Genomic DNA, 112,618 nt, shown 5'->3' with positions numbered 1-112,618 from the left:
TTCACGCCCGGACGCGTAGCTGTACAGCCCGAACAGCGCCCCCACCAGCAGGTACCCGCGCAGCAGCGCGACCGGGTTCGCGCGGTACTCGAAGTTCTGCCCGTCCAGCCACGTGTGCCCGTAGAAGTACTGCCGGGTCCGCACCCGCGCCCACGGCAGGTACACACCCAGCGTGACCAGGGTCAGGGCCACATTCACGATCCACAGCCGGAAGTACTCGGCGGCCGTTCCCGTGAAGGTCAGGTCGTGGCGCGTCACGGCAGGCGGGGAATCCACCGGACCCGTCGGGTCAGGCGCCGGAGGGGTGTCCCCGTGCCGCCCCAGTGGGCGCAGCTCGGAGAGGGACGGGTCGGGCAGCGGGGCATCCATGACCCTCATCGTACGGGGGACGCGTCTGGCCGGAAGCGGCATGTGCCGCCCGTCACCGCCAGGGCAGGTGAAGCGATACGGATTCCGTTTGTTTCGTGAGCAGATCGGTACACCGCCGATCTGTTCACTCCACGCCCGGAACCCGTTTCTTTCCTGCTCGCTCTGCTCGGGTTGAAAGGTTTGCAAAAACTTTCAACCGGAGTCCGTATTACCAGCGGCTGCCGGCGCGGGCGGCCACGGGGGCCGGCGCGGCGTTCGTCACGCTGACGTTCTTCGCCTGCGGGCCCTTGCTGCCCTGACCGGCCTCGACCTCGAACTCGACCTCGTCACCCTCGTTCAGCTTGCGGAAGCCGCCGCTCTGGATGGCGCTGTAGTGCACGAACACGTCGGGGTTCCCCGGATGCTCGATGAAGCCGTAGCCTTTTTCCACGTTGAACCACTTCACACGACCTTGAGCCATAACTCTCCTTGCATCCCAGGCGCAAGTTCAGCCAGACGCAGCCCTCTAAGGCTGAATCCTGAACGGCTGTACCACGGTGAGACTCATGAAGTATCGCATGGCCCCCCCGCGTCATGTGGCGCACATGAGCGCCATTCCCCCAGTCGTACGGCCCCGCCAGACTGCCCTGCCGGGGCGCGCGGCGGCGTGCTACCCTGACGCAACTTCACACCACGGGACGACCTCACGCCGCCCAAAGCGGCTGCCCGGCTGCCCGTGACGCCCCGGAGGCCGCATGCCGCTCTACGCCCTGGACGGGCACCACCCGGACATCCACCCCACCGCCTTCATCGCCCCCAGCGCCGACCTGATCGGCCAGGTCCGTGTGGGCGCTTCCGCCAGCGTCTGGTTCGGCGCGGTCCTGCGCGGCGACCTGGAACCCATCACCGTCGGGCCCGGCTGCAACGTCCAGGACGGCGCGGTCCTGCACACCGACGCCGGGTGGCCCTGCGTCCTGCAGGACCACGTCACCGTCGGGCACCGCGCCATCGTGCATGGCGCCACGTGCGGCCCCGGCAGTCTGGTCGGCATGGGCGCCGTGATGCTCAGCGGCAGCAGCCTGGGCGCCGGGGCGGTCCTGGGCGCCGGAGCGGTCCTGCCCGAAGGCGCGCACGTCCCGGACGGCATGCTGGCCGTCGGCGTGCCCGCCCGCGTGGTCCGCACCGCGCCCGGCGGCGGCAACGCCCAGCGGTACGTGCAGAACGCCCGGCGGTTCAACGCCGGACTGCAGGAACTCCCGCAGGGGCCGGTCCTGCAGTCCGGTAACGAGTGCGCCTCCTGAACGGCACCACCGGAGCGAACCGTGACTGACAGCGGCGCTCCCCTCGACCCCGGCGGGCTGCCGGTCACGCCCGGACAGCCGGAACTGGCCGACATGGTGCAGGACCTGCGGCCCATGTTCCCGAACGCCGCGCCGTTCCTCGCGCGGTTCCTGCCGCAGTCCGACCCCACCCACGCGGGCCTGAATCACCAGTTCTGCGACCTGCACGCGTTCCTGAAGGTCCTGCACGACCAGGGCTGGTCCGGCTACCTGCACACCGCACTCGGGGAGCAGTGCGCGTTCGTGCTGCTGTTCGAGGGACGCGCCGTGACGGCCGCCGCGGGCAACGTGACGGGTGAGCAGGCACTCGGGGAACTCCTGAGCCAGTACGAGCAGGGCGCGTCCCTGAACGCCCACCCGCTCCCGGCGCAGGTCGCGCACGTCCTGAGCGGTATCGGGTCCCGCGCGTGGAAATTCAACCTGACCGAGGACTTCACCGGGCTGCACGCCCGGCCCGGCGGGGCGATCTTCTACGTGAAGGGCGAGATCACCGCCACGATGCCCGCCACCCTCCCGTACGAGGGGGCCTTCCCGGCGCCGCTGCGGCCGCAGACGCTGATCCTGCCGCGCAGCCTGGCGGGCTGGGCGCACCACCACTACGGCCTGACGCTGCGCGGCAGGGACGCCCTGAACGCCATCACGGACATTCACCAGACGTTCCGCGCGAAACATGGCCCGCCGGGCCTGACGTTCATGCGCGCCCTGGGTGAGGACCTGTCGCCCGCCGAGTACGCCATGCGGACCGACGTGGCCCTGCACGACCTGGAGCCCATGGTGCAGGACTTCCTGTCCGGCGGCCTGATCCGCGAGCACTGAACACGCGGATTCAACAGTGCGGGCCTCCCCAGGATCAGTCAGGGGAGGCCCGCACGTTCAGGTCAGCGCCATCTGGTCTGGGGTCAGGCGCTCTGGCGGACGCCCCGCAGCGCGCCGTCCAGCAGCGCCGCGAGCCGCTCACGCGTGAAGGGCCGCCTGCCTTCCAGCAGGGCACCCTCCCCGGCGTGCAGGTGCCAGTGCTTGCTGCCGCCCATCAATCGCAGCGACACGCCCTTGAGGTCCACGTGCCGGGAACTGACCCCCGCGACCAGCAGCGGCTGCCCCTGGTCGCTCAGGCTGACGCTCATGACGGTGGTGGGCAGGTCGTAGGGGCGCTCCATGCGGTAGATGTAGTCCGGGAAGTCCGCGACCTTCTCGAAGCCCAGGCCACGGGACTGTGCCTCGGTCTGGAGCCAGCCGAGAAGTTCCACCCACTGCGCGTACAACGCCGAGTCGTGTGCATGTGACATGTGACACGAGCATACTCCACGGCGCCGCGGACCGCGTCAGTTCAGCAGGATGCGCCCACCGGCCGCGTCCAGCGTGACGTGCCCACCCTGGAACACCTCGCCGCTCACGGCGTCGTGCCACTCGCCGTCCGGCAGGGAGAGGCTCACGTCGTGCCGCCCGGCGCGGCGGCTGGCGATCACGGCGGCCCGCTCGACCAGTCCACCCGCCTGGGTGTACTCGCGCAGGAACGCCACGGCGTCCTCCTCGGCGTGCACGAAGCGCAGCCCGCCGCGTTGCAGGGCGCGCGTGGCGCGGCGCACGCCGATCAGGGCCTTCATGCGGCCGCGCAGGTCCACGTCCCACTGCGATTCGTCCCAGGGCATCGCCTCGCGGCACCAGGGCATCGACCCGTCGCGGGACTGCGTCACGCCGACCTCGCTGCCGTAGTACGTGCAGGGCACCCCGGCGTAGCCCATCAGCAGGGTCACGCCCGCCAGGAACTGCGTGCGGTCGTTGCCGACGCGGTACAGCGCCCGGGCGATGTCGTGCGATTCGAGCACGTTGAACATGCTCAGCGCCACCTGCGGCGGCAGCGCGTGGTACGCGTCCCAGAGGATCTCCACGAGTTCCTCGCCGTTCAGGAGGCTGGGCTCGAACATCATGTTCGCCTGCGCCAGCCACTGCATGACCGGCAGCCCGAACCCGTGGTAGTTCATGCTGCCGTCCTCACCCTGACCGTCCAGCGCGTGCTCCGGGTCGTAGAAGCGCTCGCCGAACACGTACGCGTCCCCCGTCTCCTCGCGCGCGGCGCGTTTCAGGGTGCGGTGCAGCGGGAGGTTGTCCTCGTCGGTGCCGCCCGTGCCGATCATGTGCGCCACGTCCAGCCGCCAGCCCGCCGCGCCCCGGCGCAGCCAGTGCCGCACGACGCTCTCCTCGCCGCTGAAGAACTCCTGCACGGCCGTCTCGTTGCGGTAGTCGATCTTCGGCAGGGTGGGCACGTCGAAGAACGCATGGTACGGCAGTTTGCCCGGCTCGTCCCGCCACGTGAACATCGCCCGTTCGGGGGACAGTTCGTCGTCCATGGCCGCGCGGAACAGCGCGTTCTCGTTCCCGACGTGGTTGAACACGCCGTCCAGCACGATCCGGATGCCCGCCTTCGCGGATTCGCGGACCAGTTCGTCCCAGGCCTCGTCGCCGCCCAGGTGCGGGTCCACGTGGCGGTAATCCGTGATGTCGTAGCGGTGGTTGCTGGGCGACACGAAGATCGGCGTGAGCCACAGCCCCGTCACCCCCAGGTCCTGCAGGTACGGGAGCGCCTGCGTGACGCCGTTCAGGTCCCCGCCGTAATGCCCGTGAATGTCCCCCCACGAATCGATCGGGGTGTTCCACGCGATGTGCTCCACCACCCGGTCGCCGTACACGTACTCGCCAGTCTGGACGTCGTTGCTGGTGTCGCCGTTGCGGAAGCGGTCGGGGAAGATCTGGTAGAACACGCTCTCCCAGGCCCACTCGGGCGCCGTGTGCCCGGTCAGGTACGTGAACCACGAGCGGAAGCCCCGGCGCGTGCGGTGCAGGCCCAGTCCGGTCAGGTTCAGGTGGTCGTTCAGGAAGTTCAGCTGCCACGCGTAGCGCACGCGGCCCTCGTGGACGGGCAGGTCCGCCTCGAACCAGCGGCCCGGTTCCGCGCCGATCGGGTCGATCTCGCGCGCGGGCACGGACTCGATCTCGCCGACCCGCACGAACTTCAGGCTCACGCCCGTCACGGGCAGCGTCGTGCGGACGCGCACGCGCACGGTGGCGCCCATCGGCGCGCCCAGCCGCTCGGTGTACGCCGGCGTGTGGTCATGTTGGGTGGACAGCAGGGGGAAGATACTCATGGTGGGCCTCCGGGCCGGAAAAACGACAGCGCAGCGGGCACGGCCTCTGCGCGCAGGAGCTGCGGTGAGAGGTCGTGCCCGCGGTGGGCAAGCGTTGCCTTTGAACTTTAGGCCACAGTCTGAAACAGACGGGGCAACACGGTCAAGACCCCCACCCCCCGGCGGAGGCGCCCCCGCCCCGGCCCTACGCCAGCGTCCGCTCGTACGCCGCGAGGTACTGCGGCACGATCACCGACGGGTGGAACTGCTCGACCGCCGCGCGGCGCCCCGCCTGCCCCAGGCTCAGGTACAGGTCGCGGTTGCGCAGGATCTGCAGCGCCCGGTCCGCCATGGTGTCCACGTCCCCCACATCCGCCAGGAAGCCGTTCACGCCGTCCTGCACGACCTCCGGGATGCCCCCGGCGCGCGAGGCGACGACCGGCACCTCGCAGCTCATGGCCTCCAGCGCCGCCAGCCCGAAACTCTCCTGCTGGCTGGGCAGCACGAACAGATCGCTGATGCCCAGCACCGTCTCCACGTCCGGGAACGACCCCAGGAAGTGCGTGCGGCCGATCACGCCGCGCGTCTGCGCCAGCTCCATCGCCTTGGGCCGCTCCGGGCCGTCCCCGATCATCAGCAGCCGCGCCGGGATCTCCGACGCCACCCGCGCGAAGACCTCCACTACGTCGCACGCGCGCTTCACGGGCCGGAAGTTGCTGACGTGCACCAGCAGCGCCTCGTCCGGATGCGCGAACCGCGCCCGCACCGCCGGGTCCGTCACGCGCACGAAGCGGTCACTGTCCACGAAGTTGTGGATCACGTCGATCTCGCGGTCCACGCCGAACACCTCCCGCGTGTGCTGCGCGAGGTACTCCGACACCGCCGTCACCCGGTCGCTGCGTTCGATCGCGTGCCGGGTCGTGGACCGGAACGCGGGCTCCAGGCCCACCAGCGTCACGTCCGTGCCGTGCAGCGTCGTGATCACCCGCGAGCGGCCCGTGATCGCCCGCGCGTGAATCGCCGCCGTCGCGTGCGGAATCGCGTAATGCGCGTGCGACAGGTCCACGCCATACTCCTCGATGACCTCCGTCAGCGTGTTCGCCGCCGCCAGTTCCGGGTACGGCTGGTCGAACAGCGCGTACGCATACCCGCCCACCTGATGAAAGTACGGCCCGGTCATGCAGCGCTGCCCGGTCAGGCGGAACGGCTGCGCCGCGCCCACGAAATGCACCTCGTGCCCCGCGCGGGCCACCTGCAACCCCAGTTCGGTCGCGACCACCCCCGACCCCCCGGCACTGGCGTGGCACAGCACCGCCACCTTCACAGGCGACCCCCGATCCTCATGCACGGCGCGAAAGCTGACGAAATCATGAGTGCCAACTATACGGGCCGCATGTCAGCGCAATGGTTCCCCTACACTCCATCCGGGTTGGCGTTCACCGCTCACGGACGCGCAGGTCACCCGCCGCGCCGAAGCGTTCGCGCAGGAAGCGGCCCTGCGTGAGCAGGCGGTCGGCAGCGGCGTGATCGTGCCTCAGCGCCTCCTGCACGCCGTTCTCGATCAGGGTCAGCTGTTCCAGCAGCAGCGTCTCGGGCGGTTGCCCCTGCGCGTCCAGCTGCGCGCGGGCCGCCGGGGTCAGGTTCAGGAAGGCGCGGACGGTGTCCGGCAGGTAGTCGCTGAGCGTCTGGCGCAGCAGGAAGGCCGCGCGGGCGTCGGCCGGTTCGCTGCGCAGCGCGTCGTGCACGGTGCACAGCAGTGCCCAGGCGCGCGTCCGGGCCGGTTCCGGCAGCTTCAGCAGGTCGTCCGGCAGGGTGCGCGTCGGCGCGGGCGTCTCGGCGGGCGTGACGTCCGGGGCGGGCGCGCGGCGGGTTGCCAGCACGATCAGCACGGCCGCCAGCGCCAGGATCAGCAGGGGCGTCATGGTTTGGGCGCGGCGGTCCGGCCGGTCAGGTTGCCGACGTCCAGCAGGAAGTTCCCGTCGCTGGGCAGCATGACCGTCTGGATGCCGGGCGAGAGTTTCTCCGCGACGGTCAGCTGGATCAGCTGCGGGTTCTCGCGCAGGGCGCGGCCGCGCAGCGAGAGCGCCTCGGCCTCGCCGCGCGCCTTGGCGACCGACGCCTTCGCGGCGCCCTCGGCCTCCACGACGGCGCGCTGCGCGGCGATGTTCGCCTGCTGCAGCTTGTTGCGTTCCACCGCGACCTGCTGCTCGGCGGTCTGCTTCTGCTCGATGGCCTTGGCGACGCTGTCCGGGATGCGCAGTTCACGCAGCAGGACGCTGTCCAGCGTGAGGTTGTTCTGCTGGAACACCTGACGCAGCGCGTTCGTGATGCTCGCCTCGACCTGCTGCCGCTGCGTGCTGATGATGTCAGCGGCGCTGAACTGCCCGATCGCGTCGCGGACCTTGCTGCGCACCTGCGGGCGGATCACGGTCCGGACGTAGTCGCGGCCCAGTTCCTTGTGCAGCTGCGCGGCCTTGGCGCGGTCCACGCGGAACTGCACGGTCACGTCCGCCGTGATCTCCAGGCCCTCCTTGCTGCGCGCGCGGATGGCGCCCTCGTCCCCGTCCTGGATGTTGTGCGCCAGCGTGACCTCCTGCAACTTCGCGTCGTACAGCGTCACGTGATCCACGAACGGCACGAGGAAATGCACGCCTTCCTGCAGCGGCTGGCCCTTCACGCCGGTCAGGGCGCTGAACGCCACGCCCACGTACCCGGCGGGGACGACCTTCACGCTCTGCGCGACCAGTACCCCCGCGATGAGCAGCCCGCCCAGGATCAGGCCCGCGCGGCGGTTCGGGCGGACGTTCAGGGCTGGCGTCTGGCGGGTCTTCTGATCGGTCATGTCACCGGTACGGCCCGGACTCTCACGGGGTTCCCATGCGCCGGATCAGGCGTCGGGGGTGTCGCCGTCCACGTACACCCAGTGCCCGCCCAGCTGCGTGAAGCGGCTGCGTTCCCGCAGCGAGTACCGCTCGCCGTCCGGCAGGCGCAGCTGCGCCGTGAAGGTCACCTCGTCCCCCTGCGCCCCGTGCACCCGCAGGCCCAGGTACCGGGTGCCGTCGCGCAGGTCCAGCGTGGCCGGGCGGGTGTCCGGATGCCAGGTGCGCTGCACGTACGCGCTGTCGCCCAGGGCGTACGCCGCGTACCGCGAGCGCATCAGCGCCTCGGGCGTGGCGGCGGCCTGACCGGCGTGCAGCGGGCCGCAGCAGTGCCCGTAACTCCGCCCGGAACCGCACGGGCAGGACTTGAATTGTGGATACGCGAGCGGCATGCCCGCAGGCTAGAGCATTTGCCTGCCTGGCGCGCCGCGCGCAGGGTCCGCGCTGCCCCGCCCTGATGACTGGCGGGCCATAATGACCGCAATGAGTGCCACCGAAGTCATCACCTCCCTGCAGAACGCGCACGTCAAGCGGCTCGTGCGCCTGCGCGGCCGCCGCGAACGCGAACAGGACGGCGTCATCCTGATCGAGGGTGCCCGCGAGATCGCCCGCGCCGTCACCAGCGGCGTCAAGCTGAGCGCCGTGTACAGCACCCCCGACCTGCACAGCCCCGAGGGCGAGGCGCTGGCCCCCACCCTGCACGCCCCCACGCACCTGCTGTCCCGCGCGGCCTTCGAGAAGGTCAGCGGCCGCGAGAACCCGGACGGCCTGCTGGCCCTGGCCCCCACCCCCGCGCGGCCCCTGCCGGAACCCGGCGCGCAGGCCGTGACGGTCGTGCTGCACGGCCTGGAAAAACCCGGCAACGTCGGCGCGATCCTGCGCAGCGCCGACGCCGCCGGGGCGGACAGCGTGATCGTCCTGGGGCGCGGCGCCGACCCCTACGGCCCGAACGTGATCCGGTCCTCGCAGGGCAGCGTGTTCACCCTGCCGGTCGCCGTCATGAGCGAGGACGAGGCGCAGGCGTGGCTGGCGCAGCGGCACTTCACGACCTTCGCGTGCACCCCGGACGCCGAGCGCGCCTACTGGGACGCCCCGCTGACCGGCCGCGTGGCCCTGCTGCTGGGCACCGAACACGAGGGCCTGCCGGAACACTGGCGCCGCACCGACCACAGCGTCAGCATTCCCATGGACGCCAGTCGCGGCGCGGACTCGCTGAACGTCGCCACCGCCGCCGCCCTGATGCTGTTCGAATGCGCCCGCCAGCGCCGCGCCGGGGAGATCGCATGATCCGCGCCTCCAGCGACCCGTACCGCGACTGGCTGCGCGCCCGCCTGAGCGCCGAACTGGGCTCCCACGAGGCCGAACAGGCCATCCAGGGCGCCGTGCAGCGCCGCGGCTGGACCGCCCTGCGCACCCTCGGTCCCCGCGACGTCGTGGCGGTCCTGCAGGACGTGTACGCCCGCATGCGCGACGAGTTCGGGGACGGCCGCGCCGACCGCTGGCTGGAAGGCACCACCCTCGACCTCGCCCGCTTCGCCGAGAGCGTCCCCGTGCCCGCCCAGCCCACCGAGGGCCCCATCGCCCCCGCGCCCGGCCCGGTCCGCTGGGGCCGCCGCGCGCACGACCTGCCGCTGCTGCTGGCCCGCTCGCACGCCGAGATCGCCGGGCGCAGCCTCGCCGCGATCCGCACCAACCCCGACCTGCGCGCCCTGGAACGCGCCGCCGAATGGGACGTGCAGGCCACCCAGGCCGAGGTGCGCCGCTGGGAGACCGAGGAGATGCTCAGCCGCCTGCGCGCCGACCACGCCCGCATCGAGGTGGCCGACCAGGTCGCGGCCGCCGCCGCGCAGGCGCAACTGCTCGACCTGAACGTGCAGGAACTCGAAGACGCCCTGCGGACCGGTCAGGCCGTCGGCCCGCGCCTGGCGCACACCCGCCTGATGGCCTCGCAGACCCACGCGTTCCTCGACGCGTTCACGCCGCTGATCGAACTGACCGACGCGGACACGCCCCTGACCATGCTCGACGTGGACCTCTCGAACGCCCGCTTCTCGCTGGGCGTCCCGCTGCACCCGAACGTCCTGCGCGCCCGGCAGGCGCTGAACTACGCCCAGTGGCACGCCGGGGACGCCGACGGCAGCCCCGCCGTCATGCAGGCCCACCACGCGCTGCACCTCGCGCAGGAGGAAGCCCGCACGCAACTGGACAGCACCCTGCAGGCCGCCCGCGCGCACCAGGGAGCGCTGCGCGACCTGAAAACCCAGGTGGAAGCCCTGGAACGCCGCGCCGCGCAACTGCAGTCGCTGGGCGGCGACCCGGTCAGTCTGGCCCGCGTCCGCCTGGAATGGAGGCAGGCCCGCACCGCCGCGCGCGTGCAGTCTCACCGCCTGGAAGAAGCCCTGAAACTCCTCGACGCCCTGGTCAGCGAGGGCGACACCGTCAGCACCCCCGCCACCTGAGGTACGCGGCGGGGATCGTGCCCACCGTCGCCGTTGCCCGCGCGGGAACACGACAGAATGCCGCCATGACTTCCAACAGCGCGGGACAGCAGCAGGCGATTCTGGCCGGAGGCTGCTTCTGGTGCACCGAGGCCGTCCTGAAGGACGTGCGCGGCGTGCAGAAGATCGAGAGCGGCTACATTGGCGGGCACACCCCCAGCCCCGACTACCGCAGCGTGTGCAGTGGCACCACCGGGCACGCCGAGGCGGTCCGCGTCACCTTCGACCCGGCGCAGGTGTCCTACCGGGACCTGCTGGGCCTGTTCTTCGCCACGCACGACCCCACCAGCCTCAACCGCCAGGGTGCGGACACCGGCACGCAGTACCGCAGCGCCGTGTTCCCCCTGACCCCCGAACAGGACGCGCAGACGCGCGAGGTGATCGCCGACCTGACCGCCCAGGACGTGTTCGGCAAGCCCATCGTGACGACCATCGAACCCGCCACCGAGTTCTTCGTCGCCGAGGACTACCACCAGAACTACTACGAGAACAACCCGCGCCAGCCGTACTGCATGGCCGTCATCGCGCCGAAGGTGGCGAAGATGCGGCAGTACTACAGCGACCGCCTGCGCGCGTAAAGCAGTCCGGAAACGAGAGGCGGCGAGGGGTGATTCCCTCGCCGCCTCAGTTCACCCGTTGGCTCAGGCCTTGCGGGCCTTCATGTTCTCGATGATCTTGTCGCCGAATTCGCTGGTCTTCACTTCGGTCGCGCCTTCCATGTTGCGGGCGAAGTCGTACGTCACGACCTTCTGCTGGATGGTGTCATCCAGGCCCTTCAGGATCAGGTCGGCGGCCTCGGTCCAGCCCATGTAGCGCAGCATCATCTCGCCGCTGAGGATCACGGAGCTGGGGTTGATGACGTCCTTCCCGGCGTACTTGGGCGCGGTGCCGTGCGTCGCCTCGAAGATGGCGTGGCCGGTCACGTAGTTGATGTTCGCGCCGGGCGCGATGCCGATCCCGCCGACCTGCGCGGCCAGTGCGTCGCTGACGTAGTCGCCGTTCAGGTTCAGGGTGGCGATCACGTCGTAGTCGGTGGGGCGCAGCAGGATCTGCTGGAGGAAGTTGTCGGCGATGACGTCCTTGATGACGATGCCGTTGGGCAGCTGGCACCAGGGGCCGCCGTCGATCTCCACGGCGCCGAATTCACGCTTGGCGAGCTCGTAACCCCAGTCGCGGAAGCCGCCTTCCGTGAACTTCATGATGTTGCCCTTGTGGACGATGGCGACGCTCTTGCGGCCGTTGTCGATCGCGTACTGGATCGCGGCGCGCACCAGACGCTCGGTGCCTTCCTTCGACACGGGCTTGATCCCGAACGAGGAGCTGTCCGGGAAGCGGATCTTCTTGACGCCCATCTCGCGCATCAGGAAGCCGCGGACCTTGTCGGCCTCGTCGGTCCCGGCCTTGTACTCGATCCCGGCGTAGATGTCCTCGGTGTTCTCGCGGAAGATCACCATGTCCACGTCCTGGGGGCGCTTGACGGGGCTGGGCACGCCGTCGAAGTACTGCACGGGACGCACGCAGGCGTACAGGTCGAGTTCCTGACGCAGCGCCACGTTGATGCTGCGGATGCCGGTGCCGACCGGGGTGGTCAGCGGGCCCTTGATGCCGAACAGGTACTCGTTGAAGGCATTCACGGTGCTCTGGGGCAGCCACTCGTTCTCGCCGTACACCTCGAGGCTCTTTTCACCGGCGTAGACCTCCATCCACTCGACCTTGCGCTCGCCGCCGTAGGCGATCTCGACGGCGGCGTCGAGCACGCGGACGCTGGCGCGCCAGATGTCGGGGCCGGTGCCGTCGCCTTCCACGAAGGGAATGATGGGGCGGTTCGGCACGCTGAGCTTGCCGTCTTGCATCGTGATCTTCTCGCCCTGCGCGGGCACCTTGATGTGCTTATCCATGACCCGGACACTGTACCCCACCGGGCCCGAACCCGAGTTGGTGTACCTGTTACCCGAAGGGTTTACACGCAGTCCAGAAGCGATCACGGGTGCCCGGCGGCCCTGGAAGGTGAAGATTCCCCCAGCGTCGCGTGGGGTCCCGCTGAAGCCTGCCCTCACCCCGTCGGCGGCGGCGCGCGGCAGTCTGGGGGCACCCACTAGGGAATCCACTTCGCAGGAGGACTCAACCGATGAGTGACAAGAGCACCGCTGAAAACATGCTGGACGCCGCCAAGGCCAAAGTGAACGAAGGGGCCGACCGCCTGCGCGAGGCTGGCCACAACGCCGCCCACGCCGTGACGGGTGACGCCCACCACAAGGCCGAAGCCCTTGAGGACCGCGCCAAGGCCGAAGTTCACAACGCCGAAGCCAACGCCGAGTACAACGAAGGCAAACGCGAAGCGCACGACGGCGACGGTCACTAAACCGTCAGCCTCGACCTGCCCTGACCAGCCCCTCCCGCGCGGAGTGGCTGGTTTTTTCACGCCGCTCCCCGCACGGCCCGCTACACTGCGCCCCATGACCACAAAGGGGCGGCGCGTTTCTCGCCGCGAACAACACCGCATCGGCGGCACCGGCGCGTCTGTCACGGTGCGCAACACCCTGATCGCCTACGCGTTCATGCTGCCGTTCCTGATCCTGCTCGTCGTGTACCACACCTGGCCCGTGATCTTCGGGTCGTACCTGGCGTTCACGAAGTACAACATCATCAACCCGCCGCAGTGGGTGGGCCTCGACAACTTCCGCGAACTGTTCGCCGACGAGCAGTTCTGGTCGGGTCTGCGCAACAGCCTGAAGTACGTATTGGTCGTGCCGGTGATTCAGGTCATCTCGATCCTGGTGGCACTCCTCGTGAACCGTCCGCTGCGCGGCATCGGGTTCTTCCGCACCGCGTACTACGTGCCGGTCGTGACGAGCTTCGCGGTGGTTGGCCTGATCTGGTCGTGGCTGTACAAGCAGGGCGGCGCCGTGAACAGCATCCTCATGGGTCTGGGCCTGATGCGCGGCGACCACAGCCTGCTCGACAACCCCGCCACGGCGCTGTTCGCGGTGATGTTCGTGACCCTCTGGAAGGGCATCGGATACTACATGGTGCTGTACCTCGCGGGCCTGCAGGGCATCAGCCGCGAACTGGAGGAAGCCGCCACCATCGACGGCGCGACCCGCTCGCAGGTGTTCTGGAACATCACCCTGCCGGGCCTGCGCCCCACCATCCTGGTGTGCAGCCTGCTGTCCACCATCAGCGCCATCAAGGTGTTCGAGGAACTGTACGTCATGACGCCCAACGGCTACCCGGCGGGCAGCACGTACTCCGCGCTGATGTACTCGTTCTCCAAGGCGTTCGGGGGCGACTTCAACTTCGGGCTGGCCGCCGCCGCCAGCATGGTCGTCGCGGTGGTCAGCATCCTGTTCGGCCTGATCAACTTCCGCCTGACGAAAGGAGGCCGCAGCGATGCCTGACACCACCCTGCCCCAGACCACCCTGGTCAGTGACCCGCACGCGCAACTGGCCGCGCAACTCAAGGTGCAGCGTCAGCGCCGCGAACGGCTGCGCAACGCCGCCGCGTACGCCGTGCTGATCCTGATCGCGCTGATCATGCTCTACCCGTTCTACTGGACGCTCGTCACGTCCCTGGAACCCACCGGGAACATCTACGAGGCCAAGATCCTCCCGAAAGCCCTGAGCCTGCGCAATTACCTGGAAGTATTCAGCGGCACCACCGTTCCTTTCTGGCGACTGTTCCTGAATTCCGTGATCATCTGCATCCTGGGCGTGACGTTCACCACGACCCTCGCCACGCTCGCCGCGTACCCGCTGGCCCGCATGCGCTTCCCCGGCCGGGACCTCGTCTTCTACTCCATCCTGATCCTGATGGTCCTCCCGAACGAGGCCGGCCTGATCGTCAACTACATCACCACCATCAAACTGGGGCTGCTGGCGCAGACCAGTCCCCTGGCGGACGCCGCGCGGCAGTACCTCGCGGTCGTGCTGCCCGGCGCGGCCAGCATCGTGGGCCTGTTCCTGCTGCGGCAGGCGTACCTGGGCATCCCGCAGGAACTCATCGAGGCGGCCCGCATCGACGGCGCGCGCGAACTGACCATCTGGCGGCGCATCATGCTCCCGCTGGCCACCCCGACCATCGCCGCGTTCGCCATCCTGGAATTCGTGGCGTACTGGAACTCGTTCCTGTGGGCGCGCGTCATGCTGCCCGACAAGAACATGCTCCCGCTCTCCGCGGGCCTGCTGGAACTGTCCGGCACGTTCAGCACCAACTCCCGCGCCGTCATGGCGGGCGCCGTCATCACGATCATCCCGATCCTGATCGTGTTCCTGATGGGCCAGAAGTACTTCATGAAAGGCCTGGAAGGCGCGGTCAAGGGCTGATGTTCCGCCGGAAGAAGGACTTCTACGTGAACGCCCGGGCGGTCATCGAACGGGACGGCGAACACGGGCGCGAGGTGCTCCTGCAGGTGCGCGCCAAACCCGGCCAGCCGCGCACGCTGGAACTCCCCGGCGGGCAGCTCGATCCCTTCGAGTCCATCCCGGCCGCCCTGCGCCGCGAGGTCATGGAGGAAACCGGCCTGACCGTCACGGCCTTCCTGGACGACCCGCGCGCCACCACCTCCAGCGCGCCCGGCGGGGACGTGGAGTGCCTGACCCCCGCCTTCGTGTACCAGACCACACGCGGCCCGGTGGACAGCGTCGGCTTCTTCTTCCGCGTGCAGGTCAGCGGCGATCCCCTGACCCGCGGCGACCACGCCGAGGCGCCCCGCTGGGTCCCGCTGCGCGACCTGCGCACCCAGATTCAGACCCGGCCCGAGGACTTCAACTGGCTGACCCTCGCCGCACTGCGCCACCTGTTCACTCACGCCTGGGCGGACGCATGACCCTGACCTACCGCACGCTGGACCGCGACTGGGACGTGATCGTCGCCGGGGGCGGCACCGCCGGGGCCATCGCGGGCATCGCCGCCGCCCGCAGTGGGGCGCGCACGCTGGTGGTCGAGGCGCAGGGGAGCCTGGGCGGCACCGGCACGAACGCCTGGGTGACACCGCTGATGCGCAACGTCGCGGACGGTCAGAACCTCAACCGGGGCCTGACCGAGGAACTCAAGGCCCGCCTGCGGGCGCGCGGCGACGGCGCGACGGACCCGTCCGGGAACGACAATTGGTTCAACCCGGAGGGCCTGAAGTTCGTGCTGGACGACCTCCTGCGCGAATCCGGCGCGGAGGTGCTGTTCCACACTCAGGTCGTGCAGCCCGTCATGGCTGCCGGGCGGATCGAGTCGCTGGTCGTGCACAACAAGGGAGGATTGCAGGCCCTGCGTGCCCGGACGTTCATCGACGCGACCGGAGACGCCGACGTGGCCGCGCTGGCGGGCGTCCCCATGAGCGGCGGGGACGAGGACGGCGTGCATCAGGCCATGAGCCTGCGCTTCACGCTGGCCGGGGTGGACGTCACCCGGCTGCGCGATTTCCTGAACGGGAACGGGCAGCGGCAGGACCATCCGGACTTCCTGCACTTCTGGATGGTCTGGGGTCGCCGCAGCAGTCTGGAACCCCTCTTCCGGCAGGCAGTCGAGGATGGCGTCCTGCTGGAACGCGACGGGGACTACTTCCAGGCATTCAGTGTCCCCGGTCGCCCCGGCGAACTCAGCTTCAACTGCCCACGCATCCGCGCCGACCTGCACGACGGCACCGACCCCTGGCAGCTCAGCGAGACGCAACTGGACGGGCGGCAGGCCATCACGCGCCTCACGGCGTTCTGCCGCGCGTACCTGCCCGGCTGCGAGCACGCTTTCATCGGCGTGGTCGCCCCGATGGTCGGCGTGCGCGAAACCCGGCGCATTCACGGGGAGTACACGCTGACCGTCACGGACATCCTCGACTGCGCCCGCTTCCCGGACGGCATCTGCCGCAACCACTACCCCGTGGACATTCACTCCGTCAGGGGCGGCGCGAAACTGCTGCATGAACGCGAGGGCACCGCGCCGTACTTCGCGCCCGGCGCGTTCCACGACATCCCGCTGCGCGCCATCATCCCGCTGAACGTCACGAACCTGCTCGTACCGGGCCGCGCGGCGAGCAGCACCTTCGAGGCGCAGTCCAGCATCCGCGTGCAGCAGAACTGCCACTCCATGGGCGAGGCCGCCGGGATCGCCGCCGCCTGGGCCGCCCAGCGCCACGTGGGCGAGGTCCGGGCCGTCAACCCGGACGACCTCCGCACTGAACTGACCGCGCGCGGCGCGCTGGTCTGAACGGGCAACGCCTCCAAGAGGAGCGCGAGAAGCCGGAGATCAAAACGATTGGAAGTGGAACTGAACGGCGACCCATTGGTTCTTTATCCGGGATTAGAGCGATACGTACCTCCGACTGCATGGACTGCAAAGGCCATTCGACAGTGATTGGATTTGTCTGGAGCTTGATGTTATTATAGCCGCCCAGCAAATAAATCCTTCTGCTTCGAGTGGTAAAACGGTGCGCCATATAGGAATTTGGAGGCAATCTTTGAAAGAGGAGGGGAATAGTGGATTTCCGTACTGTATTGAGCAGAGCGGAGAATCTCATTACAACTTTCTAGCCTTTGCTGCTGAATATAAAGCTGGCGTAAATGCTCGCGTTGCGAGGAAAATCTGCCTATAGTGGAGAAATAAAATGAGTAAATTCAGGATAAATCTGAGTGCATTAGATCATAGAGCGTTAACGCATTATTTGTAAAACCTAAAAGCCGTTGCAGCTTGACCGACACCGTATATTTATGAGAGTGTGCGTAAGTTTTCCATGGGAAGCCTTGGGAGTATGTCGGCAATTAGTTGCATCCAGGAAAATGAAACCCGGCTAGCGGAAGTGCGGAATTGGATAATTGAATTTTCTCCTCTTTAATTAAGGCACGATTCTTTTGAGTCGTAAATAGGGGGATTTCATGAAGATATATGCAATTTTGGCAAACTCGAGATCTAGAGCGCCGATACTTCCTCAAGGTACGAAACCCATGACTAGAAAGGCTTCAAAATTTATAGACTGGATAGATGATGAGATTATGTTTGGCGATTTGACCAAACTAGAATTGCCTAAATTTGAAGTTTGCGCTGGATCAGTATTTGACTCTATGCAGATTAGTAGTAAGTACATGGCAGTTAGTCAAAAAATGTCAAAAATTGTCGATAAATACTCTGCTAATCTGACAATGATAGAATGCATTGATTCGGATGAACGTAAGTGGTATCTAATCAAGCCAGTCGCCTGGAATGATTCAAGGGAGGCAATAAAAGAGATCCCTGAGAGTGATTTCAATAACCTGCAATTTGTAAAAAATTACACTGCGACAATATTTTTTGCGCCGGAGTCGTTTGTTCTGGAGTGTAAAAAATCCAGATTGACAGGATTGCAATACATACTCTTAGACAAAATTTAGGCCATTCAATCCGAGCGGGTGCGAGAAGGAAGGAAGCAGGTTCCGGACGTGGAGTTGGCAGCCTGGCGCCCTTCCGGCATGTCAACGCATCAAACGGAATCCGTGCGATTCCACGTCATTCCGAGTGGCCCGGTGGCGCCCTCACCCTCCCGACCACTCTGCTGCGCAGCTCTCCGAGTCCCACCGGTGGAGTGGGGACAGCGGAACGCGACCACGCTGGAAGGACCACGCTGGAAGGAAGTCACCGTGTATCTGTATGAGGGGTGGCGGCGGGCGATTGCGCCTCTGCCCACACGTTTCCGGCGGGGCTTGCCTCACAATTCTGGCCTGATGAGCCCTGACACCGTTCCTGCACCGGGTGCCGTGACCCGCCGTTCCCGCCTGTCGCCCCGGGTGCGGGTGTGGCTGGTGGCGGGTCTGTCCCTGGTCGGCGGGTACGTGATTGCCACGGCCCGGCAGGTGGTGGTCCGGCCGCCGCTGGTGCTCGGGCAGGACGCGGTCAGTGGTCCGCAGAGCCGCGAGGCGCGCGTCACGCTGGAGCAGGCGGGTGGGTCCGTGATTCGTGTCCGGCCCGTGACGGGGGAGGCGGGGACCCTGCTGGTCTTCTATCCGGGGGGGCTGGTGCGTCCGCAGGCGTACGAGTGGCTGGGCCGCGCCCTGGCCGCCCGTGGGGTCGAGACGGTCATCCCGGTGTTCCCGCTGGACCTGGCGGTCACGGCTGCGAACCGCGCGGACGCCCTGATCGCCACGTACGGGGCCGGGAAGCGCGTGGTGATCGCGGGGCATTCGCTGGGCGGCGCGATGGCCGCGCAGTACGCCGCGCGTCACGCGGGTCGGGTGCAGGGCCTGATCCTGATGGCCGCGTACCCCGCCGGGAACGTCAGTCTGAAGGGTCAGTCGCTGCCGGCGCTGTCCCTGCTGGCCGAGCGGGACGCCGTGGCGGATCCGGCTGCGGTGCGTGGTGGCCTGGAGCGTCTGCCGGACGGCGCGACCCTGACGGTCATTCCGGGCGCGGTGCACGCGTTCTTCGGGCGGTACGGTCCGCAGAAGGGCGACGGGGAACCCAGCGTGAGCCGCGCGCAGGCGGAGGGTGACATTCTGAACGCCGTCACGGGGTTCCTGGGTCGCCTGTGACGCGGCGGTTGTGCGGGGTACACTGCGCGGCGTGAATCTGCCCGCCCGTGTCCGCGTCACCCGCCCCCCGCTGCCCCTGGCGCCCGCCCTGAAGACGGCGGCGGCGCGGCTGTGCCCGGACGCGCCGCTGGACGCACTGAGTGGCGCGGCGCTGGCGATCGCGGGTGGCGCGGTGATCGGCGCGCACCTGCGCTGGCAGGGGGGCGAGGCGGCAACTGTGGAGACCGGCTGGCGTGGGCGCGGCATCGAGGAGGCCCTGGCGGCCGCGCTGACCTGATCAGCTCGGCCTGATCTCCCTGGCCTGATCCCTGTGGCCCGATCGGCCTGGACGCCGCCTAACGGTCGTTTGGTAGCCTGGGGATATGACCGTCACCGAAGCCGACCACGGCATGTCCTTCGCGCTGAGCAGCGACCAGCGCCTGATCGTCGAGCACGTCCGCGACTACGCCCGAGCCGAGATCGCCCCGCTGGCCGCGCAGTTCGACCGCAGCGGCGACTACCCCCGCGAGCAGCTGCGCGGCCTCGCCGACCTGGGCCTGATGGGCGCCACCGTCCCCGAAGCGTGGGGCGGCGCGGGCCTGGACTCCGTCACGTACGCCCTGTGCCTGGAGGAAGTCGCCGCCGCCGACGCCAGTGTCGCCGTGATCGTCAGCGTGCAGAACGGCCTGCCCGAGCAGATGATCCTCCGCTACGGCAGCGACGCGCAGCGGGACCGCTACCTGCGCCCCCTGGCTGCCGGGCAGCACATCGGCGCGTTCTGCCTGACCGAGAGCGGCGCGGGCAGCGACGCCGCCAGCCTGCGCCTGCAGGCCACCCGCGACGGGGACGACTGGGTGCTGAACGGCACGAAAGCCTGGATCACCAGCGGCGGTCAGGCGGACACGTACCTCGTCATGGCCCGCACCGGCTCTCAAGGCGCGCGCGGCGTGTCCTGCTTCATCGTCGAAAACGGAACGCCGGGCCTGAGCTTCGGGAAGCCCGAGGAGAAACTCGGCCTGCACGCCAGCCACACGACCACCGTCACCTTCGACGGGGTGCGCGTTCCGCAGGCGAACATGGTCGGCGAGGAAGGCCAGGGCCTGATCATCGCGCTGTCCAGCCTGGACGCGGGCCGCATCGGGATCGCCATGCAGGCCCTCGGGATCGCGCGGGCCGCGATGGAACACGCCACCCGCTATGCGGCCGAACGCGAGCAGTTCGGCAAGCCCCTGCGGGAATTCGAGGGCGTGTCCTTCAAGATCGCCCGCATGGCCGCCCGCATCGAGAGCGCCCGTCTGGTCGCGCTGAAGGCCGCCTGGCTGAAGGACCAGGGGCGCCCGTACGGCAAGGAGGCCAGCATCGCCAAGCTGCTCGCCAGCGAGGCCGCCGTGGACGTCACGCGTGACGCCATCCAGATCTTCGGGGGGAACGGCTACAGCCGCGAGTACCCCGTCGAGCGTCTGTACCGCGACGCGAAGGTCACCGAGATCTACGAGGGCACCAGCGAGATCCAGCAACTCGTGATCAGCCGCGCGGTCTTTGGCGAACTGACCTGAACCCTGGCGGCAGAGGGGCGCCCGACGGTTGCAGCGGGCGCCCCCTCTGCCCCGTCCCCTGCTGCCCGTCACTGCCGGGTGTACGACCGGTCGCCCAGGTACAGGTGTGTCTTCGACCGGTCCCAGAAGAACGCCACGGTGCGGGTCACGGTCCCCGCCCGGTCCCGCAGTTCCAGCGTGTACCCGTCGAAACGGTACGTGCCGCTGCGCGTGGGGTCACTGGCGACCGCCGCGCCGGTCGTCTGCGTGGCGCCGGTATTCAGGTTCCCGTACACGGCGCTTCCGCCGCGCAGGGTGTACGTGCCGTCCGGCCGGAACGAGTACGTCACGCGGGTGGTGGCGGTCGCGCCGGACATCAGCGTGCCCGAGGTGTACGCCGAGAAGAACTCGAAGTCGCCGCTCAGCCGCTCGGGCGAGGCGCCAGGGACGGCCAGGGTGCCGGGCAGCGCCGCCCAGGTTGCGCCGCGTTTCACCTCCAGCGCCGCGCCCCGGCGCCGCCACTGTCCCCACATCGTCGGTTCGCCCTTCACCGACGCGGCCACGTTCAGGTCGGTGGGGGTCCAGCGCAGGTTGAAGTATGCCCGGCCGTCCTTCAGCAGCAGGACCACCGACTCCTCGCCCAGCACGTTGATCCCGTCGGAGCGGGTGGCGTACCCGTGGACGATCCCCTCGATCTGCGCGGCCTTCAGACCCTGCCCCGGCGCCGCGCGGTAGAGGTTGAAGATCCGCGCCTCCTCCGCCCGCGCGCGCCGCTCCTGCTCGACCGGGGACACGCCGACCGGCGCGCCCGCCGGGGTGCAGACCGTCTGGGTGGTGTCGGCCTGCGCCCCGTACGCCTGCTGCCCGTACAGCAGTCGCCGCCCACTGCGGTCCGTGACCGCCCGGAAGAAGTTGAACAGCGTGACCTTCCGGATCAGGCTGTCGTACGACCCGGACTGCACGATCAGGTCGTCCAGCAGGTCACTGTCCCGGTCCCCCCTGACCCTCAGGGTGCCCGACGCCCGGTCGTACGTGTACGTGCCGGTCTGCACCTTCAGGTCGTACGCGGCCCCGCTGCGCGGACGGACGCTGCCCTGCGCCACCCGCACACCGCCGTCCCCGTACAGGTTCAGGGTGTACCGGTACTCCGCGACTGTCACGCTGTCCTCGTCGGTGTCCTCCCGCACGCAGCGGAACGCGCCGGGACCCAGCGGGCCGCCCGCCGTGAACGGCGCCTGACCCCCGGCCGCCCCCAGCACCTTCAGGACGAACGCGCGGTTGAACGGCGAGAAGTTCGTGCCGGTGATGAACGGCCCGCCGTCCCCCACCTGGGCATGGGGCGCGGCGGGCTGCGCGGGTGCTGTGGTCACCGGGGTGCCCTGGCGCAGAGCAGCGGTGCGCGCATACTCCGCCGGGTACAGCTGCGCGAGGTTCGCGTATGTGCCGAGCTGCGCCCGGATGGCGCGGCAGTCGTCACGCGGCGAGGCGCTGCCCGTGTCCAGCGCCGCCTCGGTCTGCGCGCGGCGCTCCCCGGCCAGGGCCCGCAGCCGGGGCAGGACCTCCGGCGCGGCGGCCTTCAGGTACGCCTCCAGCTGCGGCACGCCCGACGCCACCTGCCACGCCGCGAACCCCTGCTCGATCACCGCGCGGTCCCCTGGCGCGCGGCTCAGGCACCAGTCGCGGATGGTGCCGCCCACCTGAGCCGCGCCGTACAGCACGGCCGCCGCCTGGATCAGTTCCGGGTCGGGGGGCGCGGCGGCCGCGCGGGCCTGACCCAGGCCGGACAGGGCCAGCGCGAGAACGACGGGAAGCACGGCAGGGGAGACAGGCATACGGACCTCACACGGCAGCAGTCGGTGATCATGAGGGGGCCCCGGACGGACGCCGACCCGGGCAGACTCGCCGGGGCGCGGCGGCGCGCGTTCCCCAGACACCGTGGACGATGGGACGTGACCGAACTGAACTCCGGGTCACTGTACCAGCCCGGGAACCGTGAAGGGTCATCCACGTTCACGGCATCCCGCCGCGCGGCGCGGCCCGCGAGAATGCCCCTCATGCTCAGGTCCATTCTCTGGCTGCCCGGCGCGCTGATGGTCGTGGCGGTGCTGCTCGACCTGATCATCACGTGCATCCAGACCGGCGAGGGCCGCCTGAGCCGCGCCATCCACCGCCCGCTGTACGGCCTGCTGCGCCGCGCCGCGCAGCACTCCGGACGGCGCGCGCTGCTGTCCTGGGCGACGCCGCTGATCATCACCGGCACCCTCACCGCGTGGACGCTGCTCACCTGGATCGGCTGGACCCTGATCTTCTGGTCGCAGCCCGGTGCGCTGGTCGGCGCGGACAGCGGGCAGCCCGCCACGTTCATCGCGTGCTTCTACTTCGTGGGCTACACCATCAGCACGCTGGGCCTCGGCGAGATCATCGCCCCGCTGCCCTTCTGGCGCGTCATGACCGACGTGGCCGCCATCAACGGGTTCTTCCTCCTGACCTTCGCGATCACGTTCGTCGTGCCGGTCGCGCAGGCCCGGTCCGAGCGGCGCGAGCTGGCGCTGCTGCTGCACCGCGCAGGCCCCGGCGCGCAGGCGCTGATCGTGAACGCCGTGCAGGACCACGACCGGGGCCTGTCCAGCCTCACGGGGGACCTGCAACCCCTCCTGAACCGTCTGGACTCCGCGCACCTGAACTCCCCGTACCTGCACCGCTTCCACGACCATGACCGGCAGGACGCGCTGGACCTGCACCTGCCTGCGCTCGGCGAGGCGCTGCTGATCATCCAGGGTGCGCTGGCAGGGGAGTGCCCACGCGGCCTGAAACGTGCCCTGGCGAGCGTGGACAGCCTGAGCCGCACCTTCGAGCGCACCCAGGCCCGCCACCCCCTCCTGAAAGGCGCCGGGGTGCCCCCGCAGCCGGACCTGACGCCGCTGCGGGAGGCCGGGCTGCCCCTGAACGCCCCGGAGGTCTTCCGCGAATATCTGCACAGCCACGCCGCCCTGCGTGCCCGCCTGCACGCCATGGCCCGCGCCGGAGCGTGGCGCTGGGATCAGGTGGCGACGCCCGAAGTGGACGAACGTCCAACCGATTGAGCGGCAGACGGTCCTGAAGCCGAAAACGGAGTGCAGTGACGCGGAGGGGCTTGCTCAAGGGACGTGATCTTCCGCTTCGCTCCGCAGCTCTACGAGTCCCAGAGGGGGAGAGGGGACAACGCAACGAAGTCACGTTGCAGGCAGGTCACTCCAATCCCGCATAAAACGGGCAGAGCGAGAGGCCGGAAGTGCCTGCGAGACGATGAAGCAGGGTCCCGATGGTTGCTCGGGGAATTCGGGCGGGCCAGTCGATGGGGGGCAGAGTCAAGGTGCTCCTCGCGCATTCATTCGGAACGAGCAGTGAGAGAATGGGAGCTACATAGAACAATTCTTTCACGCAATGGATTAATCGTGAAACTATTCACTTAGTAGGAATAGGGAGTGGCCCACCCCGGAGGGCAGGCCATCAGCGTCACTTCAGCGCGTCGTTCATGCCCAGCACGTCCGCGACCTTCAGACTTGCGCCGCCCACCAGGGCGCCGTTCACGTTCGGTTTCGCGCAGATGCTGGCGATGTTGTCCGGCTTCACGCTCCCGCCGTACAGCACGCGGATGCCCGCGGCCGCGTCACCGTACCGTTCCTGCAGCGCCCCGCGGATCGCGGCGGCGAGTTCCTCGGCGTCGTCGGCGGTGGCGGTCTTCCCGGTGCCGATCGCCCAGACGGGTTCGTACGCGACGACCACGTCGGTGCCCACGCCCTCCAGGCTGCCCGCCAGCTGCGCCAGCGTGAACGGCACGTGCTCACCTGCCTCGCGCACATCGAGCTTCTCGCCGACGCACACGATGGGCGTCAGGCCGTTCGCCTGCGCCTGACGCGCCTTGGCCGCCACGACCGCGTCCGTCTCGCCGTGGTAGTCGCGGCGCTCGCTGTGACCCACGACGGCGTAGGTCGCGCCGACGTCCTTGAGCATCGCGGCGCTGATCTCGCCGGTGTACGCGCCGGACTCGTGCGCGGACACGTCCTGCCCGCCGAAGCCCACGCCGGTGGGGAGGTTAGCGGCCAGCGCGCTCAGGGTGATCGCGGGGGCCATGACGGCCAGTTCCGCCTGCCCGGCCTCGAGTTTCTCACCGAGTTCCTGCGCCCAGGCGCGGGCCTCGGTGGGGGTCTTGTTCATCTTCCAGTTCAGTGCCAGCAGGTTCTTCATTTCAGTTCCTTTCAAGTCCGGACAGCACGTCCGTCACGGCGCCCTGCCACACGGTGGACGCCATGAACGGGCGGAAGCCCAGGTCGGTGTTGATCTTCAGCATGGGGCCGTTGCTGTCCGCGTTCTGCGTGCGGATCTCGGTCGCGTGCGGGTTGAGCCGCTGGACCTCGCGGACGTTCGCGGCCTTCAGCCAGCGGCCCAGCTGGTGTCCACGGTGCGCGGGCAGCACCCCGGTGTTCCCCTGACTGACGATGCCGGGTTGCGCGGGCCGCCACGATACGTCCGTCAGGCCCGCCAGCGTCCCGTCGGGCGCGCGGACGACCGCCACGACCGCCACCCGGCCCCCGGCGCGGGTCAGGGTCTCCATCGAGCGGACCTCCTCGGGGGTGGTGCGGTGGTCCTCGACGTCCAGGTCGTCGCGCGGGGCGCTGTTCATGACGTTCAGCAGCTCCGCGTACGCGTCCAGGTCCGCTTCCGGCACGCCGTCCGTCCAGACGTCCAGCGTGTACCCGTCGTCCGGGCGGGTCGTCCACGCGTCCAGCAGGCCGTCCGGGATGTCCGTCAGCAGCAGGCGGTTCACGTGGTTGCTCAGGCCCGGCTGGAACCCGGCGCGACGAGCGAAGGCCTCCCCGGCGGGCACGCGGTCGTTCGTCTGCGAGAGCAGCAGCGTCCGCCCGCGAGCCTGCATTGAGCGCGCCGCGTGGCCCATCAGCGTCCGGCCCAGCCCGCGACCCCGCATGGCAGGGGAGACCATGAGCTCCAGTTCGGCCAGATGCCCGTTCTCCCCGACCGTGAACGCCTGCGTGCGCGCGTGCGCGACGATCGTCCCGCCGTCCTCGACCGTCCAGAAATCCAGTTCCAGGATGGGCGGCAGGTGCTGCATCTGCCCCCACACGTTCGCCGGGTCCGTGGGTGGGTCGTCCGGGTGGGACTCGGCCCGCAGGCGGTTCAGGTGCGCCACGAGCGCCCGCGCGAACTCCTCGGTCAGGGCGGTGTGATCGCGGTGCTGGACGTCGGTGGTGGTCATGTCGGCTCCCAGCATGTCACGGGCGGCCGCGGCGACACGCCGCAGGTGAGCAGGGAGGCGCGGCGGCCGCCCCGGTGCGGATTTACTTCATCGCCTCGACGCCGGGCAGGGCCTTGCCTTCCAGCAGTTCCAGGCTGGCGCCGCCGCCGGTGCTGATGTGGTCGATCTGGTCGGCCTTGCCGCTCCTGTTGATCGCGCTGACGGAGTCCCCGCCGCCCACGACGGTGTACGCCTGGTTCTTCAGGCTGCCCACGGCGGCCGCGACGGCGTTCGTGCCGCCCGCGAACTTCGCGAACTCGAACACGCCCAGCGGACCGTTCCAGAACACGGTCTTCGCGCCCTTCAGCGCCTCGCTGTACAGCGTGACCGTCTCGGGGCCCGCGTCCAGGCCCTGCCAGCCGTCAGGAATGGCGTTGCTGGCGACCACCTGGGTGTTCGCGTCGGCGCTGAACGCGTCAGCGGCGATCACGTCCACGGGCAGCATGATCTTGTCGCCGTACTCGCGCAGCAGTCGCGCCGCGAGGTCGAGCTGGTCGTCCTCGTGGATGCTGTCGCCGATCTTCCCGCCCTGCGACTTGATGAACGTGTACGCCATGCCGCCGCCGATCAGCAGCTTGTCCACGCGGGGCAGCAGGTTCTCGATGACCTTGATCTTGTCGCTGACCTTCGCGCCGCCGATGATCACCACGTACGGCCGTTCGGCGCCGTCGAGCAGCTTGCCCAGCGCGTCCACCTCGGTCTGCAGCAGCGTGCCCGCCGCGTGGGGCAGCTGCGCCGCCACGCCACTGACTGACGAGTGCGCGCGGTGGGCGCTGCCGAAGGCGTCCAGCACGAACGCGTCGCCCAGGCGGGCCAGCCTGCCGTTCAGGCCCTCTTCGTTCTTCTCCTCGCCCGCGCTGAAGCGCACGTTCTCCAGCAGCGCCACCGCGCCCTCGGGCAGGGCCTGCACGGCGGCCAGGGTCTCGTCACTGTCGGCGGTTCCCGCGATGAACGTCACAGGGCGGCCCAGCACCTTCTCCAGCACGGGCGCGACCGGCTTCAGGCTGTACTTCTCCTCGGGGCCGTTCTTCGGGCGGCCGAAGTGGCTCATCAGGATCACGTTGCGCGCGCCGGCCTCCAGCAGCGCGCTGATGGTGGGGAGGCTGGCGGTGACGCGCGTGTCGTCCTGCACCACGCCGTCCTTGACGGGAACGTTGTAATCCACGCGCACCAGCACGCGCTTGCCCTGCACATCCAGCTGACTGAGGTTCTGCATGTCGTCTCTCCGGGGAAAAAGGTGATGGTTGACAGAGGATGGACGGGCCACCGCTCTGTCAACCATCAGGGGTGGGCGATCAGCCTTTCTGCTGGACCAGCTGGGTCAGGTCGGCGATGCGGTTGCTGTAGCCCCACTCGTTGTCGTACCAGCTGAAGAACTTCACGAGGCTGCCCATGGCCATGGTCAGGCCGCCGTCGATGATCGCGCTGTGCGGGTCGCCGACGATGTCCTGCAGCACGATGGGGTCTTCCGTGTAGCTGATGATGCCCTTGTGGCTGCCCTCGGCGGCCTTGCGGAACACGTCGTTGACTTCCTCGGCGGTCACGTCGCGGCCCAGGATGACGACCACGTCGCTGATGCTGCCGACCGGGGTGGGCACGCGCAGGCTGGTGCCGTCGAACTTGCCCTTCAGCGCGGGGTACACCTGGGACACGGCCTTGGCGGCGCCGGTGCTGGTGGGAATGATGTTCACGGCGGCGGCGCGGGCGCGGCGCAGGTCGCTGTGCGGCAGGTCCAGGACGCGCTGGTCGTTCGTGTAGCTGTGCACGGTGGTCATGATGGCCTTCTCGATGCCGAAGGCTTCATCGAGGAGTTTCATGGGCGCGCCGAGGCTGTTGGTGGTGCAGCTGGCGTTGCTGATGATGTGGTGCTTGGCGGGGTCGTAGTCCTGCTCGTTGACGCCCAGGACGATGCTGATGTCCTCGTTCTTGGCGGGCGCGGTGATGATGACCTTCTTCGCGCCGCCCTCGATGTGCTTGCCGGCGCCCTCGCGGGTGGTGAAGATGCCGGTGGATTCGATGACGATGTCCACGCCCATCTCGCCCCACTTGATGGCGGCGGGGTCGCGTTCGGCGAGCGCGTGGATCTTCTTGCCGTTCACGGTCAGGGACGCGTCGTCGTACTCGACGGTGCCGTCGAACTTACCGGCGGTGCTGTCGTACTTCAGAAGGGTGGCGAGCGTCTTGTTGTCGGTCAGGTCGTTGATGGCGACCACTTCAACGCCGCGAGCTTCCAGAACACGGAACACCAGACGGCCGATGCGGCCGAAGCCGTTAATCCCTACTTTCATGCTGTGCCTCCAGTCGTGAGGGCCGCCCCCAGTGCTGGGGCGGGTGACCTCGCATGTCGCAGTGTAACGCGGGTCTCACGATCCTCTGTTCGTGTCACCTGTACACCAAGCGCTTCGTGTACCCGGTCCAAAAAAAGGGGGGGCCGGAGCCACCCCGTCGTCAACGGTCTGCAGCAGACCTCAACCCGCATTCAGCACGAACGCCACGTCCACCGTCACCGAATCGCTACTCCCCGGGTAACGCACGTCGAAATCGAAGGGATTGAACTTGAACTGCGTGCTCACGTTCACCTTCCCGCCCTGCAACGTCGCCTTGACCGGCACACTGACAGTCTTCGACGTGCCCTTCACCGTCAGGGTGCCGGACGCTGTGGTGGACAGCGTCTGACCCTCCACGAGCTTCCCGCCGGTCAGTTTCTCCAGTTTGAACGTCGCGTTCGGGAACTTCGCGGTGTTCAGCGCCTCAGCGCCCTTGGCGTGCGTGTCGCGCAGGCCGATCCCGGTCTTGAGGTTCACCACGGGGACCGTCACGCTGCCGGTCGTCGCCGCGAGATTCGTCGGGTCCAGGCTCACGCTGGCCGTCACCCCCGCAATGGTGCCCCGCACCGGGATGAAGCGCACCGTGTGCGTGAACGTCGCTGAGCCGTCCCTCGCCGCGTACGCCGCCGCCACCGCCGGAGCCCCAGTCAACAGCGCCGCGCCTGCCAGTCCCACCACCAGATGTCCTTTCATGCCCTGATGGTGCGGCACGAGGGTGAATACCTGGTGAAACGACCATTTCGACCGGCCCTCCACTGCACCACGAACGGCCCCCGCCCCGCGCCCAGTCGCTCGGCAGCGCCCTTCCCCTGCGTGACACCAGCTGACCCGAGTGTCAGAAACCGCACTTCATGTCGTCCTCCCGCAAGGAACGCGCACGACCCCCCTCCGTACGCTGCCCCTACACCGGCCCACTACAGGTGCGCCGCCAGGAGGACCCTCACATGACCCGAACCCGCACCACCCTGACCCTGCTCGCCGCACTCCTGACCACCGCCACCGCCGCCCAGGTCAGCATCCCCATCCGCGTCACCGTCCGCGCCGCATGCGAAGTCAGCCGCGTGGACGAGCAGACCCTCGCCCTGCGCTGCACGAAGGACTTCAGCCCCACCGACCCCCGCACCCTGCCCGAACTGTCCGGCCGCCTCCCCGGCGGCGAGTGGCGCCTGAACGCCACCAGCGAAGACCCAAGCGGCGGCACCCTGAACGTCTACACCCGCGTGCCCACCGCAGGCACCGGCAGCGCCGCCGACAGCGCCGAACTCATCTACTACTGATACGGGATTAAATTGACTTGCTTCCAACGTGATTGCCTTCCGTTGTCCCCTCTCCCCCTGTGGGAGAGGGAGGGACTCGCAGAGCTGCGCAGCAGTGGAGCGAAGCGACGGAAGGGTGAGGGGGCCACCGGGCGACTCCGGATGATTTGGAATCACTTGAATCCCGTATGAGACGGACTCCGATTGAATAGCTTGCAAAGCTGTTCAATCCGAGCAGACTCGTGGAGCTGCACAGCAGAGCGAGTGGGAAAGGTAACGGAACCCGTATGAGCAATGATGCGGACACTGTTCGGGCGCCAGGGGGGACAAGCATGGAAAACGTCTTCTGTAACGCCATTCCTGTTCACCCCCTCCCAGCCTCCTCCCTCAAGGGGGAGGGGTAAACGCTGCGTGTTCATGGTTGGTCTGCCCTGAAGTGATGAACCTGTCCGCACCATTGATGAGATAGGCGCCCGGCCTGGTCCGCCACGGGGCAGCGGTTCAACGCCGAGCCGAGCGAGCCCCCTCGTCGACATTCCCGTGAGAACCCGCGCCCCGACCTCTCCCGGTCAGGGCGTGACCCCGGCCGGGCAGTGGACCTCCGCAGCGCCCGGTGCGATATCCAGCGTGCACAGCACCTCTCCCGTCGCGGCGCGCACCTCGGCCCGGACCGGCCCGGTCTGCGCGGGGAACAGGCCGTAGCCCTCGTCGTCGAGCAGGACCGTCCCGCTGCCCGGCGTCCCACTGCCAACCGTTCCGCTGTCCACCGTGACGCTGCCCTCCGCGACGGGCTGACCGTCCGCGCCGCGCACCTGCACCCAGCGCAGCACCCGGAAGTTCGACCGCCAGTCGAGTTCCAGCAGGCCCGCCTGGGGCGGCACGATCACGCGGCGGTCCGTGCCGACCTGCACGCCGAACGGCGCGTCCCGCAGGTCCACGCGGACCTCGGTCGTCTCGCCGGGCGTGAAACCGCTCAGGAGGATGCTGCCCGAGGCGTCCGTGCGGCCCACGAACGCCCCACCCAGGATGATGCTCAGGCCCGGCACGCCCGTCTGCAGCAGCACGGCCCGCTGCCCGAGGGTCGCCTGGGCGCTCAGGCCGCCGGGGAGAACCACCACGGCGCCCTGCACCCGCGCCTGGGCGCCACGCAGACCGACCTGCCCGGACGCCGTGACGCGCCCCACGTGACTGCCCCCCACCGTCAGGTCGTCCCGCGTGACGTTCGCCGTCACGCGGTTCGCGGGGTCCACCTGAAACGCCGCGCCCGCCCCGCCCTGCCACGCGACCGGGCTGGTCGTGCCGTCCGGCGCTGCCGGGGCCTGCGCCGCGCGGACCCCGGCGGTCAGGTCCCAGCGGGCGGTCGGGCGGTACCCGCCGGACAGCCCCAGGCGCCACCCGCCGGGTTGCGCCGCCGCACTGAACGTCACGTTCCCGACTGTCCCGAAAGCGCGGGTCGCGCTGCCCTCCACCGTCCATGCGTCCCGCCGCAGGGCCGTGCGGGCCGAGACGCTCAGCGTCCACGGGTCCAGGTTCGCGTTCAGCGCCGCGCCCAGCTGCGTGTCCTGCCACGCGCCGAAAGGCAGGACCGTGAACGCCGACACCCGCGCCGCGCCCAGTTGCGTCTCGCCGCGCAGGCCCAGCGTCGTCACGGTCGTCCGCGCGCCGCCCTGCACCTGCGAACTGACCTGCACGCTGGCCTGCACGCCCCCACGCGCGTCAGAGCGGGACACGCGCACCCCGGCGCTCAGTGTCCCGTCCAGCCCCGCGCCGCCCGAGGCACCCACCCGCCACCCGCGCCCCAGGCCGTACTCGCCGCGCAGGTCCGCGCCCCACGCGCCCCGCGTGACCCCGGCCCGCGCCGCCGCGAGGTACGCGCCGCGCGGCAGCGGGTCCGGGTCGGCGTCCAGCACCCACTCCTGCACGCGCACGCCCGTCTCGTCGGTCACCTCGACCTGCAGCGTCGCGGCGCTGCCCGCCGGGTGCGGAATGTCCGTCAGGCGCAGCACGCCCGGCCCGGCGCGGCGCGCGGCGACCTCCACCCCGTCCAGGAACACCCGCACGTCCGCTTCCAGCGGCAATTCCACGCGCCGTTCGGGGTCGAGCAGCGTGAACCCCCCCTGCGCCGCGACGCCCACCCCGCGGAAGTCGCTGCCGCTCAGGCCGGGGCTGCCTTCCAGCGGCTGCGCGTTCCACGCCGCGCCGACACTGACCCGGTCCGTCACGCTGAGCGCCACCTGCGCGCGCGGCTGCGCCTGCCACGACCCGTCCGTCCGTTCGAGCAGCGCCCCGACCGATCCGCTCCACGCGCCGGCCGCGCCCGCGAGGTCCGCGTTCACGCTCGCGGCCAGCGTCGCCGGGGCGTCGCCGCGCAGCGCGTACGTCGCCTGCGCGTCCACGCCGTACTCGACGCCCCACACCGGCTGCCCGCGAGGGGCCGTGGTCGTCGCCACGCCCGCGAGGTTCAGCGTGTCCCCCTGCAGGCGGTCCAGGCGGGGCCGGATCAGCAGGCGCTGCCGGGGCTGATCGTACGAGACGGTCACCTGACTGGACAGCCGCACGAACGGCAACCCGTCGCAGGTGACCGTCCCCGCGACGTACCCGCCCTCGGCGCCGCGCAGCACGTCGGGCGGCACGAGCGACGCCGTCACGTCCGGACTGAGCCGCACCGCGACCGCGCCGCGCGGCGCGCCGCCCACCACGACCTCCAGCAGGGCCTCCGTGGCGCCGCACTCCGGCGGGTCCGGCAGGGTCTGCGCCAGGGCGCCGGACAGCAGCCCCCCCGCAAGCAGCGCCCCCGACAGGGCCGCCGCCCGACCCCGGAACCTCTGCCGCCCGAACCCGCGCCGCGCCGCGCCCATCTCAGGGCACCCGGACGGTCACGCGGGCCGGGCGGGCGTCCGCGTTCAGGAACTCCAGGGTCAGCTCGCCGCTCGCGGCGCCCAGGCCCGGCAGGGTCAGCGTGACCGCCGCGCCGCCCAGCACGGCCATGCTGCTCAGGTCCACCCGCGCGCCGCCGCGTGAGGCGCGCAGGGCGTTGAAGGTCTCGTGGCGCGTGCCGCTGTTCGCCACGCGCAGGATCAGGTCGTTGCCCTGCCGCTGGGCGTCGTACGTCATGCGGGCCGCGGCGCCGGGCGGCGCGACGTACACCGGCAGCGAGAACGTCGTCGGGAGGTCCAGGCGCACGTCGATCCCGTCCGCCGCGACGGTCGTCTGCGGCACGCTCGACCCGTACGGCACCTGCTGCACGAACAGCCGGTACGCGACCTCGGCCGCGCCGGGCTTCTTGCGCAGCCCGACCCGCACGACCTGCGACGCGCCGCCCGGCAGGATGAACTCCGCCGGGTTGACGAGCAGGTCGCGGGTGTCGGCCAGGACCATGCGGCCGTCCTCGACCCGCCACGCGCGGGCCGTCACCGTGAACTTCGCCGCGACCCGCGTGGTGTTCAGCATGGTCGTCTGGGTGCTCAGGGACCGCGTCGGGTCGAGGTTCAGCGCGGTGGGCGTGAACCCGAACCCCTGCGCTCCAGCCAGCGCCGTCAGGGTCAGGGCCAGCAGCGCGCGGCCCGCGCGTCTCGTGCGGATTCCGTCGGTTTCGTTGACCGATCGGTACACCACCGACCGGTCAATTCCACGTCCGGAACCCGGTTCTCTTCTGCTCTTTTCGCTCGGCTTGAATGGCCCTGTCAGCCATTCAACCGGAGTCCGTCTCACGGCGTCTCCTGTCGTTCGTTCACCACGGTGACCTCCAGCGCGGCGCGGTACGTGCCGCCCGCCACCCACTGCCCGGCGAGAATGTTCAGCGGGAAGTGCACGACCTGCGTGCCGCTCCGCCACGGCTGGCCTGCCTGCGTCACGCCCGCCACGAGGGTCCCGCCCGGTCCCTGCAGCCGGAGCGTGTCGCCGCCCTGCCCGATCGGACCCAGGTCGAGGCGAAACCGGTCGTCCGGCCGGTCGCAGCTGACCCGGACGCTGAGGGTCGCCCGGACGCCGCGCAGCGCGTCGTACCCGTCCAGGTCCAGGCTGGCACTCACGGGCAGGCACGCCAGCAGGCCCGCGTGCAGGCCCAGTCCGGCCCGCGCCGCGCCGCGTCCCTGCCCCCGGCCGGACGGTCGGGCGGCGATCGGTCGAGGTGGTTTCCGGTTCATGGGGCCTCCAGACGGGTTGGACTGGGCGGGCTGGGTATGGGCCGAGGACACCCGGCGCGGCGGATGTCCTCGGATTGATCAGCGGCGTGCCTTCACGACTGGCCTGCCGGCGTGCTCACCGTCCGGCCCTGTGTGAACTGGCGACGTGCGAGTGGGAGGAGCGTCAGTTGTAGGACACCGTGATCGCCATCGTGCCGGTGTACGTCCCGGCGGGCACGCCCCACTGGCCGTCCGGGGCGGTCAGTTTCAGCCACCCGGCGTAGCGGTCGGGGGTCACGGCGCTGCTCGACGGGTTGGTGTTGATCCGCACCTTCCACTTGGCCTTCAGCGGCACCGCGCCGCTGCCCTGCAGGTAGATCAGGCCGTCGAAGGTGCTGTTGACGTTGTTCGGCAGGGCAGTCGGGGCGAGGCTGTCCGAGCCGCCGCCGGACGCCGCGATGCCCAGCGTGATGGCGGTCCCGGCCGTGCAGTGGATCTTCAGGACCGGCGTCTCGGCGCCGCCCCCGTCGCCGTCCAGGGCGTTGTACGCGAAGGCGGGGTACGCGGCGGGACCGTCGACGTTCATGCCGTTGAGGTTCTCGTCGCCCATGGCGCACACGTTCGAGACCTCCACGGCCGGGTGGAGCGTGACGGACGCTCCCTGTTGGGCCTGGACGATGCCGGGGTTCAGGGCGGCGAGCAGCAGCGCGGTTCTCTTCATGACCTTCCTCCTGTCCGGTTCGTGGCGGGTGGCGCGCGGCGCGACGGACCGCCAGCCTCTCCCCAGAGGCTGCCCTTCTGTGAACGCTGAACACTCGTGACCGGACTGAGGAAAACTATAATTCTCATGTCTGGGACGGTCAATTTGAGTGCCGGGCTGCCGTTACCGGAGCGTTGACGCGGCGTTACACCCCCGAACGGTGGGGGGGGTGGAGGTGGACCCACACGTCGTTCCGCGCCGGGGGCGTGCGTGGCCGCGGCGGGCCGCCACCTGTAACGCGGGCACTCCGCGCCGATCACATGGGCATTTCATGAGTCCCTGGTGTGAGGTCGGGCGGGGGTGAGGTCGGCTGCCCAGACGCCCCGCGCGATCCGGGGGACGCTTCGGGTCATACTGCTCGCCATGAGTTACGACCTCCTCGTCATGAAATTCGGCGGCACGAACATGCAGGACTCGCGCGCCATCCGTCACAGCGCCTCCCTGGCCGCCCGCTCCATCCGCGACGGCGTGAAGGTCGTCGTGGTCGTTTCGGCCATGGCGGGCGTCACGAACCAGCTGCTGAAACTCGCCGACGCCGCCCAGTCCGGCGACATCGCCAGCGCGAACGACGAGATCGCCCTGATGCGCACCCGGCACTTCACGGCCGCGCAGGAACTCGGCGCGGCGCCCGACAGCGGCACCGTCCGCGAGATCCGCGAGATGCACGAGACGCTCCGTCAGGCCGTGTACGGCGTGTACCTCCTGCGTGAACTCACGCCCCGCAGCCGCGACCTGATCGTCGCGTTCGGCGAGCGCCTCAGTGCCCCGCTGATGAGCCTCGCGCTGGAACAGGACGGCCTGCGCTCCCATCACCTCTCCGGTGGCGAGGCCGGCATCCTGACCGACAGCCACTTCGGGAACGCCAAGCCCATGCCGAACACCTACGAGCGCGTCAAGGACCGCCTCAGCGGCCTGCTCGCGGCCGGGGTGACGCCGGTCGTGGCGGGCTTCATGGGTGAAACCGAGAAGGGTGCGATCACCACCCTGGGGCGCGGCGGCACCGATTTCAGCGCCACCATCGTCGGCAAGGCCCTCGGCGCGGACGAGGTCTGGGCCTGGAAGGACGTGGACGGCGTCATGAGCGCCGACCCGCGTGTGGTCAAGGATGCGCAGAACATCGAGGTCCTGTCCTACGGCGAGGTCATGGAACTCGCGTACTTCGGCGCGAAGGTCCTGCACCCGCTGGCCGTCACGCCCCTGCAGGAAAGCGGCATCCCCCTGCGCGTCAAGAGTGCCGCCGACCCGGACTTCCCCGGCACGCTCGTGCAGGCCGACGCCCGCGACGAGGCGGGCCACCCGGTCAAGGCCGTCACCGCGATCCGCAACGTCAGCATCATCAACGTCAGCGGCGCCGGGGTGCTGGGCATCCCCGAGGTGATCGCCAGCGTGTTCGACGCGATCGCCCGTGAGAACGTCACGCTGCTGATGGTGTCGCAGTCGTCCAGCATGAGCAACGTGTCGCTGGCCGTGCAGACCGTGGACGCCGAACGCACCCTGGCCGCCCTGCGCGCCGGGGTCAGCCTGGAACTGAAGGTCGAGGTGCAGTCGGACGTGGCGGTCCTCGCCATCGTGGGCAGCGGCATGCGCGGCCAGAAGGGTGTCTCCGCGCGGATGTTCACCGCGCTGGCCGAGCAGGACGTGAACGTGCTGATGATCTCGCAGGGCAGCAGCGAACTGAACGTGTCCGTCGCCGTGGAGGCCGCGCACGTGGACGCCGCCACCCTGGCCGTCCACCGCGCCTTCGGCCTGGGTGCCCCCGCGACCGCCTGAACCGCGGCAAAGCAGGGGAGAGGGGGACCGGATCACACAGCCGGTCCCCCTCTTCCCGTTCAGGTCACTCGGCCCGGCGGCGGTGCGTCCAGGTCATCACCAGGAAGCCCAGCAGCGTCAGCGCGGCGCACACGAGGAACACGCTGCGGTACCCGAGCGTCTGCGCGACCGCGCCGGACGTGATCCCGCTGAGCATCCCGCCGATGCTGCCGGTGTTCGCGAACATCGTGGTGGCGGCGCTGAACCGGCCCGGCATCAGCGTCTGGAAGTACGTCATGCCCAGGCCCGCCAGGATCGCCAGGACCACCGCGCGGATGACCTGCGCGGCGACCAGCAGCGGCAGGCTGTCCGCGACGTAGATCAGCGCGAAGTGCGCCACGAACAGCGCCATGCCCGCCGCGACCAGCGTCGGCACGCCCGGCAGGCGCTTCCAGGTGACCAGCGCGACCATGATCGGAATTTCCAGCAGGGCGCACAGGCCGACCAGGAAGCCGACCTCGCCGCTCGTGCCGCGCAGCGTCTCGGTGACGAACAGCGGGAACATCGCCATGCCCATCTGCATGCTCATGCCGTACAGCACGAACGCCAGGGCGCCCAGCGCGATGGCGCGGCGCGCGGCGGGACGGGGCGTGTCGGGCAGGTCCGGGGTGATGCCGGGCGTGGGCTGCGGGCGGCGGCCCGGCACGCGCAGCAGCGGCAGGGCCGAGAGCGCGAAGCACGCGGCGGCACTGAGGAACACCGCCGTATAGCCCCCGGCGCCGAGGATCACGGCGCCCAGGCCGGGGCCGACCACCCACGACAGGCTGAACACGGCGCGCAGCAGCGTCATGGCGCGGTCGGCCAGATCGGCCGGGACGTCCTGCAGGCTGGCCCGGGCGAAGGAGAACATCTGCGGGAACGCGGCGGCTCCCAGGGACAGCAGCAGCGCCCCGACGACCAGCAGGCCCGCGAAGTGCGGCGTGACGCCGATCAGGGCGTACGCGGCGGCCCCGGCGGCCATGGTGGCCAGCACGATGGGTTTGCGGTTGGGCAGCCGGTCGGACCAGCGGGCCAGCAGTGTGGCGACCGCCACGGCGCTGATGGCGTTTACGGTCAGGAAGATGCCCAGCTGCAGCGGGCTCAGGCCCGCCTGCTTCACGGCGTACAGGGCCATGAACGGAATCGCCAGCGACAGGCCGAAGCCCAGCGCGAAGCAGCTCAGGGCCAGGGGCAGGGCGTAAGGGAGGCGCAGCATGGCCCCCAGGCCGCTGCCTTGGGTGGGTGGGGCGGTGGTGGTCATGAGGTCCGTCCGAACATGGGGGTCACTGTAAACCCGCACCGGCGCGCGGAGTGTTAGCCTCCGGCATGCCAACTGAAACGATCAAGGCGCTGCCGCCCCGCAGCGAGGCCCCGCGTGAGCAGACCTGGGACATCGAGGCCCTCTACGACACGCCCGACGCCTGGTCGGCGGAGGGGGACGCCCTGGCCCGTGACCTCGGGTCGCTGTCTGCCCACGCGGGACAGCTCGGTACGCCGGGGGGCCTGCTGGCCTACCTGAGCGCAGCGAACGACCTCGAACTGCGCCTGGGCCGCTTCATGTCCTATGCCAGCATGACCGCCAGCGTGGACGGCCGCGACGCCGTGGCCGCCGCCCGCCGCGACCGCGCCGCCACGCTGGGCGCCCAGTTCGGCAGTACGACCGCGTTCTTCCGTCCGGAACTCCTCGCGCTGGACGACGCTCTGGTGCGCGGCTGGCTGGACACGCCCGACTTCGCCGAGCACCGCGTGCGCCTGGAACGCATCCTGCGCGGCAAACCCCACGTGCGCAGCGCCGAGGTCGAGGCACTCCTGGGCGCCGTGCAGGCTCCCTTCGCCTCCGAGCGCGGCATTCACCCGGCGCTGGCGAACATGGACCTGCGCTTCGGCACGGCGGGCGGCGAGACCGTCACGCAGGGCAACGTGGACCGCCTGACCGCCCACCCGGACCGCGAGGTTCGCCGCGAGGCCTGGGAGGGCTACGCGGACGCGCACCTCGCCGCGCGTCACTCCCAGGCGGCGATGTACGCCACGAACGTCCGCCAGAACGTGTTCCTGGCCCGCGCACGGAACTACCCGGACACCATCAGCGCCTCCCTGTCCCCGGACAACATTCCCACTGCCGTCGTGACCACGTTGCTCGACACGTACCGCGCGAACACGCCCGTCTGGCACCGTTACTGGCGCGTGCGCCGCGAGTGGCTGAACCTGCCCGAACTGCGCGAGTACGACGTGAAGGCCGCCCTGGTGCCCCCCCGCGCCGTGTCCTACGAGCAGGCCGTGCAGTGGCTCGAAGGCGGCATGGCGCCGCTGGGCGAGGCCTACGTGCGCGACATGGTGCCCGGCCTGACCACGGAACGCTGGGTGGACTACGCCGAGAACGACGGCAAACGCCAGGGCGCGTACAGCAACGGTGGCGGCCGCGTGAAGCCGTACATCTTCATGACCTGGAACGGCACCATGAACTCCTACTCCACCCTGGCGCACGAGATCGGGCACTCCATGCACTCCCTGCTCTCGCAGCGCGAGCACGGGTACGGCGTGCCCCGCTACACCCTCTTCCACGCGGAGGTCGCCAGCAACTTCAACCAGGCGATGGTCCGCCAGCATCTCCTGGCGCAGGCCCGCGCCGCCGGGGACACCGAGTTCGAGGTGCAGATCATCGAGGAGGCGCTGTCGAACTTCCACCGGTACTTCTTCATCATGCCGACCCTGGCCGCCTTCGAACTGGAAGCCTATCGCCGCATCGAGGCGGGCGGCACCCTCAGCGCACCGGACCTGATCGACCTGACCGCCGACCTGCTCTCCGAGGGCTACGGGGACGGCGTCACGATGGACCGCGAGCGCAGCGGGATCATGTGGGCGCAGTTCAGCACGCACCTGTACGCGAACTTCTACGCCTACCAGTACTCCACGGGCATCAGCGCCGCGCACCAGATTCTCGAGCAGTTCAGCGCCGACCCGGACGCCGCGCGCGAGTCGTACCTGCGCTTCCTGCGCTCGGGCGGCAGCCTGGACCCCATCGACGCCCTGCGCGAGGCGGGTGTGGACATGCTCAGTCCCGCGCCGGTCGAGGCGACGTTCCGCACGCTGGAAGGCTACGTGGCGCGCCTGGAGGAACTGCTGGCCGCGCGCCGCTGAGCAGAGACCAGGAGAGCAGGGGGCTGGGTGTTCCGCAACCCTGCCCCTTCTTCTTTTGGCCGACGGTAGAGAGAGCAAATATTTCACGTCCTGGCAGGATCGTGAAAGTATTCACTTGATGTGACCAGGAAAAGGCGGGGCCTGAACCCCGCCCATCTCACCCGTCGGCTTACGCCTGGGGCTGCTGCTGCATCTGGGGCACGAAGCCTTCCAGCGCGGCGTAGTCGTCCTGGAAGTGCATCAGCACGCCGCCGAACAGCGTGTCGAAGGTCTCCTGGGGCATCTCGGCCAGGGTGGGGTAGAAGCCCACGTACTCCAGCCACACGTTGCCGTCCGCGTCGATGCTGCGGGCGAAGGCACGCTCGCGGTTGCGGTCGTTCAGCATGTTCACGACCTCCACGCGGCGGTCACCGTACTGCTTCTGGGTCACGCAGGTGACTTCCAGGCGGCTGGTGTTGTTCGGGCCGTCGTTCACGCTGACCAGCACGGCCGCGTCGCCCATCTCGAAACGCCAGCCCATGCGGATGAAGCGCTGGCCGCCATTCTCTTCCATATCCAGCTGGACTTCCTTTTCCTTCAGGTACTTGGCCAGGGTGTCCAGGGTCAGCAGTGCCGTTTCCATCGTCATTGAAACCATCCTCCTCGGTGGGTGAAGCACATCAACTTTGCGTGTGTGGTTGAAACCCGAACGATTCTACACCGCCCGGACGTGCCGGCGCGCGTCAGGGGCGACTCAGGATGCTCAGCGTGACCGGCGCGACGCCCTCGGAGAGGATGCCCAGCGCCCGCGCCGCGTCCGTGGACAGGTCGATCACGCGCGACTGCACCCCGAACGGCCCGCGGTCGTTGATCATCACATCCACGCTGCGGCCCGTGCGGGCGTGCGTGACCCGCACCCACGTCCCGAACGGCAGGCTCAGGTGCGCGGCCGTCATGGTCGTCTGCGGGTTCGCGCGGCCTCCGTAGTACACCGCCTGCCCCTGCTGGAACACCTGCGGCGCGGCGGCGGGTGCCAGTGAGGTCGCGCGGATGGTCGGTGCGCCACGGTCCGGCACCTGCAGCACCTCCCCGACGCGGATTGTCTGGCTGCTGCGCCCGTTCAGTTGCAGCAGCGCGCCCACGCTGGTGCCATGCGCCCGCGCGATCTCCCACAGGGTATCCCCGGCCTTCACGCGGTACGTGCCGCCCTGCGCAGCCCCCAGCAGCCCGGCCAGCAGCGCGGCGGCCAGCACGGCAGCGCGCCGGGTCATAGCTGCTCCTTCGGGGACCCGCTCAGGACCTCGTACCCGTCTTCGGTCACGAGGACCAGATCCTCGATCCGCACGCCGCCCACGCCCGGCAGGTACGCGCCGGGTTCGATGGTGATGATCATGCCGGGCTGCAGCACGTCGTCACTCGTGCCGCGCAGGCTGGGCGCCTCGTGAACCTCCAGGCCCACGCCGTGCCCTAGCGAGTGTGCGAACGCCTCGCCCAGGCCGTGCCCGGTCAGGATGTCGCGCGCCAGCCGGTCCAGGTCGGCCGCGCGCACGCCGGGCTTCACGGCGCGCACGGCAGCCTCCTCGGCCTCCAGCACGGCGCGGTACACGCGGGCCATCTCGGCGCCGGGCGTGCCCACCGCGACCGTGCGGGTCATGTCGCTGTGGTACCCGCGCAGCTGCGCGCCCATGTCCACCGTCACGAGGTCCCCGTCCTGAATGACGCGGTCGCTGGCGACGCCGTGCGGCATCGCGCCGCGCGGACCGCTGGCGACGATCAGGTCGAAGGCACTCTGCGCCCCGGCGCGGCGCAGGCGCAGCTCGATCTCGCTGGCGATGTCGAGTTCCCGCGCGCCCGCCTCGATCAGAGGGCGCACCTCCGCGAACACGCGGTCCGCGAGGTCCTGCGCGTCCCGCACCGCCTGGATCTCCTGCGGGGTCTTCACGGCCCGCAGGCTCTGCACGAGCCCCTGCACGCCCATGAGCGTCACCTGCGGCCAGTGGTCGCGCAGGTCCTCCAGCGCCGCCACGGTCAGGTGATCGGCCTCGAAGCCCACCCGCAGTCCCGCCAGCGCGGGCGCGGCGTGCTCCAGCGTGGCGGGCGGCCGCGCGATGAACGCGGTCAGGGGGGATTCCTCGGCAGCCTGCACCGTGTACCGCGCGTCGGTGTACAGCGTCGCGTCGCCCTGCGTGACGAGCACCTTGCCGTCCTTACCACTGCTGAAACCGCTGACGGCGCGCACGTTGGCGGGATCGCTGATCCACACGGCGTCCAGGCCAGCGCGGCTCATCGCGTGGCGCAACTCCTGAAGTTGAGTCATGACAGGCAAGCTAACACGGCGCCCCCCCGCACGCGCCCACCCGCGGGGGAGGGGCGCCCCCGAACCCGCTGCCGCGCTGGACCGGGCCTGTTCCCCCACCGGAGACAGCCGCGCGGGGTTTTTCAAAAGTGCGCTTATACTCGTTGATCGGGACAAACGAAAGCGGCCAATGCCGGTCACTCACCCCAAGGAGGGAACAGTCGTGAAACTTCACGAATACCAGGGTAAGGAAATTCTGCGCCAGTTCGGCGTGAACGTTCAGGAAGGCAAGGTTGCACGCACCCCCGACGAGGTGCGCCAGATCGCCCGCGAATTCGGCCAGCCGGTCGTCGTGAAGGCGCAGGTGCACGTCGGCGGCCGCGGCAAGGCGGGCGGCGTGAAGTTCAGCCCCACCGAGGACAAGGCCTTCGAGAACGGCGAGAAGATCCTGGGCATGGACATCAAGGGCCTGACCGTGAACAAGGTCCTGGTCACCAAGGCCGTGGACATCGACGCGGGCGTCGAGTACTACGTCGGCATGATCGTCGACCGCAACGTCCAGAGCTACACCCTGATGGCCAGCGCCGAGGGCGGCATGGAGATCGAGGAAGTGGCCGCCGCCACCCCCGAGAAGATCATCAAGCACCGCGTGGACCCCGTCACGGGCCTGCGTCCCTACGAGGCGCGCGAGGTGGCCATCAAGGCCGGCTTCAAGGGCAACCTGAACAAGATCGCGGACATGATGGTCAAGATGAGCGAGGCCGCGCTGAAGCGTGACGCCGTCCTCGTCGAGATCAACCCCCTGTTCGTGGGCCCTGACGGCACCCCCCTGGCCCTGGACACCAAGTTCGAGATCGACGACAACGCCATGTACCGCCACAAGGACCTGGCCGACTGGCGCGAACTGGAAGCCGAGCACCCCCTCGAGATCGAGGCCAGCAAGTACGGCTTCGCGTACGTGAAGCTCGAAGGCAACGTGGGCGTGCTGGGGAACGGCGCGGGCATCGTGATGACCAGCCTCGACGTCGTGAACCGCGCCGGCGCCAAGCCCGCGAACTTCCTCGACATCGGCGGCGGCGCCAAGGCCGAGGTCGTGTACAACGCCGTGAAGCTCGTCAGCAAGGACAGTGACGTCAAGGCGATCTTCATCAACATCTTCGGTGGCATCACCCGCGCCGACGAGGTCGCCAAGGGCGTCATCCAGGCGCTGAACGAGGGCATCCTCACCAAGCCCGTGCGCATGCGCATCGCGGGCACCGCCGAGGACGAGGCCAAGGCCCTCCTGGCGGACGTGAACAGCCCCCTGATCCAGATGTACCCCACCATGTTTGAGGCCGCCGACGAGGCCGCCAAGGAGGCGAACAAGTAATGGGTATCCTCGTAGGGAAAGACAGCAAGGTCATCGTGCAGGGCATGACCGGCCGTGAAGGTGCGAGCCACAGCCGCGCCATGAAGGAATTCGGCACTCAGGTCGTCGCGGGCGTCACGCCCGGCAAGGGCGGCACCGACTTCGAAGGCTGGCCCGTGTTCAACAGCGTCGCGGAGGCCAAGGCCGCGACCGGCGCGAACGTCAGCATCATCTTCGTGCCCCCCGCGGGCGCTGCGGACGCCGTGCTGGAAGCCGCGCACGCCGGGATGCCCCTGATCGTCCTGATCACGGAAGGCGTGCCGACCGTGGACATGATGCGCGCCGTGCAGGAAGTCAAGGCGCTCGACGCGCAGAGCCGCGCCCAGGGTGGCGAGGGCGTGCGTCTGATCGGCGGGAACTGCCCCGGTCTGGTCACGAACGGGGAAGCCAAGATCGGCATCATGCCGAACAAGATCTACGCCAACCCCGGCCGTATCGGCCTGATCAGCCGCTCCGGCACCCTGACGTACGAGGCCGCCAAGCTGCTGAACGACGCGGGCATGGGCACGAGCACCACCGTCGGCATCGGCGGTGACCCCGTGATCGGCACGACCTTCGCGGACGTGCTGCCCCTGTTCGAAGCCGACCCTGACACCGACGCGGTCGTCGTGATTGGCGAGATCGGCGGCGCTGACGAGGAAGCCGCCGCCGAGTACATCGCGCAGAACATGAAGAAGCCCGTCGTGGCCTTCATCAGCGGCCGCTCGGCCCCCAAGGGCAAGCGCATGGGTCATGCCGGCGCGATCATCATGGGCGACGTCGGCACCCCCGAGAGCAAGCTCGCGGCCTTCGCGGCGGCGAACGTGCCCGTGGCCGACACCATGCCCGAGATCATCGATCTCGTGAAGCAGGCGCTGAACAAGTAAGCGCGCGTGCAGCGGGGAGCCTTCGGGCTCCCTGTTTTTTTGTGTGTGCCTGTTGCTCCGCCTGCTGTTCCGGTCTGTTCTGATGACGCGGCGGGGGCACGTGCTGAACTCCACCGAAAGCGTGAGCGGGACATGAATTTCTGATCCCGGTGTGCGTCACATGGCCGTCAGGCTCGCGCGTAGACTGACGGTATGAAGATCTTTTCCCTGTCCATGACGCTCGCTCTGATGAGTGTTGGCGCGGCCAGTGCTCTCACGGTGAAGGGGACGGTGAGTGGCGCGAACGTCACGCCTGACCTGCGCGTGGCGGGCGTGGTCATCACCCCTTCGGGGCAGTTCGTGCAGGAACTCAGCAGCGTGCCGGTCGAGGGGGGAAGCTTCACCATGGAGATTCCTGACACGTCGCCGCTGCCCCGGGCGATGGTGAGTCTCACGCCGCAGAACGTGAACTGGCCGGGCGTGATCGATCCGGTGCAGGTCAGTGGGCAGGCGCAGGTGGCGGAGTTGAAGCTGTTCACGTACCGGGATCAGAACAACAACGGGCGCCGGGACGACAACGAACCGCTGCGGGAGGCCATGTCGGACGCGCGGGGTGCAAACCTGTTCGTGGTGTGGGCGAATACGGACGTGACGGTCACGGCGAACAAGGGCTTCCGCGCGCCGCTGAAGCGCGGCTGGAACGCGTTCCTGGTGGATGTCGGCAAGGCGGTGAGTGTGCAGCCCTTCGCGGATAGTACGGTGGTGACGGTGCGGATCGGTCGCTGACCGGGCTGAGGGTGGGGGAGACTCCACCCTTGACTTCAGCGCGACATGTAAGTAGATTGGCGACATGTTGGTGGAGGTGAGTGCGTGAACAGTCAGTATGCCGTGGCGGTGCATGTGCTCAGCATCATCAGCCAGTTCCCCGAGCACGCCAGTTCCGCCGATATCGCCGCCAGCGTCGGGACCAACCCGGTCGTGATCCGGACCGTCACGGGCCTGCTGCGCCGCGCGGATCTGCTGGCCACCCAGCAGGGCGTCAGCGGCGCGCGCCTGACCCGTGACCCGCGCGACATCACCCTGCTGGACGTGTACCGCGCCGTGAACGGCGAGGCCAGCGTGTTCCGCCTGCACGAGCATCCGCACCCGGCGTGCCCGGTCGGCGCGAACATCCAGGCGACCCTGGAAGACCGCTTCGGGCGCGCGCAGGCCGCGCTGGAAGCTGAACTGGCCCGCACGACCCTCGCGGACGTGCTGGGGGATCTGGCGGCCCGCGCGGGCTGACGTTCCTCTGCCCAACATGTAAGGAAAACGGTTACGAGTCTGTCCGCCTCTCACCCCACAGGAGCCCCACCATGACCACCCCAGCCAGCACCACCATCGCCGTCACCGGAGCCACCGGCCACCTCGGCCACCTCACCCTGCAGGCCCTCCTGAAGCGCGGCGTGCCCGCCGGGAAGCTCGTCGCCCTCGTCCGCGACCCCGCGAAGGCCGCCGACCTCGCCGCTCAGGGCATCCAGGTCCGCCAGGCCGACTACAAACAACCCGAGACCCTCCGCGCCGCCCTGCAGGGCGTCAACCGCCTGCTGCTCGTGTCCAGCAACGACTTCGACGACCGCGTCGGCCAGCACCGCCACGTCATCGACGCCGCCCGCGACGCCGGGGTGGACCTGATCGCGTACACCAGCATCCTGAACGCTGATCGCAGCGGCATGATCCTCGCTGGGGACCACCAGGCCACCGAGGCCCTCCTGCGCGAGTCCGGCGTGCCCTTCACGCTGCTGCGCAACGGCTGGTACACCGAGAACTATGACCTCAAGGGTGCCGTGAAGAACGGCGCGATCCTGGGGGCCGCCGGGACCCACGCGCTGAACCCCGCCCCCCGTCAGGACTACGCGGAGGCTGCCGCGGCCGTCCTGAGTACCGACGGGCACGCCGGGCAGACCTACGAACTCGCTGGGGACGAGGGGGTCACCCTGGCCGACCTCGCCGCGGAGGTGGCCCGCCAGAGCGGCCAGCCCGTCGCGTACCACGACCTCAGCGCCGATGAGTACGCCCGGACCCTCGCCGGATTCGGCGTGCCCGAGGGCTTCGCGCACGTCCTGGCTGACAGCGACACTGGCATCACGCGCGGCGAACTCGCCAGCGGGAGCCGCGACATGAGCCGCCTGATCGGCCGCCCCACCACGCCCATCACGCAGGCCGTGACGGACGCCCTGAACGCCTGATCCCCCGCAGTCCACCCCCCCGCAGTCCAGAGTCGCGTGCGCCCGGTACAGTTGGGCGCATGCGACTCTGGATCATCCGGCACGGCGAGACGAAAGGAAATCAGGCGGGCATCCTGCGTGGCGCGAGCAGCGCGAACGACGAGATCACCGATACCGGTCACGAGCAGGCGCGGGCGATGGCCGGGCGGATCAGTGGGGGAGAGCCGCGCCCGCAGGCGGTGTATGCCAGCCGATATCGCCGCGCGCAGCAGACGGCGCGGCCCCTGGCGGAGCGGCTGGGCGTGCCGGTCACGGTCCTTCCTGGCATTCATGAGGTGGACTGCGGCGAGTGGGCGGGCGAGCCGTACTCGGCCCTGCGGCAGCACCCGGAACGCCTGGAGCTGGGCGGTGGCGAGCTGGGCTTCCGGGGTGGCGAGACGTTCCGGGAGATCGCGGCGCGGTTCACGGCGGACGTGAACAGCCTGCCGGATGGGGACGCGGCGCTGGTGTCGCACGGCGGGATCATCCGGATTGCCCTGGCGGACCTGCTGGGCCTGGATATCCGCGAGGTCTGGCGTGGTGGGGACTTCATGCTGGGCAACACAGAATGGGTCGTGCTGGAGCGTCAGGGGGGGATATGGTCCCTCCTGGAATGAAGAGGAAACAACTTTGTCACGATCCGGCTTAATCGTGAATACTTTCACTAGCACGTTCAATCATTCACCCTAAATCCCCTCAACCGAACAGGCCAGGACCGTCAGACCTCCTCCACCGTGCCCCGCTGCCGGGCGCGTTCCGCCGCGAACGCCATGCGGTGGGAGTCGAGCGATTCGGACAGGGGAGTGGGTGGTGGGGTGTGGCCGCGCAGACTGGCGAGCCACGCCTGGATCAGGCCGTCGTCGCCGCCGCCGTGCGTGCCGCTGGCGTCGATGGTCCAGCGCTGGCTGTGGCCGGTGCGGAAGTCGTGGAGTTCGAGTTCGTGGCGGTCCATGTGGCCGCGCAGTTCGCCGTGCGTCCCGAGGAGTTTCAGGGTGCGGGTGTTGTTGTGCGTGAACGCGCTGACAGTCAGTTGCGCCGTGACGCCGCTCCGGAAGCGGACGGTGACGGCCTGGTGGTCCACCACGTCGTTCTTCCCTAGATACACGCATTCGCCGTACGGGCCGTGTTCCAGCGCGTCGCTCAGGGGGATGCCCCCGGCGGTGAGAACCGTGACCGGCCACGCGTGCGGGTCGCGGGTGAGGTAGATGCGCCGCGCGTCGGACGGGCAGCCCTGGACGGGGCAGGTGACGCAGCGGTCGGTCGCGCCGGGCGGGGCGTGTTCGGGGCGGAAGTGGTGCAGGCTGCCCTCGCTGGTCACGCGTTCGGGCGGGCTGCCAGCGAACGCGCGGAGCAGGTCGAGGTCGTGGCAGCTCTTGGCGAGCAGGAACGGCGCGGCGGGCGGGGACGCGCGCCAGTTGCCGCGCACGTAGGAGTGCGCGTAGTGCCAGTGGGCGACGTTCTCCGCGTGCTGGATTCCGATCAGGGTGCCCAGGGCGCCGCTGTCCAGCACGCGCCGCACCTCCCGGAAGAAGGGCGCGGCGCGCAGGACGTGGCAGACCGTGACCCGCCCGGTGCTGGCCGCCTCGGCCGCCTGGAGAAGGTCGAGGTCCGCCTCGGTCAGGCAGACTGGTTTTTCCAGCAGCACGTCGTAGTTCAGGGCAAGGGCCTGAAGGCACGGCGTGACGTGCTGATCGTCCGGGGTGGCGATCACGACGGCGTCGGCCACGCGGCCCAGCGCGAAGAACGCGTCCGGATCGCGGTACTGCCACTCGGGTGGGACGGCGTGCCGGGCGGCGACCTCCTCCAGGCGGGCCGCGCGGGGGTCCACGACGTGCGTGACCTGCGCGCCGTGCTGCGCGAGCAGGCGGGCGTACACGTCCCCGCCGCGGTTGCCGGCGCCGATGATCGCCACGCGGAGGGTCATGCGGTGCGCCGCTCCACGCCCCAGCCGCTGCCCGCTGGCCGCGCGAGGTGTCCCGCCTGCCAGTCCAGGCCCGTGAACGGGTCGTCCGCGAGGAGGAGCGCGCCGTCCAGGTCGGCCCAGTCGCACGCGCCCGCGAGGTGCGCGGCGGCGGCGATGCCGAGGCTGCTCTCGATCATGCAGCCCATCATGACGGACATCCCGTGCGCGCGCGCCAGCCGCAGCGCCCGCAGCGCCTGGAGTGGTCCGCCGAGCTTGGCGAGTTTGAGGTTCACGCCGTCGAACGCGCGGGCCAGGGTGATGACGTCGCCGACATGGTGCAGGCTCTCGTCCGCGACGATGGGCACACCGGAGACGGCGCGCAGCGCGGCGTGCCCGTCCAGGTCCCCGGCGGCGAGAGGCTGCTCGACGAATTCCACGTCGGCGGCCTCCAGCACGCCCAGCATCCGGCGGGCCTGGGTGCGGGTCCAGGCGGCGTTCGCGTCCACGCGCAGGCGGACGTGCGGGGCTTCCTCGCGCAGCGCGGCGATGATCGCCTCGTCGCGGTCGGTGCCCAGCTTGACCTTCAGGACGCCGTGCCCGCGCGCGGCAGCCTCGCGCGCCTGACGGCGCATGTCGTCCAGATCGGCGATGCTGACGGTATAGCTGCTCTCGGGGAGGGGCGCGGGGCTCAGGCCGAGCAGTTGCCACACGGGCACTCCGGCGCGCGCGGCGCACCACTCGACGGCTGCCATCTCCAGCGCGCACTTCACGCTGGGGTGGTCGTACGGCATGCGGGCCGAGAGGCGGGCGTGCAGGCCGTCCCAGTCCCAGGGGTCCTGCACCTCGTCGGCCAGGATGGGCAGGACCGCCTCGACGGTGCCGCGCGTCTCGCCGTAGAAGGCGTTCGGGGCGGCCTCGCCGCGTCCGGTCAGGCCGTCGTGGGTCAGGGTGACGAGGGTGCGGGGGTAGACGCTGTGCGTCCAGCGGGCGATGCCGAAGGGCTGCGTGGTGTGCAGGTCCAGCGTCTCCCAGGTGACGGCGGAGGTCGCGGCGGTCACTGCGTCCACCGTCCGAAGCCGCTCAGGCCCGCCTGGAGGCGCGTGCCGTACTCGCCATCGCCGAGCGTCTCGATGGTCACGCGCATGTGGGTGGCGTTCGCGTGCAGCATCCGCCGGTCGTCGAGCATCAGGCCGACATGACCGGGGAAGAAGGCCAGGTCGCCGGGCTGCGCCTCCGTGACGGGCGTGAGGGCCTCCTGCTGCTGGTCCGCGTCGCGCGGCAGGGGGCGGCCGAACGCGCCGTACACGAGCTGCGTCAGGCCGGAGCAGTCCAGTCCCCAGGCGCTGCGCCCGCCCCACACGTAGGGGGTGTCCAGGAAGCCCAGGGCGAACGTCAGCAGGTCGCCCTCCAGCGGGGCGAGGGTCACCTCCTGCACCCAGGCGTCCGTGCCGCCGGGCAGGGTGACCGGCACCCAGCGGCGGTGGTCCTCGGTGACGATGTCGCCGCCGCCCCTGGCGAGCCTCGTCCCGAACGCGAGTTCGGCGCGGATGGGCTGGCTGATCTTCGGCCCGGCGTACGCGTGGGCGCGGCGGGCGGTGACGGTCAGGTCGGGTTGCCAGGGGCGCGTGTGCAGGCCGCCTGCGCGGGCCCAGCCCAGGTAACGGTCGTGCGTGGTGCGGACGTACGCCCAGCCGCCGGCGTTCTCCCACAGGAGGTGCAGGGGTTCGCCGGGCAGCGCCTCGGTGACCTGCGCGGCGTCGGGGTCGGGGTGGGCGCGCAGGCTCAGGCGAGCCTCTCCGGCGTGCGCGGGGGTCGGGGTCACGAACCGCCAGCCGGGTTCTGGCAGGTGGGGGCGCAGGGCGTCCTCGGCGATCTTCATGTGCGGGTCGCGCGCGTGGGTGCGGGCGTCCGGAAGGGGCGGGGTGGTCACGCGCCACAGCCTAATACAGGGGTGCCCCCGGCGGGGGTGGAGTGGTGGACGGCGCGTGAACGGCGGATAATGACGGGCGTTTCAATAAATCAATTGGCGGCCTGTCGCCAGAATGGAACCCTTTCCAAATATTCCGATCCGCCCGGACCGGGACGTCCTCCCCGTCACCCAGGAGAACCCATGAACCGACGCCTCACCCTGCTCGCCCTCGCCCTGACCACCAGCGCCCTGACGGGCAGCGCCCACGCCGCCACCCTCACCGTCTGGACGCACTTCAACGACAAGGCCGAGGTCGCGTGGCTCAGCAGCCAGATCAAGACCTACCAGGGCATCAGCGGCAACACCGTCAAGGTCGTCAACATCCCCCTCGACAAGATCGTCGACCAGCTCCTGAAAACCGCCAAGCAGGGCCAGGGCCCCGACGTGATCGTCACCCTCCCGCAGGACCGCATCGGCCAGCTCGCCCAGGCGGGCGTGATCGAACCCCTGAGCAGCACCTCCCGCCGCAGCGAATTCGACCAGACCACCGTCCGCGCCCTGACCGTCGGCGGGAAACTGTACGGCCTGCCCATGTTCGCCGAGAGCGTCGCCCTGGTGTACAACAAGAAACTCGTCCCCAGCGCGCCCCTCACCTGGGCGGACTTCCTGAAGGCCGCAAAGAGGAACACCAACGCCGCCGCCGGACGCTACGGCTTCCTGACCGACCTGAGCAACGCCTACATGAACTACGGGTTCTTCAGCGCGTACGGCTCGTACGTGTTCGGCGAGCAGGCAGGCACCCTGGACGTCCGCGACATCGGCCTGAACAACAGCGGCGCCCGCAAGGCCCTCTCGCTCATGAACGACCTGCGCTTCCGCGAGAAACTCGTGCCCACCGGCATGACCGGCGACAAGGTCAAGGCCGCGTTCCTGAGCGGTAAGGCCGCCATGATCGTCACCGGCCCCTGGGACATGGGCGACATCAAGAAGGCGGGCATCAACTACGGCATCACGAGCGTCCCCACCCCCCCCGGCGCGACCGGCAGGTGGAGCCCCTTCGTGGGCGTGCAGGGCGTCGTGCTGAACGCCTACGGTACGCAGAAGGCCACCGCCACGCAGTTCGCCGAGGGGCTGGTCACCAGCGTCGCGCAACTGTCCTTCAACCAGGCGGGCGGGCGCATTCCCGTGAACATCGGCGTGCGCCTGCGACTGGCAGGCAACCCCGTCGTGGCGGGCTTCGGCCGGATCATCAGCGGCGGCACCCCCATGCCCAACGTGCCCGCCATGGGCCAGGTCTGGGGCCCCTGGAGCGACGCCGTGAACGCCAGCGTGCAGAAACCCGCCCAGGACTACGCCGCGCTGCTCGACACGGCCGTGAAGGCCATGGAAAAAGGCATCAAGTAACCCACGCGCAAGGGGGGCACGGTCAGATCAGCTGGCCGCGCCCCCCGGCCCGTGCGAGGCTGGACGCCAGATGCGCCCGAACCGCCGCCCCAACCAATTCCACCTGCTGAACGCCGGGGGGCAGCTCCCGCCCGACCTCGCCCCGCAGATCGAGGAGGTCGGGCGGAGCGCCTTCCTGCGCCTCGCGGACCGGCTGACCCTGGACGGCGTGGACGCCGTGCTGTACGCCAGCCCCTGGACGATCCCCGAGACGGGACTGGTCGGGAACGCCCCGGACGGCCACAGCGTCCACGTGGCCGTGACGCCGGGCAGTCCGGAGTTCCGGGCGGGGTGGCGGCGGGAACTGCCCGCGACGCTCGCGCACGAACTGCACCACGCGCGGCGCTGGCGGCACGCAGGCCTGGGTACTCTGCTGGACGCGCTGGTGTTCGAGGGGCTCGCCCTGCACTTCGAGGCCGGGGAGCGCGGCGAGGTGCCCCTGTACGCTCGCCCCACCAGCGACCTGGACGGGCTGTGGAGGCGGGCGCAGGCGCAGCTGGACGGTCCGTACGACTATCCCGCGTGGTTCATGGGGTCCGCCGCGCAGGACCTGCCCCGCTGGGGAGGCTACGCGCTGGGATTCGAGCTGGTCCGGCGCTTCCTGAACGTGGCGGGTGGGGACGCCGTGACGCACGCTGCCGTCCCGTCGGAGGACCTGCGGCACGCGTGGGGGCAGGCCGTTACAGCCGGTGCGTGAGCCAGCGCGCCCAGTTCCCCCAGGCCACGCCGTCCCGCGCCCCGGCCGGCAGTTCCTGCATGAAGGCGGGGACGTCCGCGTAGCGGTCCACGCCCGCCGGGGTCTTCTCTGCGCCGAAGCCCCCGTCCAGATCCGTGCCGAGCGCGACGTGCTCCCAGCCGACCAGGGCCGCGTAGTGCCGGGCGTGCGCGGCCAGTTCCGAGAGGGGAACGGAATCCAGGCTGCCCTCGGGCAGCGGGCGGATGAACCGGTTCAGGAACACCAGGCCGATCATCCCGCCCGCCTGCGCGACCGCGCGGGCCATGTCGTCGGTCAGGTGGCGGTTGCCGGGCACCAGGGCGCGGCTGTTGGCGTGCGTGGCGATCAGTTGCGGTCCGATCTCGGCCGCCTCCCAGAACGACGCGTCGTCCAGGTGCGAGGCGTCCAGCGTGACGTTCAGGTCCCGCATGGCCTGCACCAGCTCCCGCCCCTGCGGGGTGAGGGGTCCCGGCGCGTCCGTGCCCCCGGCGTAGCGGGTGCGTCCCCACGCGGGGCCGATGACACGCACGCCCCGCTCGACCCAGAACGGCAGGTCCCCGGCGTCCCGGATGGGATCGGCGCCCTCCATCAGCAGCACCACGCCCAGCGGGCCGTCCTGCGCCTGCAGGTGCGCAGAGACCTCCGACCGGGTGGACAGCAGCCGCACCAGTCCGGCGTCCTGCCAGCGGTGGTACGCGTCCAGTTGCGCCAGCGCCTGCGCCCGCGCGCCCGCGTGGTCGCTGTACCCGCCGGGGCTGCCCGCCCCGTGCGGCAGCGCGAACAGCGTCCCGAAGCACACGCGCAGGCCCGCCGCGCGCAGTTCAGGCAGGGTGACGGTGGCCGTCTCGTCCGCGACGGGGTCCGCCGCGCGCAGCGCCTCCAGCGGGAGGGTCAGGTCCCTGCCGTTCAGGGCGTTGAACGCGAGGTCCAGATGCCCATCGATCAGCAGGTGCCCGTCGATCAGCACGCGACGTCCAGACCCTCCACGGCCTCCAGCACCTGCGCGAGGTCGTGAATGGCGTCCGGGTGCTCGCCGCGCAGGTCGATCAGCAGGGCGTGCATGCCCAGCGCGCGGGCGGCCACGACGTTCTCGATCTTGTCGTCCACGAACAGCACCTCCTCCGGACGCACGCCCAGCGCGTCGGCGGCGTGCCGGTACGCGCCGGGGTCGGGTTTGTGTACGCCGACCGAGCAGGTCGCCACAGCAGCGTCCACCAGATCGTCCAGACCCACGAAGCGCAGCGTCCGGTCGATGCTCGGCAGGGTGTTGCTCAGCACGCCCACCTTCAGCCCCCGCTCGCGCAGCGTCCCGAGGACTGCCCGCGCGTTCGGGACGGGTTTCATGTACGCCTCGTACGGCCAGCGGTCCATCAGCCGCGCCATCTGCGCGTCCGTCAGGCCCAGGGTGCCCGCGAGTTCCTGCCCGTAGGCGTGCCAGAAGGCGTCCTCCTGTTCAGGTGTGCGCAGGTCCCACCAGTCCATCGCGCGGCGGTCCCACTGCTCGCGCAGCGCACCGCCGAAGGTGCGGGCGTCGATGCCGAACGTCTCCTGGCCCCACAGGGCCGCCTCGCGGTACACGCCAGGGTCGGTGAAGGCGATGGTGTCGTCCCGGTCGAACAGGACGGCGCGCAGGGGAGGGTGGCTGGACATGCCGGACACTCTACCCCCGTGGTCCTGGCGTGGATTGTCGGAAGTGACCGCTTCGCTGCTGAACCGTGTCAAAGCGCAGGGGGCATTGCGCAACACAAGCTGATATTTGCAGTTATTTCCGCAATGATTAGCAATCTAAACATGCCGATTGGCCTAGATGGGCAATGATATTGCGTTCAGTTCGGGAATCCGCTAGGCTGACCCGCATGCCGGACGCGACCCCCGAACACACCCTGCTGACCCCTGGACCCACCCCATCCACCCCAGGGCCATGCAGGCCCTCACGCGCCCCATGCTCGGCCACATGGACCCCGAGGTGTTCGCCCTGAACCGCGAAATCCAGGCCGACCTGCGCGTCATGTACGGCACCGAGGAAAGCACCTTCACCGCGCTGCTCGCCGGGACCGGCAGCCTCGGCATGGAAGCGGGCTTCGCGAACCTCGTCGAGGCTGGCGACGACGTCCTGGTATGCGCCAACGGGTCCTTCGGGCGCCGCATGGCCGAGATGGCCGCCCGCTACGGCGCCCGCGTCCGCCTCGTCACCGCGCCCCTCGGCGAGGCCATCAACCCCGACGACGTCGCCGCGCACCTCGACGGCGCCAAGATGGTCGCCGTCGTCCACGGCGAGACCAGCACCGGCGTCCTGAACCCCGTCCCGGAGATCGCCCGGCTCGTCCGCCAGAGCGGCGCGCTGCTGACCGTGGACGCCGTCACCACCGCCGGGATGGAACCCTTCCACATGGCCCAGTGGGGCGTCGACTACGCCTACACCGGCGCGCAGAAATGCCTCAGCGCCCCCCCCGGACTCGCCCCGGTCGCCATCAGCGAACGCGCCTTCGCCCGCTTCGCCGCCCGCCGCACCCCCACGCCCCTCTGGTACTGCGACTTCGAGGGCCTGCGCGACTACTGGGAGGACCACTCCTACCACCACACCGTGCCCGTCAACCTGCACTACGCCCTGCACGCCGCCCTGCGCGCCGCGCTGGAGGAAGGCCTGGAGAACCGCCAGCGCCGCGTGCAGCAGGTCAGCGCCGCCCTGCAGACCGCCCTCGCCCCGCTGGGCTTCACCCCGTACGTCCGCCGCCCCGAGGACCGACTCCCCACCGTCCTCGCCCTGCGCCTCCCCGAAGGACTCGACGACACCGGGGTCCGCAAGGCCCTGCGCGACCGGCACATCAGCGTCACCGGCGGCCTCGGCCCCACCGCGGGCCTCATCTGGCGACTGGGCCTGATGGGCGAAACCGCCCGCCCCGCCCCGTACCTGACCCTCCTGCACGCCCTGGAGGACATCCTGGGTGAACGCGGCCTCGCCGATCGCTTCCAGGACGCACTGGAGCCCGTCCCCGCCTGAAACCCCAGAGCACAGGGAAGGACCGCCCATTCACCGGGCGGCCCTCTCCGTTGATGCCTATGCCTACGCTTCAGCCCATGCGGCCCGTGCGGATCACGTCCGCGATCACCGGCGGCAGGTTCCACGCCATGATGTCGAACGCAGAGGACGCGAAGTCGTACGTCACCTTGTGCAGCGACACCTTCGGCTTGCGACCCACGCAATCCACGATCACCACGTCCGCCCCCGGCTCGTGATTCAGCGTCAGGCCCACACTGCCCGGATCCACAAACGTCGTATCCCCGATCACCCGCATGAACGGCACGTGCGTCCCACCCACCACGACCACCCGCGACCCCAGCGACTCCGCCAGGGACTCCAGTTCCCGCTCGGCCGCCATCAGGTCCAGGCGCTGCTCCGGATCATGCGGACTGCCATGGAAGAACCGCACGCGACCCACCGGCGTCGTGATCCGCCCCCCCGGCGGCAGGCGCCGCAGGAAATCCACCTGCTCCGGCGTGAGCATCTTCTTCGTCCAGTTCAGCACCTGGTCCGCCACGCCCTTCCGGTCCGCGCGCTCACCCATGTCCATCGCGACACGCATGTCACTGGACCCCAGGCCCACCACCCAGCCCTCGCGCTTCACGAAATCGATCACCGGACCCGGACTCGCGCCGTACCCGACCAGATCACCAACCACGATGACCTGATTCACGATGTTCTCTGACAGGAACCGCTTCACCGCCGTCAGCGCATGAATGTTCCCGTGAATGTCACTGATAAACGCCAGTCTCAAGGTGATCCCATCCTAGAGCAAAACCACGCGCCCCACCCATCCCACCCACCCGACGGGGTAAGCGCCGCCTATAGTGGCACTCGATGCCCACGCCCGCCACCGGCCTCCTGCTCGGCCTGCTCCTCGCCGCCTGCGGCCTCCCGCTCCCATGGAGCGCCCTGAGCTTCATTCCCCTGACCCTGATCCTCGCCTTCATCGCCCGCGCCGACACGCCCCGCCACGCCGCCGGACGCGCCTTCTGGGTGGGCTTCGGGTACTTCGGCCTGCACCTGTGGTGGCTCGGCGCGTTCCTCGTGAACCTCCTGGGCTTCCCACCCCTCGGTGCGGCCGCCGCCCTGCTGTTCGCCCTGGAAGGCACGTTCCTCGCCATCACGGCGTACCTCGCCACCCTACTGCCCCGCACCCGCACCGGGCGCATCTGGACCCTCGCCGGCGCGTGGGTGATCCTCGAATGGCTCCGCTTCCTCGGCCCACTCGCCTTCCCCTGGCCGACCCTCGGGTACACCCTGCTGCCCACCCCCGTCATCCAGATCGCGGACCTGGGTGGCGTCCTGCTGGGCAGCGTCCTGATCACCTTCACCGCCGCCAGCCTCGCCCACGCCTGGACGGAACGTGCCCGGTGGGGGAGACGCCCCCTCGCACCCGCGCTCCTCGCCGCACTCGCCTGGGCCGCTGCCCTCGGCTATGGCCTGACCCGCACCCCCGGCACCGGACCCGAACAACCCATGCGGGTCATGCGCGTCACCTTCGACCCATTCGAACGCGCCAGCGGAGATCTCCCAGCCGAGACCCAGTTCGCCCAGACACGCGCCGCCAGCCTGAACCGACCCGCCGGAAGTGTCGTCGTCTGGAGCGAGACCGCCATCACCTATCCCGGAACGCCCGACACCCGCCCCGACTTTCCCGGACCCGGCATCACCGGCGCGGGCGGCATCGACTACGGCGTCACCCCAACCAGCCCCCTCGCAGACCCCCCTCCGTACAACACCGCCATCGCCCTCGACACAGCCGGTCGCGTCACCAGCCGTAGCGATAAGTCCAAACTCGTGCCCTTCGGCGAGGAATTCCCGTTCCAGCCCATTCTCGGCCCGATCTACCGGATGATCCTCAACCCACTTGGATTCGCAATACCCAACTTTCGCCCCAACTCCAACCCTACGCCTCTCAACCTGAACGGCGTGCTGTACGGCGCGTACATCTGCTACGACAGCGTCTTCCCAAGGGTCGCCCGCGCACTGGCCGCGCAGGGCGCGCAGGTGCTCGTGAACCCCAGCAACGACGGCTGGTACCAGGGCTGGGGCGTGCAGCAGCACTTCAACATGGGCCGCGTCCGCGCCATCGAAACCCGCCGCTGGCTTGTCCGCAGCGTCAACAACGGCGTCGCCGGAGCGGTGAACGACCTCGGGCAGCCCATCCAGACCGTCCAGAGCGGCCAGGAGCTGCAGACCCTAGACGTCCGCCCCCGACTGCTGACCGGCACCACCCTGTACGTCCGCCTCGGCGACTGGCCCGCGCTGATCCTCGCCCTCGGCATGATCCTGTACGGCATGACCCGCCGAGAACGGGACTTCTAGGAATCGGAACGTAGACGCTCGGCGGTACCTCTGAGCCACGCCATGAACTCTTCCTCGGAGTGGTGCCATTTGGCGCGGTTGCACATCTCGCAGCACAGCGCGAGGTTCTCCAGCGAGTGGCTGCCACCGGAGGCCAGTGGCACGCGGTGATCGAGGTGGAATCCGGTGCCGCCCCTGGCGTTCGGTTGACCGCAGTAGGTGCAGTGCGTTCCGGTGAGGATGAGGTCGGCCATCAGCGTGGCGGGCAGCGGTGTCTGCCCAGGGGCGCGCTGGCGGAGGCTGGCGTTCATGCTGCGGGCGATCTGCAGGGCGCGTGCTCGGGGATCGCCGTGGTACTTCGCGTGTGCGGCTGCGCTGCGGCAGGGGCGGCAGACCGTGTGGCGGTTGTTGATTCCGGTTGGCGTGAATGCTGTGCCGCACGATTTGCAGGTTCGCTCCTTCACTATCGCCTCCTTCATTGTTCCGTTGATAATGCATGTTATCATCGGATCACATGTCAGAGATCACCCCGTACCTCGGCGACCGCCTCGCCCAGGCCCGCGCGCTGGCGGGGCTCACCGACGAGGCCCTGCGCGTCCGCGCCATCACCGCCGCCCGCGACAAGTCCCTTGAGGACCTGTGGTCCCTGACGCTCGCGTACCTCAGCAGCGATACCAGCGCGGGCGTGAAGCTCAGCCCGCACACCCTGCGCGCCTACCGCAAGGGCGTCGAGGTGATGCTGGAGCATGCGTCGTCGAACGCCTGGAACCTTCTGCACCCGGGAAGGCGTGAGCCTGGGCTGTACGTGGCTGCCCTGACGGCGTCCGGTCTGAAACCCGCGACGGTCATGGCCCGCGTGGCGGCGGCCGGGGCGCTGTACCGGGCACTGCGGTGGGCTGGGGCGACGGACGCGGACCCGTTCGCGGACGTGAAGCGCCCCAAGGACCGCACGAAGGGCGTGGTGAAGAATCCACCGTACCGGGAGGACTTCGTGCAGGCCATGCTGGACGAGGCGGACCCGCACGAGGCGGCGCTGCTGCTGCTGCTCACGCATGCGGGCCTGCGGATCGCGGAGGCGCTGTCGGTCGAGTGGGCGCACGTGAACCTGCCGGGGCGGCGGTTGCTGGTCGCGCACGGCAAGGGGGACAAGGCGCGGATCGTGCCGCTCAGCGGGCGTCTGCGCGAGGCGCTGGAGGCGCTGCTGGCTGCGTCACCCACGCGGGATGGGTTCGTGTTGCCCTGGCGTGCTTACTCGTCGGCGTACGGGCGGCTTCAGAATGTCGCGTTGAAGTGCGGGCGGGAGCATGAGTTCCGGGGGTTCCATGCCGGTCGGAAGTACGCGGGGACGCAGCTGTACGCGGCGGTGAAGGACTTCACGCGCGTGGCGGGATTCCTGGGGCATGAGCAGGTGGATACGACCCGCCGGTACGTGGAACTGCCGGAGGATGATCTGGCGGACGCCATCGAGTCCTTCCGTTAGGTGTTCTACCCCTCGCCGCTTGCCGGAGGCCCCTTCCTGGCCTTCCTGTGGCCTTGTTGTTTTTTTGCCGTGTGGGACGCTTTTCTCCGGCGCACATGAGATGACCGCCCGTGCATCTGCTGCGGGCGGTCGTCTTGCGCGGTGCGGGTCAGGTTTCGAGGTCGTCGCGTTTCGCGGCGGTCAGGAAGCGGATGGCGCCGGGGAGGATCTTCGCGGTGAACGGCGTGGTCTCGACGTGCAGTTCACCGTCGTACTGCAGGGGGAAGGGATCGTCTGCATCGATCTCGATGTGTTTCGCTTCGATGGTTTCGAGGTTCCCGCTGAAGATGGGGTCGCCCAGATTGAGTTTCACGCGGACGGAGTCGATGAGGTTGGGGATGAGCCGCATGATGTTCCCGGCTTTCAGGAGGATGACGGTGAAGCGGCCGTCGCTGGGGCTGATGTCGCTGGTGATCGGCAGGCGGTAGTTCGCCATGCCGAAGTTGGCGACCATCACGCCGATCCCTTCGAAGTCGCGGGGTTGCCCGTCGATCTTCAGGTGGAAGGTGGTCTTCTTCGGGTTCAGCTGCTTCATGGCGCTCATGACGTAGGCCATGGCACCGAAGCGGTCCTTGAGTTCCTCGCTGTCGCGGATCATGCTGGCGTCCGCTCCGGCTCCGGCGAGCATGCAGAAGCCGCTCTTTTCGTCGTGGACGGTCAGTTCGCCCATGTCGACGCGCTGGGCGTGACCCTGCGTGACGATGTCGGCGAGACTCGCGGCGTCCTGCGGCAGGTCGAGGTTCTGCGCGATGAGGTTCGCGGTGCCTGCCGGGAAGGCCAGCATGGGGACGTTCTTGTAGCGGGCGGCGTAGGCGAGGCTGCTGACGGTACCGTCCCCGCCGGCGCCGACGAGGTACGTGAAGGCGTCGAGGTCGTGGACGTAGTCGGTCATGGGCGTGTCGGGCTGAAGTTCCCGTTCGACGACGTCCGCGCCGGCGTCGCGCAGGAGGCGGTTGAATTCGGGCAGTTCGCTGTCGCCGCTGCCGCTCTTGGGATTGAAGACCACGAGGATACGTTTGCCGTGCAGGGGGCGGTCGGTGGTGGGGGCGTCGGTGGTCATTTCATGCATTAGACTGCCTTCACGGAGGAAAGGACATGCTGCGTTTCTTGGTTGCTTCTTTAGTGTTGGCTGGCGGTCTGGTGGCGTGCGCGCCTGCGCAGCAGGGGGCGTCCCAGATGGTCACGGTGACCCCGGTGCTCATCAAGGCGTCCGAGGGTGCGGCGCGGGGCGGGACGGTTACCATTCAGGGTCGTTACCTTGGTGGGCCGAGCACGGGTCGCGTGCGTCTGGGCGCCACCGAGCAGGGTGACGGTGGGTACATGTTCCCGGCGTCGGCGGTGCAGTCGTGGACGGACGCGCAGATCGTGCTGACCGTCCCGGCGGACGCGCCGGTGGGCGGCAGCTGGCTGTTCGTGGAGGTCGGTGCTATGCGCTCCACAGGCCTGCCGTTCAGCGTCAAGCAGTAACACCTTCTCAGAGGGCGGCCGTCCGGGATTCCGGGGGTCGCCCTCTCCCCTGCCTGTGGGTGGTTTTGGCCGTGCAGGCGCTATGCTGCTCGGGTTATGGCGATCAACCGCCCCAAGGGCACTGAGGATCACCTTCCGGCACTGAGTCCGAAACTCACGCTTGACGTTTCGGCGCAGGCGCACGGCTGGCTGGTGGAGAAGGCAAGGCGCGTTCTGGAACGCGCGGGCGCGCAGCGCATCGACACGCCTCTGTTCGAGGAGGCGGACCTCGTGAAGCGGGGCGTGGGGGGCAGCACGGACATCGTCCGTAAGGAGATGTTCACCGTGTATTACTTCGGGGATCACGGCGGGTACATCCTGCGGCCCGAGGGCACGGCGGCGATCGTGCGCGCGTACCTGCAGAACGGGCTGAAGCAGCTGCCCGCGCCGCTGAAGCTGTGGACGCACGGGCCGATGTTCCGCGCGGAGCGGCAGCAGCGGGGGCGCCTGCGGCAGTTCCATCAGGTGGATTACGAGGTGCTGGGCAGCACGGACGCGCTCGTGGACGCCGAGGCGATTGCGCTGATGGTGGGCGTGGTGCGCGAACTGGGCCTGACGGGCGTGCGCGTGAAGCTGGGCAGCATCGGCGACCCGGAGGACCGTGAGCGGTACAACACGTACCTGCGGGGGCTGTTCACGCCACAACTGGAGCGCCTGTCGGATGACTCGAAGGACCGCCTGACCCGCAACCCGATGCGCATCCTGGACAGCAAGAGCGCCGCCGATCAGGAACTCCTGGCGGAACTCGCCGTGAAGCCCATGCTGGACTTCCTGGGTGAGGAGGCGGGCGCGCACTTCCGCGCCGTGCAGGCCTACCTGACCGAGTGGGGCGTCGAGTACGACATCGACCCGAGCATCGTTCGGGGCCTGGACTACTACCGCCGCACCGCGTGGGAACTGCATCACGAGGGTGTCGGCGCGAAATCCGCGCTGGGCGGCGGGGGCCGCTACGACGGCCTGGCGCAGGAACTCGGCAGCAAGGAAACTATTCCCGGCATCGGCTGGGCGTTCGGCGTCGAGCGGCTCCTGCTGGCGCTGGAGGCCGAGGGCATGGCCCTCCCGGAGATCGCCGGGCCGCTGCTGTACGTCGCCGCGCTGGACGAGGTGAACGTCCCGCACGCCGCGCGGACCGCCATGATCTCCCGCGCGCACGCCCGCGCGGAGTTCGCGTACCGCGCGATGAAACCCGCCGCCGCCTTCCGCGACGCCGAACGGCGCGGCGCGCACTGGGTGGCCCTCCTCGGGACCGACGAGGTCACGCAGGGCACCCTCAGCCTCAAGAACATCCGGACCGGTGAGCAGCGCAGCCTCGCCGCCGCCGACCTCGCCACCTTCCTTCAGGAGCACGCATGAAACGCACCGCCATGATCGGCCACCTCACGCCCGCGCACGCCGGGCAGACCGTCACCCTGCAGGGCTGGGTGAACCGCCGCCGCGACCTGGGCGGCCTGATCTTCCTGGAACTCCGCGACCGCAGCGGGCTGGTGCAGGTGCAGGTCGAACCGGACTCCGCCGCGTTCGCCGACGCGGACCGCCTGCGTGCCGAGTACGTCGCGGAGATCGAGGGCACCTACCAGGCCCGCCCCGAGAGCCAGCGCAAAGGGGGCCTCGCGGACTTCGAGGTCATCGCCACGCGCGTGAAGGTCCTGAACACCGCGAAGACCACGCCGTTCGAACTGGAGAAGGGGGACAGCGTCGCCGAGGACATCCGCCTGAAGTTCCGGTACCTGGACCTGCGCCGCCCGGAGATGCAGCGCAACCTCGTCCTGCGCAGCAAGGCCGTCGCTGCCGTCACGGAGTACCTCGACCGCGAGGGCTTCGTGCAGGTCGAGACGCCCATGCTCACGAAGTCCACGCCCGAGGGTGCCCGTGACTTCCTGGTGCCCAGCCGCCAGAACCCCGGCGAGTTCTACGCGCTGCCGCAGAGCCCGCAGCTGTTCAAGCAGATGCTGATGATCGCCGGGTACGACCGCTACTACCAGCTGGCCCGCTGTTTCCGCGACGAGGACCTGCGCGCCGACCGCCAGCCGGACTTCACGCAGCTCGACATGGAGATGAGCTTCGTCGAACTGGACGACGTGCTGAGCACCCAGGAGGGCCTGATGGCGCACGTGTTCCGCGAGACGATGGGCGTCGAGCTGCCCGTGCCGTTCCCGCGCATGGCGTACATGGACGCCATGAACCTGTACGGCTCGGACAAGCCGGACCTGCGCTTCGACCTGAAGTTCACGGACGTCACCGACCTGTTCCAGGGTGGCGAGTTCAAGGCCTTCGCCGCCGCGCAGGCCGTCAAGGTCATCGCCGCGCCCGAACTGACCCGCAAGCAGATCGACGAACTCGAACGCATCGCCAAGCAGAACGGCGCCGGCGGGCTCGCGTGGCTCAAACGCGACGGCGACGGCTTCACCGGCGGCATCAGCAAGTTCGTCACCGCGCAGGCCGCCGAACTGATCGCCCGCACCGGCATCGAACAGGGCGGCACGCTCCTCTTCACCGCCGGGGAGTGGAAGAAAGCCGTCGGTGCACTCGGCGCGGTCCGCCTCGCCCTGCGCGACCTGTTCGACCTCGCCGCCAGCGGGCCGCAGTTCCATGTCTCCTGGGTCACCGAGTTCCCCCAGCTGGAATTCGACGACGACAGCGGCACCTGGACGTACATGCACCACCCCTTCACCGCCCCCCACCCCGACGACCTGGACCTGTTCGGCACCGACCGCCAGGGCGAAATCCGCGCCCAGGCATACGACCTCGTCCTGAACGGGTTCGAGGTCGGGGGCGGCAGCATCCGCATCCACGATCCCGCCGTGCAGGCCAAGATGTTCCAGGCGATCGGCTTCAGCGCCGAACAGGCCCGCGACAAGTTCGGGTTCTTCATGGACGCCCTGGAGTACGGCACGCCCCCCCACGGTGGCATCGCCTGGGGCTTCGACCGCCTGATCATGGTCATGAGCGGCGCGACCAGCATCCGCGAGGTCATCGCCTTCCCGAAGAACAACCGCGGTGTGGACCTCATGGCCCTCGCGCCCTCCCCCGTCGAGCCGGGTCAGCTGGCCGACGTCGGGCTGAGCGTGGCGGGTTCCGAGAACTGAATGGATTGGGGAGGTCACCCTCCCCTTTTCCTTGCTGTCATTAAGTGAAAGTATTCACGATTAAGCCATATCGTGAAAATCCGGTTCTCTCCTCGCTCAATGTCACTTTCAGTGATTAATCCGTCGGAGGAAATCCATGGTCACCTGCGCCACTGCACGCGGGTGCGTGTCCGTCAGACCATGCGGCGCCCCCGGAATCTGCTGCACGACCGCCTGCGGAATGTCCGCGCAGATCCGCTCGACCGTCCACGTCCGGATGACGGGATCACTCTGCCCGTCGATCAGGAGGGTCGGGACCTTCACGCGGGGCAGCAGCGGACCAGTCATGTGCGCTTCCTGGTCCCGCGCGAGCAGCAGCATGCGCCGCGCCCCGCACTGCCGGTACGCCCGCAATCCCGGCAGCAGCAGACCCAGTCGTTCACGCGGCAGGTCCCGCAACAGCCGAAGCAACTGCAGGCGCACGCTCGGGTTTTCCGGAATACCCGTCGGCGCACAGGCGATCAACGCCGGGGCCAGCTGCGCATACCGCGCGGCCAGGTCGAACATCACCTCTCCCCCGAGCGAATGACCGAATACCGGCGTGCCCTCCAGTCCCGCCACGCGCAGCCACGCCGCGAGGTGATCCGTCAGGTGCTCGATACACACCGGGAAGTCCACGCGGCCCTCACTGTCCCCGTGGCCGGGCGGGTCGTACACGAACACCGTGCGTTCGCGCCCCAGCTCCCGCGCGAGCCGCGCGTACATCCACGACGCGCACCCCAGGCCCGGCACGATCACCAGCGGCGCGCCCCTCCCCCGCTTCCAGGCGTGGGTACGCAGGCCATTCACCGTCAGGTACGTCGGCTGTCCACTCAAGAGGAAGCCCCCGACCCGTCCCCACCCAGGAAGTCCAGCAGGATCGCGTTGAAGGCGGCAGGATCGTCCACCATCGCCACGTGTCCCGCGCGGGGAATCACCTCGAATCGCGAGCCGGGCAGGGCCTCGTGCAGGAGCTGCCCGACACGCAGGGGCACCAGAACGTCCCGCTCGCCCCACACGATCAACGTCCGAGCGTGAATGAACGGCAACACGTCCTGCACGCTGTCGCGCAGCAGGTCCGTCGCGTTCCGCCACAGGTTCAGCGGTCCGGCGCGCAGCCCGTCGAACACGATCCGCCCGATGAACCGCTTCTCGCCCAGCCACGCGGCGCGCGGCAGGTGCAGCGCCGTGCGCGCCGCGTTCGCCCGCAGCAGGCCACTGGCGCACACGAGCACGAGATTCCGAATCCGGTCAGGACGCTGCGCCGCGACATGCAGGCTGATCTGCCCGCCCATGGAATGCCCGACCAGTGTCACGTCACGCAGGTCCTGCGCGTCCAGCCACGCGCAGATCAGATCGGCCGCGTCCCGAACGCTGCGCGAGGGTCGCCCCCAGGACCGGCCGTACCCGCTGAGGTCCAGGCTGTACACCGCGTGCGCCTGCTTCAATGCGGGCACGTTGAAGCGCCACCAGCGGGTCGAGCCGCTCAGACCATGCACCAGCACTACGGGCGGGCCAGTTCCGGTCCGCCGCACGCCCAGGTGCGCGCCGTCATGCGTGAAGGACTCCGTGGACACGCCCCGCAGGATAGACGCTCGGCGGTAGCGCTGGCCTGTCCGGAACCTTATGAAAGGACGATGCCGCTGGAACGGCAACGAGAGTAGATGAGGCTCCACTAACTAGTGAATAGATTCACGATTATGCCAGAATGTGAATTGGCTCTTCCCTTGATTTGAGCAGGACCCATTGGGACTTCCCATCACGGAAACGCCCCGGTCCCTCCACTATGCTGCGGGGCGTGCATTCCGACGACCTGCCCGTGCTGCCCACCACGCCCGGCGTGTACATCTTCCGCAAGGGCGGGACACCCATCTATATCGGCAAGGCCAAGAACCTCCGTTCGCGCGTGAACCAGCACTTCAAGGCGGGCGGCAAGAGCGGGAAGTTCACTGCGCTGGCCGACACGCTGGAGTTCATCACTGCCCGGAATGAGGTCGAGGCGCTGGTGCTTGAAGCGAACCTCATCAAGCAGCACCGGCCGCACTACAACGTCACACTGAAGGACGACAAGCACTACCCGTTCCTGAAACTGACGAACGAGGCCTTCCCCATGCTGGTCGTCACGCGGCGCGTCCTGAAAGACGGCGGGCGCTACTACGGCCCATACCCGGACTCGTCGGCGGTGCGGCGCGTGAAGAACCTGATCGACACGATGTTCCCGCTGCGGAAGAACAGTGGGTTGCCCATGCAGCACAAGCCGCGCCCGTGCCTGAACTTCCACATGGGCCGCTGCCTGGGTCCCTGCGTGGACCGCGCCAACCCCGGCGAGTACGCGCGGGTGGTGGACGACGTCACCAGTCTGCTGGAGGGCCGCGCCGCGCCCGTCATCGCCCGGCTGCGGGAGGACATGAAGGTCGCCGCGAAGGGACAGGATTTCGAGCAGGCCGCGCGCGTCCGCGACCGGGTGCAGGCGGTCGAGAAGCTGTTCGGCACCGAGCAGCACGCCTTCGTCAGTGAAGAGACCGACCTGGACTTCCTGGGAGCGGCGCAGGCCGGGGAGTACGCGATGGTGCAGCTGTTCCGCATGCGCGGCGGGCGCGTCGTGGGCCGCGACAAACGCTTCCTGAGCGGCACGGAGGACGCCCCGCTGGGCGAGATCGTCGAGGCGTTCGTGCAGGACTACTACACGCAGGCGACTCACGTCCCGCCGCTGATCCTGCTGCCCGCCGATTTCGAGGACGCGCCCACCTGGAGTGTCTTCCTGTCGGAGAAGGCCGGGCGGAAGGTCGAGATGCGCACGCCCAAACGCGGGGACAAGGTGGACCTGATCGACATGGCGCAGCGCAACGCGCAGAACGGCCTGGATTCCGAGATGGCGCTGCTGGAACGCCGGGGCGACCATCCGGGCCTGGACGCGCTGCGCGAGGTGCTGGCCCTCCCGGACCGGCCCTGGAGGATCGAGGGGTACGACAACAGCAACCTCTTCGGCACGAACATCGTGTCCGGGATGGTGGTGTTCGAGGGGGGCCGCTCGCGGCGCGGAGAGCACCGGCGATTCAAGGTGCGCGGCCTGGATCACCCGGATGATTACACCAGCATGCGGCAGACGATCACGCGGCGCTTCACGGGCAGCCTGAGCGACAAGCTGCCCCTGCCGGACCTGCTGCTGATCGACGGGGGGCGCGGGCAGGTGAACGCCGCGCTGGACGCGCTGAAGGAGGCGAACGTGCACATCCCGGTCGTGGGCCTCGCCAAGCGGGAGGAACGCCTGATCCTCCCCGGCCGGTACGGCGCGCAGTGGTGGCTGGAGACCGGCACGGAGGTCGGCGTGGACCGCGAACTGCTGCTGCCGCACACGCACCCGGCGCTGCGGATGCTGATCGGTGTGCGCGACGAGGTGCACAACTACGCCGTGACGTACCACCGCAAATTGCGCGGGGAATCCATGCTGCGCAGCGTGTTCGACGACCTGCCGGGCATCGGGCAGAAACGGCGCGACGCGCTGCTGGAGCACTTCACGAGCCTGGAGGATCTCGCGAGCGCCCCGGTCGAGCAGATCGCGGCGGTCCCCGGCATGACCATGCGCGCCGCGCAGAGCGTGAAGACCTTCCTGACTGAACGCGAGGCACGCGCGTCCCCCATCGGCTGAGCACCTGAACGAAAAGAGCGCCGCTCCTCTTCACCGGGAAGGGAGCGGCGCTCTGGGTGTCAGGCGGCGGATCACGCGAGCCGCAGGCGGTGCAGGAGGGCGCGCAGGGCGCCGGGCTGGGCGGGACTGGGCTTGCGGACGGCACGCTGGGCGGCCTGGGCCTGCCGGACGAGGCGGGCATGCTGCGCTTCGAGCAGGAGGTCCTGCGCGTGAAGCTGACCGAATTCGTGTTGCATTCTCTGCTCCTGAGGTCGCGCCGCCGCCCCGTGGCGGCCCGTGGGGGCGCGGTCCTTCTGAACACATGGTGCGCCCGGAGGCGGGTGCAGCACATGCACCGGGTGGCGCATGGCCGCGTACGCCAAAGGGCGCAGGAGCGTTAAGCAAGGCGCAAGCATCCCCCGGTGCGCCCACACGTCCCGGCAGGCTGTAATGACAGGATGTTCCCCCGTTCCCGGCGTGAATTCGTCCCGTTCGTACAGTCGCACTGGCGGTCCCTGCTGATGCTGCTACTGGGCGTGATGATTCCGTTCGTGCTGTTCACACACCTGACCTACGAAATCTTCCGCGAGGGGGGCTTCGCGTGGGATCAGGGGATTCTGAACTGGTACGCGCAGCGCCGCACGCCGGAACTGACGCGATTCGCGGAACTGCTGGCCGTGCTGGGCGGCGTGACGGTCCTGCCGTTCGTGACCCTCACCATCGCGTGGTTGATGGGCCGCGCCAGCGGCCGGGCGCACGGATGGTTCCTGGTCAGCAGCGTGGCAGGCGCGACCCTGCTGAACGTCGCGGCGAAGGTCGTGTTCCAGCGTCCTCGCCCGGACGAGCTGGTGGCCGTCCTGACGGAACCGGGGTTCAGTTTCCCCAGCGGGCACGCCATGGCGAACGCTGCGTTCGGGTTCGCGCTCACGCTGGCGTTCTGGCGGTCGCGGGCCGGGTGGCCGGTCGCGGTGTTCGGGGCGCTATGGGCGCTGGCGATCGGGATCAGCCGCAATTATCTGGGGGTGCACTACCCGTCGGACGTCCTGGCCGGATTCACGGCGAGCGTCACCTGGGTGGCGGGCCTGTACATCCTGATGGCGCGCCGCTGGCCGCAGTTGCGCGGCAGTCCCGGCGGTGAAGATGACACCCGCCCGCCCGTCTCCGGCGGACCCGGCCAGACCTGACCCACTTGGACGGCGTCAGAGAGGGCAATCAGAGAGGAGGGCCGGTACGTGTGATCCGTACCGGCCCTCTCCCTGTCGCGTCCGTCAGTTCTGGGTGCAACCCGCGCGGATGCTCGCGGCGAGGGCACCGACGTCCTGCCCGGCCTTCACGGCATTGATGAACGCGCTGCCCACCACGACCCCATCGGCAACCTGCGCGACCTGCGCGGCGGTCCCGGCGTCCTTCACGCCGAAGCCCACGGCGACGGGCACCTTCGCGTGCTGACGGGCGAGGGCCAGCATGGCGGGCACCTCGTTCAGGGCGCTGCCCTCGCGGGTGCCGGTCACGCCGGTCACACTGACGGCATACAGGAAGCCGGTGCAGGCCTCTGCGACGAGTTTCACGCGCGCCGGGGTACTGGTGGGCGCGATCAGGAACGTGACGGCCATGCCGTGCTCGGCAGCCAGATCCGCGATCTCCAGGTCCTGGTCGGGCGGCAGGTCCGGCAGGATCAGGCCGTCAACACCGGCCTCCTGCGCCAGCCGCATGAATTCACGCGGGCCGACGGCGTAGATGGGGTTCACGTACGTCATGATCACGATGGGCGTATCGTGCCGCGAGCGGAGTTCCTTGACGAGCGCGAGGGTGTGGCGGGTGCTCGTGCCACCCGCGAGGGCCTGCTCACTGGCGCGCTGGATGGTGGGCCCGTCCCCCAGGGGGTCGCTGTAGGGAATGCCGACCTCGAGGATGTCCGCCTGCCCGAGCAGGGCGTCCGCGACGGCAGGGAACGCCTGCGCGGTGGGGTACCCGGCGGTCATGAAGGGGATGAACGCGGCGCGGCCCTCCTGCTTGGCGCGGGCGAAGGCGGCGTGGATGCGGGCGGCGCCGGGGGTGGTGGGGGTCAGGGTGGCGGTCATGCGTGCACCTCCGGGGTGCGGGGCGCGGGCGCGGCGTCCTGCTCGCGGCCCAGGTCGAGGAGGCGCATCACCTCGGCCACGTCCTTGTCGCCGCGCCCGGACAGGTTCACGACGACCGTCTGGTCGGGGCGCATGGTGCGGGCGAGGTTCACGGCGGCGTGGATGGCGTGCGCGGTCTCCAGCGCGGGGATGATGCCCTCCAGACGGGTCAGGAGCTGCAGGGCGTCCAGCGCCTGCGCGTCGGTGACGGGCAAGTACTGCGCCACACCCGTCTCGGAGTACAGGCAGTGCTCGGGGCCGATGCCGGGGTAGTCGAGGCCCGCGCTGATGGAGTGCGGGGGGACGATCTGGCCCTCGTCGTCGTTCAGGAGGTACATCATCGCGCCGTGCAGCACGCCGACGCGGCCCCCGGCGACACTCGCGGCGTGCCGGCCGGACTCGACGCCCTCACCGGCGGCCTCGGTGCCGATCAGGAGGGGCCGCTGGTCCTCGGGGAGGTACGCGAAGGGCGCGAAGATGCCGATGGCGTTGCTGCCGCCGCCGACGCACGCGACGATCGCGTCGGGCACGGCCCGGCCCTCCAGCGCCTGGTGCTGCACCTTGACCTCCTCGCCGATGATGGACTGGAAGTCGCGAACCATCGCGGGGTACGGGTGCGGCCCGACGACGCTCCCGAGGATGTAGAAGGTGTCGCGGACGTTCGTGACCCAGTCGCGGATGGCCTCGTTCGTGGCGTCCTTCAGGGTGCTCGTGCCGGAGGTGACCTCGCGGACCTCGGCGCCCAGGAGTTTCATGCGGAACACGTTCAGCGCCTGACGGCGGATGTCCTCGGCGCCCATGTACACGATGCACTCGAGGCCCAGCAGGGCGGCGGCGGTGGCGCTGGCGACGCCGTGCTGCCCAGCGCCGGTCTCGGCGATGACGCGCTGCTTGCCCATGCGCTTGGCGAGCAGGGCCTGCGCGAGGCAGTTGTTGATCTTGTGCGCGCCAGTGTAGTTCTGGTCCTCGCGCTTGAGGTAGATCTTCGCGCCGCCCGCGTGTTCGGTGAGGCGCTGGGCGAGGTAAAGGCCGCTGGGGCGACCCACGAAGTCCTTCAGGAGACGGTCGAGTTCGTTCAGGAAGGCGGGGTCGTTCCGGGCTTCCGTGTAGGCGGCCTGGAGTTCGTCCAGGGCGGGGATGAGTGTTTCGGGCACGTACCGTCCGCCGAAGCGGCCGAAGCGGCCCCGTTCGTCCGGCTGGGGGTAGGTGGGGAGTTGGAGGGACATGCTGACAGGGTAGGACCGGCGTGTCGAACGGGCGTTAGGCAAACTTAGACAAGTCATCTAAGTTTGTGATCACGCGACCCAAGTTCCGCCCGCCACAACGGGAGCAGCTCGGTGGCATTCACCTCGTCCAGGACGGTCCAGCCCAGGCTGCGGGCCAGTTCCGCAAGGACCCGACCCGGCGTGTCCCCGGCCTCACGGAGCGCCTGCACGGGCGGCGCACCCCCACGTTTCGCCAATCGTTCCCCCGGAAATCCAGCATCAGCGGCACGTGCCAGTAACGGGGGGTGGGCAGTCCCAATGCGCGTTGCAGTGCCACCTGCCGGGGCGTGGCAGTCCACAGATCCTCGCCACGCAGGACGTCGGTGACGCCCGCCGCCGCGTCGTCCACCACCACCGCGAGGTGATACGCGAACACCCCGTCATTTCGCCGCAGCACCACGTCACCCACCTCGGACGGGAGGTGCTGACACAGCGTGTCGCCGAGCCACCCGTCGTGGGCGCACACCACCTCGTCGGGCACGCGCCAGCGCAGCGCCGCCGGACGCTCCGGGTGCAGATTCCCCGCGCGGCAGGTGCCGGGGTACACCGGTTCCGCACCGTGCGGGGCGCCCGCGCTGTCCTGAATGGCCGCCTGCACCTCCCTGCGGGTACAGGTGCAGGGGTAGGTGTCCAGATGCGCGGCGGCCGCGCGGTACAGGTCCAGTCGACGCGACTGGATGACCTCCTCGTCCCAGTCGAGGCCCAGCCACGCCAGATCGGCGCGGGTCACGTCGTACGCCCAGTCGCGCACACGCCCGGAGTCCAGATCCTCGAAGCGCAGGATGTGCCGCCCACCGTGCGATCGGGTGTGCAGCCACGCCAGGAGCGCCGTGCGGGCATTGCCCAGGTGCATCGCCCCGGTGGGACTGGGCGCGAAGCGGCCCACCACGCCAATGGTCACTCCTTCTCCCGCAGGTCGTCCCACAGGGCCACGAACACGCCCACGACGGCCGCGCCCAGCGCCAGCGCGTGCAGGAAGCGGCCCAGGCCCGGCGCGGCATCCAGGGCGTTCCAGATGGTCAGCAACTGCCACCAGTCGTGCGTGTCCGGGTCACCCGTGATCAGCGGCAGTTCACGGAGCGGCGCGTCCGCGACGTACGCCGACACGCCGCTAAGGGAGTGCGCCAGCCACAGCGTCACCAGTCCCGCCGCGAATCGCTCGCCGCGCACCAGGAAGACCCCGATGCACGCGGCAGGCACGAGCACCTGGAACAGGCTGCCACCGAGCAGCATCACGACCTCGCCCGCCCACATGAGCAGGACGTGCCCGGCCTCGTGGAAGATCAGATTCACGTTCCCCAGGAAGCCCGGCTCGGTGGGCCGCACCACGCCCGGCAGCGTCACCCACAGGGTCAGCAGCAGGCCCAGCACGCGCGGCCACCACGTCGGCAGGGTGATCGTCAAGGACGCTGCCGCTCCCTGAGCCACGCCAGCAGCAGGTCCTCGACCAGCTCGCTGACGCTCTCGCCGCCATCGTCCCGCACCTGCCGCCACACGGCGCGCACCGTTTCCCTGCGGAGGTACACCGCCTCCAGCCGCTCCGTGCCGTCCGTGCGTGACTCGTCCGGGGCGGGGGCACTCTTGCGCGCCCCGCCCTTCTTGCCACCCTTGCCGTTCTTCCCCAGGTAATCGAAGCGGCCCACGGTCACCACAACTCGCGCGACAGGGTCTCGATGTCAGCCCAGGCGGCCGAGGCGCGCGGGTCGCGCACGTCCCGCGCCAGGACGCCCAGTTCCGCCGCGCGCTGGTACGCCAGGTACGACCGCACCAGCGTGTTGCACACCGTCACGCCCCCCTCGCGCAGGTCCTCGCGCAGGTCCTCGGCCGCGTGACCGACGGGCGGCACCCGTGTCAGGATCACGCGGGACTGCCGCGCCGCACCTTCCTCCGTCAGGAAGTCCAGCAGTTCACGCGTGGCGTCCACCTCCAGCGGACTCACGCCGCTGGGCACCAGGATCAGGTCGGCCCGCTCGGCCAGCTGCCGCAGGTCCTTGCGGCGCGGGCGGCCCTCGGTGTCGATCAGGACGAGGTCGAACGCCGCGAGTTTCTTCGGTTTCACGTCGTCCGCCGCGACGACCGGGAACGGCAGCGCCCCGGCCCGCCCCGCCCAGCGGAGGCTGCTGCCCACCCGGCCGTCCTCGTCCACCAGCAGGACGCTGTGGCCCTGCGCGTGCGCCGCGCCCGCCAGGTGCACGGCCAGGGTGCTCTTGCCCACGCCGCCCTTCTCCGAAGTGATCGCCGCCACGCGTGCCATATGCCTGGGAGCGTAGCAGACGCGGCCCCCGCCGCGCGTCAGCCCGACCCTGACTACGATGAAGGGCGATGATCACGCCAGAGCAGAGACAGGAACTCCGCACCAGCGAGGTGTACTGGACCGCGCGGGCCATGCAGGAGCAGGGCAGCCGCTTCTACCGCGCGCTGGGCGACGCACTGCACGCTGCGGACGCCATGAACCGCACGCTGATCCTGGACACCTGGCCGGACGCCTGCTGGGACTTCTACCAGCGCGGCCTGCGCCTGCGGGCTGCTGAGGGCGAGGGCTGACCCGGCCCAGCTTCGGAAGGCCCACCACGGTGCGCGGGCGCGCGGGGCGTAGAGTGGGCGGTCATGAGCACCCCGACCCTCCTGGCCGTCTTTGCCCACCCTGACGATGAAGCGTTCAGCGTGGGCGGCACCCTCACCCACTACGCCCGGCAGGGCGTGAGGGTCGTCCTGGCGTGCGCCACGCGCGGCGAGGCCGGGAAGATCACGGTGCCCGGCATGACCGTGGACGACCTGGGTGCGCAGCGTGAGCAGGAACTGCGCGATGCATGCGAGGCGCTGGAAATCGGTCCCCCCGTGTTCCTGGACTACCACGACTCGGGCCGCTACGAGCGCACCCGCCACGACGACCCGAAGGCCATGATGAACGTCAACCCGCTGGACGTCGAGGTGAAGTTGCGCGCGCTGATCGAGGACGTGCAGCCGCAGGTGATCGTCACCTTCGACCCGCACGGCGGGTACGGGCACATCGACCACCTCCAGATGCACCGCGCGACCGTCGCGGCGTTCTTCAGCACCGGTCACCTCCCGTACGGCGGGCCGCAGCGGCTGTACTACACAGCGCTGACCACCGAGGCCGCGCAGGGACTGGCGCGCATGGGGCAGGACCTGGACCCGCTCGTGTACGGCGTGGACCCGAACACGCTGGCCGTGCAGATGGACGTGAGCGCCTACGCGGCGAACAAGAAGGCGGCGCTGATGGCACACGGCACGCAGATGGGCGAGCAGAGCATTCTGGGCCGTATGACGCCCGAGGAGCGCGAGGCCATGGAGCGCCGCATGTTGGGCAGCGAGGGCTTCAGCATCGGCGGGACCCGCACCGCCCTGACGAACTACCCGCTGAGTGGCCTGTTCGACGGGCTGGGTTTCGACGGGCTGAACTGATCAGAGCTCTGGGTGAACGGAGGCGCCGGGCCTGATTGACCATGCCCGGCGCCTCCGTTGCGCTGCACGTGGCGCAGCAGAAAAGGCACCCGCTCGTTGAGTGCGGGTGCCTTCTGGTGTGGGTGCGGGTCAGCGCTTACGCTTGCCGCCAGCGGGTTTCTTCGCGGCGCCGCCGCCACCGCCGCCCCCACCACCGTGGGTGCGTTCCTTGGCGTCGCGCATGAACGAGCGGAGTTTTGCCTCGAACTGCGGGCTCTGACGGCCAATCGCGCGGGGGCGGGGGACTTCCTCGGGTTCCTCGAGGAGTTCCTTGATGGAGAGGTCGAGGCGACCGCGTTCGTCCCGGCCCAGAACCTTCACTTCCACGTTCTCGCCCTCGCGGACGTGGTCATGAATGTTCCGCACGAAGGAGTGCGCGATCTGCGAGATGTGCACGAGGCCCGTCTCGCCGTTCTCGAACTGGATGAACGCGCCGAAGTCGGTCACGCGCGTCACGCGGCCCTCCACGACCGCGCCGGAATCAAGCTGCACCAAAGGAAGTCTCCTTGCAAAGCATGAGACGCATCTTACACCATCGCCGCCCGGCGTGGGGGACGCGCACGTCCGAGCATGAGCGTCACGCTAGAGTGCAACTCATGAAGTTGCGCGGCACCCTGGGCGGCCTGAACCTCCTGATCGAACCCGGCGACACCGGCAGCAGCGTGCAGGACGCCCTGAGCGTCCGCGCGGACCTGCTGGCAAGCGCCGTGACCATCGAGTTGCAGGGCGACGCCGACCCGGAGGCGGTCGAGGCGGCGCTGCGCGCCATCCGCGCCGCGGGGGGCACGCCGGGGCGGGTGCGGGCGCCGCGCGTGAGCGTCCCGGCACCCGCGCCCACCCCCACGGTTCCCGAGGCACCCGCGCTCCTCCCGGCGCGCACGGAGATCGTCACGCACACCCTGCGCGCCGGGTACCACCGCGAGTTCCCCGGCAGCGTGATCGTGCTGGGGGACGTGAACCCCGGCGCGGAGATCCTGGCGGGCGGGGACGTGATCGTGGTGGGCGCGCTGCGCGGCGTGGCGCACGCGGGGCTGGGCGGGCACGCGGACGCGATCGTGTGGGCGCGGCCCATCGCGAGCACGCAGATCCGCATCGGGGACGCGGTGGCGCGCGCGCCGGAGGGCAGCAGTCTGAGCAACATGCGCCACCGCGAGGGGCAGCCCGTGGCGGAAATCGCGCGGCTGCAGGGCGGCGTGATTCACATCGACGTGCAGAAATAGGCGAACAGTGAGGGGCGGCCAGGGTGCATCCGGCCGCCCCTCTTCCGCGGTGCGGTTACTGCTCGGGGAAGCGCACACCGCCGAGCAGGCGGTTGAGTTCGGCGGCCAGCGAGAGCAGGCGGCCCTCGCCCCCGGCAGGAGCGACGAGCAGGGCGCCGCACGGGGTCGCGGCACCGGCGGGCGTGACGGGCAGGGCGAGGCTGGGGTACCCGGCCTTCGCGGCCAGTCCGTAGCCGTGGATGCCGGGGAAGATGATCAGGTCGAGGCCCTGCGCGAACAGCGGGTCGAAGCCGCGGGTGCGGGTCAGGCGCAGGTCGCGCTCGCGGGCCTGGAGGTAGGCGGGTTCGGTCGCGTCCCCGCGGGTGCCCTGCGCAGCGTGCAGCAGGGTCTGCCCGTAGCGCAGCAGGCGTTCCGGGTCGGTGTCGTTCGCGTCGATCACGGCCTGGAGGCTGCGGGGGCCGTGCGTGACGCCGCGCAGGTAGGCGTTCAGGTCGCCCTTGAACTCGTGCTCCAGGACTTCGAGGCTCCAGCCGTGGGCGTTCAGGTCGGCGCGGCTGGGGAACGCGACGTCGTGCAGGGTCGCCCCGGCGTCCAGCAGGGTGCCGGTCAGGTGGTCCAGGGCGGCGGACTCGGCGGGCGTGACGCCGTTCTCGTCGCGGATGACGCCCAGGTGCGCGCCGCGCAGCACGTCCGGCCAGACGGTCAGGTCCGGGACGGGGAGGCGGCGGGTGATGTCGTCCCGGTCGTCCGGCCCGCCGATGACGCTCAGGATCAGCGCGGCGTCGCGGACGCTGCGGGTGATGGGCCCGGCGGTGTCCTGACTGTGGCTGATGGGCACGATCCCGGTGCGGGGGACGAGGCCCAGGGTGGGTTTCACGCCGATCACGCCGTTCTGGTGCGCCGGGCTGACGATGCTGCCGCTGGTTTCCGTGCCGATCGCGGCGGCGCACAGGCGCGCGGCGACCGCCACGCCGCTGCCGCTGCTGCTGCCGCCGGTGTCCAGGCCGTCCCCCCAGGGGTTCACGGTCTGACCGCCCGCGCTGGAGTAGCCGTTGGGCATGGCGAGTGTCATGAAGTTCGCCCATTCGGTCATATTCGCCTTGCCCAGGATCACGGCCCCGGCGTTGCGCAGCCGCGTGACCAGTGGGGCGTCCGCTTCGGGAACGTGACCCGCAAGCAGGGCACTTCCGGCGGTGGTGGGCAGGCCCGCCACGTCGATGTTGTCCTTGATGAGCATGGGCACGCCGTGCAGCGGGCCGCGCCGCTCGGCGCTGACGGCGTCCAGTCGGTCCGCGTCGGCCTGGGCCTCGGGGTTCACGGTGATCACGGCGTGCAGGCGGCTATTCAGGGCGGTCACGCGACTTAGGTACGTGCGGGTCACCTCGCTGCACGTCAGGTCGCCGCGGCGGGTGGCGGCGGCCAGGGCCACGGCGTCGAGGTCCAGGATCGGGTCGGGTTGCAGGGTCACGTCCTCCACTGTAATCACGTCTAAGTCCGGGCGGCGTGGACTGGGACGCGGTGCGGTAGCGTGGCGGCCATGAGTGATCCTGCCCCCGCGACCGCTGCCGTGCCCGCCCTCACCTCCGGCGTGGTGGCGTTTCAGGGGAATCCCGGCTCGTACGGGGAGATCGCGGCGCTGAACGCCATGGCCGGGTACGCCGAGACGCGCGGGTACCCGACCTTCCACGAGGTCGCCCGAGCCGTCGAGACCGGCGAGGCCGAGTACGGGGTGCTGCCGGTCGAGAACAGCCTGATGGGCGCGATCCACCAGAGCATCGACCTCCTGAGCGAGACGGACCTGCATGTGGTCGGCGAGGTCGTCGTGCGGGTCTCGCACTGCCTGATGGCGCTGCCCGGCGTGGAGATCAGCGACATCCGCCGGGTCGCCAGCCAGCAACCTGCGCTGGACCAGTGTACGGACCTGATCCGCCAGCACGGCTGGCAGCCGGTCGCCGCGCACGACACGGCTGGCAGCGCGAAGAACCTCGCGCAGAGCGGCGAACGGGACCTCGCCGCCATCGCCAGCGAACGCGCCGCGCAGCTGTACGGCCTGAACATCCTCCAGCGGAACATCGAGGACGAACCGTTCAACTACACCCGCTTCATGATCCTCGCCCGGCACGAGCCCGCCCCGTCGGACGCACCGCACAAGACCAGCCTCGTGTTCGCCGTGCGCCACACGCCGGGGTTCCTCGTCGAGACGCTGAACGAACTGCGCGGCCTGAACCTGTCGCGCATCGAGAGCCGCCCCCGCCGCGACCGCGCCTGGAGTTACCTGATGTACGTGGACATCGAGGGCGACGCCCGCGACCCGAAGGTCGCCCAGGCGCTCGCCGGGGTGCTGCGCAAGGCCAGTTACGCGAAGATCATCGGCTCGTACCCGAGTGCACAGGGCACCGTGAACTGACCACAGGGACCGGTCACATTGCGCGCCGCACCGGGGCGGTGTGTGGGACGATGCGCCCGTGCGCCGCGCCCTGCTGTCCCCGCCTGCCTGCCGTGACCTGAGTGCCCTGCGTGGGGCAGTGGGGGGCCGGGCGGTGCTGGTGACCGGTGCGTCGTCCGGGGTGGGCGAGGCGACGGCGCTGCGGCTGGGCGCGGCCGGGGCGACCGTGCTGCTGCTGGCGCGGCGCGAGGAGCGGCTGCGCGAGGTGGCCGCGCGGGTCGAGGCGACGGGGGGTCGGGCGGTGGTGATCCCGGCGGACCTGAGCGACCCGGCGTCGGTGGACGCGGCGGCGGAGGTGGTGCGGTCGGTCGCGCCGGTCCTGGCGGGCGTGGTGAGCAACGCGGGACGGTCGGTGCGGCGGCGGGCGCTGGACGGCGCGCCGAGGGCGGATCTGGAGCGGCTGCTGGCGGTCAACGTGACGGGTCCGGCGCGGCTGCTGCTGGCGCTGCGCCCGGCGCTGGAGGCGCGGAGTGTGGTGGTGAATGTGTCGAGCGTGGCGGCGCGGCACGTGGGCGCGCCGCGCTGGGGGGCGTACCAGGGCAGCAAGGCGGCGTTCGACCTGTGGTTTCAGGCGGCGGTCGCGGAGTGGCCGGGGGTGCGGGGCGCGTCGGTGTACCTGCCGCTGGTACGCACGCCGATGATCGCCCCGACCCGCGCCTACCGCTTCCTGCCCGCGCTGAGTGCCGCCGAGGCGGCCGAGGTGGTCACGCTGCCGTTCGTGCGGCGGGTGGTGCGGGTCGCGCCGTGGTGGCTGCCGGGCATGGAGGTCGCGGGCATCGTATGCCCGGGCCTCCTGACGCGCGGACTGGCGTGGGCCGAGCGGGTCGAGGCCCGCCTGGAGCGGCGTCGGTGAGGCAGGCCTGGGCGGCGGTCCGGGCGACGGGTGCGCTGGGCGAGCGACCCGCGCGGGCGGTGCTGTCCCTGCTGCGCTGCCTGGGACGCGAGGGCCCGACGCTGGCGGGCGTGGTGGCGTGGCAGGCGTGGCGCTCCCCGGAGCGGTTGGCCCTGTCGGACGGGACGAAAGACCTGACCTACGGCGAGTTGCACGCGCGGGTGCAGCAGCGGGCGCAGGCGTGGCGGGGCGCGCACCCGCCGGGCACGCTCGTCGGCCTGGAGGGTGGCGGCGGGCAGGTGGCGTTCGTGGTGGACCTGCTGGCTGGCCTGCGGCTGGGCTGGCGGGTCGTGCCCCTCGCGCCGGGTCAGGAAGGGATGGGGCTGGTGTCTCCCCCACCACCCTCTTCCCCACGGGTGGCCGGACGGGGAGGCTGGCTGCCGCCGCGTGCGGGACGCCCGGTGCTCATGACCTCCGGGAGTTCCGGGGCGCCCCGACTGGTCCGGTCTGCCGTGCGGCCCGTGGCAGCGCTGCGGGTCGCGGGGGCACTGCTGGACGCGCTGCGGCCGCACCGGGACGCTCCGGTCGTGTTGCCGCTGCCGCTGTGGCACGGGCATGGACTGGCGACCCTGGCTCTGGCGCTGGGGGTGGGGGCGCCGCTGCACCTGCGGGCCGGGGCCTCACCGGAGGCGATCTGGGCCACGCTGGACGCCGTGGGGGCCGAGGTGGTGGCGGTCGTTCCCACGGTCCTGCACCGGCTGCTGGCCGTGCCGGGGAACGCGCACCGGCTGCGGGTGGTACTGAGCGGGTCGGCGCCGCTGTCACCGGAACTGGCGGCTGCGACCCGCGCGCGGCTGGGTGACGTGCTGTTCAATGCGTTCGGCAGCACGGAACTGGGCGTACTGACCCTGGCGACCCCGGCTGACCAGAGCGCCGCGCCGGGGTCGGTGGGTCGGCCCCTGCCGGGCGTGACCGTGCGGGTCGCGCCGGACGGACGGGTGCTGGCGCGTGGGCTGCTGCGCCGGGGCTGGCACCCGACCGGTGACCTGGGCGTCCTGGACGCCTCGGGGCGGCTGACCCTGCGGGGCCGCGCGGACGACCTGATGGTGATCGGCGGGGAGAACGTCTGGCCCGCTCAGCTGGAAGCGGCGCTGCTGGCCGTGCCGGGGGTGGTGGCGTGCGCGGTCCTGCCGGTCCCGTGCGCAGAGTACGGGCAGCGGCCTGTGGCGTTCGTGGAGGGTGACGTGGCCGAGGCGACGCTGCACGCCTTCGCGCTGGCGCGGTGGCCGCGTCGCCTGAGGCCCGTGCGGTGGGTGCTGGGTCCGCTGCCGAGGACGCCGCTGGGGAAGGTGGCGCGCGGTGAACTCCGTGCCCGCCTGTGATGCTCCTGGTCTCGATCAACACGACGGATAATGTCAATAAGTGAATAGTTTCACGATTTATCTAGCGCGTGAAATTTTTGTCCCTTCGGCGGCAGACTTCTGCGGTAAAATGCCGGAATGATCGCCTACAGCGAGGTCAGTGCCTTCACCGAGACGCCCGGACACGGCAACCGGGCGGGCGTGGTGCTGGACGCCGCGCATCTCTCCCGGCAGGACATGCAGGCGCTCGCCGAGATGCTGGGCGCCCCCGAGACCGTGTTCATCACCCGCCGCGAGGGCACCATCGCGCGCGTCCGGTACTTCACGCCCACCCAGGAGGTCGACTTCTGCGGGCACGCCACCATCGCCCTGGGCTTCACGCTGGCGCAGGCCGGGCAGTGGCCCGACGGGCAGGACCTCCACCTCGACACGCTGGTCGGGCGCGTCCCGCTGCGCCTGCACACCGAGGCCGGCGTGCCGCGCCGCGTGTGGATGCGGCAGCCCTCCCCCACCTACCGCGACGTGCCCGCCACGCTGCGCGCCAACCTCGCCGAGGCGCTGGGCATCGACCACCGCATGATCCACCGCGGGCTGCCGCTGGCCGCCGCCAGCACCGGCCTCTGGAGCGTGTTCGTGCCGCTGCTGGACGCCGTGATCCTCGACGGACTGGAACCGGACCTGACGCGCATCCACGCCCTGAGCGACGCGCTGGGCGTGGGCAGCATCTACGCGTACGCACCGATGGGTGTGAACCGCTTCGCCGCGCGGGACTTCGCGCCTGCCCTGGGCATCCCGGAGGACCCCGTGACGGGCAGCGCGGGCGGCGCCCTGATGGCGCTGCTGGCCAGTCAGGGTCGCCTGCCAGTACGCGGTGAACGCGCGTGCGGCCTCGTGTACCAGGGGCACGCGCTGGGTACTCCCGGCGAGGTCGAGGTCGAACTGGAACTCGACGGACAACGCGTCACGAAGGTGCATGTGGGCGGCTGCGCCACCGTGGAACGCGAGGGTGTCTGGTCGCCCCCCACGCCCGCCACCCGCTAAGGGCAACCTGCACGACCCGGTACCCTCCTGACAGGCGGGGTCTATCATTCCCGGATGCTTGGACTGATCTGTGTGGATGTGGACGGCACCCTGGTGGGCACCGGGAACCTCGTGCGGGACGACGTGTGGGCCGCGCTGGCCGACGCCCGCGCGCGCGGCGTGCGGATCGCGCTGTGCAGCGGTCGCCCCGCCATCGGCAACGCCCGCGCGTATGCCGAGCGGCTCGACCCGGACGGCTGGCACGTCTTCCAGAACGGCGCGAGCATCGTGAACGTCGGCAATGGGAACAGCCTGTCCGAGGCGATTCCCGAGGACGGCCTGTACATGCTGATCGACCGCGCCGCGCAGACAGACCGCCTGCTGGAGGTCTACACCGACCTGGAGTTCGCCATCACGAAACCCGGCGACCTGGCCGAGCGGCACGCGGCACTGCTGGGCGTCCCGTACGACGCGCGCACGCCCGGCAGTCTGGACGGCACGGTCGTCCGCGCGCAGTGGGTCGTGCCCCGCGCCGAGGAAGGCACCGTCGTCGCCGAAGCCCACCCCGGCATGGACCTGCACCCGGCGGGCAGCCCGGTCATGCCGGACGCGATGTTCATCAGCGTCACGCGCGCCGGGGTCAGCAAGGGCACCGCAGTGCAGCGCGTGGCGGCGCAGTACGGCCTGACCATGGACCGCGTGATGATGGTCGGGGACGGCGAGAACGACGTCACCGCCCTGCGTGTCGTGGGGCACCCGGTCGCCATGGGGAACGCCGACGCACCCGCCGTCGCCGCCAGCCGCTACCGCGTCGCGCACGTGGACGAGGGCGGCCTGCGGGAAGCGGTCGAGCTGGCCCTGACCCTCTGACCGGATGACCTTCGACACGCTGGACCTGCGCTGGGAATTCTGGGACGGCGAGGAGGACACGGTGCTGATCCTCGTGAACGGCACGCCCCTCGTGGAACTCGTACGCCGCTGGGAGGACGTCGCCGCGCAGGCGACCGGGGAGCGGTCCCTGGCGGGCAGTTACGCCGGACTGCCCCGGCAATTCGCAGCGGAGATTCAGACGGCGTGGCTGGGTGAGCCGGAGCGGGGCAACCTCCTGAGCAATTTCGTGGGAGAACGGGTCGCCCTGCTGGAATGTGGCTGCGGAGAGTTGCTGTGCTGGCCCCTCGTCGCTCGCATTGAAGTGGGCGAGCGCGAGGTGCGCTGGCTCGACTTCCAGCAAATCCACCGAATGAAACAGGAAGTTCCTTCAGTGCGACCGAATCGCCCACCGGCGCCATTCTGGTCGTATGCGGGCTTCGGGCCGTTCGTGTTCGAGCGGGCGGCGTATATGCGGGCGGTGCGGTCGCTGGGGTGGGCCTCCACCGATTCTTGATCTCCCCCGCCGGGGCTGCGGTGGGCGTGGCAGGCTGGGTGAATGCTGGAGCTGGTGAAGGGCTGGACGGAGATCGTGGCGACCGGGGTGGAGGTCGCGGCGGCCCTGATCATCGCGCTGGCAGCGCTGCTGGCGCTGATCCGGGCGCTGGTGGCGTTCGTGAGGCCCTCGGCGCAGCCGGACGCGCAGAAGGAGTCGCTGCGGCTGGAGTTGGGCCGCTGGCTGGCCGTGGCGCTGGAGTTCACGCTCGCGGCGGACATCCTACGCACGGCGATCGCGCCGTCGTGGGACGACATCGGGAAGCTGGCGGCGATCGCGGCGCTGCGGACGCTGCTGAACTTCTTCCTTCAGCGCGAGATCGACGGGCACCGGGCGCGGGGGGCCGAGGCGGCCGCGCTGGAGGACCGGGTCAGCTCAGGAACAGTCGGGCGCTGACGAGCAGGACGATCAGGCCGTACATCCACTTCACGAAGGCGCTGCCGCGCAACATGGCCATGCGGGCGCCGAGCGCCGCGCCGAGGGCGTTGGCGAGGCCCATGGGCAGGCCGATCCACCAGACCATCTGCCCGCCGATCAGGAAGAACAGGAACGCGCCGAGGTTCGTGGCGAAATTCAGCGTGCGGGCGTTGCCGCTGGCGCGGACGAGGTTGAATCCGGCGAGGGCGAACAGGAACATGGCGAACGTGCCGGTGCCGGGGCCGAGGAAGCCGTCGTACATCCCGATGATGAACGTGCCGGGCAGCGTGAGGGCCAGCGTGCGGGCGGTGAGGCCGGGGTAGCGGTCCTCCAGCCCGAAGGATTTGTTCGCCAGGACGAGGGCACCGACGCCGAGGATGACCACGCCGACGAGGGTACGGAACGCGTCGGGGTTCACGAAGTGCACGAGGGAGGCGCCGACCGCGCTGCCGAGCAGGGCCAGGGGGATCAGCCGCAGGACGAGGGGACGGTCGACGTGTCCTTTGCGCCAGTACTGCACGGTGGCGCTGCCGGACCCGAAGATCGCCAGGAGTTTGTTCGTGGCGACGACCTGCGCGGGGCTCAGGCCCATGAAGAACAGGGTCGGGAGGGTGATGGTGCCGCCGCCCCCGGCGACCGCATCGATGAACCCCGCGAGGAACGCGAGGGGGAGGCCGTACAGCAGGACTTCGGGACCGGGCACCGGCACAGCGTAGCGAACATGGGCGGCGCGGCGTCCGTGTGCCGGGGACGTTATGCAGGCGGGTCGGCGGGCTGCCAGGCGCGTGCTAGCCTCCGCGTCATGAGTGCCGCTTCACCGTCCGCCCCTGGCCCGCTGTTCGAGACCGCCGTGGTGGCGGGCGTGGGGTTGATCGGCGGGAGTGTCGCGCTGGGGTTGCGGCAGCGCTTGCTGGCGCGGCGTGTGATCGGCCTGGACGCCAGTCCCGAGGTGCTGCGCGAGGCCGAGGCGCTGGGCGTCGTGGACGAGGTCCGAGCCGCGCCCGGCGAGTGGCTGCGCGGGGCGGATCTGGTCGTGCTGGCCGCGCCGATGCGGGCGCTGGCGCCGCTGGCGCGCGAGCTGGCGCCGTTCCTGAACCCGGCGGCGCTGGTGACGGACGTGGGCAGCGTGAAGGGCGGCATCGCGGCCGAGATGGAGCGGCTGGGCGTGCGGCATTTCGTGGCGGGGCACCCGATGGCGGGCAGCGAGCGGGGCGGCGTGACGCACGCGCGCGCGGCACTGCTGGAGAACGCCGTGTGGGTGCTGACCCCGACGGACCACACGCCGCTGACGGCCCTGAGCAAGGCCCGGACGCTGGTGGAGGAACTGGGGGCCGCGCCGGTCGTGATGCCGCCGGACGCGCACGACGCGCTGGTCGCCACGATCAGCCACCTGCCGTACCTCGCCAGTCTGGCCCTGACGCACATGGTCGCGCGGGACGAGCGGCTGAGCCTGCTCGCGGCGGGTGGTTTCCGCGACCTGACGCGCGTGGCGAGCGGCGACCCCCGCATGAGCCGCGACATGGTCGTGGAGAACAAGGGCGCCCTGCGCGAGGCGCTGGGCCGCTTCCGGCGGCAGCTGGAACGCCTGGAAGCCGACCTGGACGAACCGGAGGAACTTCTGGAGGCCGCGCGCGAGGGCAAGCGGACGCGCGACAGCCTGCCGATCGTGCGCCGGAGCCTGCTGCCGCAGCGGCATGATCTGGTCGTTGCGGTGCCGGACAGACCGAACCAGATCGGGGCGGTCACGCAGGCGCTGGGCGCGGCGGGCGTGAACATCAAGGACATTGAGGTGCTGGCGATCCGCGAGGATGGCGGCGCGATCCGCCTGGGTCTGGAAACCCCAGAGGACGTGGCGAGTGCGGCGACGATCCTCCAGGGCGAGGGCTTCGAGGTGCGTGGGCGCGGCTAAACGACGTTCACGAGTTCTTGATGGCGCTGGGGTAGCCTGAGAGATTGTGAAGGACGCTGACCCTGTTTCACCCGCCCCCCCGGCCCCGGTCCCGAAGGGAAACCTGACGGCCATCGACATGTTCCGGGGCCTGACGATCATTGAGGTCGTCGCGCACCACTCGACCGGGGTGATGCTGCGGTACCTCGATCCGGCCTCCACGGCGCACCTGTACACGTTGATCCTGAACCGCACGCTGCACTTCGCGGTGCCCGCCTTCGTGTTCCTGTCGGCGGTCGTGCTGACCCGCAGCCTCCTGAAACGCTTCGAGCCGAAACGGTACTTCTGGCGTCGCCTGACGCGCGGCGGGTGGCCGTACCTGCTGTGGAGCGTGCTGTACGCCCTGTGGTACGTGTGGACGGATCAGCGCGTCCCCGAGTCCCTGACGGACCCGGCCCGCTGGCGCGACTGGCTGCTGTACGGGAAGGCCAGTTACCACCTGTACTTCCTGCTGGTGGCGCTGGAGGTGTACGTCGTGCTGCCGCTGATGCTGCCCCTGGCACGCCGCAAGCCCAGCATCACGGCGGCGCTGCTGTTCGGCGCGGCGTTGCAGCTGGGCCTGTACCTGCTGAACCGGGAGGTGCTGCGCCTGCCGTTCCCGGCGAGCACGGTGCTGTGGTACATGCTGCCCATTACGCTGGGCGTCGCGGTCGGCGCGCGTCTGGACGAGTTCCCGGCGTGGTGGCGGCGCAGGCGCTGGGTGCTGCTGCCGGTCCTGACGCTGGCGTTCAGCCTGTACCTGCCCGAGGCACTGGCGTACGCGCGTGGCGAGCGGGTCACGCCGATCGTGTACTCGGGCCTGTCGTGGGTGTACACCAGCCTGACGGCGCTGGCGCTGCTGGGACTGGCGTTCCGGGTGCAGCGCAGCGCGTCCACGGTGCGCCTGACGGTGGCGCTGCTGGGCACGGTCAGCCTGCAGGTGTACCTGATCCACCCGGCGCTGCTGCAGGCGCTGGAACGCTGGGACGCCCCGGACGGCGCGCCGTGGCAGGTGGCGCTGACGATGCTGGGATACTTCTTCCTGGCGCTGGGCATTCCGGCGCTGCTGGGCCGCGCGCTGCTGAATACGCGCCTGAGCACCTGGCTGTTCGGGCGGTGAGGGCGTTCTCAGCCGCGCGGGGGCCGGGGACGCTACAGTGCCGCCCGGTGAGGGAACTGAAGGCTCGGAGGCGGCGGGAACAGGGGCGACAGGCGCCGGGGGTGGCGCGCAGGGTGCGGGCGCTGGCGGCGGCGCTGGCCCTGACGTGGTCCGGCGCGCAGGCGATGGTGCTCGTCCCGGCCGTGACGACCGGCGCCGCGCCGGACCGGGCGGCCCGCGGTTCGGTGCCGTCCGGCGTGTGGGTGCCGGTCGGGAGTGGCGAGGCGCTGTCGCTGCTGCGCGTGCCGCGTGCCTGTGCGCAGGCGTGCGCGCTGGTGGTCGTGTCGCACCCGCGCGGGCAGTCGGCGGCGCACCTGCGTGACAGTGCCAGCGCGTCGGTGCTGACCTCGGCGCTCATTCACGCGGGCTTCGCGGTGCTGCTCTCCGGGGACGGCGGGCCGACCAGCTGGGGCAGCCCGGCGGGACTGGCGGCGCTGGGGCAGGTGCACGCGCGGGCCACCGACCTCTTCCCGTGGTCGGGGCGCACGTACGCGCTGGGCCTGAGCATGGGGGGCCTGATGGCGCTGCGCTCGGCGCTGCCCGGCGCGCCGTACCCGGTCGAGGGTGTGGCCCTGATCGACGGCTGGGTGGACCTGCGTGTCGCGTGGGGGTCGGCCCTGTCGCGCCGTGAGGAGATCGCGGCGGCGTACGGCATGAGTGACCCGCCCGAGGACCTGAACCCGCTGTGGCTGGCGGCTGGGTGGGGGCGGCGGCCGCTGCTGGTGTTCGGCAGTCCGGACGACCGGACCGTGCCGTTCGAGCGCAACGGCGAAGTGCTGTGGGAGGCCGTGGGCGAGCCGGGGGTGGGCGGACTGGAACGCCTGAGTGGCGGGCACCTGGGCGGGAACCGCTTCACGCCGGAGGTGGCGCGGCAGGTCGCGGCGTTCTACCGGAACCTGGAGGTCCGGCGGTGAGGGCGTCGGGCGCGGAGTGTTCAGGTCTTCCCATTGCGCCGGGGGGAATGTGAAAGACTCTGCATCAGTGAGTGACGTGCAGGCCAGGAACGCCCAGGTGGCATTGACGGATCGCGTGACCCTCAGCGAGCGGGCGGGGGTGCGCTGCGAGTCCGCGTGCTGGGCAGGCCGCGCCGTGTTCGCCAAGACGCTGGTGTTCGACGATCCGGATACCCGCGCCCGCTTCGAGCATGAGGGCAGCGTCGCCGGGAGCGTCCGGCACCCGCTGGTGGTGTCGCCGATCGCCGTGACGCGGGACGCGCTGGTGTTCCCGCTGATCGAGGGTGTGACCCTGCGTGAGCGGCTGGACGCCGGGCCGCTCGGCGCGGACGAGGCGACGCTGGTCGCGGGCGGCGTGCTGGCGGCCGTGGCGGCGCTGCACGCGTGCGGGGTGGTGCATCACGACCTCAAACCCGAGAACGTGATGCTGCAGGGGGGCCGCGCGGCGTTCGAGGCGACCCGCGTGATCGACTTCGGCATGAGCCACTCGGTGAAGCTGCCGCTGGACATACACAGCGGGACGCGCATGGGCACGCCGCACTTCATGGCGCCCGAGCAGTTCCTGGGCGTGCGGGGCGACCCGCGCAGCGACCTGTACTCGCTGGGCGTGCTGCTGTTCGACTGCCTGGCGGGCGAGCCGCCGTTCGAGGACGCGTTCGGGTGGCTCGCGGGCCTGAACGAGCGGCGGGCGCCGCTGCCCGGCCCGGCGCCCCTGCGGACGCTGCTGGACCGCTGCCTGACCCGCGACCGGTCGCAGCGCCCCACGGCGGCAGCGGCGCTGTACGCCGACCTGAGCGCAGCGCGGGAGGCGCTGGGACTGGCGGCGCTGCCGGACCTGCGGGACTGGACGGGCGAATGCCTCTGATCGCGTTCACCGGGAACCGCTTCCTGGCGGACGAGACGCTGCGTGACACGCTGCGCGCCCGGGGGCTGGACGCCCGCGCCCTGCCGCGCGTGGCGGGCGAGGACGTCACGGCGGACGCGCTGGGCCCCCACCTCAGCCCGGGGCTGTTCGGGGACGGCGGCGTGATCGTGGACCTGGAGGGCGTGAAGCCCGACAAGGCGCTGCTGGAGCTGCTCGCGGGCGCGGCGGTGACGGTCGCGGTGCTCGACGAGTCGCCGCCCGCCACGCGCCTGAAGGTGTACGAGGGCCGCGGCGAGGTCGTCCCGTCGCCCGCCCCCGCCAAGACCGGGGACGTGGCGGGCTGGGTGACCACCCGCGCGAAGAAGGCGAAGCTGCCGCTGGACCGGGACGCCAGCCTGTACCTCGCGGAGGTCTTCGGGGCGGATCTGGCGGGTATCGCCGGGGAGCTGAACAAGCTGGCGCTGCTGGACGGCCCGTTCACGCGGGAGGCCGTGCAGCGCGTGGTGGGCCGGGAGCCGCCGGGCGACAGCTTCGCGATGCTGGGCGCGGCCACCACGGGCCGCCCCGGCGAGGCGGTCACGCAGCTGCGGCGCCTGCTCGCCAGCGGCGAAGACCCGTTCAAGCTGATGGGCGCGGTCGTGTGGCAGTACTCGCTCGTGGCGCGCTGCGTGGCGCTGCAGCAGGAGGGTGGGCGCGTGACCGAGCAGGTCGCGGCGCAGCGGCTGGGCGTCAAGCCGTACCCGGCGAAGAAGGCGCTGGAGGTCGCGCGGCGTCTGAACGAGGCGAAGATCCGCACGCACCTGGGCCGCATCCTGGACGCGGACCTCGCCATGAAGCGCGGGCTGGACGCCGGGGTGGCGCTGGAACGCCTGATCGTGCAGCTCAGTGTCTGACCTGCTCGTGCGCGCCACCGAGTCCGGCGCGCTGCGGGGACGCGCCGTGCGGGTGGACCAGCACATGGCCCTGGCGTGGCTGGGGGTTCCCTACGCGGCTGAAGCGGCGGGCACGCTGCGGTTCGCGCCGCCCCGGCCTCACGCGGGCTGGGCTGGCGTGCGGGACGCCACGCGCTTCGCGCCGGACGTGCTGCAACCCCTGGACCCATCCGTGACGCTGCGGCCCTCCGCCGAGGGGAGCCTGGTGCTGAACGTCTGGGCACCCGCCGCACCGGGAACGCACCCGGTCCTCGTGTGGTTCCACGGGGGCGCGTACCGCGCGGGCAGCGGGCGCCTGTACGACGGGCGCGAGTACGCCGCGCGGCGCGGCGTGGTCGTCGTGACCGTGAACTCGCGCCTGGGACCGCTGGGCTACGCGGATTTCGCCGGGCTGTTCGGGGACGACCGGTTCGCCGTGAACGCCGGGTACCAGGATCAGCGCGCGGCCCTGCACTGGGTGCGCCGGAACGTGGCGGCGTTCGGGGGTGACCCGGCGCGGATCACGGTCGCGGGGGAATCGGCCGGGGCGGTCACCGTGAACCTGCTGCTGCGGGACCCCGCCACGCGCGACCTGCTGGCCGGGGCGATCGTGCAGAGCGGCGGCGTGAACCAGCTGTCGGACCGGGAGAACAGCGTGGACCTGGCCGCCGGGTACGCGCGGGCGCTGGGCGTGACGGCCGCTGGCCGCGACCGCCTGTGGACGCTGCCCGCGTCGGCGTTCGTGCGGAGCCTGCACACCCTGGAACGCGTGCGGTCCCGCCGCCTGAACTCGCGGCCCACCCTGGACGGGACTGTGCTGCCGGGCAGCCTCCCGGAGTGGCTGGCCCGGCCTGCCGCGCCGGTGCCGCTGCTGGCTGGCGCGAACCGCGACGAGTACGCGCTGTTCGTGAAACTCCCGGACCGGGTGTTTCCCCGCACCGACCGCGCGCTGCTGACCCGCGTCCTGACCGGCGCGGCGGGCAGCCCGCGCGCGCAGGCGATCCTGGCCGTCTACCCGGACGACCCGGACGGACTGGTGGCACTGGGCACGGACCTGTTCTTCCACGCACCGAACGACGCGCTGCTGGCCGCTCACCCCGCCCCCGCCTTCCGCTACCGTTTCGACTGGGGCACGCGGTTTTTCGACCTGGGCGCCGCGCACGGCCTGGAACTGCTGTTCCTGTGGCCGCGCCCGATGGGCCTGTCCAGCGGCGTACTCCGGGGCCAGGGCCGCGCGGGCCGCGCGCGACTGGCGGACGCTATGCAGGGCAGCTGGGCGCACTTCGTTCATGGCGGGCACCCCGGACCGGACTGGACGCCCTGGGCGGCCCACGCGCCGAACCTCACCCGGCTACACCCGGACGGCCTGACCGTCACGTCCGCCGGGGAAACCACGCGGCTGGGGCGCTGGGCTGGCCTGCTGCCCGCGATGCCCTGAACGTTACAGTGGGCGGGTGAACCGACGCTCCACGCTGCTGCCCGCTGCCCTGCTCGTCACCCTGGCCGCGTGGCGCTGGTCCGGTCTGGGATCGCTGCGCCGCGCCCGGTCGGCCCAGCCGGGACTCGCGCTGATCTTCGACGGGGGGCCGCACCCGCAGGTGACCCCGGCCCTGCTGGGCGCCCTGAGCGGGGCGGGCGTGCAGGCGACCTTCGCGTTCGACCCGCTCAGTGCGGCGCGGCACCCGGACCTCGTGCGGGACGTCCGGGACGCCGGGCACGACGTGGCCGCCGGCCCAGGCCGCACGGCGTCGCCCAGGCGGGCCGCCCAGATCCTGCGGGGCCACCTGGGGGCAGACCCGGTGGGCCTGAGCGTCGGCCCGCGCCCCACCCTGACCCGCTGGATCACGGCGTTCCTGACGGGGCTGCCGGTCCTCGCCGGGCAGGGCGCCGCAGGGGCGGACGGGACCCTGTCCGGCGTGCGACCGGGAGCACTGCTGCACCTGCCCGGCACGGACGCCACGCTGGCCGCTCGCCTCCCAGACCTCCTGGTGGACCTGCACGCGCGGGAATTCGAGGTGCTGCCCCTGCGGGACCTGCGCGGCCTGCGCCCCGAACGGCCCCGCGACCTGCCGGCCACCGCCTTGCAGGAACTGGACGTCTGGTACGACCGCGTGGGCCGCATCCGCCGCGTCGGGAAGGGCGCCAGCAGCCTGTTCCGCGCGGGACTCGCCCCGTACCCGCTGGCGGATCAGGCACTGCGCGAGGGCGGCGTCGTGCGGCGCGGCGAGACGCTGGTGGAATTTCACCTCGACAGCGCCCGCCTGACCGAACTGGCCGAACGGCCCGTCGCCGGGCGGCGGATCGTCACGGCGTCCGTGCGGGACCTCGCGCGGGCGCTGCGGGACGACCCGGACCTGAACGCCACGGGCGCGGTGTTCAGCATCAGCATCTTCTCGGACGTGCTGGGCCTGTACGGCTTCACGGTCGTGGACCTGCCGCCCGCGCACCGGCGCCGCCTGACGTGGTGGTCCCGCGTGATCCGCCGCGCGTACGGCGTGTCCGACCCGCAGAAACAGCACACGCCGAAACTGGCCGTCATGTCCCGGCAGGCGTTCGTGGACCGGCACGCCCGCGACTGATACGGGATTAAATTGACTTGCTTGCACCGTGATTGCCTTCCGTTGTCCCCTCTCCCCCTGTGGGAGAGGGAGGGACTCGCAGAGCTGCGCAGCTGAGGAGCGAAGCGACGGAAGGGTGAGGGGGCCACCGGGCGACTCCGAAAGATGTGGAATCACTTGAATCCCGTATGAAACGGAACCGGTCCGACCAGAAACGCCTCCACCGTCGCCGCGTTCGGCTGGCACGCGGTGGAACGCGCAGAGCGGCGCAGGAGCGGGAGGTCGAGGGAGTCCTCAACTCGTCCACGCCCCTGCCTCACCCCCCTGCGTCAGTCGATTTCGATGACGGTGCGGCCGCGGATGCGTCCGGCGAGGATCTCGGCGGCCAGGGTGGGGACATCGCTCAGCGGGTGGGTCTGCGTGACGGCGCTGAGGCGGCTGGCGGGCAGGTCGCGGGCGAGGCGGGTCCAGGCGGCCTCGCGGCGGGCCGGGGGGCAGGTGACGGAGTCGATGCCCAGGAGGTTCACGCCGCGCAGGATCAGCGGGAACACGGTGGCGTTCAGGTCGTGCCCCCCGGCGAGGCCGCACACGGCGAGGCTGCCGTGCGTGCGGGTCGAGGCGTACGCGCCGGCCAGGGTGGCGCCGCCGACGGTGTCCACGACACCTGCCCAGCGTTCCTTCTCCAGCGGGCGGGTCAGGGCGGGCAGTTCGTCGCGGCCGATGATCCGCGCGGCGCCCAGGTCGCGCAGGTACGTTTCCTCCTGGGGGCGTCCGGTGCTGGCGACGACCGTGTGGCCCGCCTGGGCGAGGAGGGCAACGGCGGTGCTGCCCACGCCGCCCGCCGCGCCGGTGACCAGCACCTCGCCGCTGCCGGGGGTCAGGCCGTGGTCCTCCAGCGCCATGACGGCCAGCATGGCGGTGAATCCGGCGGTGCCGACGCTCATGGCCCAGTGGGCGTCCGTCCCGCCGGGCTGCGCGACCAGCCACTCCGGGCGGGCGCGGGCGAGTGTGGCGTACCCGCCGTCCTGCCGCTCGCCGATGCCCCAGCCGGTCAGGATGACGTGTGCGCCGGGCTGCCAGCGGCCCGAGGCGTCCTCGATGACCGTCCCGGCGAGGTCGATGCCGGGCGTCATGGGGTGGGTGCGCAGCACGCCGGGGCGGCCGCTGACGGCCAGACCGTCCTTGTAGTTCAGGCTGGAGTGCGTCACACGGATCAGGACGTCCCCGACGGGGAGGTCCGTGACGGGCAGGGTCTGGAGTTCGGCGCGGGTGCCCTGTTCGCCTTTGAGGACGCGCAGCGCGCGGTACGTGTCGGGGTGGGTCATGCGGGGGTGCCTCCTGTGGGTGTGGTGCGCCCAGCGTACCCCCTGGGCCGCGTTCCCCTGCCGGTGACCGGGCGTGGGCGGGACAGGCGTCCCGGTGGGGGGTGGGGTGTGTTATCCTTCCGTCTGCTATGGAGCCTCCCAGTTCCGGCTCACCTACCGCGCCCGGAGAACACCGCCCGAGGGCGGCGTTTTTGCCGTGGCACCCCACCGACGGTCACCGACGTACCCGCCCGCGCACCTGCCGGGCGGGACGGGCAGCTTGCGCCTTGCGGATGACCCTGACGCGACCCTGGAGCGCGTCCCTACATGAATGACCTGCTTGGTATCCTCGCCCTGTTCTTCCTGGTGCTCATGAACGGTTTCTTCGTCGCGGCGGAATTCGCGCTGGTCAGCGTGCGCCGCACCCGCATCGACCAGCTGGCCGACGAGGGGAACGCCACCGCCAAGGCCACGCAGAAGGCGCTGCAGAACCTCGACATGTACATCGCGGCGACGCAGCTGGGCATCACCATGGCCAGTCTCGCGATCGGTTTCGTGGCCGAGCCCGCCATCGAGCACCTGATTCACCCGCTGTTCCCCGAGGGGCAGTTCACGGAATCGCAGATCACCGCGATCTCGTTCGGGGTGGCGTTCGCGATCAGTACGGTGCTGCACATCGTATTCGGGGAACTCGCGCCGAAGACGTGGGCGCTGCAACGCAGTGAGCAGGTCAGCCTGCTCGTCACGCGCCCGCTGCTGGCGTTCACGTGGCTGTTCAAGTACGTGATCCGCGCGCTGAACGCCCTGGGGAACCTCGTGGTGCGGATGTTCGGCCTGCGCGGCGTGTCCGGGCACCACACGGCGTACTCCGAGGAGGAGATCCGCATGATCGTCAGCGCGTCCAGTCAGGAGGGCGTGCTGGAAGACGACGAGAAGGAACTCGTGTACAACGTGTTCGACCTTTCCGACACGACGGTCCGCGAGGTCATGACGCCGCGCGTGGACATGGTCGTCGTGGACGGCTCGGCGCCGCTGCGCCGCCTGCTGGACCTCAAGGGTGAACACGGGTACTCGCGCGTGCCGGTCTTTCAGGACACGCCGGACAACATCGTGGGCATCGTGCACACCGGGGACGTGCTGCTGCACCTCGACAGCCTGGACCACACGCTGATCGCGGACATTATGCGCCCCGTGTTCTTCGTGCCGGAAGGCATGAAGATCAAGGACCTCCTCGCGAAGATGCGCGACAAGAAGAGCCACCTGAGCATCGTCGTGGACGAGTTCGGCGGGATCTCGGGCCTGGTCACGCTGGAGGATGCCCTGGAGGAGATCGTCGGTGAAATCTACGACGAGACCGACGAGGAGGAAGTCCCGATGATCGAGGTGATCAGCGAGGGCGTGTACCTGATGGACGCCAGCCTGACCGTCGGCGAGGTCGAGGAGCGTCTGGGCGCGAACATCGAGGACGGCGAGGGTGAATTTGATACCCTGAGCGGCTTCATGACCAGCCACTTCGGGGACATCCCGGAGCCGGGACAGAGCTTCACCCATAACGGCTGGGCGTTCACCGTGGAGGACGCCGACCAGCGCCGCGTGACCCGCGTGCGGGTGGAACGGGCGCCCGACGCGAATCCACTGGAGCCCGAGGACACCCATGAGTAACACCAACCCCCTGAACCTCACCCCTGACCCGCAACTGCTCGAAGGGGCCAAGGCCGCCTTCAGGCAGGCGTACGCGCCGTACAGCAAGTTCCACGTCGGTTCGGCGCTGCGCACCCGTGACGGCCGCGTGTACTTCGGCGCGAACGTCGAGAACGCCAGCTACGGCCTGGGCCGCTGCGCCGAGCAGAGCGCCGTGCAGGCCATGGCGACCGCCGGTGAACGCGAATTCACCGATATCGTCGTGTACTCCGAGGCGACCCCGCCCGCGCTGCGATGGTTGTGGTTTCGTCGTGTACTCCGAGGCGACCCCGCCCGCCAGTCCGTGCGGCGCGTGCCGTCAGGTGCTGTTCGAGTTCGCGCCGGACGCCCGCGTCGTGTGCGTGAACCAGCACGGGGACATCATCAGCGGGTACGTGCGGGACTTCCTGCCGCACGGCTTCCGCCTGGAGCAGCGCGACGACGGGCACGACGTCGGCACGGCGTAACGTCGTTGGCAATGGAGAGGCGGCGCGCGGAGAGGCGACTCACGCGGGCCGCCTCTCCTTTGCGCAGCGCATGTCTGGGCAGTGCAGCGCATGTCTGGATTTCAGCGTGTGGGTGGCATTCCCCGCGCCGGGCACGCGTGGTATGCTGAGCACGTCAGCGCGGCGTCAACGGACACCTGGGATTCATTCACGTACCCCGGTTACCCGATCATTCCTCACCTCAGCGGTGCGGAGCCATTCACGGGTAAGAGCAGGGGCGATAAAGGTAGGCACGTCATGGCAGAAGTGATTCTGGAGCACATCAACAAGCGTTACGGCACGAAGCACCACGCGGTGAAGGACTTCAACCTGCACATCCAGGACCGCGAGTTCATGGTGTTCGTCGGGCCGTCCGGCTGCGGGAAGTCCACCACGCTGCGCATGATCGCAGGCCTGGAGGACATCAGCGACGGCATCCTGAAGATCGGCGACCGCGTCGTGAACGACGTGCCGCCCAAGGACCGCGACATCGCGATGGTCTTCCAGAACTACGCGCTGTACCCGCACATGAACGTGTACGAGAACATGGCCTTCGGCCTGAAGCTCCGCAAGACGCCCAAGGAAGAGATCGACAAGCGCGTGCGTGAAGCCGCGAAGATCCTCCAGATCGAGCACCTGCTGGGCCGCAAACCCAAGGAACTGTCCGGCGGTCAGCGTCAACGCGTCGCGATGGGCCGCGCGATCGTCCGCGAACCGAAAGTGTTCCTGATGGACGAGCCGCTCTCGAACCTGGACGCCAAGCTGCGCGTCGAGATGCGCTCGCAGATCAGCCAGCTGCACCGCCGCCTGGGCGCCACCATCGTGTACGTGACGCACGACCAGGTCGAGGCCATGACGCTCGGCAACCGCATCGTGGTCATGCGGGACGGCGTGATCATGCAGGTCGACACCCCCATGAACCTGTACGACTTCCCGCAGAACAAGTTCGTGGCGGGCTTCATCGGCAGCCCCAGCATGAACTTCCTGACGGGCCGCGTGCAGAACGGCGAGTTCATGATCGGCGACAACCGCGTGTCCCCCATGGGCCGCCTCGCGCAGAGCCTCAAGGCCTTCGAGGGCAAGGACGTCCTGATGGGCATCCGCCCCGAGCACCTGGGCATGGTCGGCATGACCGACATCCCGCGCGGCTCGAACGTCCTGCGCGGTCAGGTCGTCGTGGTGGAACCCCTGGGCGCCCAGACGGACCTGATCATCGACGTGGCCGGTCAGCACATCACCGCGAAGGTCGAAGGTCAGGCGAACGTCCTGCCCGGCGACAGCGTCGAACTGCTCGTGGATCAGACCCGCCTGCACGCCTTCGACCCCAGCAGCGAGGCCGCCGTGGACCGTGGCACGCCCTCCGGGACGCGCGGTCAGGCCGACACCCCCGGCCTGGGCTACGAGTACGCCGCGCCCGCCAGCACGTACTGACCTGAACTGACCTCTGCCGCCACAGGGGCCGCGCCCTCCCATTCCGGGAGCGCGGCCCCTGCGACGTTCAGCGCATCTTCATGTGATACGGACTCCGGTTGAGAGGTTTGCAAAAACTTTCAACACGAGCGGACTCGCAGAGCTGCGCAGCAGAGCGAGCAGGAGAGAAACGGGTTCCGGACGTGGAGCTGGCAATCCGGTGAAGTTCCGGATTGTCAGCGAAACAAACGGAATCCGTATGAGGGCGCGCCCGTGCGGTAGAATCGCAGCACCCATCACAGGACCAGTCTCCAGCCGGTCATCTTCTCCTGCGTCTGCCGCCGGTCGGTTCCTGGTTCCGCCTCTTTCAAGGAGTCCGCATGAAGAAAGTTGCTCTGACCCTCGCCGCCCTGACCCTGCTCACGACCGCGCAGGCCCGCACCTGGGCCGAGATCAAACAGTCCGGCACCATCAAGATCGCCACCGAGGGCGCCTTCCCGCCCTTCAACATCCTGAAGGGCAAGGAACTGACCGGCTTCGAGGTCGAACTCGCCAACGCCCTGGCCAAGCAGCTGGGCCTGAAGGTGCAGTGGGTCACGCAGCCTTTCGACAACCTGCTGATCGGCCTGGGGCAGAACCGCTACGACTTCGTGATCGCCAGCCACGGCATCACGCCCGAACGGCAGAAGGCCGTGGACTTCACGAACCCGCACTACTGCACCGGCGGCGCCATCGTCACGAAACCCGGCGGCCCCATGACCGCCGCTGCGCTGAAAGGCAAGACGGTCGCCGTGCAGGTCGGCACGACGTACCTGGAGAACGCCCGCAAGGTGCCCGGCATCAAGGACGTCAAGACCTTCCCCAAGGACACCGACGCGCAGGCCGCCCTGATGGCGGGCCGGGTGGACGCCTGGGTGGGCGACAAGTTCACGGGTCTGGACCTCGTGAAGGCGCAGAAGGGCAAGGTCGTGCAGGGCGACCTGCTGTTCAAGGAGAGCATCGGCATGGCCGTGAAGAAGGGCAACAGCGGTCTGCTGAAGGAACTGAACGCCGCGCTGGCCCGGGCCCTGAGCGACGGCACCTACGCCAAGCTGAGCAGCAAGTACTTCGGCACCGACGTCCGCTGCAAGTAACCTCCTCGTGAAGCGCGCCCCGTCACCCTGACCGGTGCGGGGCGCGTCCCGCTGGGCCGGATGATAAGGGTCACCCCAGTCAGGGTCGGGTCGCGCCGCGCGGAGTGTGGCACAATCCTGCAAATGCAACACGGTTCTCTTTCCGCGCCTGTCCGTCTGTCCCGGAGACAGGCATGACCGCCAAAACTCCTGCGCCCCGCGCCAGTCAGCCGCTGGGCCTGGGCGCGCTGCTGCTGTGGCTGGGCGGGGCGGCGGTCGCCTTCCTGGCCCTGTTCTGGGTCATCACGCTGATCCTGCGTCAGATGCCCGACCCGATCGGGCCGCGCGCGGACCTGTTCGTGGACGGCGCCCGCATGACCCTGCAACTGACGGTCGTGGCGGGCGTGATCGGCCTGATCGTGGGGACCGTGGCGGGCATCCAGAAGACCAGTGCGCTGTGGATCGTGCGGGCGCCCGCCAGCCTGTTCATCTGGCTGGTGCGCGGCACGCCGCTGCTCGTGCAGATCCTGTTCGTGTACAACGCCCTGCCGCCCATCCTGAAGGGCATCGGGATCGACGTGCAGCTGAACGAGTTCTGGTCGGCCGTGATCGCGCTGGCCCTGAACGTCGGGGCGTACAACGCGGAAGTCATCCGCGCCGGGATTCTGGCCGTGCCGCGCGGGCAGACCGAGGCGGCCCGCAGCCTGGGCCTGAGCGGCGCGCAGACCATGACCACCGTGATCCTGCCGCAGGCGCTGCGGATCGTGGTGCCACCCCTGGTGAACAACCTCGTGGCGCTGCTCAAGGATTCCTCGCTGGCATCGAGCATCGCGCTGCTGGAACTGACGCTGGCCGGACAGCGCGTGTCGTCCGAGAGCTTCCTGCCCATCCCGGTCCTGACGACCGTGGCGGGCGTGTACCTGGCGCTGACGACTGTGATGACGTTCTTCACCGATCAGCTGGAACGCCGCCTGAAAATCGCCAGCCGCTGAGCAGCCAAGGAAGGAGGCGCACCCCTGAACCTGGGTGCGCCTCCTTCCTGTTCTTTACCGTTCGGTGGGCAGGTCCTCTCGGGCGGGAGCGGCGGCGCCCCGCACGCCGCGGTACAGGGGGCTGCGTAGCCAGTAGCGGCTGGTCCAGCGCTTGAGCAGAACCGCGCAGGGAATGGCGAGGATCGCGCCCATGGCGCCTGCCAGGGTCAGACCCACCAGGATGGCGATCAGGATGCTGGCCGGGCCGATGCTGGTGCTGCGGCCCATGACCATCGGGCCGATGACGTTCCCGAGCAGCTGGTTGATGATGAAGTACAGCGCGCCGACCTCCAGCACGGTCGTGGTGCCCTGCGGCAGCGCGAGCAGCATGGGCGGGATGGACGCCACGACGATGCCCACGTAGGGGATGAGGTTCACGAAGGCACTCAGGATGCCCAGCGCCAGCGCGTTCGGGACTTTCAGGATCAGCAGGCCGGTCGTGGCGAGCAGCGCGCAGGCGAGCGCCGTGATCACGGTCCCGCGCAGGTACATGCCGAAGCTGTCGCTGACGTCCTCGGCGAGTTGCAGGACGGTGGGTTGCCAGGTGCGCGGGAAGAGTTTCAGCAGGCCCGCACCGAAGGTGTTGTACTCGAACATGAAGTACATGGCGAGGGTCAGGAGCAGGCCCAGTTGCCCCAGCCAGCCGACCAGTCCGGACAGGGTGTCGAGCACGTCGGGGCCGCTGTTCACGAGCCGTTCCAGCAGCGGACCGGTGTTCTCCGTGAGGTTGGAGGTCTGCTTGTCGATGTAGGTCATGATGCTGGCTTTCAGGCCACCGGTGCCCGGAATGGCGTCCAGGCGGTCCAGCAGGGAGTTCACGAGACCCTTGAGGTTCTGGGACAGGTTCGGCAGGCCGTCGATCAGGCCGCGCAGCTGCGAACTGACCAGGAAGCCCAGCAGGGTCAGCGCCCCGGCCAGCACGACGATCAGCAGCAGCACCCCGACGGCGCGGCCCACCCGGTGGCGTTCCAGCCAGGACAGGATCGGATTCACGAGGAATGCCAGGGCGTACGCGCCGAGCGCCGTGACGACCACGCTGGCGAGGTGGCCCAGCAGCCACCCGCCGAACTGCAGGGCCAGCACCCCGACGGCAATGAACACGATCAGGCGGAACGCCGCGTACTGCCACAGGGTCCGCAGGAACTCCTGAATGGTCCCGGTGGAGCGCCACGGGGCCGGAGAGCCGGGTGGGGGGAAGGACTCTGGTGAATTCACGTGCCTATGGTGACAGGTGAGCAGAGGTGTGCGCCTCTTCGCAATTCTTGGGAGTTGCGGTGGCTCTTCAGGCGGGGCTGAGGTTCGCGAACTTCACGAGGAGCTTCTTGGTGCCCGCCGAGGGGAAGTGCACGGTGACCTCCTGCCGGTCGCCGACGCCCGCGACGGCCAGCACCTGTCCCTCGCCGAACTTGGGATGCCTGACCTTCTCGCCGCCCCGGAAGGCCATCCCGGCAGTCATGGGGCTGGTGTTCTTCACGGCGCTGGGGGCAGGCACGGTGGGGCGGTACTGTTTCCAGGTCTTGGCGCGGTACTCGATGACCTGCCCGTACGGGTCGATGGTGTCGAAGTGCCCCTCGATCTCCTCCAGGAAGCGGCTGTCCTCGGCGGCGTTCGTCTTGCCGAACTGCATGCGGTTCTGCGCGGCGGTCAGGAACAGGCGTTCCATGGCGCGGGTGATGCCCACGTAGAACAGGCGGCGTTCCTCCTCGATGCCGCCCGCCTCGACCAGCGCGCCCTTGCTGGGCAGCAGGCCCTCCTCCGTGCCGACGATGAACACCACGGGGAATTCCAGGCCCTTGGCGTTGTGCATGGTCATCAGCGTGACGGCGTCCTCCGGGGCACCCTTGTTCTCGGTCTTGGTGCGCATGTCGTCCACGCTGGACAGCAGCGCCGCGTCATCCAGGAAGTCGGCGATGGTGCCGTCGTGTTCCTGCGCCCATTCCTGCGCGGCGTTGATGAGTTCGTCCAGGTTCTCCATGCGCACCTGTCCCTCCTGCCCCTCCTGGCGCAGCAGGTCGAGGTACCCGCTCGTCTCGATCACGAAGCGCAGGAACGGCGCGGGTTCGTAGTTCTCGGCGGCGTCCGCCATGGCCTCCATCAGCGCGGCGAACTCCACGGGGCGGGCCGCGCCGCGGTCGAGGATGCGGGCCTGCTCGGCGTTCGCGCAGGCGGTCAGGACGCTCGTGCCGTTCGCACGGGCCCAGTCCATCAGCTTGATCATCGCCGTGTCGCCGATGCCGCGCTTGGGCCGCCCGATGATCCGGCGGAGCGCCACGTCGTCACTGGGGTTGATGGCCAGCCGGGCGTACGCGAGGATGTCCCTGATCTCGCGGCGGTCGTAGAAGCCCACGCCGCCCACGATCTTCGCGGGGATCTGCACGCGCCGCAGCGATTCCTCCAGCACGCGCGACTGGGCGTTCGTGCGGTACAGGATCGCCATCTCGCTGAACTTCCGGCCCTCCAGGCTGTGCAGGCGCGTGATCCACTCCGCGACGAAATCCCCCTCCGCGCGGTGGTCGGTCGCGCGGTGGAACACGACCGGATGCCCGTCCTCCTTGACGGCTTTCAGGGTCTTGTCGAGCCGTTCCGCGTTGTTCTCGATCAGCTTATTGGCGATGGTCAGCACGCGGGCGCTGGAGCGGTAGTTGTGTTCCAGCAGGTACACCTTCGCGTCACGGTAGTCCTTCTGGAAGTCGAGGATGTTCTGGATGTCCGCGCCTCTAAATTTATAGATCGACTGGTCTGGATCCCCGACGACGAGGAGGTTGCGGTCGCGGCTGGCGAGCAGGCGGGTCAGTTCGTACTGGGCCTTGTTGGTGTCCTGGTATTCGTCGACGTGGATGAATTTTGCGCGGTTCTGCACGGCGTTCAGGACGGCAGGCACCTCCTGGAAGAGGCGGACGGTCTCGGTGATGAGGTCGCCGAAGTCGATGGCGTTCTGGCCTTTCTTGCGCCCCTCGTAGCGGCGGTACACCTCGGCGGCGGCCTCGCGGGGGACGCCGCTGATGTACGGTTCGCCGCTGCGGGAGAGGTCTTCGGGGGTCAGGAGGTTGCTCTTGGCTCGGTCGAGGATGCCGCGCAGCACGCGGGGGTTGGTGTCGGGGCCGATGCCGGGCACACTGCCCATGACTTCCTTGAGGATGTCGAGCTGGTCGTCGTCGTCGTAGATGACGAAGCCGCGCCTGAGTCCTATGTGTTCTCCGTAGGCGCGCAGGATGCGCACCCCGGCGGAGTGGAAGGTGCTCATCCAGAGTTTGTCCGCGCCGTCGATGAGGTGACTGGCGCGTTCGCGCATCTCGGCGGCGGCCTTGTTGGTGAAGGTCACGGCGAGGATCTCGCCGGGGTTCACGCCGTAGTGCCCAATCAGGTGGGCGATGCGGTAGATGAGGGTGCGGGTCTTGCCGCTGCCGGCGCCCGCGATGACCAGGGCCGGGCCGGTGTAGTGGTCGGCGGCCTGGGCCTGGGTGGGGTTGAGCTGGGCGAGGAGGTCGGGCGCGGTCACCGAACGATTGTATCAGGCGCCGTTCTGCACTGGACAGAATGGCGGGGTGGACTGCTGTCCCTGCGCGGGGCACGGTGTTCGGCGCACCTAACCCTGCTACGCTCCGGCGGTGACGGTCCCCTCCGCCTCCCAGCAGTCCTCCCAGCGTGCGTCCAGACTGGCGCTGGGCAGCATTCTCGTGGCCGTGGTGGTCCTGGGCCTGAAGTTCCTGGCGTACCTGCTCACGGACAGCGTGGCGCTGTATTCGGACGCGCTCGAGAGCATCATCAACGTCGCGGCGGCCGTCGCGGCGTTTGCGGCGCTGCGGGTTGCGGCCCGCCCGGCGGACGCCAACCACCCGTACGGGCACACGAAAGCGGAGTACTTCAGCGCAGTCGCCGAGGGCGTGCTGATCGTGCTGGCCGCCGCCGCGATCGTGCGCGAGGCGCTGCCGGTCCTGATGAATCCGGTGGCTCCCGAGGGCGGCACCGGGCTGGTCGGCCTGGGCGTGAACCTGGGGGCCAGCGCCCTGAACGCCCTGTGGGCGTCGGTGCTGCTGCGGCACGGGCGGGCGCTGCGCTCCCCGGCGCTGCTGGCCGACGGGCGGCACGTCATGAGCGACGTGGTGACCAGCGTGGGCGTGCTGGTCGGGGTGCTGGCCGCGCGCCTGACCGGACTGTACTGGCTGGACCCGCTGCTGGCGGTGCTGGTGGCGCTGAACATCCTCTGGAGCGGGTGGCTGCTCGTGCGTGACAGCGTGGGCGGCCTGATGGACGCCGCGGTCGATCCGGAGTCCGAACGCCGTATCCGCGCGGCCATGAGCGAGGCGGGAGCGGGCGCGCTGGAGATGCACGACCTGCGCACCCGGCACGCGGGCAGCCTGACGTTCATCGAGTTTCACATGGTGGTGCCGGGTGACATGACGGTCACGGAGGCGCATGCGATCTGCGACCGGTTGGAGGACGCCATCCGCGAGACGACCCCGGACTGCTCGATCAACATTCACGTCGAGCCGCAGGAGAAGGCCAAGCATCACGGCGTGCTGGTCCTGTAGGGACACCCCGGTTCTTGAGTTCCGCATGAATTCTTCATGCAGGCCGGATGACGTGTGGGCGCGGGGGGCGGGCCTATACTCGCGGGTGAATCCGAGGGAGGCCATATGGGGCAGAACGACTTCAGCAGCGACGTGATCCGGTCCACGGTGGGTCCGACCCGCGCGGGGCGGGGGGCGCAGGTGCAGGTGACGGTGGACGGCGTGGCGCGGGACGCGTGGCTGGGTGAGCCGCTGGTGGACGTCATCAACCGCGCGCAGGTGCCGCTGGCGCAGGTGTGTTACCACGAGCAGTTGGGCCCGATCCAGACGTGCGATACCTGCGCGGTGGAGATCGACGGCGTGGTGGGCCGCGCGTGTGGAACGCCGGTGCGCGCGGGCATGGTGGTGCGCACGCAGACGAACGCGGCGCGTGCGGCGCAGCGGGACGCGTACGACCGGCTGGTGGCGAATCACGACCTGTACTGCACGGTGTGCGACAACAACAACGGGAACTGCACGGTCCACAACACGCTGGGCGTGCTGGGCATCGACCATCAGACCCGACCGTTCCAGCCGAAAGGGTATGAGAAGGACATGAGCAATCCCTTCTACCGCTACGACCCGGATCAGTGCATCCTGTGCGGCCGCTGCGTGGAGGCCTGCCAGAACGTGCAGGTGAACGAGACGCTGACGATCGGCTGGGAGATGGAGCAGCCGCGCGTGCTGTGGGACGGCGGCAAGCCCATCGGTGAGAGCAGCTGCGTCAGCTGCGGGCACTGCGTCACCGTATGCCCCTGCAACGCGCTGCAGGAGAAATCCATGCTGGGCGAGGCGGGGCTGTTCACGGGGATTCCGCTGCCGGTGTGGAACGCCGCCATTGACGTGGTGAAGGGCGTGGAGGCCAGCGCGGGCCTGAAGCCGATCATGAACGTGTCCGAGATCGAATCGGCCGCCCGCGACCGCTACATCAAGAAGACGAAGACGGTCTGCACGTACTGCGGGGTGGGCTGCTCCTTCGACGTCTGGACGGACGAGCGGCACATCCTGAAGGTCGAGCCCGCGCACGGGCACGCGAACGGCATCAGCACCTGCGTGAAGGGCAAGTTCGGCTGGGATTACGTGAACAGCACGGACCGCCTGACCAGCCCCCTGATACGCGACGGGGACCGTTTCCGCGAGGCGACGTGGGACGAGGCGCTGGACCTGGTCTCGCGGCGCTTCACGGAGATCCGCGACGCGAACGGGCCGGACGCGCTGGCGTTCGTGGCGAGCAGCAAGGCCAGCAACGAGGAAGCGTTCCTGGTGCAGAAGTTCGCGCGTCAGGTGATCGGCACGAACAACGTGGACAACTGCTCGCGGTACTGCCAGTCGCCCGCCAGCAAGGGCCTGTCCCTGACGGTGGGGATCGGTGGGGACAGCGGGACCATCAAGGATATCGAGAATGCCAGTCTGGTGATCACGGTGGGCAGCAACACCGCCGAGAGCCACCCGGTCCTCGCGACGCGCGTGAAGCGGTCGCAGAAGCTGGGCCGCACGCGCGTGATCGTGTTCGACATCCGCGAGCATGAACTGGCGCGCCGGGCCGACGAGTTCCACCGCCCGAACCCCGGCACGGACTTCGTGTGGCTGGCGGCGGTCAGCAAGTTCATCCTCGACCACGGCCTGGAGGACAAAGACTTCCTGCGCGAGCGCGTGAATGGCCTGGACGAGTTCCGCGCGTCCATCGAGGAGTACACCCTGGAACGTGCCGAGCGAGAGACCGGCCTGAGCGCCGCGACGCTGGAGGCGCTGGCGCGGCGCATCGCCAGCGAGGATCGGGTGTGCATCCTGTGGGCGATGGGTGTCACGCAGCAGTGCGGCGGGACCGACACGAGCGCCGCGATCAGCAACCTGCTGCTGATCACCGGGAACTACGGGCGGCTCGGGACCGGCGCGTACCCGCTGCGGGGGCACAACAACGTGCAGGGCGCATCGGACATGGGGGCGCAGCCGGACGCGGTCAGCGGCTACCAGAAGGTGGACGACCCGTTCGCCGTGCAACGCCACGAACGCGAGTGGGGCGTCACCCTGCGGCCCGAACGCGGCCTGGACAACACGCAGATGATCGACGCGGCGCTGGACGGCAAGCTGAAGGCCATGTGGCTGACCGGCGAGGAGATGAGCCTCACCGACGCGAACGCCAACCACCTGCAGGAAGGCTTCGAGGCACTGGAGTTCCTGGTGGTGCAGGACCTGTACTTCACGAACACGGCGCGGTTCGCGGACGTGATCCTTCCGGCAGCGGCGTCGCTGGAGAAGGAAGGCACCTTCACGAACACCGAGCGGCGCATCCAGCGGCTGTACGAGGTCATGCCGCCCCTGAAGGGCACCAAGCCCGATTGGCAGATCTACACGGCGGTCGCCGAGCGCATGGGCCACCGCTGGGGCTACACGCATCCCGCCCAGATCATGGATGAGATCGCGCGCCTCACGCCGTTCTTCGCGGGGGTGAACTACGACCGCCTGGAGGGCTACGACACGCTGTGCTGGCCGGTGGCAGAGGACGGCACCGATCAGCCTCTGCTTTACACCGAGCGCTTCAACTTCCCCGACGGGAAGGCGCGGCTGTACGCCGGGGAGTACCGGCCCCGTCAGCACACGCCGGACGATACCTTCGACCTGCACCTGAACAGCGGGCGCATGCTGGAGCACTTCCACGAGGGGAACATGACCTTCCGCGTGGCGGGCATCACCGAGAAGACACCGGACGCGTTCGTGGAGATCAGTCCGGAACTGGCCGCCGAGCGCAATGTCCAGAGCGGGCAGTGGGCGCGGCTGGTCAGCGAGTACGGCGCGGTGCGCCTGCAGGTGCTCGTGACCGGGCGGGTCAGCGGGAATCAGGTGTTCGTGCCCATGAACGCCCGCAAGGCCGAGGACGCCGTGAACCGCCTGACCGGCTCGGGAGGCGACGCGACCACGAACACCCCGGCGTACAAGGACACCCGCGTGCGCCTGGAACTCCTGCACGACGTCGGCCCGAATCCGCTCCCTGCCTCGAACCCACGCTGGGGGCACCCGACGCCGCAGGATGGGGTGGAGGTCGAGCGCAAGTGGGCGCGGCCCGACTACGTGTTCCCGGGCGGGCTGCTGCCCATGCACGGCGACAGCCTGAACGCACGCGCGGACGCGCTGGGCGCCGATGACTGAGCGTTCTACACCCACGGAGGAGTCCTGAATGGCGAAACCACTCGAATTCACGCCGCGCACGCCCACCCCGCAGGAACAGCTGCACGCCGAGGTGGGGGACTCCACCGAGGCGCTGCTGGCGGGCCTGCACCTGCTGCGGCAGCTGCACGAGCACGGCGTGCTGGACGTCGCGCAGAAGACCGTCCGGGGCGGTGAGGGCCTCACGGCGTCGCTGCTGCACATCCTGGGTGGGCAGAGCAGCACCACCCTGATCCGCAACGTGACGGAACTCGGCAAGACCCTGTCGGAACTCGATCCGGGCGAGGTCAGCGTGCTGGGCCACGCGGTCACGGTGGGCGTGCACGAGGGCGCGCGGCACGTCGCGGCCGGGAAGGGCATCGGCCTGGGTGAACTGCTGGGGCTGCTGAAGGACCGGGACGTGCAGGTGGCGCTCGGCGCGATCTTCGCGCTGCTCAAGGGCGCGGGGCGGGCGCTGCGCGAGGCCAGTGAGGAAGTGCCGCAGACCGCGAATCAGGCCGAGGTGGGCCGCTGAATTCAGATGGGAGGCGGGACGGGGAGGCGACGACCGGCCTCCCCGTCGTACTGTGGCGGGGCGGGGCGCCGGAGGAGCGGGTGGACGCCGTGGCGGTCGAGGAACCGCTGGAACTGCGGCTGCACACGCCGGGTGGTCCGCTGCCGCTGGGGGTGCTGATGCGCACGCCCGGTCACGACCGCGAGCTGCTGCTGGGCTGGCTGGTCGCCGAGGGCCTGCTGCCGGACGACCTCAGGCTGCACCCTGACGCGGAGAACCCGAACGTGTGGCACCTGCACACGCCGGAGTTCGCGCGGCTCGCGGCGGGCGCGCGGCTGGCGGTGTCGTCCAGCGCGTGCGGGGTGTGCGGGTCGGGCAGCGTGGAACGCCTGATGACCCGCGCCTCTCCCCCATCCTGGGCGGGCGGCCCGCTGGACGTGGCGTGGCTCTCGGGCCTGCCGGAGGCACTCGCGGCGGCCCAGCCGGGCTTCGCGGCGACCGGCGGCCTGCACGGCGCGGCGCTGTTCACGCCGGACGGCACGCGGCTGGCCGCCTTCGAGGACGTGGGGCGGCACAACGCCGTGGACAAACTGGTGGGCTGGGCGCAGGCGCAGGGCCGCCTCCCGCTGACGGACGCCGTGCTGGTGGTCAGCAGCCGCGCGGGCTTCGAGATCGTGCAGAAGGCCGTCACGGCGGGCGTGGCGGTGGTCGTGACGGTGGGCGCGGCGACCAGCCTCGCGGTGGACACGGCGGCGGCGTTCGGCGTGACCCTGTGCGGCTTCGCACGTGGGGGACGCCTGACCGTGTACGCCGGAGCGGGGCGGCTGGGTCGCGGGCCACATGAGGATTCTTCGTCAGACGCGTGAAGACCAGCCAGAACCCGAGCGCCTAGACTCCTCCATGTCAAACAACTGAACGCTTGACAGGAGGTCGCAATGGGCATTCTGGATCGTCCGCAGTCCGTCGCCGGGCCCGGCTGGAGCCGCTGGCTGGTGCCGCCCGCCGCGCTGGCCGTGCACCTGAGCATCGGCCAGATCTACGGCTATTCCGTGTTCAACAAGCCCCTCACCCGGCTGCTCAGCGGCGACGTCAGTGCCGAGACCGGCGCGCCCGGCGACTGGACGCTCTTTCAGGTGGGGCTGATCTTCAGCGTCGCGCTGTTCTTCCTGGGCGCCAGCAGCGCCCTGTTCGGCAAGTGGGTGGAACGCGAAGGGCCCCGCAAGACCATGGTCGCCAGCGCCCTGCTGTTCTGCGGCGGGTTCTTCGTGGCGGCGCTGGGCGTGAAACTGCACTCGCTGCCGCTGGTGATCTTCGGGAACGGCGTGCTGGGCGGCATCGGCCTGGGCCTGGGGTACATCAGTCCGGTCAGCACCCTGATCAAGTGGTTCCCGGACCGCCCGGGCCTCGCCACCGGCATGGCCATCATGGGCTTCGGCGGCGGCGCCCTGATCGGCAGCCCGTTGGGCACCGCCCTGATGGCCCGTTTCGCCGGGGACGGCACGCTGGGCGTCGGCAGCACCTTCCTGATCATGGGCGCCGTGTACCTGCTGATGATGCTGTTCGGCGCGTTCCTGATCCGCGTGCCCGCCGACGGCTGGACGCCCACCGGGTGGACCCCGAAACCACAGGCGGCGGGCGGGATGATCAGCACGCACAACGTCCTGGTGGATCAGGCGTTCCGCACGCCGCAGTTCTGGCTGCTGTTCGCCGTGCTGTTCCTGAACGTCACCGCCGGGATCGGCGTGCTCGGGCAGGCCAGCGTCATGATCCAGGAGATGTTCAGCGACCGCGTGCTGGGAGCCGGAAACGGCGTCACCGCTGCCGCCGCCGCCGGGTTCGTGGGCCTGCTGAGCATCTTCAACATGGCCGGGCGGTTCATCTGGTCCTCGACCAGCGACCGTATCGGGCGCAAGCCCACGTACATGATCTTCTTCGCGCTGGGCGCCGTGCTGTACTTCCTGATCCCGATGTTCGGGAACATGGCGAGCCTGATCCTGTTCGTCGCGGGCTTCTGCGTGATCATGAGCATGTACGGCGGCGGATTCGCCACCATCCCCGCGTACCTGCGCGACATGTTCGGCACCGCGAACGTCGGCGCGATCCACGGCCGCCTCCTGCTTGCCTGGAGTGCCGCCGCGATCGTCGGCCCCAGCCTCGTGAACGGCTTCCGCGACCGGCAGATCGCGTCCGGCGTGCCCGCCGCGCAGGCTTACAGCACCACCATGTTCATCATGGCCGCGCTGCTCGTCGTGGGTTTCATCGCGAACCTCCTCGTGCGGCCCGTCGCCCAGCGGTACTGGGCCGACACCCGCAGCGCCACGCCCCAACCCGGCCACGGCTGACAGCCAGCACATCAGTCGGGGCCGCCAAGCGCGCCGACCGACGCTCCTCTCCCGAGGCGATCTGCGGGAGAAGAGACAGCGAAACGCCATTCAGCACTTACCTCTGGAGGACCCTACATGACGAACCAGACCCATTCCGCTCAGACGCCGCCCGCCACCCCTCTGATCCTCCTGGCGTGGCTGGTCCCCGCCGCACCCCTGGCCTGGGGCGTGTGGCAGACGCTGCTGAAGGTGGCGCAACTGTTCGGCTGAACGCCAGGATTCACTCTGCAGCACAGTTCACGGTGGGGTCGGGGAGGCAGTCATACGCCCCTCGACCCCATGTCCGACCGAGGCCGCGCGGGTAAACCTCCTTTCCACCGGGGTGCGCTTTGACCTGATCCGCTTCAGTCGCCCAGCGTGTCGCGGACGGTGGTCAGGATGCGCTCGCCGTACGTTTCGATGCGTTTGGGTCCCAGGCCGGGGATGCCGTGCAGGTCGGCTTCCGTGCGGGGCTGGCGCTGCGCGAGGGCGTCCAGGGCGGCGTTCGGGAAGATCAGGAAGGCGCTCAGGCCGGTTTCCTGGGTGATGGTACGGCGGACCTCGCGCAGGGCGGCGGCGACCCGTTCGGCCTGCATGGGGTCAGGCTGCGTGGCGTCGGGTTGAGTCGGGTGTGGCGTGGGCTGGCCCAGCAGGGGCGCGGCGACCGGGGTGGGGGTCGGGCGGGCACGCAGAGCGCCGAGGACGGCGGCGTTCTCGCGTGCGCCGCGTTCCTGGGGCGTGGCGGGGCGGGGGGCCGGGTCGGGATGCCCCCCCAGGTGATCGCGGACGATCTGCACGACCTCGTCCCCGAAGTCCGCGAGTTTGCGCTGGCCGACGCCGCTGACGGTGCCCAGGCTGGCGTGGCTGGTGGGTTTCAGGTCGGTGACGCCCTTCAGGGTGGCGTCGGTGAAGACCACGTACGGGGGGACGCCCAGGCTGCGGGCGCGGTCCAGTCGCCACGCGCGCAGCGCCTCGAACAGCGGCTGGTCGGCGTCCGCGACCGGCGCGCGGCCCGCGCGGGGTTGCTTCTCGGCGCGGCGCGCGCGAGGCATCAGGGTGTCCTCGCGCAGGGTCAGGGTCGCCTCGCCCTTCAGGAGGGTGCGGGCCTTGCCGGTGGCGCTCAGGCCGTGGTGTTCCCCGGCGGCCAGGAAGCCCAGGCTGACCAGCTGGCGCAGCACGCCCCGCCACGTCTTCTCGTCGTGCGCCGTGCCCACCCCGAAGGTCGGGAGGGTGTGATGGTTCATGCTGACGACCTTCTCGGTGGCGCGGCCCAGCAGCACGTCGGTCAGGTGCGCGGCACCGAAGCGGTTCCCGGTGCGGATCGCGGCCGAGAGGGCCATCTGCGCCTCGCGGGTCATGTCGCGCACCCGTGGGGGGTTCAGGCAGGTGTCGCAGTTCCCGCAGGGTCCCTGGTAGCTTTCGCCGAAGTACGCCAGGAGGACCTCGCGGCGGCAGGCGGCGGTCTCGCAGTAGGTGAGCAGCGCGTCGAGTTTCCCGGCCTCCACGCGCTTGACGTCCTCGGGCGCGTCGCTGGAGGCGAGCATGCGGCGCACGTTCACGACGTCGCTGAGGCCGTACACCATCCAGGCGGTGCTGGGCAGCCCGTCGCGTCCGGCGCGGCCGGTCTCCTGGTAGTAGCCTTCCATGCTCTTGGGGAGGTCCAGGTGCGCGACGAAGCGCACGTTGGGTTTGTCGATGCCCATGCCGAACGCGACGGTGGCGACCACGACCAGTCCCTCCTCGTTCAGGAAGCGGTCCTGCGCGTGGGTGCGTTCGCGGGGGGGGAGGCCCGCGTGGTACGCGACGGCGTCCACGCCCTGCGCCTGGAGCCATTTCGCTGTTTCCTCGACGGATTTGCGGGACAGGCAGTACACGATTCCGGCGTCCCCGGCGTGCTCGGCGCGGATGAAGTCCAGCAGCTGGGTCTTGGGGCTGTCCTTCTGCCCCACCCGGTACCCGATATTCGGCCGGTCGAAAGAGGAGATGAACTGCGGCGCGGCCCCCAGGTCCAGCACGCGGAGGATGTCGGCGCGGGTGCGGTCGTCGGCGGTGGCGGTCAGCGCCATGCGCGGCACGTCGGGGAAGCGTTCGGGCAGGACACTCAGGCCCTGGTACTCGGGACGGAAATCGTGCCCCCACTGGGACACGCAGTGCGCCTCGTCCACGGCGAACAGGGCGACCGGGGCGCGTTCGAGCAGGTCCAGGGTGCGGGGCAGCAGCAGGCGTTCCGGCGCGGCGTACAGCAGGTCCAGTTCGCCGCTCAGCAGGGCCGCCTCGACTTCACGCACGCCGTCCAGGGACAGGGTGGAGTTCAGGTACGCGGCGCGCACGCCCAGGCCGCGCAGGGTGTCCACCTGGTCCTTCATCAGCGCGATCAGGGGGGACACGATGATGCCCACGCCGGGGCGCAGCAGGCTGGGGACCTGGTAGCACAGGCTCTTGCCGCCGCCGGTCGGCATGAGGACCATGGCGTTGCCGCCCCCGCGACAGTGGAGACGATCTGCGCCTGCACGCCCCGGAAGGCGTCGTACCCCCACACGCGTTTCAGGAGGTCGAGGGCGGGGGCCAGGGTGGCAGCGTCAGGTAGAGCAGGTTGGGCAGCGGGCGCGGACATCGCCCACCAGCATACCGCGTTACGCCCAGCACGTAACGGAGACTGGGGTCACTTCACCTTGTCGGCTGCCGGGATCATCACCGGGACGCGCAGGTCCTGCTCGACCTTCGCGAAGCGCTCACGCAGGAATCGCCCGTGCGTGAGCAGCGCCTGTCCACCCGACTGCAGCGACCCCGCGATGATGTCCTGCACACCGTCCAGCAGCAGCTCCAGCTGTTCGGACAGCAGGGCCGCGCCGGTCTTGCCATCCTGAATCACCCCGGTGTCCGCCAGCGAGCGGGGCAGCTTCAGGTACGCCTGCACGGCCTCCGGCGCGTACTCCTCGCGGATCGCGCGGGCCACGAAGAACCCCTCGGTGCCCTCCAGGCCCTGATCCTTGAGCAGCGACAGCGCCTCCTGCGTGCGGAGGTTCAACGCGACCAGCTGCGCCCGTGCCTGGGCGGGCAGCCGCGCGTCGGCCAGGAACGGCGCCAGCGGTCCCTCGGCGGCAGGGGCGGCCACCGGCAACGGCGTACCCGTCGCCTGCGCGGGCAGCCCGGCCATTTCCACCTTCACCTTCGGCACGCGGCGCCGTCCCCGCGCCGGGCCGCCCGACGCGAGCCAGCCCAGCCCCATGAAGAACAGCGGGAACAGCAGCCACGACGCGCCCAGTTGCATCAGGACGACCGCCGCGATCACGGCGGCGATCAGGCCGCCGCGCGCCGAGCCCCACGACCCGAACGCCCGCGAGCCGAAGTACCCGATCAGCATGCCCGCGACCGGGTGCGGCAGCCACCCGGCCCCCAGCAGGGTGAGGATCACGACGGGAATCATCGCGCGGATCACGACGCGCGCCTCGCGGCCCTTCGGGCTGAACACCGACTGCGCGAAGAACGCAATGGCGAAGGCCGCCGCGACGTGCACCATCCAGGCCAGTGGCCCCAGGTCGATCATGCGTTCAGCGTACACCCGCGCCTGCACGCCGTCGACGGCACACTGGCCTATCCCCGGTCAGGGCCGGTCCGGGTTCAGCCGTCGCTGGGGGTGCGTTTCTTGGGTTTGCTGGCCGCGAACGCCGCGAGGCGCGCGGTGACCTGCGGGGGCGTGCTGGTCAGCAGGTGGCGGGCACTGGGGTGCGTCTGCGCGAAGGCCTCCACCCGGTCGAACATCGTGGTGAACACGTCGTGCGGCATGTCCAGCGCGGGCGTCAGGCGCACGGTGCGCTTGCTGCTCAGGGACAGGTTCGCCATGACGCCCCCCTGGTGCAGTTCGCGCAGCGCGAGGATGGCGGTCGCCTCGAACACCAGTTCCTTTAGCGCGCCGGGCAGCGGCACGCCCACCATGGGCCGGAACTGCAGCGCAAACAGCATCCCCTGGCCGCGCACGGCTTCCAGCAGGTTCGGGAAGCGCTTCTGGACCGCCTGGAGCCGCGCGAAGCCCTCGGCGCCCAGCGTGGCGCTGCGGGCCGGGAGGTCGTTCTCGATCAGGTACTCCAGGCTTTTCAGGCCGACCGCCATGGCGAGCGCGCCGCCGCCGAAGGTGTTGCTGTGGCGTTTGCTGCTCAGGCCCCCCAGCATCTTCTTGTAGATGGGCGCGCGGACGATGGTTGCGCCCACGGCCGTCATGCCGCCGCCCAGCGGCTTGGCCAGGGTGATGATGTCGGCATCCAGACCCTGCGCGGCGGATTCGAACCAGTGCCCGGTGCGGCCCAGGCCCGTCTGGATCTCGTCGGCGATGACGGGAATGCCGTGCCTGCGGCACAGTTCGCCGACGCCGCGCAGGAACC

The 112,618-nt window shown here is 69.9% G+C and carries 107 protein-coding genes and 4 pseudogenes (1 of these 111 cut by a window edge); 62 read left to right on the top strand and 49 right to left on the bottom strand.

Going from position 1 to position 112,618, the window contains the following annotated elements:
* Window positions 1–369: the 5' end (the start) of a YjgN family protein gene (locus tag EXW95_RS03395; protein WP_254605484.1), read on the bottom strand. It extends 810 nt beyond the left edge of the window; only the first 369 of its 1,179 coding nucleotides appear in the window; it begins with the start codon at window positions 367–369; the stop codon falls past the left edge of the window.
* Between the two features lie 208 nt (window positions 370–577).
* On the bottom strand, window positions 578–829 hold the full coding sequence (locus EXW95_RS03390; protein WP_174366269.1) for a cold-shock protein: 252 nt from the start codon (window positions 827–829) through the stop codon (window positions 578–580).
* Window positions 830–1,103: 274 nt separating this feature from the next.
* Here EXW95_RS03390 and EXW95_RS03385 point away from each other — a divergent pair, with 274 nt between their 5' ends.
* Together EXW95_RS03385 and EXW95_RS03380 are read left to right on the top strand one after the other, a co-directional pair.
* On the top strand, window positions 1,104–1,649 hold the full coding sequence (locus EXW95_RS03385; protein ID WP_174366268.1) for a gamma carbonic anhydrase family protein: 546 nt from the start codon (window positions 1,104–1,106) through the stop codon (window positions 1,647–1,649).
* A 21-nt stretch (window positions 1,650–1,670) separates the two neighbouring features.
* The gene (locus EXW95_RS03380; RefSeq protein WP_371809882.1) at window positions 1,671–2,504 is read left to right on the top strand and encodes a hypothetical protein; all 834 of its coding nucleotides are present in this window, start codon (window positions 1,671–1,673) and stop codon (window positions 2,502–2,504) included.
* Between the two features lie 83 nt (window positions 2,505–2,587).
* Here the strand turns inward: EXW95_RS03380 and EXW95_RS03375 are convergent, their stop codons facing one another.
* The 6 genes from EXW95_RS03375 to EXW95_RS03350 form a co-directional block, all read right to left on the bottom strand.
* Window positions 2,588–2,974, bottom strand: a complete 387-nt coding sequence (locus tag EXW95_RS03375; protein WP_174366267.1) for an NADH-quinone oxidoreductase subunit 15 — start codon at window positions 2,972–2,974, stop codon at window positions 2,588–2,590.
* Between the two features lie 36 nt (window positions 2,975–3,010).
* Window positions 3,011–4,831: an alpha-amylase family glycosyl hydrolase gene (locus tag EXW95_RS03370; protein WP_174366266.1), complete on the bottom strand. Its 1,821-nt coding sequence runs from the start codon at window positions 4,829–4,831 to the stop codon at window positions 3,011–3,013.
* A gap of 184 nt (window positions 4,832–5,015) precedes the next feature.
* Window positions 5,016–6,134 (bottom strand): N-acetyl-alpha-D-glucosaminyl L-malate synthase BshA, encoded by a 1,119-nt coding sequence (gene bshA, locus EXW95_RS03365; protein WP_174366265.1) that lies wholly within the window; start codon window positions 6,132–6,134, stop codon window positions 5,016–5,018.
* A gap of 112 nt (window positions 6,135–6,246) precedes the next feature.
* Window positions 6,247–6,732 carry a hypothetical protein gene (locus tag EXW95_RS03360; protein WP_174366264.1) on the bottom strand — a complete coding sequence of 162 codons (486 nt, stop codon included), beginning with the start codon at window positions 6,730–6,732 and terminating at the stop codon, window positions 6,247–6,249.
* Window positions 6,729–7,652 carry a prohibitin family protein gene (locus tag EXW95_RS03355; protein ID WP_174366263.1) on the bottom strand — a complete coding sequence of 308 codons (924 nt, stop codon included), beginning with the start codon at window positions 7,650–7,652 and terminating at the stop codon, window positions 6,729–6,731. Before EXW95_RS03355 ends, EXW95_RS03360 begins: the two co-directional genes overlap by 4 nt.
* A 45-nt stretch (window positions 7,653–7,697) precedes the next feature.
* Complete coding sequence (locus EXW95_RS03350; protein ID WP_174366262.1) at window positions 7,698–8,081, bottom strand: YchJ family protein; 384 nt, start codon at window positions 8,079–8,081, stop codon at window positions 7,698–7,700.
* Between the two features lie 91 nt (window positions 8,082–8,172).
* Between EXW95_RS03350 and EXW95_RS03345 the strand changes: the two genes are divergently transcribed.
* From EXW95_RS03345 to msrA, 3 genes are all read left to right on the top strand, one after another.
* Window positions 8,173–8,976 carry an RNA methyltransferase gene (locus EXW95_RS03345; RefSeq protein ID WP_174366261.1) on the top strand — a complete coding sequence of 268 codons (804 nt, stop codon included), beginning with the start codon at window positions 8,173–8,175 and terminating at the stop codon, window positions 8,974–8,976.
* Window positions 8,973–10,148, top strand: coding sequence for a hypothetical protein (locus EXW95_RS03340; protein ID WP_174366260.1), 1,176 nt, complete (start codon window positions 8,973–8,975; stop codon window positions 10,146–10,148). The genes EXW95_RS03345 and EXW95_RS03340 overlap by 4 nt, the downstream gene beginning before the upstream one ends.
* A gap of 65 nt (window positions 10,149–10,213) precedes the next feature.
* Window positions 10,214–10,765 (top strand): peptide-methionine (S)-S-oxide reductase MsrA, encoded by a 552-nt coding sequence (gene msrA, locus EXW95_RS03335; RefSeq protein ID WP_174366259.1) that lies wholly within the window; start codon window positions 10,214–10,216, stop codon window positions 10,763–10,765.
* 63 nt (window positions 10,766–10,828) lie between these two features.
* Here the strand turns inward: msrA and icd are convergent, their stop codons facing one another.
* Window positions 10,829–12,085: an NADP-dependent isocitrate dehydrogenase gene (gene icd, locus EXW95_RS03330; protein WP_174366258.1), complete on the bottom strand. Its 1,257-nt coding sequence runs from the start codon at window positions 12,083–12,085 to the stop codon at window positions 10,829–10,831.
* 230 nt (window positions 12,086–12,315) lie between these two features.
* Between icd and EXW95_RS03325 the strand changes: the two genes are divergently transcribed.
* The 9 genes from EXW95_RS03325 (at window position 12,316) to EXW95_RS03285 (ending at window position 20,209) form a co-directional block, all read left to right on the top strand.
* Window positions 12,316–12,549: a hypothetical protein gene (locus EXW95_RS03325; protein WP_174366257.1), complete on the top strand. Its 234-nt coding sequence runs from the start codon at window positions 12,316–12,318 to the stop codon at window positions 12,547–12,549.
* A gap of 94 nt (window positions 12,550–12,643) precedes the next feature.
* Window positions 12,644–13,585 carry a carbohydrate ABC transporter permease gene (locus EXW95_RS03320; protein ID WP_174366256.1) on the top strand — a complete coding sequence of 314 codons (942 nt, stop codon included), beginning with the start codon at window positions 12,644–12,646 and terminating at the stop codon, window positions 13,583–13,585.
* Entirely contained in the window at window positions 13,578–14,510 is a 933-nt protein-coding gene (locus tag EXW95_RS03315; RefSeq protein ID WP_174366255.1) for a carbohydrate ABC transporter permease, read from the top strand. The genes EXW95_RS03320 and EXW95_RS03315 overlap by 8 nt, the downstream gene beginning before the upstream one ends.
* The gene (locus EXW95_RS03310; protein ID WP_174366254.1) at window positions 14,510–15,013 is read left to right on the top strand and encodes an NUDIX domain-containing protein; all 504 of its coding nucleotides are present in this window, start codon (window positions 14,510–14,512) and stop codon (window positions 15,011–15,013) included. Before EXW95_RS03315 ends, EXW95_RS03310 begins: the two co-directional genes overlap by 1 nt.
* A complete protein-coding gene (locus EXW95_RS03305; protein WP_174366253.1) occupies window positions 15,010–16,383 on the top strand; it encodes an FAD-dependent oxidoreductase in 1,374 nt (457 codons plus the stop codon). Before EXW95_RS03310 ends, EXW95_RS03305 begins: the two co-directional genes overlap by 4 nt.
* A 665-nt stretch (window positions 16,384–17,048) precedes the next feature.
* On the top strand, window positions 17,049–17,540 hold the full coding sequence (locus tag EXW95_RS03300) for a hypothetical protein (protein WP_174366252.1): 492 nt from the start codon (window positions 17,049–17,051) through the stop codon (window positions 17,538–17,540).
* Window positions 17,541–17,903: 363 nt separating this feature from the next.
* Window positions 17,904–18,674 carry an alpha/beta fold hydrolase gene (locus tag EXW95_RS03295; RefSeq protein WP_371809881.1) on the top strand — a complete coding sequence of 257 codons (771 nt, stop codon included), beginning with the start codon at window positions 17,904–17,906 and terminating at the stop codon, window positions 18,672–18,674.
* Window positions 18,675–18,705: 31 nt separating this feature from the next.
* Window positions 18,706–18,951, top strand: coding sequence for a hypothetical protein (locus EXW95_RS03290; RefSeq protein ID WP_174366250.1), 246 nt, complete (start codon window positions 18,706–18,708; stop codon window positions 18,949–18,951).
* A gap of 85 nt (window positions 18,952–19,036) precedes the next feature.
* The gene (locus tag EXW95_RS03285; RefSeq protein WP_305852124.1) at window positions 19,037–20,209 is read left to right on the top strand and encodes an acyl-CoA dehydrogenase; all 1,173 of its coding nucleotides are present in this window, start codon (window positions 19,037–19,039) and stop codon (window positions 20,207–20,209) included.
* Window positions 20,210–20,277: 68 nt separating this feature from the next.
* Here EXW95_RS03285 and EXW95_RS03280 read toward each other — a convergent pair whose 3' ends face one another.
* Complete coding sequence (locus tag EXW95_RS03280) at window positions 20,278–22,020, bottom strand: hypothetical protein (protein WP_174366249.1); 1,743 nt, start codon at window positions 22,018–22,020, stop codon at window positions 20,278–20,280.
* Window positions 22,021–22,242: 222 nt separating this feature from the next.
* On the opposite strand from EXW95_RS03280, the gene EXW95_RS03275 reads away from it, so the two are divergent.
* Entirely contained in the window at window positions 22,243–23,271 is a 1,029-nt protein-coding gene (locus tag EXW95_RS03275; RefSeq protein WP_174366248.1) for a potassium channel family protein, read from the top strand.
* A gap of 412 nt (window positions 23,272–23,683) precedes the next feature.
* Here the strand turns inward: EXW95_RS03275 and tpiA are convergent, their stop codons facing one another.
* The 5 genes from tpiA to EXW95_RS03250 form a co-directional block, all read right to left on the bottom strand.
* The gene (gene tpiA / locus EXW95_RS03270; RefSeq protein WP_174366247.1) at window positions 23,684–24,415 is read right to left on the bottom strand and encodes a triose-phosphate isomerase; all 732 of its coding nucleotides are present in this window, start codon (window positions 24,413–24,415) and stop codon (window positions 23,684–23,686) included.
* A gap of 1 nt (window position 24,416) precedes the next feature.
* Window positions 24,417–25,442 carry a GNAT family N-acetyltransferase gene (locus EXW95_RS03265; RefSeq protein ID WP_174366246.1) on the bottom strand — a complete coding sequence of 342 codons (1,026 nt, stop codon included), beginning with the start codon at window positions 25,440–25,442 and terminating at the stop codon, window positions 24,417–24,419.
* A gap of 82 nt (window positions 25,443–25,524) precedes the next feature.
* Window positions 25,525–26,697 carry a phosphoglycerate kinase gene (pgk, locus tag EXW95_RS03260; RefSeq protein ID WP_174366245.1) on the bottom strand — a complete coding sequence of 391 codons (1,173 nt, stop codon included), beginning with the start codon at window positions 26,695–26,697 and terminating at the stop codon, window positions 25,525–25,527.
* 79 nt (window positions 26,698–26,776) lie between these two features.
* Window positions 26,777–27,769, bottom strand: coding sequence for a type I glyceraldehyde-3-phosphate dehydrogenase (gene gap / locus EXW95_RS03255; RefSeq protein WP_174366244.1), 993 nt, complete (start codon window positions 27,767–27,769; stop codon window positions 26,777–26,779).
* Window positions 27,770–27,949: 180 nt separating this feature from the next.
* Window positions 27,950–28,501, bottom strand: a complete 552-nt coding sequence (locus tag EXW95_RS03250; protein ID WP_174366243.1) for a YceI family protein — start codon at window positions 28,499–28,501, stop codon at window positions 27,950–27,952.
* 251 nt (window positions 28,502–28,752) lie between these two features.
* Between EXW95_RS03250 and EXW95_RS03245 the strand changes: the two genes are divergently transcribed.
* Complete coding sequence (locus EXW95_RS03245) at window positions 28,753–29,085, top strand: hypothetical protein (RefSeq protein WP_174366242.1); 333 nt, start codon at window positions 28,753–28,755, stop codon at window positions 29,083–29,085.
* A 548-nt stretch (window positions 29,086–29,633) separates the two neighbouring features.
* On the opposite strand, the gene EXW95_RS03240 is transcribed toward EXW95_RS03245, so the two are convergent.
* The 4 genes from EXW95_RS03240 to EXW95_RS03225 form a co-directional block, all read right to left on the bottom strand.
* Window positions 29,634–31,922: a hypothetical protein gene (locus EXW95_RS03240; protein WP_174366241.1), complete on the bottom strand. Its 2,289-nt coding sequence runs from the start codon at window positions 31,920–31,922 to the stop codon at window positions 29,634–29,636.
* A gap of 1 nt (window position 31,923) precedes the next feature.
* On the bottom strand, window positions 31,924–32,676 hold the full coding sequence (locus tag EXW95_RS03235; RefSeq protein WP_174366240.1) for a molecular chaperone: 753 nt from the start codon (window positions 32,674–32,676) through the stop codon (window positions 31,924–31,926).
* A 95-nt stretch (window positions 32,677–32,771) separates the two neighbouring features.
* Window positions 32,772–33,209, bottom strand: coding sequence for a hypothetical protein (locus EXW95_RS03230; protein ID WP_174366239.1), 438 nt, complete (start codon window positions 33,207–33,209; stop codon window positions 32,772–32,774).
* 163 nt (window positions 33,210–33,372) lie between these two features.
* On the bottom strand, window positions 33,373–33,909 hold the full coding sequence (locus EXW95_RS03225) for a hypothetical protein (protein ID WP_174366238.1): 537 nt from the start codon (window positions 33,907–33,909) through the stop codon (window positions 33,373–33,375).
* A gap of 402 nt (window positions 33,910–34,311) precedes the next feature.
* Here EXW95_RS03225 and EXW95_RS03220 point away from each other — a divergent pair, with 402 nt between their 5' ends.
* Window positions 34,312–35,718: an aspartate kinase gene (locus tag EXW95_RS03220; protein ID WP_174366237.1), complete on the top strand. Its 1,407-nt coding sequence runs from the start codon at window positions 34,312–34,314 to the stop codon at window positions 35,716–35,718.
* A gap of 64 nt (window positions 35,719–35,782) precedes the next feature.
* Here the strand turns inward: EXW95_RS03220 and EXW95_RS03215 are convergent, their stop codons facing one another.
* Window positions 35,783–36,997 (bottom strand): sugar efflux transporter, encoded by a 1,215-nt coding sequence (locus EXW95_RS03215; RefSeq protein ID WP_254605483.1) that lies wholly within the window; start codon window positions 36,995–36,997, stop codon window positions 35,783–35,785.
* A 65-nt stretch (window positions 36,998–37,062) separates the two neighbouring features.
* Between EXW95_RS03215 and pepF the strand changes: the two genes are divergently transcribed.
* On the top strand, window positions 37,063–38,874 hold the full coding sequence (gene pepF, locus EXW95_RS03210; protein ID WP_174366236.1) for an oligoendopeptidase F: 1,812 nt from the start codon (window positions 37,063–37,065) through the stop codon (window positions 38,872–38,874).
* A gap of 169 nt (window positions 38,875–39,043) precedes the next feature.
* Here pepF and EXW95_RS03205 read toward each other — a convergent pair whose 3' ends face one another.
* From EXW95_RS03205 to EXW95_RS03195, 3 genes are all read right to left on the bottom strand, one after another.
* Window positions 39,044–39,502: a YbjN domain-containing protein gene (locus EXW95_RS03205; RefSeq protein ID WP_174366235.1), complete on the bottom strand. Its 459-nt coding sequence runs from the start codon at window positions 39,500–39,502 to the stop codon at window positions 39,044–39,046.
* A 94-nt stretch (window positions 39,503–39,596) separates the two neighbouring features.
* The gene (locus tag EXW95_RS03200; RefSeq protein ID WP_174366234.1) at window positions 39,597–40,124 is read right to left on the bottom strand and encodes an RlpA-like double-psi beta-barrel domain-containing protein; all 528 of its coding nucleotides are present in this window, start codon (window positions 40,122–40,124) and stop codon (window positions 39,597–39,599) included.
* Complete coding sequence (locus EXW95_RS03195; RefSeq protein ID WP_174366233.1) at window positions 40,121–41,170, bottom strand: Xaa-Pro peptidase family protein; 1,050 nt, start codon at window positions 41,168–41,170, stop codon at window positions 40,121–40,123. Before EXW95_RS03195 ends, EXW95_RS03200 begins: the two co-directional genes overlap by 4 nt.
* Before the next feature lie 202 nt (window positions 41,171–41,372).
* Here EXW95_RS03195 and sucC point away from each other — a divergent pair, with 202 nt between their 5' ends.
* The 6 genes from sucC to EXW95_RS03165 all read left to right on the top strand — a co-directional run bounded on the left by sucC (window position 41,373) and on the right by EXW95_RS03165 (window position 46,265).
* Window positions 41,373–42,518, top strand: coding sequence for an ADP-forming succinate--CoA ligase subunit beta (gene sucC / locus EXW95_RS03190; RefSeq protein ID WP_174366232.1), 1,146 nt, complete (start codon window positions 41,373–41,375; stop codon window positions 42,516–42,518).
* Window positions 42,518–43,423, top strand: coding sequence for a succinate--CoA ligase subunit alpha (gene sucD / locus EXW95_RS03185; protein ID WP_174366231.1), 906 nt, complete (start codon window positions 42,518–42,520; stop codon window positions 43,421–43,423). The genes sucC and sucD overlap by 1 nt, the downstream gene beginning before the upstream one ends.
* 192 nt (window positions 43,424–43,615) lie before the next feature.
* Entirely contained in the window at window positions 43,616–44,188 is a 573-nt protein-coding gene (locus EXW95_RS03180) for a hypothetical protein (protein WP_174366230.1), read from the top strand.
* Window positions 44,189–44,272: 84 nt separating this feature from the next.
* On the top strand, window positions 44,273–44,686 hold the full coding sequence (locus EXW95_RS03175; RefSeq protein WP_174366229.1) for an Rrf2 family transcriptional regulator: 414 nt from the start codon (window positions 44,273–44,275) through the stop codon (window positions 44,684–44,686).
* Between the two features lie 71 nt (window positions 44,687–44,757).
* A complete protein-coding gene (locus tag EXW95_RS03170; RefSeq protein WP_174366228.1) occupies window positions 44,758–45,630 on the top strand; it encodes an SDR family oxidoreductase in 873 nt (290 codons plus the stop codon).
* A 59-nt stretch (window positions 45,631–45,689) separates the two neighbouring features.
* Window positions 45,690–46,265, top strand: a complete 576-nt coding sequence (locus EXW95_RS03165; protein WP_174366227.1) for a histidine phosphatase family protein — start codon at window positions 45,690–45,692, stop codon at window positions 46,263–46,265.
* A gap of 101 nt (window positions 46,266–46,366) precedes the next feature.
* Here EXW95_RS03165 and EXW95_RS03160 read toward each other — a convergent pair whose 3' ends face one another.
* From EXW95_RS03160 to EXW95_RS03150, 3 genes are read right to left on the bottom strand one after another with little or no spacing between them, the layout of a single operon-like run.
* Window positions 46,367–47,572: a Gfo/Idh/MocA family protein gene (locus EXW95_RS03160; RefSeq protein WP_174366226.1), complete on the bottom strand. Its 1,206-nt coding sequence runs from the start codon at window positions 47,570–47,572 to the stop codon at window positions 46,367–46,369.
* Window positions 47,569–48,609: a dipeptide epimerase gene (locus tag EXW95_RS03155; RefSeq protein ID WP_174366225.1), complete on the bottom strand. Its 1,041-nt coding sequence runs from the start codon at window positions 48,607–48,609 to the stop codon at window positions 47,569–47,571. The genes EXW95_RS03160 and EXW95_RS03155 overlap by 4 nt, the downstream gene beginning before the upstream one ends.
* A complete protein-coding gene (locus EXW95_RS03150; protein ID WP_371809880.1) occupies window positions 48,606–49,481 on the bottom strand; it encodes an NlpC/P60 family protein in 876 nt (291 codons plus the stop codon). The genes EXW95_RS03155 and EXW95_RS03150 overlap by 4 nt, the downstream gene beginning before the upstream one ends.
* A gap of 180 nt (window positions 49,482–49,661) precedes the next feature.
* On the opposite strand from EXW95_RS03150, the gene EXW95_RS03145 reads away from it, so the two are divergent.
* Together EXW95_RS03145 and EXW95_RS03140 are read left to right on the top strand one after the other, a co-directional pair.
* Entirely contained in the window at window positions 49,662–50,864 is a 1,203-nt protein-coding gene (locus tag EXW95_RS03145; RefSeq protein WP_174366224.1) for a maltose ABC transporter substrate-binding protein, read from the top strand.
* Between the two features lie 70 nt (window positions 50,865–50,934).
* Complete coding sequence (locus tag EXW95_RS03140) at window positions 50,935–51,600, top strand: DUF2268 domain-containing putative Zn-dependent protease (RefSeq protein WP_174366223.1); 666 nt, start codon at window positions 50,935–50,937, stop codon at window positions 51,598–51,600.
* Here EXW95_RS03140 and EXW95_RS03135 read toward each other — a convergent pair.
* Together EXW95_RS03135 and EXW95_RS03130 are read right to left on the bottom strand one after the other, a co-directional pair.
* A complete protein-coding gene (locus EXW95_RS03135; protein ID WP_254605702.1) occupies window positions 51,584–52,582 on the bottom strand; it encodes a dipeptidase in 999 nt (332 codons plus the stop codon). The two genes, EXW95_RS03140 and EXW95_RS03135, sit on opposite strands and share 17 nt — an antisense overlap.
* Window positions 52,579–53,268, bottom strand: coding sequence for an HAD family phosphatase (locus EXW95_RS03130; RefSeq protein WP_174366222.1), 690 nt, complete (start codon window positions 53,266–53,268; stop codon window positions 52,579–52,581). The genes EXW95_RS03135 and EXW95_RS03130 overlap by 4 nt, the downstream gene beginning before the upstream one ends.
* 206 nt (window positions 53,269–53,474) lie before the next feature.
* On the opposite strand from EXW95_RS03130, the pseudogene EXW95_RS03125 reads away from it, so the two are divergent.
* A pseudogene (locus EXW95_RS03125) lies at window positions 53,475–54,619 on the top strand (alanine--glyoxylate aminotransferase family protein).
* 70 nt (window positions 54,620–54,689) lie between these two features.
* On the opposite strand, the gene EXW95_RS03120 reads toward EXW95_RS03125, so the two are convergent.
* Entirely contained in the window at window positions 54,690–55,394 is a 705-nt protein-coding gene (locus EXW95_RS03120; protein ID WP_174366221.1) for a metallophosphoesterase, read from the bottom strand.
* 83 nt (window positions 55,395–55,477) lie between these two features.
* On the opposite strand from EXW95_RS03120, the gene lnt reads away from it, so the two are divergent.
* Complete coding sequence (gene lnt, locus EXW95_RS03115; RefSeq protein WP_174366220.1) at window positions 55,478–56,968, top strand: apolipoprotein N-acyltransferase; 1,491 nt, start codon at window positions 55,478–55,480, stop codon at window positions 56,966–56,968.
* On the opposite strand, the gene EXW95_RS03110 is transcribed toward lnt, so the two are convergent.
* Window positions 56,965–57,258, bottom strand: coding sequence for an HNH endonuclease (locus tag EXW95_RS03110; protein WP_174366219.1), 294 nt, complete (start codon window positions 57,256–57,258; stop codon window positions 56,965–56,967). The two genes, lnt and EXW95_RS03110, sit on opposite strands and share 4 nt — an antisense overlap.
* Before the next feature lie 203 nt (window positions 57,259–57,461).
* Here EXW95_RS03110 and EXW95_RS03105 point away from each other — a divergent pair, with 203 nt between their 5' ends.
* Window positions 57,462–58,427: a tyrosine-type recombinase/integrase gene (locus tag EXW95_RS03105; RefSeq protein WP_174366218.1), complete on the top strand. Its 966-nt coding sequence runs from the start codon at window positions 57,462–57,464 to the stop codon at window positions 58,425–58,427.
* A 148-nt stretch (window positions 58,428–58,575) separates the two neighbouring features.
* Here EXW95_RS03105 and EXW95_RS03100 read toward each other — a convergent pair whose 3' ends face one another.
* Window positions 58,576–59,535, bottom strand: coding sequence for a diacylglycerol kinase family protein (locus EXW95_RS03100; protein ID WP_371809879.1), 960 nt, complete (start codon window positions 59,533–59,535; stop codon window positions 58,576–58,578).
* Between the two features lie 212 nt (window positions 59,536–59,747).
* Here EXW95_RS03100 and EXW95_RS21250 point away from each other — a divergent pair, with 212 nt between their 5' ends.
* The 3 genes from EXW95_RS21250 to aspS all read left to right on the top strand — a co-directional run bounded on the left by EXW95_RS21250 (window position 59,748) and on the right by aspS (window position 63,058).
* Window positions 59,748–59,933, top strand: a complete 186-nt coding sequence (locus EXW95_RS21250) for a hypothetical protein (RefSeq protein ID WP_371809878.1) — start codon at window positions 59,748–59,750, stop codon at window positions 59,931–59,933.
* A 96-nt stretch (window positions 59,934–60,029) separates the two neighbouring features.
* A complete protein-coding gene (hisS, locus tag EXW95_RS03090; RefSeq protein ID WP_174366215.1) occupies window positions 60,030–61,325 on the top strand; it encodes a histidine--tRNA ligase in 1,296 nt (431 codons plus the stop codon).
* Window positions 61,322–63,058: an aspartate--tRNA ligase gene (gene aspS, locus EXW95_RS03085; RefSeq protein ID WP_174366214.1), complete on the top strand. Its 1,737-nt coding sequence runs from the start codon at window positions 61,322–61,324 to the stop codon at window positions 63,056–63,058. Before hisS ends, aspS begins: the two co-directional genes overlap by 4 nt.
* Window positions 63,059–63,166: 108 nt before the next feature.
* On the opposite strand, the gene EXW95_RS03080 is transcribed toward aspS, so the two are convergent.
* Window positions 63,167–63,913, bottom strand: a complete 747-nt coding sequence (locus tag EXW95_RS03080) for an alpha/beta fold hydrolase (protein WP_217449164.1) — start codon at window positions 63,911–63,913, stop codon at window positions 63,167–63,169.
* Window positions 63,910–64,653 carry an alpha/beta fold hydrolase gene (locus tag EXW95_RS03075; protein WP_174366213.1) on the bottom strand — a complete coding sequence of 248 codons (744 nt, stop codon included), beginning with the start codon at window positions 64,651–64,653 and terminating at the stop codon, window positions 63,910–63,912. The genes EXW95_RS03080 and EXW95_RS03075 overlap by 4 nt, the downstream gene beginning before the upstream one ends.
* A gap of 221 nt (window positions 64,654–64,874) precedes the next feature.
* On the opposite strand from EXW95_RS03075, the gene uvrC reads away from it, so the two are divergent.
* Entirely contained in the window at window positions 64,875–66,725 is a 1,851-nt protein-coding gene (uvrC, locus tag EXW95_RS03070) for an excinuclease ABC subunit UvrC (RefSeq protein WP_174366212.1), read from the top strand.
* 71 nt (window positions 66,726–66,796) lie between these two features.
* On the opposite strand, the gene EXW95_RS03065 is transcribed toward uvrC, so the two are convergent.
* Window positions 66,797–66,961 carry a hypothetical protein gene (locus EXW95_RS03065; protein WP_174366211.1) on the bottom strand — a complete coding sequence of 55 codons (165 nt, stop codon included), beginning with the start codon at window positions 66,959–66,961 and terminating at the stop codon, window positions 66,797–66,799.
* A gap of 201 nt (window positions 66,962–67,162) precedes the next feature.
* Here EXW95_RS03065 and EXW95_RS03060 point away from each other — a divergent pair, with 201 nt between their 5' ends.
* The gene (locus tag EXW95_RS03060) at window positions 67,163–67,888 is read left to right on the top strand and encodes a phosphatase PAP2 family protein (RefSeq protein WP_174366210.1); all 726 of its coding nucleotides are present in this window, start codon (window positions 67,163–67,165) and stop codon (window positions 67,886–67,888) included.
* Window positions 67,889–67,972: 84 nt separating this feature from the next.
* On the opposite strand, the gene trpA is transcribed toward EXW95_RS03060, so the two are convergent.
* From trpA to EXW95_RS03030, 6 genes and pseudogenes are all read right to left on the bottom strand, one after another.
* Window positions 67,973–68,785, bottom strand: a complete 813-nt coding sequence (gene trpA / locus EXW95_RS03055; protein ID WP_174366209.1) for a tryptophan synthase subunit alpha — start codon at window positions 68,783–68,785, stop codon at window positions 67,973–67,975.
* Window positions 68,782–70,050 (bottom strand): tryptophan synthase subunit beta, encoded by a 1,269-nt coding sequence (gene trpB, locus EXW95_RS03050; RefSeq protein ID WP_217449162.1) that lies wholly within the window; start codon window positions 70,048–70,050, stop codon window positions 68,782–68,784. Before trpB ends, trpA begins: the two co-directional genes overlap by 4 nt.
* 53 nt (window positions 70,051–70,103) lie before the next feature.
* Window positions 70,104–70,942: pseudogene (gene gluQRS, locus EXW95_RS03045) on the bottom strand (tRNA glutamyl-Q(34) synthetase GluQRS).
* Between the two features lie 44 nt (window positions 70,943–70,986).
* Window positions 70,987–71,493 carry a hypothetical protein gene (locus EXW95_RS03040; protein ID WP_174366207.1) on the bottom strand — a complete coding sequence of 169 codons (507 nt, stop codon included), beginning with the start codon at window positions 71,491–71,493 and terminating at the stop codon, window positions 70,987–70,989.
* Entirely contained in the window at window positions 71,490–71,732 is a 243-nt protein-coding gene (locus EXW95_RS03035; protein ID WP_174366206.1) for a hypothetical protein, read from the bottom strand. The genes EXW95_RS03040 and EXW95_RS03035 overlap by 4 nt, the downstream gene beginning before the upstream one ends.
* 2 nt (window positions 71,733–71,734) lie before the next feature.
* The gene (locus EXW95_RS03030) at window positions 71,735–72,343 is read right to left on the bottom strand and encodes a ParA family protein (protein WP_174366205.1); all 609 of its coding nucleotides are present in this window, start codon (window positions 72,341–72,343) and stop codon (window positions 71,735–71,737) included.
* Window positions 72,344–72,411: 68 nt separating this feature from the next.
* Here EXW95_RS03030 and EXW95_RS03025 point away from each other — a divergent pair, with 68 nt between their 5' ends.
* Window positions 72,412–72,633 carry a hypothetical protein gene (locus tag EXW95_RS03025; RefSeq protein ID WP_174366204.1) on the top strand — a complete coding sequence of 74 codons (222 nt, stop codon included), beginning with the start codon at window positions 72,412–72,414 and terminating at the stop codon, window positions 72,631–72,633.
* Window positions 72,634–72,696: 63 nt separating this feature from the next.
* Complete coding sequence (locus EXW95_RS03020; RefSeq protein ID WP_174366203.1) at window positions 72,697–73,515, top strand: PIG-L deacetylase family protein; 819 nt, start codon at window positions 72,697–72,699, stop codon at window positions 73,513–73,515.
* 129 nt (window positions 73,516–73,644) lie between these two features.
* On the opposite strand, the gene EXW95_RS03015 is transcribed toward EXW95_RS03020, so the two are convergent.
* A complete protein-coding gene (locus tag EXW95_RS03015; RefSeq protein ID WP_046842406.1) occupies window positions 73,645–74,049 on the bottom strand; it encodes a S1 RNA-binding domain-containing protein in 405 nt (134 codons plus the stop codon).
* A gap of 101 nt (window positions 74,050–74,150) precedes the next feature.
* Between EXW95_RS03015 and EXW95_RS03010 the strand changes: the two genes are divergently transcribed.
* Window positions 74,151–74,774 (top strand): septum site-determining protein MinC, encoded by a 624-nt coding sequence (locus EXW95_RS03010; RefSeq protein ID WP_174366202.1) that lies wholly within the window; start codon window positions 74,151–74,153, stop codon window positions 74,772–74,774.
* A gap of 55 nt (window positions 74,775–74,829) precedes the next feature.
* Here EXW95_RS03010 and EXW95_RS03005 read toward each other — a convergent pair whose 3' ends face one another.
* Complete coding sequence (locus EXW95_RS03005) at window positions 74,830–76,242, bottom strand: amidase family protein (protein WP_174366201.1); 1,413 nt, start codon at window positions 76,240–76,242, stop codon at window positions 74,830–74,832.
* Window positions 76,243–76,311: 69 nt separating this feature from the next.
* Here EXW95_RS03005 and EXW95_RS03000 point away from each other — a divergent pair, with 69 nt between their 5' ends.
* From EXW95_RS03000 to EXW95_RS02970, 7 genes are all read left to right on the top strand, one after another.
* Window positions 76,312–77,181, top strand: coding sequence for a prephenate dehydratase (locus EXW95_RS03000; RefSeq protein WP_174366200.1), 870 nt, complete (start codon window positions 76,312–76,314; stop codon window positions 77,179–77,181).
* Between the two features lie 58 nt (window positions 77,182–77,239).
* Entirely contained in the window at window positions 77,240–78,073 is an 834-nt protein-coding gene (locus EXW95_RS02995; RefSeq protein WP_371809877.1) for an SDR family NAD(P)-dependent oxidoreductase, read from the top strand.
* Complete coding sequence (locus tag EXW95_RS02990; RefSeq protein ID WP_174366198.1) at window positions 78,070–79,434, top strand: fatty acid--CoA ligase family protein; 1,365 nt, start codon at window positions 78,070–78,072, stop codon at window positions 79,432–79,434. Before EXW95_RS02995 ends, EXW95_RS02990 begins: the two co-directional genes overlap by 4 nt.
* A gap of 117 nt (window positions 79,435–79,551) precedes the next feature.
* Window positions 79,552–80,454, top strand: coding sequence for a PhzF family phenazine biosynthesis isomerase (locus EXW95_RS02985; protein ID WP_174366197.1), 903 nt, complete (start codon window positions 79,552–79,554; stop codon window positions 80,452–80,454).
* Window positions 80,455–80,508: 54 nt separating this feature from the next.
* On the top strand, window positions 80,509–81,303 hold the full coding sequence (locus EXW95_RS02980; RefSeq protein ID WP_174366196.1) for a Cof-type HAD-IIB family hydrolase: 795 nt from the start codon (window positions 80,509–80,511) through the stop codon (window positions 81,301–81,303).
* Window positions 81,304–81,307: 4 nt separating this feature from the next.
* Window positions 81,308–81,817: a hypothetical protein gene (locus EXW95_RS02975; RefSeq protein ID WP_174366195.1), complete on the top strand. Its 510-nt coding sequence runs from the start codon at window positions 81,308–81,310 to the stop codon at window positions 81,815–81,817.
* 42 nt (window positions 81,818–81,859) lie between these two features.
* Window positions 81,860–82,252: a DUF1622 domain-containing protein gene (locus EXW95_RS02970; RefSeq protein ID WP_174366194.1), complete on the top strand. Its 393-nt coding sequence runs from the start codon at window positions 81,860–81,862 to the stop codon at window positions 82,250–82,252.
* Here EXW95_RS02970 and EXW95_RS02965 read toward each other — a convergent pair.
* Window positions 82,227–82,976: a TSUP family transporter gene (locus EXW95_RS02965; protein ID WP_174366193.1), complete on the bottom strand. Its 750-nt coding sequence runs from the start codon at window positions 82,974–82,976 to the stop codon at window positions 82,227–82,229. The genes EXW95_RS02970 and EXW95_RS02965 overlap by 26 nt on opposite strands.
* Window positions 82,977–83,075: 99 nt before the next feature.
* Between EXW95_RS02965 and EXW95_RS02960 the strand changes: the two genes are divergently transcribed.
* From EXW95_RS02960 to EXW95_RS02930, 7 genes are all read left to right on the top strand, one after another.
* On the top strand, window positions 83,076–84,182 hold the full coding sequence (locus tag EXW95_RS02960; RefSeq protein WP_174366192.1) for a prephenate dehydrogenase: 1,107 nt from the start codon (window positions 83,076–83,078) through the stop codon (window positions 84,180–84,182).
* A 118-nt stretch (window positions 84,183–84,300) separates the two neighbouring features.
* The gene (locus EXW95_RS02955; RefSeq protein ID WP_174368780.1) at window positions 84,301–85,320 is read left to right on the top strand and encodes an acyltransferase; all 1,020 of its coding nucleotides are present in this window, start codon (window positions 84,301–84,303) and stop codon (window positions 85,318–85,320) included.
* A gap of 101 nt (window positions 85,321–85,421) precedes the next feature.
* Window positions 85,422–86,273, top strand: a complete 852-nt coding sequence (locus EXW95_RS02950; protein ID WP_371809876.1) for an alpha/beta hydrolase family protein — start codon at window positions 85,422–85,424, stop codon at window positions 86,271–86,273.
* Window positions 86,274–86,340: 67 nt separating this feature from the next.
* Window positions 86,341–87,177, top strand: a complete 837-nt coding sequence (locus EXW95_RS02945; protein WP_371809875.1) for a serine/threonine-protein kinase — start codon at window positions 86,341–86,343, stop codon at window positions 87,175–87,177.
* Entirely contained in the window at window positions 87,168–88,070 is a 903-nt protein-coding gene (gene holA / locus EXW95_RS02940) for a DNA polymerase III subunit delta (RefSeq protein ID WP_174366191.1), read from the top strand. The genes EXW95_RS02945 and holA overlap by 10 nt, the downstream gene beginning before the upstream one ends.
* A complete protein-coding gene (locus EXW95_RS02935) occupies window positions 88,063–89,526 on the top strand; it encodes a carboxylesterase family protein (protein ID WP_174366190.1) in 1,464 nt (487 codons plus the stop codon). The genes holA and EXW95_RS02935 overlap by 8 nt, the downstream gene beginning before the upstream one ends.
* 16 nt (window positions 89,527–89,542) lie before the next feature.
* Window positions 89,543–90,667, top strand: coding sequence for a polysaccharide deacetylase family protein (locus EXW95_RS02930; RefSeq protein ID WP_174366189.1), 1,125 nt, complete (start codon window positions 89,543–89,545; stop codon window positions 90,665–90,667).
* A 308-nt stretch (window positions 90,668–90,975) separates the two neighbouring features.
* Here EXW95_RS02930 and EXW95_RS02925 read toward each other — a convergent pair whose 3' ends face one another.
* The gene (locus EXW95_RS02925; RefSeq protein WP_174366188.1) at window positions 90,976–91,971 is read right to left on the bottom strand and encodes an MDR family oxidoreductase; all 996 of its coding nucleotides are present in this window, start codon (window positions 91,969–91,971) and stop codon (window positions 90,976–90,978) included.
* Window positions 91,972–92,277: 306 nt separating this feature from the next.
* Between EXW95_RS02925 and EXW95_RS02920 the strand changes: the two genes are divergently transcribed.
* The 5 genes and pseudogenes from EXW95_RS02920 (at window position 92,278) to EXW95_RS02900 (ending at window position 97,629) form a co-directional block, all read left to right on the top strand.
* Window positions 92,278–93,612, top strand: a complete 1,335-nt coding sequence (locus EXW95_RS02920; protein ID WP_174366187.1) for a hemolysin family protein — start codon at window positions 92,278–92,280, stop codon at window positions 93,610–93,612.
* Window positions 93,605–94,097 (top strand): annotated as a pseudogene (locus tag EXW95_RS02915) (cytidine deaminase). Before EXW95_RS02920 ends, EXW95_RS02915 begins: the two are co-directional and overlap by 8 nt.
* A 276-nt stretch (window positions 94,098–94,373) precedes the next feature.
* Window positions 94,374–95,546 (top strand): ABC transporter ATP-binding protein, encoded by a 1,173-nt coding sequence (locus EXW95_RS02910; protein ID WP_174366186.1) that lies wholly within the window; start codon window positions 94,374–94,376, stop codon window positions 95,544–95,546.
* A 359-nt stretch (window positions 95,547–95,905) separates the two neighbouring features.
* Window positions 95,906–96,658 (top strand): ABC transporter substrate-binding protein, encoded by a 753-nt coding sequence (locus tag EXW95_RS02905; protein WP_174366185.1) that lies wholly within the window; start codon window positions 95,906–95,908, stop codon window positions 96,656–96,658.
* 173 nt (window positions 96,659–96,831) lie between these two features.
* Window positions 96,832–97,629, top strand: a complete 798-nt coding sequence (locus tag EXW95_RS02900; RefSeq protein ID WP_174366184.1) for an amino acid ABC transporter permease — start codon at window positions 96,832–96,834, stop codon at window positions 97,627–97,629.
* Window positions 97,630–97,683: 54 nt separating this feature from the next.
* Here EXW95_RS02900 and EXW95_RS02895 read toward each other — a convergent pair whose 3' ends face one another.
* Both EXW95_RS02895 and EXW95_RS02890 read right to left on the bottom strand, forming a co-directional pair.
* Window positions 97,684–98,883, bottom strand: coding sequence for an AI-2E family transporter (locus EXW95_RS02895; RefSeq protein ID WP_174366183.1), 1,200 nt, complete (start codon window positions 98,881–98,883; stop codon window positions 97,684–97,686).
* Window positions 98,884–98,950: 67 nt separating this feature from the next.
* Window positions 98,951–101,167 (bottom strand): ATP-dependent helicase, encoded by a 2,217-nt coding sequence (locus tag EXW95_RS02890; protein ID WP_174366182.1) that lies wholly within the window; start codon window positions 101,165–101,167, stop codon window positions 98,951–98,953.
* Between the two features lie 109 nt (window positions 101,168–101,276).
* Here EXW95_RS02890 and EXW95_RS02885 point away from each other — a divergent pair, with 109 nt between their 5' ends.
* From EXW95_RS02885 to EXW95_RS20955, 6 genes are all read left to right on the top strand, one after another.
* Window positions 101,277–102,200, top strand: coding sequence for a cation diffusion facilitator family transporter (locus EXW95_RS02885; protein WP_174366181.1), 924 nt, complete (start codon window positions 101,277–101,279; stop codon window positions 102,198–102,200).
* 105 nt (window positions 102,201–102,305) lie between these two features.
* Window positions 102,306–105,365, top strand: coding sequence for a formate dehydrogenase subunit alpha (fdhF, locus tag EXW95_RS02880; protein WP_174366180.1), 3,060 nt, complete (start codon window positions 102,306–102,308; stop codon window positions 105,363–105,365).
* 28 nt (window positions 105,366–105,393) lie between these two features.
* Window positions 105,394–105,897 carry a DUF1641 domain-containing protein gene (locus EXW95_RS02875; RefSeq protein WP_174366179.1) on the top strand — a complete coding sequence of 168 codons (504 nt, stop codon included), beginning with the start codon at window positions 105,394–105,396 and terminating at the stop codon, window positions 105,895–105,897.
* Between the two features lie 80 nt (window positions 105,898–105,977).
* Window positions 105,978–106,742, top strand: coding sequence for a formate dehydrogenase accessory sulfurtransferase FdhD (locus EXW95_RS02870; protein WP_371809874.1), 765 nt, complete (start codon window positions 105,978–105,980; stop codon window positions 106,740–106,742).
* Window positions 106,743–106,811: 69 nt separating this feature from the next.
* Window positions 106,812–108,218 carry an OFA family MFS transporter gene (locus tag EXW95_RS02865; RefSeq protein ID WP_174366178.1) on the top strand — a complete coding sequence of 469 codons (1,407 nt, stop codon included), beginning with the start codon at window positions 106,812–106,814 and terminating at the stop codon, window positions 108,216–108,218.
* A gap of 117 nt (window positions 108,219–108,335) precedes the next feature.
* A complete protein-coding gene (locus tag EXW95_RS20955) occupies window positions 108,336–108,470 on the top strand; it encodes a hypothetical protein (RefSeq protein ID WP_256434999.1) in 135 nt (44 codons plus the stop codon).
* Between the two features lie 134 nt (window positions 108,471–108,604).
* Here EXW95_RS20955 and recQ read toward each other — a convergent pair.
* The 3 genes and pseudogenes from recQ to EXW95_RS02850 all read right to left on the bottom strand — a co-directional run.
* Window positions 108,605–110,853 (bottom strand): annotated as a pseudogene (gene recQ, locus EXW95_RS02860) (DNA helicase RecQ).
* Between the two features lie 48 nt (window positions 110,854–110,901).
* Complete coding sequence (locus tag EXW95_RS02855) at window positions 110,902–111,786, bottom strand: hypothetical protein (protein ID WP_174366177.1); 885 nt, start codon at window positions 111,784–111,786, stop codon at window positions 110,902–110,904.
* Between the two features lie 74 nt (window positions 111,787–111,860).
* Window positions 111,861–112,618 (bottom strand): aminotransferase class III-fold pyridoxal phosphate-dependent enzyme (locus EXW95_RS02850; RefSeq protein WP_174366176.1); only part of this gene is annotated, 758 nt, incomplete at its 5' end.

The sequence above is a fragment of the Deinococcus sp. JMULE3 genome (assembly GCF_013337115.1).
Classification (GTDB): domain Bacteria; phylum Deinococcota; class Deinococci; order Deinococcales; family Deinococcaceae; genus Deinococcus.
The sequence above is the reverse complement of the archived record's forward strand: the minus strand, read 5'-3'. Positions and strand labels throughout refer to the sequence as shown.

Bases quoted from the DNA above. Each gene is read 5' to 3' on its own strand.
- EXW95_RS03390 (WP_174366269.1), bottom strand. From the start codon at position 829: ATGGCTCAAGGTCGTGTGAAGTGGTTCAACGTGGAAAAAGGCTACGGC.
- EXW95_RS03385 (WP_174366268.1), top strand. From the start codon at position 1,104: ATGCCGCTCTACGCCCTGGACGGGCACCACCCGGACATCCACCCCACC.
- EXW95_RS03375 (WP_174366267.1), bottom strand. From the start codon at position 2,974: ATGTCACATGCACACGACTCGGCGTTGTACGCGCAGTGGGTGGAACTT.
- EXW95_RS03370 (WP_174366266.1), bottom strand. From the start codon at position 4,831: ATGAGTATCTTCCCCCTGCTGTCCACCCAACATGACCACACGCCGGCG.
- EXW95_RS03360 (WP_174366264.1), bottom strand. From the start codon at position 6,732: ATGACGCCCCTGCTGATCCTGGCGCTGGCGGCCGTGCTGATCGTGCTG.
- EXW95_RS03355 (WP_174366263.1), bottom strand. From the start codon at position 7,652: ATGACCGATCAGAAGACCCGCCAGACGCCAGCCCTGAACGTCCGCCCG.
- EXW95_RS03350 (WP_174366262.1), bottom strand. From the start codon at position 8,081: ATGCCGCTCGCGTATCCACAATTCAAGTCCTGCCCGTGCGGTTCCGGG.
- EXW95_RS03345 (WP_174366261.1), top strand. From the start codon at position 8,173: ATGAGTGCCACCGAAGTCATCACCTCCCTGCAGAACGCGCACGTCAAG.
- EXW95_RS03340 (WP_174366260.1), top strand. From the start codon at position 8,973: ATGATCCGCGCCTCCAGCGACCCGTACCGCGACTGGCTGCGCGCCCGC.
- msrA (WP_174366259.1), top strand. From the start codon at position 10,214: ATGACTTCCAACAGCGCGGGACAGCAGCAGGCGATTCTGGCCGGAGGC.
- icd (WP_174366258.1), bottom strand. From the start codon at position 12,085: ATGGATAAGCACATCAAGGTGCCCGCGCAGGGCGAGAAGATCACGATG.
- EXW95_RS03325 (WP_174366257.1), top strand. From the start codon at position 12,316: ATGAGTGACAAGAGCACCGCTGAAAACATGCTGGACGCCGCCAAGGCC.
- EXW95_RS03320 (WP_174366256.1), top strand. From the start codon at position 12,644: ATGACCACAAAGGGGCGGCGCGTTTCTCGCCGCGAACAACACCGCATC.
- EXW95_RS03315 (WP_174366255.1), top strand. From the start codon at position 13,578: ATGCCTGACACCACCCTGCCCCAGACCACCCTGGTCAGTGACCCGCAC.
- EXW95_RS03310 (WP_174366254.1), top strand. From the start codon at position 14,510: ATGTTCCGCCGGAAGAAGGACTTCTACGTGAACGCCCGGGCGGTCATC.
- EXW95_RS03305 (WP_174366253.1), top strand. From the start codon at position 15,010: ATGACCCTGACCTACCGCACGCTGGACCGCGACTGGGACGTGATCGTC.
- EXW95_RS03300 (WP_174366252.1), top strand. From the start codon at position 17,049: ATGAAGATATATGCAATTTTGGCAAACTCGAGATCTAGAGCGCCGATA.
- EXW95_RS03285 (WP_305852124.1), top strand. From the start codon at position 19,037: ATGACCGTCACCGAAGCCGACCACGGCATGTCCTTCGCGCTGAGCAGC.
- EXW95_RS03280 (WP_174366249.1), bottom strand. From the start codon at position 22,020: ATGCCTGTCTCCCCTGCCGTGCTTCCCGTCGTTCTCGCGCTGGCCCTG.
- EXW95_RS03275 (WP_174366248.1), top strand. From the start codon at position 22,243: ATGCTCAGGTCCATTCTCTGGCTGCCCGGCGCGCTGATGGTCGTGGCG.
- tpiA (WP_174366247.1), bottom strand. From the start codon at position 24,415: ATGAAGAACCTGCTGGCACTGAACTGGAAGATGAACAAGACCCCCACC.
- EXW95_RS03265 (WP_174366246.1), bottom strand. From the start codon at position 25,442: ATGACCACCACCGACGTCCAGCACCGCGATCACACCGCCCTGACCGAG.
- pgk (WP_174366245.1), bottom strand. From the start codon at position 26,697: ATGCAGAACCTCAGTCAGCTGGATGTGCAGGGCAAGCGCGTGCTGGTG.
- gap (WP_174366244.1), bottom strand. From the start codon at position 27,769: ATGAAAGTAGGGATTAACGGCTTCGGCCGCATCGGCCGTCTGGTGTTC.
- EXW95_RS03250 (WP_174366243.1), bottom strand. From the start codon at position 28,501: ATGAAAGGACATCTGGTGGTGGGACTGGCAGGCGCGGCGCTGTTGACT.
- EXW95_RS03245 (WP_174366242.1), top strand. From the start codon at position 28,753: ATGACCCGAACCCGCACCACCCTGACCCTGCTCGCCGCACTCCTGACC.
- EXW95_RS03240 (WP_174366241.1), bottom strand. From the start codon at position 31,922: ATGGGCGCGGCGCGGCGCGGGTTCGGGCGGCAGAGGTTCCGGGGTCGG.
- EXW95_RS03230 (WP_174366239.1), bottom strand. From the start codon at position 33,209: ATGAACCGGAAACCACCTCGACCGATCGCCGCCCGACCGTCCGGCCGG.
- EXW95_RS03225 (WP_174366238.1), bottom strand. From the start codon at position 33,909: ATGAAGAGAACCGCGCTGCTGCTCGCCGCCCTGAACCCCGGCATCGTC.
- EXW95_RS03220 (WP_174366237.1), top strand. From the start codon at position 34,312: ATGAGTTACGACCTCCTCGTCATGAAATTCGGCGGCACGAACATGCAG.
- EXW95_RS03215 (WP_254605483.1), bottom strand. From the start codon at position 36,997: ATGACCACCACCGCCCCACCCACCCAAGGCAGCGGCCTGGGGGCCATG.
- pepF (WP_174366236.1), top strand. From the start codon at position 37,063: ATGCCAACTGAAACGATCAAGGCGCTGCCGCCCCGCAGCGAGGCCCCG.
- EXW95_RS03205 (WP_174366235.1), bottom strand. From the start codon at position 39,502: ATGACGATGGAAACGGCACTGCTGACCCTGGACACCCTGGCCAAGTAC.
- EXW95_RS03200 (WP_174366234.1), bottom strand. From the start codon at position 40,124: ATGACCCGGCGCGCTGCCGTGCTGGCCGCCGCGCTGCTGGCCGGGCTG.
- EXW95_RS03195 (WP_174366233.1), bottom strand. From the start codon at position 41,170: ATGACTCAACTTCAGGAGTTGCGCCACGCGATGAGCCGCGCTGGCCTG.
- sucD (WP_174366231.1), top strand. From the start codon at position 42,518: ATGGGTATCCTCGTAGGGAAAGACAGCAAGGTCATCGTGCAGGGCATG.
- EXW95_RS03180 (WP_174366230.1), top strand. From the start codon at position 43,616: ATGAAGATCTTTTCCCTGTCCATGACGCTCGCTCTGATGAGTGTTGGC.
- EXW95_RS03170 (WP_174366228.1), top strand. From the start codon at position 44,758: ATGACCACCCCAGCCAGCACCACCATCGCCGTCACCGGAGCCACCGGC.
- EXW95_RS03165 (WP_174366227.1), top strand. From the start codon at position 45,690: ATGCGACTCTGGATCATCCGGCACGGCGAGACGAAAGGAAATCAGGCG.
- EXW95_RS03160 (WP_174366226.1), bottom strand. From the start codon at position 47,572: ATGACCCTCCGCGTGGCGATCATCGGCGCCGGCAACCGCGGCGGGGAC.
- EXW95_RS03145 (WP_174366224.1), top strand. From the start codon at position 49,662: ATGAACCGACGCCTCACCCTGCTCGCCCTCGCCCTGACCACCAGCGCC.
- EXW95_RS03140 (WP_174366223.1), top strand. From the start codon at position 50,935: ATGCGCCCGAACCGCCGCCCCAACCAATTCCACCTGCTGAACGCCGGG.
- EXW95_RS03130 (WP_174366222.1), bottom strand. From the start codon at position 53,268: ATGTCCAGCCACCCTCCCCTGCGCGCCGTCCTGTTCGACCGGGACGAC.
- lnt (WP_174366220.1), top strand. From the start codon at position 55,478: ATGCCCACGCCCGCCACCGGCCTCCTGCTCGGCCTGCTCCTCGCCGCC.
- EXW95_RS03110 (WP_174366219.1), bottom strand. From the start codon at position 57,258: ATGAACGCCAGCCTCCGCCAGCGCGCCCCTGGGCAGACACCGCTGCCC.
- EXW95_RS03105 (WP_174366218.1), top strand. From the start codon at position 57,462: ATGTCAGAGATCACCCCGTACCTCGGCGACCGCCTCGCCCAGGCCCGC.
- EXW95_RS03100 (WP_371809879.1), bottom strand. From the start codon at position 59,535: ATGCATGAAATGACCACCGACGCCCCCACCACCGACCGCCCCCTGCAC.
- hisS (WP_174366215.1), top strand. From the start codon at position 60,030: ATGGCGATCAACCGCCCCAAGGGCACTGAGGATCACCTTCCGGCACTG.
- aspS (WP_174366214.1), top strand. From the start codon at position 61,322: ATGAAACGCACCGCCATGATCGGCCACCTCACGCCCGCGCACGCCGGG.
- EXW95_RS03065 (WP_174366211.1), bottom strand. From the start codon at position 66,961: ATGCAACACGAATTCGGTCAGCTTCACGCGCAGGACCTCCTGCTCGAA.
- EXW95_RS03060 (WP_174366210.1), top strand. From the start codon at position 67,163: ATGTTCCCCCGTTCCCGGCGTGAATTCGTCCCGTTCGTACAGTCGCAC.
- trpA (WP_174366209.1), bottom strand. From the start codon at position 68,785: ATGACCGCCACCCTGACCCCCACCACCCCCGGCGCCGCCCGCATCCAC.
- trpB (WP_217449162.1), bottom strand. From the start codon at position 70,050: ATGTCCCTCCAACTCCCCACCTACCCCCAGCCGGACGAACGGGGCCGC.
- EXW95_RS03030 (WP_174366205.1), bottom strand. From the start codon at position 72,343: ATGGCACGCGTGGCGGCGATCACTTCGGAGAAGGGCGGCGTGGGCAAG.
- EXW95_RS03025 (WP_174366204.1), top strand. From the start codon at position 72,412: ATGATCACGCCAGAGCAGAGACAGGAACTCCGCACCAGCGAGGTGTAC.
- EXW95_RS03020 (WP_174366203.1), top strand. From the start codon at position 72,697: ATGAGCACCCCGACCCTCCTGGCCGTCTTTGCCCACCCTGACGATGAA.
- EXW95_RS03010 (WP_174366202.1), top strand. From the start codon at position 74,151: ATGAAGTTGCGCGGCACCCTGGGCGGCCTGAACCTCCTGATCGAACCC.
- EXW95_RS03000 (WP_174366200.1), top strand. From the start codon at position 76,312: ATGAGTGATCCTGCCCCCGCGACCGCTGCCGTGCCCGCCCTCACCTCC.
- EXW95_RS02985 (WP_174366197.1), top strand. From the start codon at position 79,552: ATGATCGCCTACAGCGAGGTCAGTGCCTTCACCGAGACGCCCGGACAC.
- EXW95_RS02980 (WP_174366196.1), top strand. From the start codon at position 80,509: ATGCTTGGACTGATCTGTGTGGATGTGGACGGCACCCTGGTGGGCACC.
- EXW95_RS02975 (WP_174366195.1), top strand. From the start codon at position 81,308: ATGACCTTCGACACGCTGGACCTGCGCTGGGAATTCTGGGACGGCGAG.
- EXW95_RS02970 (WP_174366194.1), top strand. From the start codon at position 81,860: ATGCTGGAGCTGGTGAAGGGCTGGACGGAGATCGTGGCGACCGGGGTG.
- EXW95_RS02960 (WP_174366192.1), top strand. From the start codon at position 83,076: ATGAGTGCCGCTTCACCGTCCGCCCCTGGCCCGCTGTTCGAGACCGCC.
- EXW95_RS02955 (WP_174368780.1), top strand. From the start codon at position 84,301: ATGTTCCGGGGCCTGACGATCATTGAGGTCGTCGCGCACCACTCGACC.
- holA (WP_174366191.1), top strand. From the start codon at position 87,168: ATGCCTCTGATCGCGTTCACCGGGAACCGCTTCCTGGCGGACGAGACG.
- EXW95_RS02925 (WP_174366188.1), bottom strand. From the start codon at position 91,971: ATGACCCACCCCGACACGTACCGCGCGCTGCGCGTCCTCAAAGGCGAA.
- EXW95_RS02920 (WP_174366187.1), top strand. From the start codon at position 92,278: ATGAATGACCTGCTTGGTATCCTCGCCCTGTTCTTCCTGGTGCTCATG.
- EXW95_RS02910 (WP_174366186.1), top strand. From the start codon at position 94,374: ATGGCAGAAGTGATTCTGGAGCACATCAACAAGCGTTACGGCACGAAG.
- EXW95_RS02905 (WP_174366185.1), top strand. From the start codon at position 95,906: ATGAAGAAAGTTGCTCTGACCCTCGCCGCCCTGACCCTGCTCACGACC.
- EXW95_RS02900 (WP_174366184.1), top strand. From the start codon at position 96,832: ATGACCGCCAAAACTCCTGCGCCCCGCGCCAGTCAGCCGCTGGGCCTG.
- fdhF (WP_174366180.1), top strand. From the start codon at position 102,306: ATGGGGCAGAACGACTTCAGCAGCGACGTGATCCGGTCCACGGTGGGT.
- EXW95_RS02875 (WP_174366179.1), top strand. From the start codon at position 105,394: ATGGCGAAACCACTCGAATTCACGCCGCGCACGCCCACCCCGCAGGAA.
- EXW95_RS02865 (WP_174366178.1), top strand. From the start codon at position 106,812: ATGGGCATTCTGGATCGTCCGCAGTCCGTCGCCGGGCCCGGCTGGAGC.
- EXW95_RS20955 (WP_256434999.1), top strand. From the start codon at position 108,336: ATGACGAACCAGACCCATTCCGCTCAGACGCCGCCCGCCACCCCTCTG.
- EXW95_RS02855 (WP_174366177.1), bottom strand. From the start codon at position 111,786: ATGATCGACCTGGGGCCACTGGCCTGGATGGTGCACGTCGCGGCGGCC.